General features: G+C 69.3%; 95 protein-coding genes, 4 tRNA genes and 2 pseudogenes (2 of these 101 running past the window's edge). 69 read left to right on the top strand and 32 right to left on the bottom strand.

Features of this window, described 5'->3' with window-relative positions:
- Both E1P53_RS06085 and E1P53_RS06080 read left to right on the top strand, forming a co-directional pair.
- Positions 1 to 701, top strand: the 3' portion of a protein-coding gene (locus tag E1P53_RS06085) for an NAD(P)/FAD-dependent oxidoreductase (RefSeq protein WP_131733719.1). The gene continues 490 nt to the left of window position 1, outside the view; only the last 701 of its 1,191 coding nucleotides appear in the window; the start codon falls outside the window, past its left edge; the stop codon is at positions 699 to 701.
- Positions 702 to 730: 29 nt separating this feature from the next.
- A complete protein-coding gene (locus tag E1P53_RS06080) occupies positions 731 to 1,633 on the top strand; it encodes an RNA polymerase sigma-70 factor (protein WP_131733718.1) in 903 nt (300 codons plus the stop codon).
- A gap of 58 nt (positions 1,634 to 1,691) precedes the next feature.
- On the opposite strand, the gene E1P53_RS06075 is transcribed toward E1P53_RS06080, so the two are convergent.
- Complete coding sequence (locus tag E1P53_RS06075) at positions 1,692 to 2,384, bottom strand: TetR/AcrR family transcriptional regulator (RefSeq protein ID WP_131733717.1); 693 nt, start codon at positions 2,382 to 2,384, stop codon at positions 1,692 to 1,694.
- A 117-nt stretch (positions 2,385 to 2,501) separates the two neighbouring features.
- On the opposite strand from E1P53_RS06075, the gene E1P53_RS06070 reads away from it, so the two are divergent.
- Together E1P53_RS06070 and E1P53_RS06065 are read left to right on the top strand one after the other, a co-directional pair.
- Positions 2,502 to 2,960 (top strand): nitroreductase/quinone reductase family protein, encoded by a 459-nt coding sequence (locus E1P53_RS06070; protein WP_006898392.1) that lies wholly within the window; start codon positions 2,502 to 2,504, stop codon positions 2,958 to 2,960.
- A gap of 182 nt (positions 2,961 to 3,142) precedes the next feature.
- Positions 3,143 to 4,570, top strand: a complete 1,428-nt coding sequence (locus E1P53_RS06065; protein ID WP_244941131.1) for a DNA polymerase IV — start codon at positions 3,143 to 3,145, stop codon at positions 4,568 to 4,570.
- Positions 4,571 to 4,596: 26 nt separating this feature from the next.
- Here E1P53_RS06065 and E1P53_RS06060 read toward each other — a convergent pair.
- Positions 4,597 to 5,552, bottom strand: a pseudogene (locus tag E1P53_RS06060) (asparaginase).
- A gap of 235 nt (positions 5,553 to 5,787) precedes the next feature.
- Here E1P53_RS06060 and E1P53_RS06055 point away from each other — a divergent pair.
- Complete coding sequence (locus E1P53_RS06055; RefSeq protein WP_006898397.1) at positions 5,788 to 6,357, top strand: WKL family lipoprotein; 570 nt, start codon at positions 5,788 to 5,790, stop codon at positions 6,355 to 6,357.
- Positions 6,358 to 6,396: 39 nt separating this feature from the next.
- Here E1P53_RS06055 and E1P53_RS06050 read toward each other — a convergent pair whose 3' ends face one another.
- A complete protein-coding gene (locus E1P53_RS06050) occupies positions 6,397 to 7,338 on the bottom strand; it encodes a hypothetical protein (RefSeq protein ID WP_006898398.1) in 942 nt (313 codons plus the stop codon).
- 25 nt (positions 7,339 to 7,363) lie between these two features.
- On the opposite strand from E1P53_RS06050, the gene lspA reads away from it, so the two are divergent.
- From lspA to E1P53_RS06030, 4 genes are all read left to right on the top strand, one after another.
- Positions 7,364 to 8,089, top strand: a complete 726-nt coding sequence (gene lspA, locus E1P53_RS06045) for a signal peptidase II (protein WP_230823349.1) — start codon at positions 7,364 to 7,366, stop codon at positions 8,087 to 8,089.
- The gene (locus tag E1P53_RS06040) at positions 8,082 to 9,008 is read left to right on the top strand and encodes an RluA family pseudouridine synthase (RefSeq protein ID WP_006898400.1); all 927 of its coding nucleotides are present in this window, start codon (positions 8,082 to 8,084) and stop codon (positions 9,006 to 9,008) included. The genes lspA and E1P53_RS06040 overlap by 8 nt, the downstream gene beginning before the upstream one ends.
- A 172-nt stretch (positions 9,009 to 9,180) precedes the next feature.
- Positions 9,181 to 12,732, top strand: coding sequence for a DNA polymerase III subunit alpha (gene dnaE / locus E1P53_RS06035; protein WP_131733715.1), 3,552 nt, complete (start codon positions 9,181 to 9,183; stop codon positions 12,730 to 12,732).
- Between the two features lie 112 nt (positions 12,733 to 12,844).
- A complete protein-coding gene (locus tag E1P53_RS06030; RefSeq protein WP_040526130.1) occupies positions 12,845 to 13,114 on the top strand; it encodes a hypothetical protein in 270 nt (89 codons plus the stop codon).
- On the opposite strand, the gene E1P53_RS06025 is transcribed toward E1P53_RS06030, so the two are convergent.
- Positions 13,057 to 14,022 (bottom strand): SMP-30/gluconolactonase/LRE family protein, encoded by a 966-nt coding sequence (locus E1P53_RS06025; RefSeq protein ID WP_109237667.1) that lies wholly within the window; start codon positions 14,020 to 14,022, stop codon positions 13,057 to 13,059. The genes E1P53_RS06030 and E1P53_RS06025 overlap by 58 nt on opposite strands.
- 206 nt (positions 14,023 to 14,228) lie before the next feature.
- Between E1P53_RS06025 and ilvA the strand changes: the two genes are divergently transcribed.
- On the top strand, positions 14,229 to 15,608 hold the full coding sequence (ilvA, locus tag E1P53_RS06020; protein ID WP_131733714.1) for a threonine ammonia-lyase IlvA: 1,380 nt from the start codon (positions 14,229 to 14,231) through the stop codon (positions 15,606 to 15,608).
- A 55-nt stretch (positions 15,609 to 15,663) separates the two neighbouring features.
- Here the strand turns inward: ilvA and treZ are convergent, their stop codons facing one another.
- Positions 15,664 to 17,538, bottom strand: coding sequence for a malto-oligosyltrehalose trehalohydrolase (gene treZ / locus E1P53_RS06015; RefSeq protein WP_280526263.1), 1,875 nt, complete (start codon positions 17,536 to 17,538; stop codon positions 15,664 to 15,666).
- Positions 17,539 to 17,762: 224 nt separating this feature from the next.
- Here treZ and E1P53_RS06010 point away from each other — a divergent pair, with 224 nt between their 5' ends.
- Genes E1P53_RS06010 through E1P53_RS05970 form a run of 9 tightly spaced genes read left to right on the top strand, consistent with a single transcriptional unit; the run spans position 17,763 to position 27,198 of the window.
- Positions 17,763 to 18,620 carry an MlaE family ABC transporter permease gene (locus E1P53_RS06010; RefSeq protein WP_131733713.1) on the top strand — a complete coding sequence of 286 codons (858 nt, stop codon included), beginning with the start codon at positions 17,763 to 17,765 and terminating at the stop codon, positions 18,618 to 18,620.
- A 1-nt stretch (position 18,621) separates the two neighbouring features.
- Complete coding sequence (locus tag E1P53_RS06005) at positions 18,622 to 19,491, top strand: ABC transporter permease (protein ID WP_131733712.1); 870 nt, start codon at positions 18,622 to 18,624, stop codon at positions 19,489 to 19,491.
- A gap of 10 nt (positions 19,492 to 19,501) precedes the next feature.
- Positions 19,502 to 20,824 (top strand): MlaD family protein, encoded by a 1,323-nt coding sequence (locus E1P53_RS06000; protein ID WP_131733711.1) that lies wholly within the window; start codon positions 19,502 to 19,504, stop codon positions 20,822 to 20,824.
- Positions 20,821 to 21,861 (top strand): MCE family protein, encoded by a 1,041-nt coding sequence (locus E1P53_RS05995; RefSeq protein WP_006898408.1) that lies wholly within the window; start codon positions 20,821 to 20,823, stop codon positions 21,859 to 21,861. Before E1P53_RS06000 ends, E1P53_RS05995 begins: the two co-directional genes overlap by 4 nt.
- The gene (locus E1P53_RS05990) at positions 21,858 to 22,847 is read left to right on the top strand and encodes an MCE family protein (protein ID WP_131733710.1); all 990 of its coding nucleotides are present in this window, start codon (positions 21,858 to 21,860) and stop codon (positions 22,845 to 22,847) included. Before E1P53_RS05995 ends, E1P53_RS05990 begins: the two co-directional genes overlap by 4 nt.
- Entirely contained in the window at positions 22,841 to 23,944 is a 1,104-nt protein-coding gene (locus E1P53_RS05985; protein WP_131733709.1) for an MCE family protein, read from the top strand. The genes E1P53_RS05990 and E1P53_RS05985 overlap by 7 nt, the downstream gene beginning before the upstream one ends.
- Positions 23,941 to 25,098, top strand: coding sequence for an MlaD family protein (locus E1P53_RS05980; RefSeq protein WP_131733708.1), 1,158 nt, complete (start codon positions 23,941 to 23,943; stop codon positions 25,096 to 25,098). Before E1P53_RS05985 ends, E1P53_RS05980 begins: the two co-directional genes overlap by 4 nt.
- Positions 25,095 to 26,267: an MlaD family protein gene (locus E1P53_RS05975; protein WP_131733707.1), complete on the top strand. Its 1,173-nt coding sequence runs from the start codon at positions 25,095 to 25,097 to the stop codon at positions 26,265 to 26,267. The genes E1P53_RS05980 and E1P53_RS05975 overlap by 4 nt, the downstream gene beginning before the upstream one ends.
- A gap of 40 nt (positions 26,268 to 26,307) precedes the next feature.
- Positions 26,308 to 27,198 (top strand): hypothetical protein, encoded by an 891-nt coding sequence (locus tag E1P53_RS05970; RefSeq protein WP_131733706.1) that lies wholly within the window; start codon positions 26,308 to 26,310, stop codon positions 27,196 to 27,198.
- A 93-nt stretch (positions 27,199 to 27,291) separates the two neighbouring features.
- On the opposite strand, the gene treY is transcribed toward E1P53_RS05970, so the two are convergent.
- From treY to E1P53_RS05950, 4 genes are all read right to left on the bottom strand, one after another.
- On the bottom strand, positions 27,292 to 29,604 hold the full coding sequence (treY, locus tag E1P53_RS05965) for a malto-oligosyltrehalose synthase (RefSeq protein WP_131733705.1): 2,313 nt from the start codon (positions 29,602 to 29,604) through the stop codon (positions 27,292 to 27,294).
- A gap of 4 nt (positions 29,605 to 29,608) precedes the next feature.
- Positions 29,609 to 32,131: a glycogen debranching protein GlgX gene (gene glgX, locus E1P53_RS05960; protein WP_131733704.1), complete on the bottom strand. Its 2,523-nt coding sequence runs from the start codon at positions 32,129 to 32,131 to the stop codon at positions 29,609 to 29,611.
- 129 nt (positions 32,132 to 32,260) lie between these two features.
- A complete protein-coding gene (locus tag E1P53_RS05955) occupies positions 32,261 to 34,438 on the bottom strand; it encodes an acyltransferase family protein (RefSeq protein WP_131733842.1) in 2,178 nt (725 codons plus the stop codon).
- A 142-nt stretch (positions 34,439 to 34,580) separates the two neighbouring features.
- Positions 34,581 to 35,138 (bottom strand): TetR/AcrR family transcriptional regulator, encoded by a 558-nt coding sequence (locus E1P53_RS05950; RefSeq protein WP_040526138.1) that lies wholly within the window; start codon positions 35,136 to 35,138, stop codon positions 34,581 to 34,583.
- A 186-nt stretch (positions 35,139 to 35,324) separates the two neighbouring features.
- On the opposite strand from E1P53_RS05950, the gene E1P53_RS05945 reads away from it, so the two are divergent.
- Genes E1P53_RS05945 through E1P53_RS05920 form a run of 6 tightly spaced genes read left to right on the top strand, consistent with a single transcriptional unit; the run spans position 35,325 to position 40,582 of the window.
- A complete protein-coding gene (locus E1P53_RS05945; protein WP_131733841.1) occupies positions 35,325 to 36,641 on the top strand; it encodes an adenosylmethionine--8-amino-7-oxononanoate transaminase in 1,317 nt (438 codons plus the stop codon).
- A complete protein-coding gene (locus tag E1P53_RS05940; protein ID WP_131733703.1) occupies positions 36,638 to 37,837 on the top strand; it encodes an 8-amino-7-oxononanoate synthase in 1,200 nt (399 codons plus the stop codon). The genes E1P53_RS05945 and E1P53_RS05940 overlap by 4 nt, the downstream gene beginning before the upstream one ends.
- On the top strand, positions 37,834 to 38,610 hold the full coding sequence (bioD, locus tag E1P53_RS05935; RefSeq protein WP_131733702.1) for a dethiobiotin synthase: 777 nt from the start codon (positions 37,834 to 37,836) through the stop codon (positions 38,608 to 38,610). Before E1P53_RS05940 ends, bioD begins: the two co-directional genes overlap by 4 nt.
- Positions 38,611 to 38,663: 53 nt before the next feature.
- Complete coding sequence (gene bioB, locus E1P53_RS05930; protein ID WP_109237677.1) at positions 38,664 to 39,701, top strand: biotin synthase BioB; 1,038 nt, start codon at positions 38,664 to 38,666, stop codon at positions 39,699 to 39,701.
- A 36-nt stretch (positions 39,702 to 39,737) separates the two neighbouring features.
- Entirely contained in the window at positions 39,738 to 39,977 is a 240-nt protein-coding gene (gene bsaP / locus E1P53_RS05925; RefSeq protein WP_006898423.1) for a biotin synthase auxiliary protein BsaP, read from the top strand.
- On the top strand, positions 39,974 to 40,582 hold the full coding sequence (locus E1P53_RS05920) for a DUF2567 domain-containing protein (protein ID WP_131733701.1): 609 nt from the start codon (positions 39,974 to 39,976) through the stop codon (positions 40,580 to 40,582). The genes bsaP and E1P53_RS05920 overlap by 4 nt, the downstream gene beginning before the upstream one ends.
- Here the strand turns inward: E1P53_RS05920 and E1P53_RS05915 are convergent.
- Together E1P53_RS05915 and map are read right to left on the bottom strand one after the other, a co-directional pair.
- Positions 40,545 to 41,315: an NUDIX hydrolase gene (locus tag E1P53_RS05915; protein ID WP_006898425.1), complete on the bottom strand. Its 771-nt coding sequence runs from the start codon at positions 41,313 to 41,315 to the stop codon at positions 40,545 to 40,547. The genes E1P53_RS05920 and E1P53_RS05915 overlap by 38 nt on opposite strands.
- 66 nt (positions 41,316 to 41,381) lie before the next feature.
- The gene (gene map / locus E1P53_RS05910) at positions 41,382 to 42,152 is read right to left on the bottom strand and encodes a type I methionyl aminopeptidase (RefSeq protein WP_006898426.1); all 771 of its coding nucleotides are present in this window, start codon (positions 42,150 to 42,152) and stop codon (positions 41,382 to 41,384) included.
- A gap of 108 nt (positions 42,153 to 42,260) precedes the next feature.
- On the opposite strand from map, the gene E1P53_RS05905 reads away from it, so the two are divergent.
- The 6 genes from E1P53_RS05905 (at position 42,261) to E1P53_RS05880 (ending at position 48,551) form a co-directional block, all read left to right on the top strand.
- Positions 42,261 to 42,524: a helix-turn-helix transcriptional regulator gene (locus tag E1P53_RS05905; protein ID WP_068970339.1), complete on the top strand. Its 264-nt coding sequence runs from the start codon at positions 42,261 to 42,263 to the stop codon at positions 42,522 to 42,524.
- A gap of 216 nt (positions 42,525 to 42,740) precedes the next feature.
- Complete coding sequence (gene nadA / locus E1P53_RS05900; RefSeq protein WP_006898428.1) at positions 42,741 to 43,799, top strand: quinolinate synthase NadA; 1,059 nt, start codon at positions 42,741 to 42,743, stop codon at positions 43,797 to 43,799.
- Positions 43,800 to 43,819: 20 nt separating this feature from the next.
- Entirely contained in the window at positions 43,820 to 44,728 is a 909-nt protein-coding gene (gene nadC / locus E1P53_RS05895; RefSeq protein ID WP_131733700.1) for a carboxylating nicotinate-nucleotide diphosphorylase, read from the top strand.
- Between the two features lie 529 nt (positions 44,729 to 45,257).
- Complete coding sequence (locus tag E1P53_RS05890; RefSeq protein WP_244941120.1) at positions 45,258 to 46,655, top strand: cutinase family protein; 1,398 nt, start codon at positions 45,258 to 45,260, stop codon at positions 46,653 to 46,655.
- Positions 46,656 to 46,991: 336 nt separating this feature from the next.
- Positions 46,992 to 47,510, top strand: a complete 519-nt coding sequence (locus E1P53_RS05885) for a SipW-dependent-type signal peptide-containing protein (RefSeq protein ID WP_244941119.1) — start codon at positions 46,992 to 46,994, stop codon at positions 47,508 to 47,510.
- A 267-nt stretch (positions 47,511 to 47,777) separates the two neighbouring features.
- On the top strand, positions 47,778 to 48,551 hold the full coding sequence (locus E1P53_RS05880) for a signal peptidase I (RefSeq protein ID WP_244941118.1): 774 nt from the start codon (positions 47,778 to 47,780) through the stop codon (positions 48,549 to 48,551).
- A 766-nt stretch (positions 48,552 to 49,317) separates the two neighbouring features.
- Here the strand turns inward: E1P53_RS05880 and E1P53_RS20700 are convergent.
- Positions 49,318 to 49,656 (bottom strand): hypothetical protein, encoded by a 339-nt coding sequence (locus E1P53_RS20700; RefSeq protein ID WP_244941117.1) that lies wholly within the window; start codon positions 49,654 to 49,656, stop codon positions 49,318 to 49,320.
- A 56-nt stretch (positions 49,657 to 49,712) separates the two neighbouring features.
- Between E1P53_RS20700 and E1P53_RS20695 the strand changes: the two genes are divergently transcribed.
- Positions 49,713 to 50,042 carry a hypothetical protein gene (locus E1P53_RS20695; RefSeq protein ID WP_244941116.1) on the top strand — a complete coding sequence of 110 codons (330 nt, stop codon included), beginning with the start codon at positions 49,713 to 49,715 and terminating at the stop codon, positions 50,040 to 50,042.
- A 30-nt stretch (positions 50,043 to 50,072) separates the two neighbouring features.
- The gene (locus E1P53_RS20690) at positions 50,073 to 50,294 is read left to right on the top strand and encodes a hypothetical protein (protein ID WP_230823374.1); all 222 of its coding nucleotides are present in this window, start codon (positions 50,073 to 50,075) and stop codon (positions 50,292 to 50,294) included.
- Between the two features lie 309 nt (positions 50,295 to 50,603).
- Here E1P53_RS20690 and E1P53_RS05870 read toward each other — a convergent pair.
- Together E1P53_RS05870 and orn are read right to left on the bottom strand one after the other, a co-directional pair.
- Positions 50,604 to 50,676, bottom strand: a tRNA-His gene (locus E1P53_RS05870).
- A gap of 104 nt (positions 50,677 to 50,780) precedes the next feature.
- Positions 50,781 to 51,380, bottom strand: coding sequence for an oligoribonuclease (gene orn / locus E1P53_RS05865; protein ID WP_006898432.1), 600 nt, complete (start codon positions 51,378 to 51,380; stop codon positions 50,781 to 50,783).
- An 80-nt stretch (positions 51,381 to 51,460) separates the two neighbouring features.
- Between orn and E1P53_RS05860 the strand changes: the two genes are divergently transcribed.
- A complete protein-coding gene (locus E1P53_RS05860; protein WP_131733698.1) occupies positions 51,461 to 53,053 on the top strand; it encodes a helicase HerA-like domain-containing protein in 1,593 nt (530 codons plus the stop codon).
- Positions 53,054 to 53,106: 53 nt separating this feature from the next.
- Here E1P53_RS05860 and cmrA read toward each other — a convergent pair whose 3' ends face one another.
- The 3 genes from cmrA to E1P53_RS05845 form a co-directional block, all read right to left on the bottom strand.
- Positions 53,107 to 53,913, bottom strand: a complete 807-nt coding sequence (cmrA, locus tag E1P53_RS05855) for a mycolate reductase (protein WP_006898434.1) — start codon at positions 53,911 to 53,913, stop codon at positions 53,107 to 53,109.
- A gap of 90 nt (positions 53,914 to 54,003) precedes the next feature.
- Complete coding sequence (locus tag E1P53_RS05850; RefSeq protein WP_109237837.1) at positions 54,004 to 56,067, bottom strand: NADPH-dependent 2,4-dienoyl-CoA reductase; 2,064 nt, start codon at positions 56,065 to 56,067, stop codon at positions 54,004 to 54,006.
- Between the two features lie 79 nt (positions 56,068 to 56,146).
- Entirely contained in the window at positions 56,147 to 56,695 is a 549-nt protein-coding gene (locus E1P53_RS05845) for a PadR family transcriptional regulator (protein WP_006898436.1), read from the bottom strand.
- A 139-nt stretch (positions 56,696 to 56,834) separates the two neighbouring features.
- Between E1P53_RS05845 and E1P53_RS05840 the strand changes: the two genes are divergently transcribed.
- Complete coding sequence (locus tag E1P53_RS05840) at positions 56,835 to 58,154, top strand: uracil-xanthine permease family protein (RefSeq protein WP_131733697.1); 1,320 nt, start codon at positions 56,835 to 56,837, stop codon at positions 58,152 to 58,154.
- A 22-nt stretch (positions 58,155 to 58,176) separates the two neighbouring features.
- Here the strand turns inward: E1P53_RS05840 and E1P53_RS05835 are convergent, their stop codons facing one another.
- Entirely contained in the window at positions 58,177 to 59,907 is a 1,731-nt protein-coding gene (locus E1P53_RS05835; RefSeq protein ID WP_131733696.1) for an alpha/beta hydrolase, read from the bottom strand.
- Positions 59,907 to 60,155, bottom strand: a complete 249-nt coding sequence (locus tag E1P53_RS05830; protein ID WP_131733695.1) for a hypothetical protein — start codon at positions 60,153 to 60,155, stop codon at positions 59,907 to 59,909. The genes E1P53_RS05835 and E1P53_RS05830 overlap by 1 nt, the downstream gene beginning before the upstream one ends.
- A gap of 294 nt (positions 60,156 to 60,449) precedes the next feature.
- Here E1P53_RS05830 and E1P53_RS05825 point away from each other — a divergent pair, with 294 nt between their 5' ends.
- Positions 60,450 to 60,968 carry a GNAT family N-acetyltransferase gene (locus E1P53_RS05825; RefSeq protein ID WP_131733694.1) on the top strand — a complete coding sequence of 173 codons (519 nt, stop codon included), beginning with the start codon at positions 60,450 to 60,452 and terminating at the stop codon, positions 60,966 to 60,968.
- A 159-nt stretch (positions 60,969 to 61,127) separates the two neighbouring features.
- On the opposite strand, the gene E1P53_RS05820 is transcribed toward E1P53_RS05825, so the two are convergent.
- Positions 61,128 to 61,201 (bottom strand) — tRNA-Arg (locus E1P53_RS05820).
- Positions 61,202 to 61,332: 131 nt separating this feature from the next.
- Here E1P53_RS05820 and E1P53_RS05815 point away from each other — a divergent pair.
- From E1P53_RS05815 to E1P53_RS05785, 7 genes are all read left to right on the top strand, one after another.
- Positions 61,333 to 63,357: a bifunctional copper resistance protein CopD/cytochrome c oxidase assembly protein gene (locus E1P53_RS05815; RefSeq protein ID WP_131733693.1), complete on the top strand. Its 2,025-nt coding sequence runs from the start codon at positions 61,333 to 61,335 to the stop codon at positions 63,355 to 63,357.
- 200 nt (positions 63,358 to 63,557) lie between these two features.
- The gene (locus E1P53_RS05810) at positions 63,558 to 64,046 is read left to right on the top strand and encodes a single-stranded DNA-binding protein (protein ID WP_131733692.1); all 489 of its coding nucleotides are present in this window, start codon (positions 63,558 to 63,560) and stop codon (positions 64,044 to 64,046) included.
- A gap of 412 nt (positions 64,047 to 64,458) precedes the next feature.
- Positions 64,459 to 66,132 (top strand): energy-dependent translational throttle protein EttA, encoded by a 1,674-nt coding sequence (ettA, locus tag E1P53_RS05805; protein ID WP_006898443.1) that lies wholly within the window; start codon positions 64,459 to 64,461, stop codon positions 66,130 to 66,132.
- 39 nt (positions 66,133 to 66,171) lie between these two features.
- Positions 66,172 to 70,917: an NAD-glutamate dehydrogenase gene (locus E1P53_RS05800; protein ID WP_131733691.1), complete on the top strand. Its 4,746-nt coding sequence runs from the start codon at positions 66,172 to 66,174 to the stop codon at positions 70,915 to 70,917.
- A gap of 106 nt (positions 70,918 to 71,023) precedes the next feature.
- Positions 71,024 to 73,279 (top strand): molybdopterin-dependent oxidoreductase, encoded by a 2,256-nt coding sequence (locus tag E1P53_RS05795; protein WP_131733690.1) that lies wholly within the window; start codon positions 71,024 to 71,026, stop codon positions 73,277 to 73,279.
- A gap of 58 nt (positions 73,280 to 73,337) precedes the next feature.
- Positions 73,338 to 73,808: an acyl-CoA thioesterase gene (locus E1P53_RS05790; RefSeq protein WP_109237688.1), complete on the top strand. Its 471-nt coding sequence runs from the start codon at positions 73,338 to 73,340 to the stop codon at positions 73,806 to 73,808.
- Positions 73,808 to 74,494: a DUF8010 domain-containing protein gene (locus E1P53_RS05785; protein WP_131733689.1), complete on the top strand. Its 687-nt coding sequence runs from the start codon at positions 73,808 to 73,810 to the stop codon at positions 74,492 to 74,494. The genes E1P53_RS05790 and E1P53_RS05785 overlap by 1 nt, the downstream gene beginning before the upstream one ends.
- A 5-nt stretch (positions 74,495 to 74,499) precedes the next feature.
- On the opposite strand, the gene E1P53_RS05780 is transcribed toward E1P53_RS05785, so the two are convergent.
- Both E1P53_RS05780 and E1P53_RS05775 read right to left on the bottom strand, forming a co-directional pair.
- A complete protein-coding gene (locus E1P53_RS05780) occupies positions 74,500 to 76,800 on the bottom strand; it encodes a glycoside hydrolase family 13 protein (RefSeq protein WP_131733688.1) in 2,301 nt (766 codons plus the stop codon).
- Positions 76,801 to 76,943: 143 nt separating this feature from the next.
- Positions 76,944 to 77,366, bottom strand: a complete 423-nt coding sequence (locus E1P53_RS05775) for a globin (RefSeq protein ID WP_040526082.1) — start codon at positions 77,364 to 77,366, stop codon at positions 76,944 to 76,946.
- 129 nt (positions 77,367 to 77,495) lie between these two features.
- Between E1P53_RS05775 and E1P53_RS05770 the strand changes: the two genes are divergently transcribed.
- From E1P53_RS05770 to E1P53_RS05760, 3 genes are all read left to right on the top strand, one after another.
- On the top strand, positions 77,496 to 78,104 hold the full coding sequence (locus tag E1P53_RS05770; protein ID WP_006898450.1) for an HNH endonuclease: 609 nt from the start codon (positions 77,496 to 77,498) through the stop codon (positions 78,102 to 78,104).
- 139 nt (positions 78,105 to 78,243) lie between these two features.
- Entirely contained in the window at positions 78,244 to 78,498 is a 255-nt protein-coding gene (gene ctaJ / locus E1P53_RS05765; protein WP_006898451.1) for an aa3-type cytochrome oxidase subunit CtaJ, read from the top strand.
- Positions 78,485 to 78,982, top strand: a complete 498-nt coding sequence (locus E1P53_RS05760; RefSeq protein WP_006898452.1) for a DUF5130 domain-containing protein — start codon at positions 78,485 to 78,487, stop codon at positions 78,980 to 78,982. Before ctaJ ends, E1P53_RS05760 begins: the two co-directional genes overlap by 14 nt.
- Before the next feature lie 110 nt (positions 78,983 to 79,092).
- On the opposite strand, the gene E1P53_RS05755 is transcribed toward E1P53_RS05760, so the two are convergent.
- Positions 79,093 to 80,163, bottom strand: a complete 1,071-nt coding sequence (locus E1P53_RS05755; RefSeq protein ID WP_131733687.1) for a fatty acid desaturase family protein — start codon at positions 80,161 to 80,163, stop codon at positions 79,093 to 79,095.
- A gap of 153 nt (positions 80,164 to 80,316) precedes the next feature.
- Entirely contained in the window at positions 80,317 to 81,741 is a 1,425-nt protein-coding gene (locus tag E1P53_RS05750; RefSeq protein WP_131733686.1) for a cation:dicarboxylate symporter family transporter, read from the bottom strand.
- Positions 81,742 to 81,956: 215 nt separating this feature from the next.
- Here E1P53_RS05750 and E1P53_RS05745 point away from each other — a divergent pair.
- A pseudogene (locus E1P53_RS05745) lies at positions 81,957 to 82,988 on the top strand (sensor histidine kinase); the annotation flags it as partial.
- Positions 82,985 to 83,665, top strand: a complete 681-nt coding sequence (locus tag E1P53_RS05740; RefSeq protein ID WP_040526083.1) for a response regulator — start codon at positions 82,985 to 82,987, stop codon at positions 83,663 to 83,665. The pseudogene E1P53_RS05745 and the gene E1P53_RS05740, both read left to right, overlap by 4 nt.
- A gap of 31 nt (positions 83,666 to 83,696) precedes the next feature.
- Here E1P53_RS05740 and pepN read toward each other — a convergent pair whose 3' ends face one another.
- Positions 83,697 to 86,285 carry an aminopeptidase N gene (gene pepN / locus E1P53_RS05735; RefSeq protein WP_131733685.1) on the bottom strand — a complete coding sequence of 863 codons (2,589 nt, stop codon included), beginning with the start codon at positions 86,283 to 86,285 and terminating at the stop codon, positions 83,697 to 83,699.
- A 38-nt stretch (positions 86,286 to 86,323) separates the two neighbouring features.
- The gene (locus tag E1P53_RS05730) at positions 86,324 to 87,517 is read right to left on the bottom strand and encodes a TetR/AcrR family transcriptional regulator (RefSeq protein ID WP_131733684.1); all 1,194 of its coding nucleotides are present in this window, start codon (positions 87,515 to 87,517) and stop codon (positions 86,324 to 86,326) included.
- A 251-nt stretch (positions 87,518 to 87,768) separates the two neighbouring features.
- Between E1P53_RS05730 and E1P53_RS05725 the strand changes: the two genes are divergently transcribed.
- The gene (locus tag E1P53_RS05725) at positions 87,769 to 88,386 is read left to right on the top strand and encodes a mycothiol-dependent nitroreductase Rv2466c family protein (protein ID WP_131733683.1); all 618 of its coding nucleotides are present in this window, start codon (positions 87,769 to 87,771) and stop codon (positions 88,384 to 88,386) included.
- A gap of 32 nt (positions 88,387 to 88,418) precedes the next feature.
- Here the strand turns inward: E1P53_RS05725 and E1P53_RS05720 are convergent, their stop codons facing one another.
- Positions 88,419 to 89,444 carry a M48 family metallopeptidase gene (locus E1P53_RS05720; protein WP_006898460.1) on the bottom strand — a complete coding sequence of 342 codons (1,026 nt, stop codon included), beginning with the start codon at positions 89,442 to 89,444 and terminating at the stop codon, positions 88,419 to 88,421.
- 22 nt (positions 89,445 to 89,466) lie between these two features.
- Here E1P53_RS05720 and E1P53_RS05715 point away from each other — a divergent pair, with 22 nt between their 5' ends.
- From E1P53_RS05715 to E1P53_RS05705, 3 genes are all read left to right on the top strand, one after another.
- Positions 89,467 to 89,946, top strand: coding sequence for a ribose-5-phosphate isomerase (locus E1P53_RS05715; RefSeq protein WP_006898461.1), 480 nt, complete (start codon positions 89,467 to 89,469; stop codon positions 89,944 to 89,946).
- A 3-nt stretch (positions 89,947 to 89,949) separates the two neighbouring features.
- On the top strand, positions 89,950 to 90,753 hold the full coding sequence (locus E1P53_RS05710) for an Fpg/Nei family DNA glycosylase (RefSeq protein ID WP_131733682.1): 804 nt from the start codon (positions 89,950 to 89,952) through the stop codon (positions 90,751 to 90,753).
- Positions 90,754 to 90,838: 85 nt separating this feature from the next.
- Positions 90,839 to 91,786: a PE-PPE domain-containing protein gene (locus E1P53_RS05705; protein ID WP_131733681.1), complete on the top strand. Its 948-nt coding sequence runs from the start codon at positions 90,839 to 90,841 to the stop codon at positions 91,784 to 91,786.
- A 98-nt stretch (positions 91,787 to 91,884) separates the two neighbouring features.
- Here the strand turns inward: E1P53_RS05705 and E1P53_RS05700 are convergent, their stop codons facing one another.
- Together E1P53_RS05700 and E1P53_RS05695 are read right to left on the bottom strand one after the other, a co-directional pair.
- The gene (locus E1P53_RS05700; protein ID WP_131733680.1) at positions 91,885 to 92,622 is read right to left on the bottom strand and encodes a L,D-transpeptidase; all 738 of its coding nucleotides are present in this window, start codon (positions 92,620 to 92,622) and stop codon (positions 91,885 to 91,887) included.
- Between the two features lie 253 nt (positions 92,623 to 92,875).
- Complete coding sequence (locus tag E1P53_RS05695; protein ID WP_109237702.1) at positions 92,876 to 93,061, bottom strand: hypothetical protein; 186 nt, start codon at positions 93,059 to 93,061, stop codon at positions 92,876 to 92,878.
- Positions 93,062 to 93,265: 204 nt separating this feature from the next.
- Between E1P53_RS05695 and E1P53_RS05690 the strand changes: the two genes are divergently transcribed.
- Positions 93,266 to 93,544 carry a hypothetical protein gene (locus tag E1P53_RS05690; RefSeq protein ID WP_244941115.1) on the top strand — a complete coding sequence of 93 codons (279 nt, stop codon included), beginning with the start codon at positions 93,266 to 93,268 and terminating at the stop codon, positions 93,542 to 93,544.
- Positions 93,545 to 93,631: 87 nt separating this feature from the next.
- Here E1P53_RS05690 and E1P53_RS05685 read toward each other — a convergent pair.
- A tRNA-Gly gene (locus E1P53_RS05685) sits at positions 93,632 to 93,702 on the bottom strand.
- Between the two features lie 223 nt (positions 93,703 to 93,925).
- On the opposite strand from E1P53_RS05685, the gene E1P53_RS05680 reads away from it, so the two are divergent.
- From E1P53_RS05680 to clpX, 5 genes are all read left to right on the top strand, one after another.
- Positions 93,926 to 93,999 (top strand) — tRNA-Pro (locus E1P53_RS05680).
- Positions 94,000 to 94,083: 84 nt separating this feature from the next.
- Complete coding sequence (gene tig / locus E1P53_RS05675) at positions 94,084 to 95,442, top strand: trigger factor (RefSeq protein ID WP_131733678.1); 1,359 nt, start codon at positions 94,084 to 94,086, stop codon at positions 95,440 to 95,442.
- A gap of 323 nt (positions 95,443 to 95,765) precedes the next feature.
- Complete coding sequence (locus E1P53_RS05670) at positions 95,766 to 96,365, top strand: ATP-dependent Clp protease proteolytic subunit (RefSeq protein ID WP_131733677.1); 600 nt, start codon at positions 95,766 to 95,768, stop codon at positions 96,363 to 96,365.
- Positions 96,366 to 96,423: 58 nt separating this feature from the next.
- On the top strand, positions 96,424 to 97,122 hold the full coding sequence (locus E1P53_RS05665; protein ID WP_109237704.1) for an ATP-dependent Clp protease proteolytic subunit: 699 nt from the start codon (positions 96,424 to 96,426) through the stop codon (positions 97,120 to 97,122).
- A 217-nt stretch (positions 97,123 to 97,339) separates the two neighbouring features.
- Positions 97,340 to 98,620: an ATP-dependent Clp protease ATP-binding subunit ClpX gene (gene clpX, locus E1P53_RS05660; RefSeq protein WP_006898470.1), complete on the top strand. Its 1,281-nt coding sequence runs from the start codon at positions 97,340 to 97,342 to the stop codon at positions 98,618 to 98,620.
- A gap of 80 nt (positions 98,621 to 98,700) precedes the next feature.
- On the opposite strand, the gene E1P53_RS05655 is transcribed toward clpX, so the two are convergent.
- On the bottom strand, positions 98,701 to 101,022 hold the full coding sequence (locus E1P53_RS05655; RefSeq protein WP_131733676.1) for an FdhF/YdeP family oxidoreductase: 2,322 nt from the start codon (positions 101,020 to 101,022) through the stop codon (positions 98,701 to 98,703).
- Between the two features lie 49 nt (positions 101,023 to 101,071).
- On the opposite strand from E1P53_RS05655, the gene mobA reads away from it, so the two are divergent.
- The 11 genes from mobA to proB all read left to right on the top strand — a co-directional run bounded on the left by mobA (position 101,072) and on the right by proB (position 115,339).
- Positions 101,072 to 101,722: a molybdenum cofactor guanylyltransferase gene (mobA, locus tag E1P53_RS05650; protein ID WP_006898472.1), complete on the top strand. Its 651-nt coding sequence runs from the start codon at positions 101,072 to 101,074 to the stop codon at positions 101,720 to 101,722.
- A gap of 57 nt (positions 101,723 to 101,779) precedes the next feature.
- Entirely contained in the window at positions 101,780 to 104,452 is a 2,673-nt protein-coding gene (locus E1P53_RS05645) for a valine--tRNA ligase (protein ID WP_131733675.1), read from the top strand.
- The gene (gene folC / locus E1P53_RS05640) at positions 104,449 to 105,963 is read left to right on the top strand and encodes a bifunctional tetrahydrofolate synthase/dihydrofolate synthase (RefSeq protein WP_131733674.1); all 1,515 of its coding nucleotides are present in this window, start codon (positions 104,449 to 104,451) and stop codon (positions 105,961 to 105,963) included. Before E1P53_RS05645 ends, folC begins: the two co-directional genes overlap by 4 nt.
- On the top strand, positions 105,960 to 106,349 hold the full coding sequence (locus E1P53_RS05635; protein WP_109237707.1) for a DUF4233 domain-containing protein: 390 nt from the start codon (positions 105,960 to 105,962) through the stop codon (positions 106,347 to 106,349). The genes folC and E1P53_RS05635 overlap by 4 nt, the downstream gene beginning before the upstream one ends.
- A gap of 200 nt (positions 106,350 to 106,549) precedes the next feature.
- A complete protein-coding gene (locus tag E1P53_RS05630; RefSeq protein ID WP_006898476.1) occupies positions 106,550 to 107,008 on the top strand; it encodes a hypothetical protein in 459 nt (152 codons plus the stop codon).
- Positions 107,009 to 107,077: 69 nt separating this feature from the next.
- Entirely contained in the window at positions 107,078 to 107,494 is a 417-nt protein-coding gene (ndk, locus tag E1P53_RS05625) for a nucleoside-diphosphate kinase (RefSeq protein ID WP_006898477.1), read from the top strand.
- A 424-nt stretch (positions 107,495 to 107,918) separates the two neighbouring features.
- The gene (locus tag E1P53_RS05620; RefSeq protein ID WP_131733673.1) at positions 107,919 to 111,731 is read left to right on the top strand and encodes a translation initiation factor IF-2 N-terminal domain-containing protein; all 3,813 of its coding nucleotides are present in this window, start codon (positions 107,919 to 107,921) and stop codon (positions 111,729 to 111,731) included.
- A gap of 289 nt (positions 111,732 to 112,020) precedes the next feature.
- Positions 112,021 to 112,332, top strand: a complete 312-nt coding sequence (rplU, locus tag E1P53_RS05615) for a 50S ribosomal protein L21 (RefSeq protein WP_006898479.1) — start codon at positions 112,021 to 112,023, stop codon at positions 112,330 to 112,332.
- Between the two features lie 38 nt (positions 112,333 to 112,370).
- Entirely contained in the window at positions 112,371 to 112,634 is a 264-nt protein-coding gene (gene rpmA, locus E1P53_RS05610) for a 50S ribosomal protein L27 (protein WP_006898480.1), read from the top strand.
- A 96-nt stretch (positions 112,635 to 112,730) separates the two neighbouring features.
- Complete coding sequence (obgE, locus tag E1P53_RS05605) at positions 112,731 to 114,197, top strand: GTPase ObgE (protein WP_131733672.1); 1,467 nt, start codon at positions 112,731 to 112,733, stop codon at positions 114,195 to 114,197.
- Positions 114,194 to 115,339: a glutamate 5-kinase gene (proB, locus tag E1P53_RS05600; RefSeq protein ID WP_006898482.1), complete on the top strand. Its 1,146-nt coding sequence runs from the start codon at positions 114,194 to 114,196 to the stop codon at positions 115,337 to 115,339. Before obgE ends, proB begins: the two co-directional genes overlap by 4 nt.
- Here the strand turns inward: proB and E1P53_RS05595 are convergent.
- Positions 115,306 to 115,343 carry the 3' portion of an NAD-dependent protein deacetylase gene (locus tag E1P53_RS05595; RefSeq protein WP_131733671.1) on the bottom strand. 883 nt of this gene lie beyond the right edge of the window, so only the last 38 of its 921 coding nucleotides appear in the window; the start codon falls outside the window, past its right edge; its stop codon occupies positions 115,306 to 115,308. The genes proB and E1P53_RS05595 overlap by 34 nt on opposite strands.

The following is a 115,343-nucleotide window of genomic DNA, read 5'->3' as shown; positions in this document are numbered from 1 at the left end:
GAGAGTTCGCCGACCGCGGCTTGGCGGTCACGCTCGCCGGCGGCGGCGTCCTGGCCCCGTCGGTGGGGGAACGGGGGCGGCGGGCCACCCTACGCCAGCTGGCTCGGCTCGGCGTCGACGTTCTCGCCGAAGCGCGCGTCACCCGGGTGCAGGCCACGCAGGTGACCGTCGAGATGGACGGACACGAGCGGGTGTTGCCCAGTGCGGCAACGGTGTTCGCCACCGGGTTCGTCGCCCCGGAACTGGCCGCCGACAGCGGGCTGACCACCGACGGGATCGGCCGCCTGCGGACCGACGAGAACCTGAACAGCGTCGACGACGAGCGGATCGTCGGGGCGGGCGACGCGGTCGCCGTCGCCGGGATCCCGCTGAGGATGAGCTGCCAGGCGGCGCAACCGTTGGGTGTGCAGGCGGCCGAGGCCGTCCTGGCGCGGATCGCCGGCGACTCCCCGAAGCCGGTGGACCAGGGCTTCGTCGCCAAGTGCACCAGCATCGGCCGTCACGCGGCCACCCTGCAGTTCACCCGGCGCGACGACTCGCCTGCCCGTGCGGTCGTGACCGGCCGCCTCGCCGCCCTGGCCAAGGAGACGGTGTGCCGCGGTATCGTGTGGAACATCCGCCGCGAGGCCGCGCGACCCGGAACCTTCAGCTGGCCGCGCAACCGCGAGGCGACCGCCGAGCGTGAGGCGGTCCTGCAGTGACCGGCTCGCCGACGAGAGGTGTTGCTCCGGTGAACAGCAGCGAATCCGGCCGTCGCGCAGCTCGTTTCGCCGAGCTGCGGCCGCTGCTGTTCACCGTGGCCTACGAGATCGTCGGGACCGCCGCCGACGCCGACGACGTGCTGCAGGACAGCTACCTGCGGTGGGCGGAGGTCGACGACACCGCCGTCGACGACACGAAGGCGTACCTCGCGAAGATCGTGACGCGCCAGGCGCTCAACGTGCTGCGGTCGCGGACACGACGCCGCGAGGACTACGTCGGGCCGTGGCTGCCCGAGCCGATCCTGCTCGACGAGCGGGACCTCGTCGACGACGTGGTGCTCGCGGAGTCGGTGTCGACGGCGATGCTGATCGTCCTGGAATCGCTCAGCCCGGACGAGCGCGCGGTGTTCGTGCTGCGGGAAGTGTTCGGGTTCTCCTACACCGAGATCGCGGACATGCTGGACAGGGCGCCGGCGACGGTCCGCCAGATCGGGCACCGGGCCCGCAACCACGTCGAGGCGCGTCGTCCCCGGTACGACCCGGTGGACTCCGAACGGGCCGCCGCCGCAGTCGACGCGTTCCTCGCCGCGGCCGAATCCGGGGACGTGGAAAGGCTTCTCGAGTTGCTCGCGCCCGAGGTCGAGTTCACCGCCGACAGCGACGGCAAGGTGATGGCCGTGCGTCGCCCGGTCCGCGGTGCGCTCGCGGTGGCGCATCTGCTGGCCGGTTTCGTCCGGCTCGGCAAGGACATGGATTACCGCCTCGAACCCGCGGTGTTCAACAACCAGCCCGGCGTCGCGATCTACGTCGACGGCGAACTCGCCGGCACGTTCACCCTGCACATCGTCGACGGCGTGATCCAGCAGATCTACGCCATGCGCAACCCGGACAAGCTCGCCCGCATCGACCGGCCACGGGTGATCGCGCGGTAGGTCCCCTCCGCGGGAGGGGTGGGTCCGCGGTCGCCGAGTACGAGCGCCGCCGGGGGAGTCAGGTCCGGAACAGTCCTGACAGCGTCATCTCCAGCTGCATCCGGAACAACGCCCCCGGATGGGCGAAGGTGTCCTTGCCGTACTGGCCGAAGGTCTCGAGGCCGATCGCCCCCACCATGACCGCCCACAGCGTCGTCGACGCGGCGAGGACCGACGCCGGGGCGTCGAGCCCGAACTCGTCCCGAATCGCGGCCATGTCGGCGGCGACGTCGTCCGGCGGAGTGGGCAGGTCGTCGCGCAGCAGGCCCTCTGCGTGTGCCGCCGCGCATTCGCGCAGAAGCAGTCCGGGGACGCGCGTGCCCGGCCCGGTCGTCTGCTCGCCGGGCGCGGAATAGCCGGGGACCGGGCTGCCGTAGAGCAACGCCCAGCGGGCCGGCTCGTCGAGCGCCCATCTTCTCGCCGTCTCCCCGGCGACGAGCAGTCGCTGTCGCCGATGGGCCTCCTCGACGGAGCCCACCGCCGCCTCGATCGCATCGGCCACGTCGTTGTACGCCTCGACGAGGAGCATCGTCAGCAGCTCGTCGCGGCTCGGGACGTAGCGGTACACCGCCGATGACACCACGCCCATCTCGCGCGCGATCGCGCGGAGTGACAGTCCGGCGGCCCCGTGGGTGGCGAGGTGTTCGCGACCCAGCCGGCGGATCTCCTCGGTCATCTTCGCGCGGTTCTCCGCGCGGCTGCCTCTGGCCATGATCCGATCCTCGCACATTTCGAGAGCGGTGCTCTTGATTTGTGGGGCGTGGTCGTGCACACTCAGAAACGAGAGCGGTGCTCTCGGAATGTGATCAGCAGAGAAAGGCTCCCGAAGATGACCGCCACCGCCACCCATTACCGCGCCCCCGAAGGCGCCGACGCCACCTTCAACCGGGTCGTCCGCTGGCTTGCCGACCACGGCGTCAACCTCGCCGGGGCGCAGAACCTCACCGTGGCCGGCCGGCGCACCGGGAAGCCGCAGACCGTCCCGGTCAACCTGCTGCGCCTCGACGGCCGGGAGTACCTGGTCTCGCCGCGGGGCAACACCCAGTGGGCGCGCAATGCGCGGGTCGCCGGAACCGTCGAACTCCGGCGCGGGCGCCGTCGCCGCACGGTGGCGCTCGCCGAACTCGATCCCGCGCTGCGCCCGCCGATCATCGCCGAGTACCTGCGCAAGTGGGGCTGGGAGGTGGGCCGGTTCCTGCCCGAGGGGCTGTCGGCCAAGCCGACCGACGACGAGCTCGTCCGGCACGCCGCGTCGATCCCGGTCTTCGCCGTCGGTCACACAGAGTAGGTGGCCGTCCGCTCGACCCGCCCGTCACTAGACTCGGACGGGTGGTGAGCCCGGCCCCCGAACCGACGACTGCGGACGGTTCCTCCGTACCGCAGCGGTGGGTCTCGGGTACCGGTCCGGGTGGGGCGGTGCCGACCGGGCACGACGCCGAACGCAGCTCGCGGTGGGTCCTGCACCTCGACATGGACGCGTTCTTCGCGTCGGTCGAGCAACTCACCCGGCCCACGTTGCGGGGGCGACCCGTTCTCGTCGGCGGCTCGGGTGGCCGGGGAGTGGTCGCCGGAGCCAGTTACGAGGCCCGCGTCTTCGGTGCGAGGTCGGCGATGCCGATGCATCAGGCCCGACGCCTCATCGGCCCCACCGGGGTCGTGGTCCCGCCGCGCGGGGTTGTCTACGGCACCGTCAGCAAACGCGTCTTCCGCATTCTGCGCCAAGCGGTGCCGGTCATCGAGACGCTCTCCTTCGACGAGGCCTTCGCCGAACCCGCCGAACTCGTCGGCGCGACGGTCGCCGACGCCCGCGCCTTCGCCGAGGATCTCCGGGGGCGCATCCGTTCCGAGGTGGGACTCGCCGCGTCGGTCGGGGTCGGCAGCGGCAAGCAGCTCGCCAAGATCGCGTCGGGCATGGCGAAACCCGATGGCGTGATGGTGATCCCGCTGTCGGGTCAGTTGGAGTTCCTCCACGGGCTGCCCGTCCGCAAACTGTGGGGGATCGGGCCGGTGTCGGGAGACCGACTGGCGCGGTTGGGGATCAACACCATCGGCGACCTCGCGGCGATGTCGACGGTCGAGGTGGCGTCGGTCCTCGGCGGCACCGTCGGGCCCGCGCTGCATCGTCTCGCCCAGGGCATCGACGACCGGCCGGTCACCGAACGCGCATCGGCCAAGCAGATCAGCGCCGAGTCGACCTTCGCGGAGGACATCGTCGAACTCGACGAACTGCGCAAGGCCATCCGCCGCGCGGCGAGCGGTGCACATCGCCGCCTACTCAAGGACGGTCGCGGCGCCCGGACCGTGGTGCTGAAGCTCAAACGATCCGACATGTCGATCCTCACCCGGTCGGCCACCACCGCGGCGGCCACGACCGACTTCGACGACCTCGAACGCACCGCCCAGCGCCTCGCCCTCGACCCGCGTTCGGTGGGCGCGATCCGCCTTGTGGGAGTGGGATTCTCGGGACTCACCGCGGTGCAGCAGTATGCGCTCTTCGACGACCTCGGCCCCGCCGGCGACGAGCTGACCCATCACGACACCGCGACCGACGCCCCCTCGGCGGGGGATTCGGGATCGGGTGAGGTCGTCGAGGTGTCGGAGACCGTGCACGACCCGACCGCCGATGTCTCCTCGCCCGAGCCGGTGCGCTTCGCCCCCGGCGGGGATCCCGCACGTCGGGTCCCGTTCGCGTCCGGGGCCGACGTGCGGCACCCGGAGTACGGGCACGGCTGGGTGCAGGGGAGCGGGCACGGGGTGGTCACGGTCCGATTCGAGACGCGCACCACCGGCCCCGGGCGCACCCGGACTTTCGCCGTCGACGACCCCGACCTGCGTCCTGCCGATCCGCTCGACAGCCTCGAGTGGGACCTCGGCGCCGAGGACGACGCCGGCGTGTGAAACGCCCGGTGCGTGTGGCTCTGCGGTCAGGCCCCGGAGGCGTGGAAGAACCCGGCGACGGTCTCCGGCTCCGCCCGTGCGGTGAGCAGGGCGATCAGCGCCATGCGCGCCTGCGGCGCCCGCAACCACGGTGAGACGATCGCACCGGCGCGACTCAGGTCGACGGCGCCGCCCCCGCCGCCGTAGGTGGCAGTGACCTCGCCGTAGGGCACCCGGCTCGTCACGACCACGGTGACGCCGTGGTCGTGACGGCGAGCGAGACCTCGGCGACGATGTCCGGATGCGTGTTGCCCGAACCCGTTGCGGCGAGCACGATCCCGGCGGCGTTCTGTGCGACCGCCGCGGCGATCAGCCCCGGCGACACTCCGGGATAGAGCGCGAACATGTCCACCCGTGCGGTGCGGCCGACCGGTATCTCGTCGAGGACGGGTCGCGGCAGGTCGGTGCGCACCGAGTCGAAGGCCAGCGGATCGACGGTGGAGACCTTGAACAATCCCCGCGCGGGGAGGGTCCGGCCGCCGGCCACCACCAGCACCCCGCGCCCGCGCGCGGCCGGATCGTGGACCGTCGCGAGTGCCGCGGCGAGGTTCGACGGCCCGTCGGCGTCGGGATGGTCGGCAGGCAGCTGAGCGCCGGTGAACACCACCGGCCGGTCGTCGGTGCAGTACAGATCCGCCAGGAAGGCCGTCTCCTCCATGGTGTCGGTGCCGTGCGTCACCACCACGCCGGCGACCGTCGGGTCGGCGAGGGCCTCGGCGATCGCCCGCACCACCGCGAACTGGTCCGCCACCGTCATGGCCGAACTGTCGACCGACATGAGGTCGACGGTTCGGACCGGGCCGGTGGGTGCCTCGCCGCCCGTCGCCGACAGCAGGTCGCCGGGCGCGAGGGCCGGGACCGCGCCGTCGGCGGTCGTGCGCGCGGCGATCGTCCCGCCGGTGCTGATGAGTACGGTCGGTCCGGATGCCTCAGATGCCGCCATGGTGGTCAAGCCTCACGGTCGGCCGGGACCGCGTCAAGCACCTCGACGATCGGGCGCCGGGCCGGCTCGGTGGCCGACCCGACCCGGGGCGCGTCGTGGTGGACCCGGGAACACTCAGCTTCGTTTGGCATAGTGGTGAGGGCTGTCACCGGGGGAGACCCCGGCAGACCCACCGACGACACGGGCCGGCGCCTCGTCGCGCGCCCGGAGTCCACAGACACAGTGAGGGAGATCCTTGAAGTATCGGAAGTTTCTCGGCGCGACCATGATCGCGGCTGCAATGATGACCGGCGTCGCCGCATGCGGCGGCAGCGACGATGACGCCCCGCCCGCGCCGACGCTGACCAGCACGGCCGCCGCGAACGCGTCGGGTGCCGCGGGCGACAACGAGTCCGAGATCACCAACGGCAGCAAGCCGCCGTCGATCGCCGCGCTCAACGAGCTCGTCGACACCGCCGTCGACCCGAAGATCCCCGCCAAGGACAAGACCGACCTCGTCCAGGGCTCGGAGAAGGACCCGGAGATCTTCGACGAGCTGGTCAAGGCGCGCGAGGACAACCCCGACGTCAAGTGGTCCCTCGTCAACCCGGTCATCACCAACGGCCCGAAGAAGGCCAACGTGAAGGTCCGCATCGAGACCGCGGGCAACCCGCCCGCCAACGCCGAGGCGACCATCGTCTTCGACAAGGGTCGCTGGAAGCTCTCGAACCAGACCGTCTGCAACCTGCTCGGCCTGTACCAGGTCGAGAGCGCGATGTGCACCCCGGCAGGCGGTGCCACCAGCTCGAAGAAGGCCGACAACTGAACGGCTGATCGCCGGACTTCGCAGGAGCCGGGCCGGCCGTCACCGCCAGGTGACGGTCAGCCCGGTTTTCTGTACCAGGGGGCGGGCGGGATCGGCGCCGACCAGCTCGCGCGCCCCGGTGTAGATCAGCTCGCCGCCGACCGGGAGCCCGCGGGCCAGGTCCACCTCGACGGTCCCGCCGCCCTCGTAGCTGAACCTGCTGATGGTGAGGGTGTCGGTGCCGCCGGGGATCGCGAACACCGAGTTCACCGGCGTCTCCTCGGCGGAGAACTGGATGGTCAGCTTGTCCCCGTCCCAGGCCGCGAGCCGGGCGTCGACGGTCTGGGTGACCGTCGCCGCGGCCGAGATGGTGCGCTCGGTGCGCCACCGCGCACCCACCCCGATGGGTTCGGTGGGCAGGGCGATGGTGGTGTTCAGTGCGGTGACGATCGACTGTTCGACGGCCAGCCGGGCCTCTTCGCCGGCGTCCTCGGGCGGCGCGAGCCGCACCGTGACGGGGGCCAGGCCGGCGCCGAGCGTCAGACCGCCCCTCGTCCCGGCCATGGCCTCCAGCGAGGTGTTCAGTCGCGGGTCGGGGGAGGTGACGCTCGCGAGGTCGAATTCCACCTCGGACTGCTGGTCGCACACGAACCGCGCGGTCAGCGGCGTCTCGACGGTCTGTGCCTCCGCCGACCCCGGCGACTCGACCCGCGACGTGGTCACCAGCGTCACCTGCTGCGCCGACCCGAGGTCGGGGCGGGCGGCGGCCACCCGCCGGTCACCGGCACCCGGGTCGACCAGGGTGACCGTCGCCGGCGCGATCGGCAGCGGTGCGGCGCCGGCGTCCCGGGACGGCGAGCCGGTCACGCAGCCGCCGGCTGCCGTCGAACTCGACGCGGCCTCGCCGGAGTCCGACGAACACCCCGCGACCAGCACGGACACCGCCGCGACCGCGGCGCACGACGAGATGACGGAACGGCGGAGACGAGCATGCGTGGACACGGGTAGCCAGCGTATTCCACCGGTCGTGGACAATGACCCTGTGGCTGACCAACCCCTGACCGAGTCCGAGAACGGACGGCGGTTCGCCAAGACGACGCTCGCGGTGCTCGGCGTCGCGCTCGTGGTGATCGGTCTCGACCTGCTGACGAAGACGATCGTGGTCGCGACCCTGGACCCGCAGCGACCCGTCGAGATCATCGGCGACGTGGTCACCCTGCGCCTGGTCCGCAACAGCGGAGCCGCGTTCTCGCTCGCCTCGGGGTACACCTGGGTGCTGTCGGTCATCGCGCTGGTCGTGGTCGCGGTCATCATCCGCTACAGCAGCCGGCTGAGGTCCTGGTGGTGGGCGATCGGCCTGGCGCTCGTCCTCGGCGGCGCCATCGGCAACCTGATCGACCGCATCTTCCGCGCTCCGAAGCCCTTCCAGGGGCACGTCGTCGACTTCATCTCCGTCGGCTGGTGGCCGGTGTTCAACGTGGCCGACTCGGCGGTGGTGTGCGGCGCAGTCCTGCTCGTCGTCCTGTCGGGACTCGGCTTCGACTACGACGGCACCCGCAGCGGTTGGGCGGCCCGCCACGACCACGATTCACCCGACGACACCGGCCCCGGCGCCGGCACGGACCACGAGGATGCAGTCATCGACGAGAAGGACGCGATCGAAGAGAAGGACGGGGGAGTGACGGCTCCCGCGACGGACACCCCGGACGAGCAGACCGGCACGAGCGGACGCGGAGGTGGCGCCGATGCGTGAGTCACGTGTCCTGCCGGTCCCGAACGGCCTCGACGGCATGCGCGTCGACGCCGGGGTGTCGCGCATCCTCGGACTGTCGCGCACCGTGGTCGCCGCTCTCGCCGAGGACGGCGACGTGCTCGTCGACGGGGTGCCGGTCGGCAAGTCGCACAAGCTCGCGGCGGGCAGCCTTCTCCACGTGACGCTGCCCGAGCCGGACGAGCCGCTGCGCATCGAGCCGACGCCGGTGGAGAACCTCGACGTCATCTACCACGACTCCGACATCGTCGTCGTCGACAAGCCGGTCGGCGTCGCCGCGCATCCCTCGCTCGGCTGGACCGGCCCCACCGTGATCGGGGCACTCGCGGCCGCCGGCTTCCGCATCTCGACCTCCGGCGCCCACGAACGCCAGGGCATCGTGCACCGCCTCGACGTCGGCACCTCCGGCGTCATGGTCGTGGCCGCGTCCGAGCGCGCCTACACGCTGCTCAAGCGCGCGTTCAAGGAACGCACGGTCGACAAGCGCTATCACGCGCTGGTGCAGGGACACCTCGACCCGCCCTCGGGCACCATCGACGCGCCGATCGGCCGCCACCGCGGCGCGGACTGGAAGTTCGCCGTCACCGCCAACGGGAAGCCGAGCGTCACCCACTACGACACGCTCGAGATGTTCGCGGCCGCGTCACTGCTCGACGTCCACCTCGAGACCGGGCGCACCCATCAGATCCGCGTCCACTTCTCGGCCCTGCACCATCCGTGTTGCGGCGACCAGACCTACGGCGCCGACCCGGTGCTCGCCAAGAAGCTCGGCCTCGAGCGGCAGTGGCTGCACGCGCGGGCGCTGAGGTTCGCCCATCCCGCCGACGGCCGCATGGTCGAGTTCACCTCGTCGTACCCGGCGGACCTGCAGCACGCGCTCGACGTCCTGCGCGACACCTAGACCCGACCCGCGAACCGGTGACCTCGGGCGCGCCGGACGGGGTCGGCGAGGCCCGACACCGCCACAGCTGTCCCATTCGTCACTGCCCGGAGAGCCTCCGGGTGGGTGTCGGTGGACGCGCCTAGAGTGGACCGGAATCCACCGCAGACGGCACACGATCAGAAGAGGCACAGTGACGGGCTCGTTCGTACACCTGCACAACCACACCGAGTACTCCATGCTCGACGGTGCGGCCAAGGTGTCACCGCTGTTCGCCGAGGCCAAACGGCTGGGGATGACCGCGATCGGCATGACCGACCACGGAAACATGTTCGGCGCCAGCGAGTTCTACAACACGGCGATCAAGAACGACATCAAGCCGATCATCGGCATCGAGGCCTACATCGCGCCGGGCTCGCGCTTCGACACCAAGCGCGTCCAGTGGGGCACCCGCGAGCAGAAGTCCGACGACGTGTCGGGTTCGGGCGCCTACACCCATATGACGATGGTCGCCGAGAACGCGACCGGTCTGCGCAACCTGTTCAAGCTGTCCTCGCTCGCCTCCATCGAGGGGCAGCTCGGCAAGTGGGCGCGTATGGACGCCGAGCTGATCGCCGAGTACGCCGAGGGCATCATCGCGACCACCGGCTGTCCGTCGGGCGAGGTCCAGACGCGCCTGCGCCTAGGTCACGACCGCGAGGCCCTCGAGGCGGCCGCCAAGTGGCAGGACATCTTCGGCAAGGACAACTTCTACCTCGAGCTGATGGAGCACGGCCTCGAGATCGAGCGCCGCGTCCGCGACGGCCTGCTCGAGATCGGCCGCAAGCTCGGCATCAAGCCGGTCGTCACCAACGACTGCCACTACGTCGTCAAGGATGATGCCGCCGCGCACGAGGCGCTGCTGTGCGTGCAGACCGGCAAGACCCTCTCCGACCCGACGCGCTTCAAGTTAGACGGCGACGGCTACTACCTGAAGTCGGCCGAGGAGATGCGGCAGCAGTGGGACTCGGTGGTGCCCGGCGCCTGCGACACGACGCTCGAGATCGCCGAGCGCGTCCAGTCGTACAAGGACGTCTTCACCCACCGCGACCGGATGCCGATCTTCCCCGTGCCCGAGGGGGAGTCGCAGGAGACCTTCCTGCGCAAGGAGGTCCTGCGCGGCCTGCGTGAGCGTCGCTTCCCGGGTCGCGAGGTCCCGCGCGAGTACCTCGAGCGCGCCAACTACGAGCTCGACGTCATCATCCAGATGGGCTTCCCGGCCTACTTCCTCGTGGTCGGCGACCTGATCCGCCACGCCCAGGAGGTCGGCATCCGCGTCGGCCCGGGCCGTGGTTCGGCGGCCGGCTCGCTCGTCGCCTGGGCCCTGGGCATCACCAACATCGACCCGATCCCGCACGGACTGCTGTTCGAGCGATTCCTCAACCCCGAACGCGTGTCGATGCCCGACATCGACATCGACTTCGACGATCGCCGGCGCGGCGAGATGGTCCGCTACGCCACCGAGCGCTGGGGCAAGGACAAGGTCGCCCAGGTCATCACGTTCGGCACCATCAAGACCAAGGCCGCCATCAAGGACTCCGCCCGGGTCCAGTTCGGCCAGCCCGGCTTCGCGATCGCCGACCGCATCACCAAGGCGCTGCCGCCGCCCATCATGGCCAAGGACATCCCGGTCTGGGGCATCACCAACCCCGAGCACGAGCGCTATGGCGAGGCCGCCGAGGTCCGCACGCTCATCGAGACCGATCCGGACGTCAAGAAGATCTACGACACCGCACTCGGTCTCGAGGGCCTGATCCGCAACGCCGGTGTGCACGCGTGTGCGGTGATCATGTCGAGCGAGCCGCTGACCGACGTGATCCCGGTGTGGAAGCGCGCCCAGGACGGCGCGATCATCACCGGCTGGGACTACCCGTCGTGTGAGGCCATCGGCCTGCTGAAGATGGACTTCCTGGGCCTGCGCAACCTCACCGTCATCGGTGACGCCCTGGAGAACATCAAGCAGAACCGCGGCATCGACCTCAACCTCGACGAGCTGCCGCTCGACGACCCGAAGACCTACGAGTTGCTGGCGCGCGGCGACACGCTCGGCGTGTTCCAGCTCGACGGCGCGGCCATGCGCGAGCTGCTGAAGATGATGCAGCCCACGGGATTCGAGGACATCGTCGCCGTCCTGGCGCTGTATCGCCCGGGTCCGATGGGCGTGAACGCCCACACCGACTACGCCAAGCGCAAGAACGGTCTCCAGGAGATCCGGCCGATCCATCCGGAGCTGGAGGAGCCGCTCAAGGAGATCCTCTCCGAGACCTACGGTCTGATCGTCTACCAAGAGCAGATCATGCAGATCGCCCAGAAGGTCGCCGGCTACTCGCTCGGACAAGCAGACCTGCTGCGTCGCGCGATGGGCAAGAAGAAGAAGGAGATCCTCGACGAGGCCTACGACGGCTTCGCAGAGGGCATGCGCCAGAACGGCTTCTCTCAAGAGGCGATCACCGCGCTGTGGGACACCGTGCTGCCCTTCGCCGGATACGCGTTCAACAAGTCCCACGCCGCGGGCTACGGCCTGGTGTCGTTCTGGACCGCCTATCTCAAGGCCAACTACCCGGCCGAGTACATGGCGGGCCTGCTCACCTCCGTCGGCGACGACAAGGACAAGGCCGCCATCTACCTCGCCGACTGCCGCAAGCTCGGCATCACGGTGCTCCCGCCCGACGTCAACGAGTCCCAGCCCAACTTCGCCGCGGTCGGAGCCGACATCCGCTTCGGCCTCGCCGCGATCCGCAACGTCGGTTCGGGCGTCGTCGACTCGATCATCAGGTCGCGCGAGGAGAAGGGGAAGTTCACCAGCTTCTCGGACTACCTCAGCAAGATCGACGTCACCGCCTGCAACAAGAAGGTGACGGAATCGCTCATCAAGGCCGGGGCCTTCGACTCGCTCGGCCATCCGCGCAAGGGTCTGTTCCTCGTCCACGGCGAGGCCGTCGAGTCGGTGCTCGGCACCAAGAAGGCCGAGGCGATCGGCCAGTTCGACCTCTTCGGCGGGGGCGGCGACGACGAGGCCGCCGACCTGGGGCTGGCCGAGGTCTTCGCGGTCAAGATTCCCGAGGAGGAGTGGGACACCAAGCACAAGCTCGCCATCGAGCGGGAGATGCTGGGCCTCTACGTGTCCGGGCATCCGCTGGCCGGCGTCGAGCACGCCATCGCGGCGCACACCGACACCTCGATCACGCAGCTGCTCGAGGGCAACATCTCCGACGGAGCGCAGATCACCATCGGCGGCATCATCTCGTCGGTGACCCGCCGCGTGAACAAGAAGGGCGAGCCGTGGGCGGCGGTGACCCTCGAGGACATGGTCGGCGGCGTGGAGGTCTACTTCTTCCCGCGCGCCTACATGGCCTACGGCATGGACATCGTGGCCGACAACATCGTGCTCATCAAGGCGCGCGTGAACTTGCGTGAGGACAGCATGATGATCAGCGCCAACGATCTCGCGGTCCCGGACCTCGAGACCGCCGGCGCCACCAAGCCGGTGTCGCTGACGCTGTCGGCGCGGTTGTGCACGCCCGACCGGGTCCAGGCGCTCAAGCAGGTGCTGACCCGTCACCCGGGCATGGCCGACGTCCACGTCACTCTCGTCAGCGACAAGAAACAGACCCAGCTGAAGCTGACCGAGTCGTTGCGCGTGGCTCCGAGCTCCGCGCTGATGGGCGATCTCAAGGCGCTGCTCGGACCGAGCTGTCTGAGCTGATCGGCAGTCCGTCACCGAAGTTTTCGGTCGACCGAAACTTTTCCTTCGCCGAGCGCTATACTCGTGGCCACGACCATGAAGGACGTGCCCGGCGAGGGGAGTGTGTTCGCTGATGACCACGATGATCGGCACCAACGCGTACCGACCGGCCCGTCGCGCCCGCGCCACGGTCGAGGTGTTCGGGGTCCGCTGGCCGGCCCACAAGGCACACGCCGTTCTGGCGGGCGTGGTCGCCGCGCTGGCGACGCTGGTGATCTTCGGCTCGCCGCAGGCCTCGGCCTGGGTGTCGGCGGTCGTCGTGCTCGCCGTGTGGTGGGGCGAACGCTACCTGGCGGGAAACGCGGCCGTGGCGCCCCGGTCGAATCCGCCCGGGATCTCGTAGATCCGGCCGTCGAAGCCGGCGCGGAACAGCCTTCCCGCCGAGAAGCCCTGCGTGCCACGGCCGTAGGAGACCACGCTCGACGTCGGCAGTCCGCTCGCGAGCACGCAAAGGCGTCCCGGTGAGGAGATCCGCACGATCTCGCCGGTGGCGTTGAACGGAACGATCGGGCGGTCCCGCGAGTCCAGCGTCAGGCCGTCGGGAGTCGACGCCGCGCCGACGCTCAGCAGGCTCTGCACTGTGCGCGGGTTCGTCGTCGATATGCGGCTGACGCCGGGGTTCACGAAGGTGCGCGAGACGTACAACCAGTTGTCGTCGCGGCCGAGGACCGCGCCGTTCGCGCTCGGCAGCGATCCCCATGCCGCATTCACCGAGCCGCCCGGGGCGACCCGACCGATGAGATTGCCGAAGTCGTTGGTGGCATAGACATTTCCCCGTGCCGAGACGTCCATTCCGTTTGCGGCCGACAGCCCGCTCACCCAGGGGCGGAACGCGCGGGTGCCGACGTCGAGGCGCCCGATGGACGCGTGCCGGAGCACGTCCCCGGCGATCACCCGCGGATCGGCGCCGTAGCCGACGAGCAAGGTGCCGTCCGGGGTCCAGGCGAGCGCACCCGCGCCGCCGTCGGGGACCCGGGCGATCGGGACCGCCGGCGCACCCGGCCGGGACAACCGGAACACCCGCCCGGAGATCAGGTCGGTGGTGTACAGACGGCCCGACGCATCGACCGTCAGGCCTTCGAGCGCGGCCCCGGGGATCGAGCCCACGAGACGTGCGGGCGCTGCGCCGGGGCACGAGGGGGCGGCGCCTGCGGGCGCGGTGCCGATCGCGCTCACGAGTCCGGCGGCGACCGCCATGGCCGCCGCGGCGGCGACGACCTTCGTGCGGGACGGGATGCGCAGGCTTCTCATGGCTGCTCCTACAGATCGCGGGTCGTGGGCACCGTCCTCGCCGTGGCGGCGGGTGGGCTCAGTCGGGGTGGGCTCGGTGGGGTGGGCTCGGTCGGGGTGGCTCCGCCCGGGTACCCAACCGTCGCACCCGGAACACCTCGTGAGCACATGTGGACCTCCGTCCTGCGCGCACCCGGTCAGAAATCCGCCGAGAGCGCAGTGAGAACATGGACTTCGTGAACACGCACGACGCCCAGGCCCCTGCTCACGGTTCGACGCTGTCGGTCGACAGCATCGAGGCGGCGTCGACCCGAATCGCCCCGGCGGTGGCCCGGACCCCGCTCGACCAGTGCCCTCGGCTGTCGGCGTCGGGCGCGGAGATCTACCTCAAGCGCGAGGACCTGCAGGCGGTCCGTTCGTACAAACTGCGCGGTGCCTACAACGTCATGGCCCAGCTCACCGACGAGGAGCTCGCGCGCGGAGTCGTGGCCGCCAGCGCCGGCAACCACGCCCAGGGCGTCGCCTTCGCGTGCAAGTCGATGAAGGTGCACGGCCGCATCTACGTGCCGACGACGACGCCGAAGCAGAAGCGCGACCGGATCCTCTGGCACGGCGGCGAATACGTCGAGCTCAAGGCCATCGGCGAGACCTACGACGCCGCCGCGGCGGCCGCGCAGGCCGATGTGATGAGCACCGGTTCCACCTGGATCCACGCCTTCGACGACCCGCGGACGGCGGCCGGTCAGGGCACCATCGCGCGCGAGATCGTCGAACAGCTCGGCCGCGTGCCCGACGTCGTGGTGGCTCCGGTCGGGGGCGGCGGCTGCCTCGCGGGGATGGCCACCTACCTGCGCGGGATCTCCGAGGAGGTGTCGATCGTGGGCGTCGAGCCGACCGGCGCGGTGTCGCTGACCGCGGCCCTCGTCGACGGCGGACCCGTCACGCTCGACGAGATCGACCCGTTCGTCGACGGCGCGGCGGTCAAGCGGATCGGGACGATCGGGCATCGCGTGATGGCCGACCTCGGCGCCTCGGTGAGCGACCACCCGATCCTCGCGTCGATCACCGACGCCCCGCAGACCCGAATCGTTCCCGACGAGCGGATCTCCCCGAAGCCGGGTTCGGCGCACATCCTGCACGTCGACGAGGGCGCGATCTGCTCGGCGATGCTCGAGCTCTACCAGAACGAGGGCATCATCGCCGAACCCGCGGGCGCGCTCGCGGTCACCGCGCTCGACAAGCTCGACCTGCCCGCCGGCGCCACCGTGGTGTGCCTGATCTCCGGCGGCAACAACGACGTGTCCCGCTACGGCGAGATCATCGAGCGCTCCCTGGTCCACCGCGGGCTCAAGCACTACTTCCTCGTCGACTTCCCGCAGGAGCCCGGCGCACTGCGTCGCTTCCTCGACGAGGTCCTCGGACCCGACGACGACATCACGCTGTTCGAGTACGTCAAGCGCAACAACCGGGAAACCGGGGCCGCGCTCGTCGGCATCGAGCTCGGCCGGCCGGAGGACCTCGGTGCGCTGCTCGACCGGATGGCGCACTCGCGGCTGCACTGCGAGCGTCTCGAACCCGGGTCGCCCGCCTACGAATACCTGACCTGAGCGCTGCCAGGCGATGTCGTGAACCCGAAGCCGCGGCGGGCGCGGCCCCGGGCGGTCAATCCGCCGCCACTCCGACGATCACGTTGTGTCCCGGCGAGATCCCGTCCGGCGCCGGCGGTTCCCAGGCGAGCCGGACGTCGAGCCGGCGGGGGAGCGCAACCGGGTCCTCACCCGGGACGACGAACACCCACCAGTCGCCGCGACGCATCGCGAACCAGCCCGCGTCCGAATCGAATTCGGCGGCCACGGAGTCGAATGCCGGATCGTGCAGGGCCGGTTCGGCCTTCCGCAGCGCGATGAGGGAGCGGTAGAAGTCGAGGAGACGGGCGTGCTCGGGACCGTCGGGTTCCGACCAGTCCAGTTTCGACCGGGTGAAGGTCTCCGGGTCCTGCGGATCGGGGACGTCGTCGCGATCCCACCCGTGCTCGGCGAACTCCGACTTGCGGCCCTCGGCGGTGGCGCGGCCGAGATCCGGTTCCGGGTGGGAGGTGAAGTACTGGAACGGCGTTCGCGCGCCCCACTCCTCGCCCATGAACAGCATGGGGGTGAAGGGGGACAGCAGCACCAGCGCCGCCTTGATCGCCAGCTGCCCTCCGTCGAGGTACTCCGACGGCCGGTCGCCGACCGCGCGGTTGCCGATCTGGTCGTGGTTGCAGGTGAAGGCGAGCAACGACGAGGCCGGCACCAGGTCGGTGGGGATCGGCCGGCCGTGGTTGCGCCGCCGGAACGACGAGTACGTGCCGTCGTGAAAGAACCCTCCGGTGAGCACCTTCGCCAGGCACTCGGCGCTGCCGAAATCGGCGTAATAGCCCTGTCGCTCGCCGGAGACGAAGGTGTGGATCGCGTGGTGGATGTCGTCGTCCCACTGCGCGGTGAGTCCGTATCCGCCGTCGGCGCGCGACATGACCAGCCGCGGGTTGTTGAGGTCGCTCTCGGCGATCAGCGACAGCGGCCGCCCGAGCCGGGCCGCCAGCGCATCGGTGGCGGCGGCGAGTTCCTCGAGGACGTGGACGGCGCGTTCGTCGTGCAGCGCGTGCACGGCGTCGAGCCGCAGCGCGTCGACGTGGAACTCGGTGAACCACCGCAGCGCGGTCCCGGCGATGAACGCGCGCACCTCGTCGGAGTCGGGACCGTCGAGGTTGACCGACGAGCCCCACGACGTCGTGCCGGTGGACAGGTACGGCCCGAACTCCGGTAGGTAATTGCCCGACGGGCCGAGGTGGTTGTAGACGACGTCGAGCACCACGCCGAGGCCGCGGGCGTGGCAGGCGTCGACGAACCGGGCGAGCGCGGCCGGGCCGCCGTAGGCCTCCTGCACCGCATACCAACCGACCCCGTCGTACCCCCAGTTGTGGGCTCCGTTGAAGGCGTTGACCGGCATGAGCTCGACGAAGTCGACCCCGAGGTCGACGAGGTGGTCGAGGCGCGCGATCGCCGAGTCGAGCGTCCCGGCGGGGGTGAAGGTGCCGACGTGCAGTTCGTAGACGATCGCGCCGCGCACGTCGGCGCCGCCCCACGAGTCGTCGGTCCACGTCGTCTCGTCGACGGTGAACAACGCGGACAGCCCGTGGACGCCCTCGGGCTGGCGGACCGAGCGGGGATCGGGCCGGACCGCGCCGCCGTCGATCGAGAAGCCGTACCGGAGTTCGGAGACGGGCACGGCGCCGATTCCGTCGGGGACGCCGTCGGGTAGCCACCACCCGTCGGGCTGCCGGCGCATCGGGTACGACGACGTCGGGGAGTCGGGGCCGGTGGCGACGGCGAGTGCCATCGACGCGGCGTCCGGCGCCCACACCCGGACCTCGTCGACGCCCCGAGGTGGGACGAACGGCTCGAGATCGGAGCGAAGGGGCAGTTTCGCCCGCCGCTGGTCGATCGTCCAGGTTAGGGTCTTCTCCACACCGGGGGACTCACGGTCGCCTACGCCCATTCGTGCACGGTATGTCGAACCCGACTCCCGCGCAGACCGGCGCTACTGTGACCCCACACACAAATGAGACGCGAGAGCGGGGTATATTACGGCGACGCTCATGCCCGTCGGGGGCACGTCGAGCAGATACGCCGGACGGTGTGCGCGAGGACGAAGTGGTCCTCGCGGACATCATGGCCTGACACGGCCGGTGAACGGGGTAAGCCGAGACGCAAGGGTAGGGATTGAGCACAGACGCTGTGACCTCTGAGCAGGAGGGGGTCGGCCGGAAGAGGCCGAATGCGCTTCGCGCGTGGTTCGACAAGCACGTCGTGGCCTCGTTCGACACCTTCGGACGACAGCTGGGCATGTTCGTCGAGGTGTTCCGCACGCTCTTCGCCGACATCGCCAAGCGGCGCTTCCCCTTCGGCGAGTTCGTCCGCCAGTGCGCGTTCATGGCCTCGACCTCGGTCTTCCCGACGCTGCTGGTCGCCATCCCGATCGGCGTCATCGTCTCGATCCAGGTGTCGAACATCGCCGGTCAGGTCGGCGCGACCTCGTTCTCGGGCGCGGCCACCGGCCTCGGCGTCATCCGTCAGGGCGCGCCCCTGGTCACCTCGCTGTTGCTCGCCGGCGCGGTCGGCTCGGCCATCGCGGCCGATCTCGGCTCTCGCACGATCCGCGACGAGATCGACGCGATGAAGGTGATGGGCGTCAACCCCATCGAACGTCTCATCTCGTCGCGCCTGCTCGCCACGATGGTGGTCAGCTTCCTGCTCTGCGGCTTCGTCTGCTTCGTCGGCTTCATCACCGGCTACGTCTTCAACGTCTACTTCCAGGGCGGCACCCCGGGTAGCTATACCGGCACCTTTGCGTCCTTCGCGACGACGTCCGACCTGATGTTCGCGCTGGCCAAGGCCGTCATATTCGGCGCGATCGTGGCGATCGTCGCCTGCGATCGCGGCCTGTCGACGAAGGGCGGTCCGGCCGGCGTGGCCAACTCGGTGAACGCGGCGGTGGTGAACTCGGTGCTGTTGCTGTTCACCGTGAACGTCATCCTGACGCAGCTGTTCGCGATCCTCTTCCCGGCGAAGGTGGTGTGAGATGACCGCGTCACGGTATGTGCCACCGGTCCTGAAGCCGGTCGAGGCGGCCGCCAAGGTCGTCTATCACGCGCCGCGCAACGGCCTCGCGGCGATGGGCCACCTGATCACGTTCCTGGTCAGGTCGATCGGCGCCGTCCCGCTGGCCTTCCGCCAGTACAGCTCGGAGGTGTGGCGTCTGTTGTCGGACGTCGCCTGGGGCAACGGCGCGATCGTCGTCGGCGGCGGAACCGTCGGCGTCATGGTGATCCTCGGCGTGATGGGCGGGGCGACCGTCGGCATAGAGGGGTACACGGCACTCAACCTGCTCGGCATGTCGCCGGTGACCGGCGGCCTGTCGGCGTTCGCGACGACCCGCGAGATCGCGCCGCTGCTCGCCGCGACCGCATTCACCGCGCAGTCCGGGTGCCGGTTCACCGCCCAGCTGGGTTCGATGCGCATCGCCGAGGAGATCGACGCGCTCGAGGCCATCGCGATCCGGCCGCTGCCGTACCTGGTGACCACGCGCATGTGCGCCGCGGTGCTCGCGATCATCCCGCTCTATTCGGTGTCACTCGCCGCGAACTACCTCGCGTGCGAGGTCATGTTCATGCTCCAGAGCGGGCAGGGCGCGGGCACCTACCTGTACTACTTCCATTCGTTCATCCTGTCGTGGGACATGGTGTTCTCGTTCATCAAGGTGATCGTCTTCGTATTGCTGACGACGTTCATCCAGTGCTACTACGGATACTTCGCCGCTGGGGGGCCCGAAGGTGTGGGAGTTGCCGCCGGACACGCAATCCGACTCGCGATCATCGTCATCGTGTTCGCGAACCTGATCATGACGCTCGCCTTCTGGGGCACCTCGCCCGGAATCCAGATCTCGGGATGAGGGGGATCCGGTGAACATCGCAACCGACGGACGCAATCCCTCGATGACGCAGTACGTGCTGCGGGGCATCGCCTTCGTGCTCGTCCTGCTCGTGGTCTTCGTCCTGCTGTTCATGCGCTACCAGGGCGACTTCACCAAGACCGTTGCCGTGACCGCCGACCTCGTCGACGTCGGCGACGGCCTGACCCCCGGCGCCGACGTCCGCTACAACGGCCTGATCGTCGGGTCGGTCGAGTCGATCTCGGTCGACGAGGACAGCCGGGAGGACGCCGCGAAGGTCGTCAAGCAGGTCAAGATCGACATCACGCCGAAGCAGGCCGAGGGCATCCCGGCGTCGGTGACGGCGCGGACCGTGCCGTCGAACCTGTTCGGCGTCAACTCCGTCGAGCTGGTGCGTCCCGCCGACCCCGGCACCGACCGCCTGTCGAACGGCGCCGTCATCCCGGCCGACACGTCGCTGGAGACCATCAAGCTGCAGGACGCGCAGAACGAGCTGAACCGCCTGCTCGACGCGGTGCCGCCGGAGGATCTCGCCGAGGTGCTCGGGACCATCGCCGGTGCGCTCAAGGGCGGCGGCTCGGTGTTCGGCTCGTTCGTGGGCATCCTCCGCAACTACTTCGACTCGATCAACGCGCAGTTCCCGGCCGGCGCCCCGCCGGGCTTCGACAACTTCGACCGCTCGCTGAGCGGCCTCGCCCAGTCGGCGCCGGAACTGCTCGACGCCCTGGGGCGCAGCGTGATCCCGGCGGTGACGCTCGCCGAGAAGCAGCGAGACCTCGCCGCACTGCTGTCGGGCACCCAGGGTCTGCTCGACCAGACACAGCTGATGTTCGCGCGCAACGGCAACGGCGGCCAGCGCCTGATCTCCGACCTCAACCGCATGCTGGGCGCCACGGTGCTGGAACCGAACTCGCTGCCGGAGGCGATCGTCGCGCTGAACAAGCTCGCCGCGCGCGTGCTGACGGTCTTCACCGGCACCAACGGCCACGTGCAGCTGAACATCGGCGTCAGTTTCGGCGCGTTCGTGCAGTACAAGCGGCAGAACTGCCCGGTCTATGACGGCGGGCCGTACGGGCAGCTGCGCGGACCGGGATGTGTGGGGCCCGGTACCGGCACCGGACCGACGATGTCGGGTCCGTTGCAGATCTACCCGTCCGACGGGATGCGCCGGAACCGGCCGGTCGGCATGGTGACCACCGAATCGGACAACAAGACTCTCGGCGCGGTCCTGCGCCGCACGCCGTCGGCGGCCGACACGATCATGCTGGGGCCGCTGGTCCAGTCCATCGAAGCAAGTGACGCCGCTGCGCCCGGGCAGGGAGGGGGACGATGAGCTCGGCCTCGGGTTCGATCCGCAAACCGCTGATCGGCTTCTCGATCTTCGCTGTTCTCGCGTTGCTCGTGACCTATGTGATCTTCTCGACCCTGGAACGGTCGGTGTCGGGGTCGACGAACAACTACACCGCTTTCTTCGACGATGCCTCGGGCCTAGCCACGGGTGACGACGTCCGCATGGCCGGCGTCCGCGTCGGCCGCGTCGACAAGATCGACCTCGACGGCGACCGTGCCCGGGTGGAATTCGAGGTGCAGACCGATCAGCAGGTCTACACCAACACCCGGGCGGCGATCCGCTACCAGAACCTGATCGGCCAGCGGTACCTCAACCTGACCCTCGTCGACGGCAAGCCGAGCGAGCCGCTGAAGCCGGGCTCGACGCTGGAGATGCCGTCGGAGGACTCCTACGACGTCACCAAGTTGCTCGGCGGTTTCCAGCCGGTGTTCGAGACCCTCGACGCCGACCAGGTGAACGCGTTGTCGCAGGGCCTGATCGAGGTCTTCAACGACCCCGACAACACGGTGGCGCTGACCAGGACCGTCGCCGAGGTCGGCCGGCTCGCCGAGGACACCGCCAACCGCGACGTGGTGATCGGCGCGATCATCGACAACCTGAGCACCGTGATGCGCGACCTGTCCCGTCAGGGCGACCAGTTCGGCACGGTGATCGAATCGATGGGCAACCTCATCGAGAACCTCAACGCGAACTCGGCGGCCTTCGGCAGCGCCGTCACCGACATCGGCCGGACCGCAAGCGGATTCGCCGACGTCCTGAGCCGCAGCCGGGACAGTCTGGCCGCCGCCGCCACCAACGGGCGGATCGCCACCAACACGCTCATCGCCAACGGCGCGAAGCTCGACCGGATGGCCGTCGACGCACCGGTCTTCCTCGGGCACTTCCCGCTGGTGCTCGGCGAGGGCGCCTACCTGAACATCTACGCCTGCGACCTCGACGTCGCGATCGGCGACGTGCTGCTGCCGCCGGGGATCTTCAACAAGATCGGCGGCACCAACCACTCGGTGGTGTGCCGATGAGCTGGTTCCGCAAGAGCTTCCGCAGCAACTCCCGGGTCTGGACCGGCGTCATCGGCGCGGTCGTCATCGTCGCGCTGCTGCTCGGCGTGACCGCGCTCGCCGAGGCGCATCTCGGCAAGCAGACCCTCACCGCCGATTTCGCCCAGGCCGGTGGCATCCGCCCCGGCGACAAGGTCCGCGTCGCCGGCGTCGACGTCGGCGAGGTCACCGAGACCAAGCTCGCCGGCGACCACGTGGCGGTCACGATGAAGGTCGACGACGACGTCCACGTCAAGTCCGACGGATCGGCGGAGATCAAGATGTCGACGCTGCTCGGTCAGCGCTATGTCGATGTGTCGCTGGGCCGATCGGACGAGGGCATCAAGGACGGGCACATCGAGAACACCGCGGTGCCCTACGACCTGAACCAGACGATCGAGGAGGGTGCGCCGATCCTCACCGGCATCGACGACAAGACGCTCGCGGAGAGCATCGACGAGCTCAACTCGCAGTTGTCGGGTGTCCCGGCGATCACCAAGCCGACCTTCGAGGCGCTGACCCAGATGTCGGAGGTCATCACCCAGCGCAAGGACCAGCTCAACCAGCTGATCGAGGACACCAAGACGATCACGAACATCGTCAACGACAACCAGGCACAGCTCGCCGTGATCGTCGGTCAGGGCCGTGAGCTGACCCAGAAGATCGTGGCGCGCGAACAACTGGTGACCCGACTGCTCGACGGCATCGCCGAGCTGACCGAACAGGCCAGCGCGGTCGCCGGCGAGAACGCGAACCAGTTCGCCCCGATCATGGCCAACCTCAACACGATCACCCAGGGCCTGGAGAAGAACCGCAACAATCTCCGCAAGCTGCTCGAGATCCTGCCGGTGACCGCGCGCCTGACCAACAACGTGATCGGCGACGGCCCCTACGCGAACGGCTACCTGCCGTGGGGCATCTTCCCGGACAACTGGCTCTGCCTTGCCAAGGTGGTGGACGGATGCTGAGCATGACGAAGCTGCGTCGCTCGACGCTGCTGGCAGGCATCGCCCTGCTCGCCGTCGTCGGACTCTCGGGATGCTCGATGATCCCGGGCAGCTGGAAGGCCGCGTTCGGTCAGGCGATCGAGGTGACCGCCTACTTCGACAACGTCGCCGGCCTGTACGAGACCAACGACGTCTCGGTGCTGGGCATGCCGGTCGGACAGGTGACCTCCGTGGAGCCGCAGGGCGATCGGGTCAAGGTCACCATGACCATCGACTCCGACATCCCGGTCCCGGTCGACGCGACCGCCGCGATCGTGAACACCTCGATCGTCACCACCCGGCACGTCGAGCTGAGCCCCGTCTACCAGGAGGGGCCGAAGCTCGAGAACGGCAGCGTCATCCAGGAGACGAAGGCGCCGGTCTCGATCGGTGAGCTCTTCGACGCCATCGACGGGCTCGTCGTCGCGCTGAAGGGAACGAAGGGCGGCCCGGCCCCGCTGGCCGACATGATCGACGTCACCGCGGGGATCGCCGACGGCAACGGCGAGGAAATCCGTGCCGCCCTCGAGCAGCTGGGCGAGGCGTCGGAGGTGGTATCCGGCAACAGCGATGCGCTCGTCGACGTCATCGAGACCATCGAGGGACTGACCACCACACTGGTGAAGAACTACCCGAAGATGACGGCGTTCTCGAAGTCGGTCAACGAGGTGTCGGAACTGCTGGGGCAGCAGGCGCCCGGTCTGGTCGCGACCCTGCGCAACCTCAACCAGACCCTGCAGAACACGACCGAGTTCCTGCGCGGCAACACCAACACGATCTCGGTGTCCTTCGACCGCCTCGCGGCGTTGACCGCGAACCTGAGCGACTACTCGCGTCAGGTGGTCGAGACGATCGACGTGGCGCCGCTGCTGTTCCAGAACCTGAGCAACTCGATCTCCGCCGAGCAGGGCGCGTGGCGAGCCCAGGTGCTGCTCGACAAGTCGCTGGTGGACAACGAGCTGCTCGCCAAGTTCTGTGAGGCGATCAACCTGCAGAAGGACGGCTGCCGCACGGGCAAGCTGAAGGATTTCGGTCCCGACCTGGGCATCTACTCGGCCATGTGGGAGCTGGTCAAATGAGGGCGGCGACAAGGCATTCCCTGCACATCGGGCGCCGTGAGACCACGCCCCGGCGGACCCGGGTGCGCCGGGGGAGCGTCCTCGCGCTGCTGACGGCCGCGCTCATGGGCCTCACCGGCTGCGGCATGCTGCCCGGGCTCACCGTCGAGCAGATCCCGCTGCCCGCGCCGGGCGGCATTGGGGAATCCATCCGGATCACCGCGAACTTCGACAACGCCCTCAACCTGCCGAGCCGGGCGAAGGTGAAGCTCAACGGCATGGACGTCGGGCAGGTCGACACCATCAGCGCCAAGGACTACAAGGCCGTGGTGACGATGGACGTCAGCAAGGACGCGCGCCTGCCGGTCGGCACCGGCGCCGAACTGCGCCAGGCGACCCCGCTCGGCGACGTGTTCGTCGCGCTGCTGCCGCCGCCCGATGCCCCCGATGGCTACATGGGCAACGGGGACACCCTGACCGGTCCCACCTCTGCGGCGGCCACCGTCGAGGATCTGCTCATCAGCATGTCCGGTGTCGTCGACAGCGGTTCGCTCAACTCGCTGACCATCGTCCTGACGGAGCTGAGCAAGGCCGTCGCGACGAATCCGTCGGACCTGAGCGGAGCCATCAACGGACTGACGACCGGTATCCGCAAGCTCAACCAGAACGCCGGCCGCGTGGACCGCTCGCTGGAGACCACCCGGGTCCTCACCGGCGAGCTCGCGGCCGGACGCGCCCAGATCATGGCGTCGATCAACAAGCTCGGTCCCGCCCTGGAGTCGTTGAACTCGCAGATCGGGTCGATCCTCACGACGCTGGACAAGACCCAGACGGTCACCGCGGCGACCAACGATTTCCTCGACACCGACCAGGACGATCTGGTCGAGATGCTCGAGCACCTGAACACGGTGCTCGCCGGGCTGCGGCAGGCGGCGGGCCCGTTGGGCTCGCTCGCCGACAACCTGCACGTGCTGGTGCCCAAGTGGGCCAAGTCCACGCCGGGTAGCGCGGCGGCCCTGTCGGCGAAGGTCTACTGGCTGAACCCGGGCGTCGGATTCGACTCGGCGAGCAGGCTTCCCGAGGCGTCCGACATCGACCGCGGTTCGGAGGCGCTCCAACAGACCGTCGCCCGGTTGCTCGCCCGGCTGACCGGAACCAGGGGGTGCTGCGGATGAGCGGCGTGGTCGGTTTCCTGCGCAAGCACTCGGTGCTGTTCGGCAACATCGCGCTCGTCGTGGTGATGTTCGTCGGCCTTGCCTACCTGTCGATGGGGGCGCTGAGCTGGCGGCCGCTGGAGAGCAAGTACTCGGTGACCATCGACTTCCCGATCTCCGGCGGCCTGCAGGACACCTCGGGTGTCACGTTGCGCGGAGCCAAGATCGGCGACGTCGAGTCGCTGCAGGTGCAACCTGAGTCGGTGACCGTGAAGGTCTCCATCGACTCGCGGTACAAGATCAACCGTAATTCCAAGGTCGCGGCACTGGGGTTGTCCGCGGCGGGCGAGCAGTACGTCGACTTCCAGCCGACCACCAACGACGGGCCGTACCTGAAAGACGGCGATCGCATCGGTCCGGCGCAGACCGAGGTCACCACGCCGTTCCCGGATCTGCTCGAGTCCTCGCTGGAACTGATCCAGGAGATCGACGCCGAGCAGCTGCGGTCGGCCGTCGACAACCTGCGGATCGCGCTGAACACCGACGACGGCAACAACGACCTCAAGGTCCTGTTCGACTCGGGCGGAACGATCTTCGCCAAGCTCTACACCGCGCTGCCGGAGACCACGCGCCTGATCAAGAACGCCGGCACGATCTTCGAGACGACCTCGCAGATCCAGCCCGACTTCGGCGACACCGTCTCGTCGCTGAGTGACCTGATCAACGCCGCGGCCGCCGCGGACAAGGAACTGCGCACGCTCCTCGACCGCGGACCGTCGCAGATGACGAGCCTCGCCGGATCGATCAACCAACTCACCGATCCGGTGACCAACGTGATGAAGCAGTTCCTCGACATCGCCGAGCAGGGCGCACTGCGCGCTCCGGCGTTGGCGGTGCTGATGCCGTCGATCCGCGACGCCAGCATCAAGAGCCTCGCCATGTTCCACGACGGCGCGTGGTGGGCCTTCGGTTCGGTGTACCCGCGTCCGGCCTGCAACTACCCGGTCACGCCGCGCCGGCCGACCCAGATCCTCGAATTGGCGGTCCCGGTCAATCTGTACTGTGTGACCGAGGATCCCAACCAGCAGATCCGCGGCTCGGCCAACGCACCACGACCGCCGGGCGACGACACCGCCGGACCGCCGCCGGGCTACGACCCGAACGCGCGCACGGTGCCGCTCGACAAATGACGACTCGACACCCGACGAAGACAAGTTGCGTGACCTGTAGATGACAGACCATGAAAACGACCGAGAGAACGCCGATCTCGAGACCCCGGAGGTGACCGCGGACAGCGGCGTCGACGAGGCCGGCGCGGAGACTCCGGCCACGGACGGCTCGGATGCCTCCGACGCGAAGGTGAGCCTCGACAAGCCCGCGGCGCCGCGCGGCAAGACCGCCCGCCGGTCCGCATCGGGGCCGAAGCAGAGCGCCGCCGAGAAGACCGCCGCCGAGAAGACCACGGCGTCGTCGACGAGAACCGTGGAGTCACGCGGTTCCGACGACACCGCCTCCGGCGACAAGGAGTTCGCGGTCACCATCACCGCACGCGGCATCCGGCGCGCCGTCGGGGCGCTGCTGGTGATCGCGCTGATCGCCGCCGTCGGGTTCCTCGGCTGGCGGACCTTCACACTGCAGCGCGAGGCCGACGCGTTCGCCGACGCGAAGACCGCGTCCGCCGACTTCGTCGGCAAGCTGGTGACGACGCTCAACGCCGAGAACGCCGGAAACTCCAAGGAGCTGCTCGGACCACTCTCGACCGGCGAGCTGCGCAAGCGGCTGGAGCAGGAGCGCGACGACACCGAGCAGAACGTCGAGGCGCTCAAGATCGAGGTGACCTCGAAGATCAACGTCGTCGCGGTGGAGACGGTCAGCACCGACACCGCCAAGACGGTGGTGATGGCCGAGGTCACCGGCCGCAGCGTGAAACTGCCGACCGGCGGGACCAGTCTCATGGTGTTCCGACTCGACCTGGCCAAGGAAGACGGCAAGTGGCTGGTGTCCAAGGTCGACGGCCCGCCCGGCGCCCCGAGCGGCCAGATCGACCCGTCGCAGTCGCTCCCCGGCGGTGGTGCGCCGCAGCAGAACCAGCCGGCCCCAGCGCCGCAGCCGGGAGGCTAGGACCAGGCGCGAAGAGATCCGGTTGCGCCGGCCCCGAATCCCGGGACAAACGCAGCCGGATTTCTTGTGTCCGTCGAGCTGTCGGCGGACCGTTCAGTCCCGCACCAGGATCGCCACCGGATGTCCGGCGCGCGCGGTGTGCAGATCGACGGTTCCCTCGTGGATGGCCCCGCCGCGCACGTCGCGCCACCGGCCGGCCGGCAGCTCGATCGTCGTCGCCGCCGCGGAGACCGGGTCCAGGCTGTGGGTGAAGCGCGCGGTGATGACCACGACCGACGCGCACTCGCCGGTGCCGCGGGCGAAGGCGACGCCGTGGTCGTGTGCGGCGCCGTCGACGGGTAGGCCGGTGTAGGTGCCGGACGGGCCGAAGGCCTCGGGATGCTCGGCCCGCACACGCAGGGCGTTCCGGACCATCGCGGTCTTCGGGTGGTCCGGCGGGCGGCTGAAGTCGACCGGCCGCCGGTTGTCGGGATCGACGAGGGAGTCCTCCCACCACTCGGTGCCCTGGTAGATGTCGGGGACACCTGGTCCGAGGATGGCGATCGCCTTGCGCGCCAGGGCTTCTTGTTCCCACGCGGGGGTGACGCGGCGGACCAGCTCGGTGACGGCGGCCGCGACCGGGGTGGTGGTGACTTCGTCGATCCAGCGTTCGACCGAGACCTCGAACTCCTCGTCGATCTCGGTCCAGGAGGTGTGCAGCCCGGCCTCGCGGCACGCCTTGCGCGCGTATTCGACCAGGCGGGTGCGCAGCTCCTCGGTGACGATCCCGTCCGTCGGCCAGACCCCGAAGATGTTCTGCAGCAGGAAGTACGCGGTCAGGCCGTCGGGGATCTCGGTGTTCAGCCACACCTTCTCGATGAGCAGCGACCACCGCTCGGGGACCTGCGAGAGCAGGGCGATCCGGGCGCGGACGTCCTCGCCGCGTTTGGTGTCGTGTGTGGAGGTGGCGGTCATCGCCAGCGGCCACAGGCGGGCTCGCGCCTCGTTGTGCTCGTGGAAGTCGGCCACCGACAACGCGGGATTCGCCGGGTCGCCGCCCACCTCCTGAGCGGACACCAGGCGCGCGGTGCGGTAGAAGAGGCTGTCCTCGACGCTTTTCGCGGTGACGGCGCCGCAGGTCTGCGCGAGTCGCGAACTCGCGGCGCCCGGACTGCGCGTCGCTCGGACGACGGCGCCGAGCGCCCGCGTCAGCTCCGGCCGCTCCGCGGCGATCTTCACCGCGGCCGTCTCCAACCGTGACCGCAGCGACGGATAGTCGGCGCGGTAGACCCCGAGTGCGGCGATGAGCTCCCCACACGCCTCGGCGATCGCCTCGGAGTCGGCGGCGGGATCGGCGTGGGTGATGGTGCGGACGAGTCGCCGGAGCTCGGTGGGGAAGGACTCGCGCAGCGTGGTCAGCTTCTGCCGGTGCTCCATCGCCTCGATCCAGCGCCCGTCGCCGGTCTCGCCGGTGAGGTGCTCGTGCAGCTCGGTCAGCTGGACGACCCCCGAGGGGGCGACGAAGAGGCCGTCGATGACGCGCATCTGGTCGTACCCGGTGGTGCCCTCGACCGGCAGGCTCGGTTCGAGCGGTTCGTCGGGCGCGAGGATCTTCTCGATGTAGATCAATCGGTCGTCACCCATGTCGGAGCGCAGCCGCTGCAGATAGTGCTGCGGGTCCCACAGGCCGTCCGGATGATCGACGCGAACACCGTCGATCAGGTCCTCGGCGGCCAGATCCCGCAGCCACTGGTGCGTGGCGTCGTAGACGACTGGGTCCTCCTGGCGGAGTGCGGCGAGTTCGTTGACGGTGAAGAAGCGGCGGTACCCGATCAGGCCGCTGTTCCAGGGCACGAGCTTGTAGTGCTGGCGCGCATGGATTTCCGCGGGGGTGCCGTCCCCGGTGCCCGGGGCGACGGGGAAGGAGTGGTCGTAGTAGCGCAGGTTGCCGTGCCGGTCGATCGTGAGCGGACCCAGGTCGCCGTCGGCCGCGACGACGGGCAGGGCGATCTTGCCGCCGGCGCCGTTGTCCGCGGAGAAGTCCACGTCGAAGAACGACGCGTACTGCGAATGCGGTCCGTGGCGCAGCAGGTCGGCGAACCACGGGTTGGCGAGCGCGTCGGCGACGCCGGTGTGGTTGGGCACGATGTCGATGATGAGTCCGAGCCCGCGTTCGGTTGCGGCCCTACGCAATTCGCGCAGGCCGTCGAGCCCGCCGAGGATGTCGGAGACCGTCGGCGGTGGCAGCCAGTCGTAGCCGTGCGTGGAGCCGGTGGCGGCGGTGCCGATGGGGGACAGGTACACGTGACTGACCCCGAGGTCGACGAGATGGTCCAGGGTGGAGACGACGTCGGCGAAGGTAAAGTCGGCGTTCACCTGGAAGCGGTAGGTCGCGCGCGGTTCCGGCCGCCCCGGTCGGGTGCCCATGGGCCTACGCGGTCTTCCGCAGGACGAGGACGGCCCGGCCGCCGACCGTCACGGTGTCGCCCGCGGACGCGGTCAGCTCCGAATCGCCCGTGGGACACGTGGTGTCGAGTTCGCCGACCCATTCCAGGCCGTAGGAATCGGGCGGGAGGGTGAAGTCGATCGGCTCATAGTGGGCGTTGAAGCAGATGAAGAACGAGTCGTCGACCACCCGTTCGCCCCGCTCGTCCTTCTCCTCGAGACCGTGGCCGTTGAGGAACACGGCCAGGCTCTTGCCGAATCCGCTGTCCCAGTCCGCCGTGGTCATCTCGACCCCGGCGGGGGTGAGCCAGGCGATGTCGAGGGCCTGGGTGCCCCAGCGAATGGGCTTGCCCGCGAAGAAGCGACGCCGCCGGAACACCGGGTGCGCGGTGCGCAACGCGATCGCCGTGCGGGTGAACTCGAGCAGGTCGGCGTTCTCCTCGGCGAGGGACCAGTCCATCCAGGACAGTTCGTTGTCCTGGCAGTAGACGTTGTTGTTGCCGTGCTGGGTCCGGCCGATCTCGTCGCCGTGCGCCAGCATCGGGGTGCCCTGCGACAGGAACAGCGTGGCCAGGATGTTGCGTTGTTGGCGGGCGCGCAGCTCGTTGATCTCGGGATCGTCGGTGGGGCCCTCGACCCCGCAGTTCCAGGATCGGTTGTGGCTCTCGCCGTCCCGGTTGTCCTCGCCGTTGGCCTCGTTGTGCTTCTCGTTGTAGGACACCAGGTCGCGCAGCGTGAACCCGTCGTGGGCGGTGACGAAGTTGATGCTGGCCAGCGGCCGGCGCCCGGTCGCCTCGTAGAGATCCGACGACCCGGTGAGGCGGGAGGCGAACTCGCCCAGCGTCGCCGGCTCGCCGCGCCAGTAGTCGCGGACGGTGTCGCGGTACTTGCCGTTCCACTCGGTCCAGAGGGGAGGGAAGTTGCCGACCTGGTAGCCGCCCTCGCCGATGTCCCACGGTTCGGCGATGAGCTTGACCTGGCTGACCACCGGGTCCTGTTGCACAAGATCGAAGAACGCCGAGAGGCGGTCCACGTCGTGCAACTCGCGGGCCAGGGTGGAGGCGAGGTCGAAGCGGAAGCCGTCGACGTGCATCTCGAGAATCCAGTACCGCAGCGAGTCCATGATCAGCTGCAGGGTGTGCGGATGCCGGCCGTTGAGGCTGTTGCCGGTGCCGGTGTAGTCCATGTACATGGCGGGATCGTCGTCGACGAGGCGGTAGTACGCGGCGTTGTCGATGCCCCGGAAGCACACGGTCGGACCGAGGTGATTGCCCTCGGCGGTGTGGTTGTAGACCACGTCGAGGATCACCTCGATGCCGGCGTTGTGGAACTCGCGCACCATGGCCTTGAACTCGGTCACCGCGCTGGCCGGTTGGTCGGGGTTCGACGAGTACTCGATGTGCGGCGCGAAGAACCCGAAGGTGTTGTAGCCCCAGTAGTTTCGCAGGCCCTGGTCGCGGAGCACAAAGTCCTGCATGAACTGGTGGACCGGCATCAGCTCGATGGCGGTGACGCCCAGCGACTTCAGGTGGTCGATGATCACCGGGTGGCAAAGCCCGGCGTAGGTGCCCCGGAGGTGCTCGGGCACACCGGGATGCGTCATGGTCATGCCCTTGACGTGGGCCTCGTAGATGACCGTCTTGTGGTACGGGCGGTTCGGGGAGCGGTCGTTCTGCCAGTCGAAGTAGGGGTTGATGACCACCGACACCATGGTGTGCCCGAGCGAGTCGAGGCCCGGCAGGTCGTCCGACGATCCGGCGACCGGCGGGGAGTCGTGGGGTGCCTGGTCCGGCTCCGGCCCGGCCGCGGGTTCCCCGGAGTCCTCGGGCTCGTCTGCGCTCTCTGCTCCCTCGGCATCCGCGGTCGCGTCAGGGGACCCGTCCACGCCGGTGGACTCCGGCGAGGAGCCCTCGGCCTGATCCGGCGCGGCCGACGCCTCGGCGGCGTCCCCGGAATCGGGGGACCCGTCGCTCGTGACCTCGTCTGCCCCGGCATCCGGCAGGCGATAGGAGAACAGCGAGGCGTCGCCGTCGAAGTCGCCGTAGAAGGCCTTGCCGTACGGGTCGAGGAGCAGCTTGCTCGGATCGCATCGCAGTCCGCGCGAGGGATCGTAGGGGCCGTACACGCGGTACCCGTAGAACTGTCCGGGCCCGATGTTGGGCAGGTAGCAGTGCCAGCAGTAGCCGTCGACCTCGTCGAGGCGGATGCGGCGTTCCTTGCCGTCCCGGTCGATCAAGCAGAGCTCGACAGCCTCGGCGACCTCGGAGAACAGCGAGAAGTTGGTGCCGGCGCCGTCGTAGGTGGCGCCGAGCGGATACGGCGTGCCCGGCCAGACCGGTATCGGCGCCGGCTCGGGTTCGACCAGCGCGTCGGCCTGGATCGGGTCGTCCGGCATCGGCACCGCGGGCGCCACGGTGTCACCGGATGAGGAGTCTCCTGGTGACGGGGCGCCCGCGCCGGGATCATCGGAGTCCGGCGCCTGCTGCTCCGGGGTCGGCGATACGGTCATGCCCGGCTTCCTGACGACGTCATGTACCGACCCTAGTCGGGTCGGGCCGGGCGGTCATCTCGGAGAGATTTGCCCCGCGGCAGTCCGCGTTACGACCGCAAGGATTGTGTGCGGTGGTGAATGGGCAGGTCAGGGTACGTCGGGGCCGGCCCACGGGATGGCGAGCGCCATCTGGCGCCCCAGCTCGTCGATGAGGCTGCGGACGAAGGTCGCGCTCAGGTGGTGCGGGTCCTTGTAGACGGTGATGTTGCCGACGATGGCCGGACAGAAATCGTCGGTGCAGATGCCCTCGGACATGTCCAGCGGGTGGAAGTCCGGTCGGGTCGCGGCCAGTTCGAGAGCGGGGTCCTCGGGTGCCAGGACGGCCGCGCGCCGGGAGCCGCAGCTCTCCGCGTCGCCGCCGTCGGCGAGGCAGATGGGCGTGTCGATCGTCCCCTTGGCGTTCTTCGGCCACGGGGTGTCCCGCATGCCGAACACCGGGATCCCGGCGTCGAGGAACCGGTCGAAGATCGGGACGTAGTCCGGCGGAACCCAGTCACCCGGCTTGTAGTCGCGCGGGCGCGTCGAGTTGGTGAAGACCGCGTCGGGCTTGTCGGCGATGATCTCCTCGATGACGCGCTGACCCCAGTCGTAGCACTCGGGGTAGGGCACCCCGCGCTGCTTGGGGACCTTGTTCGTCGACAACGGGCAGCCCATCTTCAGGTACGTCTTGACCTTGAAGCCGTTGCGCTTGCCGAGGGTGTCGAGCGCCGAGATCCACATCTCGGCGTGTGAGCCGCCGGCGAGGGCGATCGTGCGCGTCGCGTTGGGATCGCCGTAGACGCCGACGTGGATCTCGTTGTCGGTGAAGTCGCTCATGAAGCCGTCGGTGGACGTCTCAGGGAAGTCCTGGATCACCTCGAGCGCCGACGGCTGCGGGTCCACGGCCGGCACGGGCCACCCCTCGAGGAGGGCCCGGGCGCCGGGGTAGAGGCGCGGGTCGAGATTCTTGGTGTCGACGACGATGTTGTCGACGTGCCGCTCCCACAGCTTGATCCCGACACCCGCGACGACCGTTCCCGCGACGAGGATCGCGGTCACCACCGAGGTGTAGGACAACCACCGCGAACGGCCCTGCCGGTCTCCGTGCGCCAGCGCCGAGCGGTCGCCCTCACGCAACGGGTCCTCGATGTAGCGCTTGGTGAGCCACGCCAGCCCGATGGACACCGCGAGGATGCCGACGCCCTCGATGAAGTTCGCGTGGTTCTTGTCGCGCCAGGTCAGGTAGAAGATGAGCAGCGGCCAGTGCCACAGGTACAGCGAGTAGGCGATCGTGCCCAGCCACACCGGCCAGGTGGAGGCCAGCGCGCGGTTGGCGACCGGCATGACGTCGGGCGCGGCGTGTGCGCCGTGGGCGGGCCGCTGCAGCGCGGTCGCGCCCGCCCAGATGATCACCAGCGTCGCGCCTACCGGGAACAGCGCCATCGGGCCCGGGTACTCGTTGACGCCGTCGATCCACCAGCCGCAGCTGATGATCAGCCCGAGGGCCCCGACCGTGGCGAGGTTGCGCACCCAGTTGGGGACCCTGAGGGACGGCAGCCAGATCGCGAGCAGACCGCCGACGAGCGGCTCCCACAGTCGCGAGATCGTCGAGTAGTAGTTGTACGGCTGGTTGATCGCCATGCCGCGGTGCGCCCACCAGAACGACCCGAGGACGACGACGAGGACCGCCGCGAAGACCAGGACCTTGATCACGCGCGGATCGGCGAACGGGCGGACGGCCTTCGCGAGCAGCTTCAGAAGACCCGCGAAGAGCAGCGCGACGACCAGCGTCAGGACGAAGAACTGCCCCTGCATGGACATCGACCAGATGTGCTGCAGCGGGCTGTTCGCCGAGCTCGCGGCCAGGTAGTCCTGGGAGTTCTCGGCGAGGTACCAGTTCTGGTAGTACAGCGCGCTGGCCACGATTTCGTGGCCGATGTTGGCCCAGCGCGTGTCGGGCAGGATCAGCACCGTCAGCACCGTCACGGCGAGCAGCACGGTGATCAGCGCCGGCAGGAGGCGTCGGAGCAGTCGCTTGAGCCGCGGCCACGGGTTGAGGGTGTCGCGGAAGGTGACGTGCGGCTTCTGGGCGTAGATCGCGTGCCGCAGGAGTGACCCGATGAAGAAGTAGCCCGACAGGGTGAGGAAGACGTCCACGCCGCCGGAGACCTTGCCGAACCACACGTGGAAGCAGGCCACGAGGGTGATGGCGATGCCGCGCAGACCGTCGAGGTCGGTGCGGTAGGCAGGCGTCGTCGGCGTCGAGGGGGCCGACTCCGGCGCCACTACTCGGGTCGTCGATGCCACGCGGGACTCTTTCGGGTCGGGAACGGTTTCGGCCGGGTAGCAATGTACCCGCCGAATCTGTGAAAACCCGACTCCGCCGGTCCCGACACCCGGGTGGGATGGGTCACCGCCGGTCAGGTTCCTACGAGCGGCGGCGGGTGCGCGCGCCGTCGAGGATGATCTCGAGCCCGTCGGCGAACTCGCCGCCGAAGTCGCGCCCGGACGGCCCGATCACCCCGAGTCGCTCCATCTGGGCCCGGGTCTGCTCTTCGATGGTCAGGCCGATGACGAGCTGGCAGATCGCGGTGCTCACCGCCTCGGCGTCGCGGAGGGACAGCCCGCCGGTGTGCGCGGCGGCGGCGATGTCGGCGGCGATGGCCTTCGTGGACAGCCCGCTGGCCCAGCTCGACGAGACGACCTCGGCGCTGTCGGGCACGTCGAGCAGCGCCGCGCGCATACCGGTGGCCAGCAGGTTCAGTCGTTCGTCCCAGGGCAGGTCGGCGGGCGGGATCGCCACCGCGCCGAGGATGTCGTCGGCGAGCGCGGCGAGCAGCGTCTGCTTGTTGGGGAAGTGCCAGTACAGGGCGTTGGGGCTGACCCCGAGCTCGGCGGCCAGGCGGCGCATCGACAGGTCGGCCAGGCTGTGCTCGCGGAGGATGTCGCGGGCTGCGCGGAGGACGTCGGTGCGGCTGTTGCTCATCGAGGTCAGCGTAATGACCGCCGCTCGCGCGGCCGGCGGCCGCGTCCCCTCTGCCAGGTCTCGGTCGGTGCCCGCCCGTGTCGCCTGTACACCGTCCAGGAGTTGCCTGTACGGTGTCCAGGACACCTGGACGGTGTACAGGTGATGCCGTCCACACGCGCAGGGGAGAGTGAGGAGACGTTCGTCGTGGACCACGCGGAGATCAGCCGTGTCGACGCCGACCACATCTGGCACCCGTATGGCGCACTGCCCGCCGCGACCCGCCCGCTCGTCGTGACCTCCGCGTCGGGGGTTCGCCTCGAACTCGCCGACGGCCGGACGGTGGTCGACGGCATGAGCTCGTGGTGGGCGGCGATCCACGGCTACCGGCACCCGCGTCTCGACGCCGCGGCCGCCGTCCAGCTCGGCCGGATGTCGCACGTGATGTTCGGCGGCCTGACCCACGAACCGGCCGCCCGGCTCGCCCGACTGCTCGTCGAGCTCACCCCGGAACCCCTGCAGAAGGTCTTCTTCTGCGACTCCGGCTCGGTCTCGGTGGAGGTCGCGGTCAAGATGGCGCTGCAGTACTGGCGCAGCCGCGGGCAGTCGCGGCGCACCCGGTTGCTGACCTGGCGCGGCGGCTACCACGGCGACACGTTCACCCCGATGAGCGTCTGCGACCCCGAGGGCGGCATGCACTCGATGTGGACGAAGGTCCTCGCCGAGCAGGTCTTCGTCGACGCCCCGCCCGCCGACTTCGACGCCGGGTACGTGGCGATGCTCGACGCTGCGGTCGCCGAGCACCGTGACGAACTCGCCGCGGTCATCGTCGAGCCGGTGGTCCAGGGCGCCGGGGGCATGCGCTTCCACGACCCCGCATACCTGTCTGCGCTCCGCGACATCTGCGACCGTCACGACGTGCTGCTGATCTTCGACGAGATCGCCACCGGATTCGGCCGCACCGGAACGCTTTTCGCCGCCGACTCGGCACGGGTCGCACCCGACGTCATGTGCGTCGGCAAGGCCCTCACCGGCGGATACCTGACGCTCGCCGCGACGCTGTGCACGACGCGCGTCGCCGAGGTCATCAGCGCCGGGGAGGCCGGCGGCCTCGCCCACGGACCGACCTTCATGGCCAATCCGCTGGCGTGCGCGGTGGCCGTCGCCGCCATCGAACTGCTGCTGGAGACGCCCTGGACCTCGCGGGTCGCCGAGATCGAGGCGCGACTCGCCGGCGGACTCGCGCCCCTTCGCGAGGTGGACGGCGTCGTCGACGTGCGGGTGAAGGGCGCGATCGGTGTGGTCGAACTCGACCGCCCGGTGGACATGTCGGCCGCCACCGAGGCCGCCGTCGACGCCGGGGCCTGGCTCAGGCCGTTCCGCAACCTCGTCTACACGATGCCGCCGTTCGTCTGCGCACCCGACGACGTCGATCTCATCGTCGCCGGAATCCATGCCGCGGTGCACGCCACGCTCGTCGAGACCTCCTGTGCCACGGTCGAACTCGTGGGAGCGCGGTCATGACGCTCGCATCGGATCGGCCGTTCGCCCCGGGCGGCCCCGGCACGGGACCGGATGCCACGGGCGAGGTCGGCCTCGCCTGGCTCGCCGGGGCGGCCCGCGACCGCGCGGCGGCCGGTCTCCATCGCGACCCCCATGTCCGGCGGGACGGCGCCGCGGAGATCAACCTCGGCTCGAACGACTACCTCGGCCTCTCGGCCCACCCGGACGTCATCGCCGGGGCGCGGGAGGCCGCCCGGCGGTGGGGTGGCGGTTCGACCGCGTCGCGACTGGTGGTCGGCACGACGCAGGCCCACGTCGACCTCGAGAACGAGCTGGCCGACTTCCTCGGGTTCGAGGCGGCGCTGGTCTTCTCGTCCGGTTTCCTGGCCAACATCGGCGCCGTCACCGCACTCGCGGGGCGCGGCGACCTGATCGTCAGCGACACCGGCAGCCACGCGTCGTTGATCGACGGGTGCCGGCTCTCCCGCGCGCGGGTGGTCGTCGTCGACCGCGGCGATCACGAGGCGGTGCGCGCCGCTCTCGCCGATCGGACCGAACAGCGTGCTCTCGTCGTCACCGACTCCGTCTACAGCATCGACGGCGACCCCGCCCCGATCGCCGACCTCTACGCCGCCGCACGCGCCCACGGCGCGGTGCTTCTCGTCGACGAGGCGCACGCGGTCGGCGTGCGCGGGCCCGGTGGTCGGGGCATCGTCGCCGAGCACGGACTCTCCGGCGCGCCCGACCTGGTGGTCACCTCGGTGCTGTCCAAGTCGCTGGGGTCGCAGGGCGGGGTGGTGCTCGGCACAGGTCTGCTGCGGTCGCACCTCGTCGACTGCGCGCGCACGTTCATCTTCGACACCGGGCTCAACCCGGCGGCCGTGGGCGCCGCGCGCGCCGCGCTCGGCGTATTGCGGGCGAACCCGGATCTGCCGGACCGGCTGCGCGCCAACGCCCGTCACCTGGCCAGGGCCTGTGGGGCGGAGGAACCGCAGGCCGCGGTCATCTCGATCATCGTCGGCGACCCGCAACGCGCCGTGGCCGCGGCGGCCGCATGTCGCGACCGCGGCGTGCTCGTCGGATGCTTCCGTCCGCCGTCGGTGCCGCCGGGAACCTCGCGGTTGCGCATCACGGTGCGCGCCGACCTCGACACCGCGACCCTCGACCACGTCGCCGGGGTCGTCGACGAAGCGCTGCGACAGGTGGGGGTGCGATGACCGCGCGCGGACGCGTCCTCGCGATCACCGGCACCTCGACCGACGTCGGCAAGACCGTGGCGACCGCGGCACTGGCGGCCGCCGCGCGGGCGGGTACGCCGACCACGGTGGCCGTGTGCAAGCCCGTCCAGACCGGGGTCGCCCCGGGCGAACCCGGTGACCTCGCCGAGGTCGCCCGTCTCGCCGGCCCGGTCACGACCGTCGAGTGCTATCGCTATCCGGAGGCCCTCGCGCCCGACACCGCGGCACGCCGAGCGGGGCTGCCGTTCGGCGATCCCGCCGTGATCGCCGGCGAGATCGACCGCCTCGCAAGCACTTACGAGCTGACCCTGGTCGAGGGTGCGGGCGGGGTCATGGTCCGGCTGGGGGAGACCGCGACCCTGCTCGACGTCGCGGGCCCGGTCCTGGCCCCGGAAACGGCCGACGGCGTGCTCGTCGTCGTGAACCCCGGCCTCGGTGCGCTCAACCATGCCGAGCTGACCGTCGACGCCATCCGCGCCCGTGGCCTGCGCCCGGCGGGCCTGGTGATCGGGTGGTGGCCGGAGGAGCCCGATCTCGCCATGCGGTGCAACCGCGACGACCTGCCGCGGGTGACCGGCGTGCCGGTGGTCGGGGTGCTGCCCGCCGGTGCCGGCGAGCTCGACCCCGCGGGGTTCGGCCGTCTCGCACCGACCTGGTTCGACCCAGAGTGGCTCGACGGTCTCCGCACGGTGGCCGTCCGCCCCGAACCCGCCGCCCCCGCAGACCTGCCGGAACAGCTCATCCGGACCTGAAAATCTCTACCGCACCGGCACTTTCGCCGGATCATCAGCAAGGAGTTCCACCAGTGACCCAGGCAACCGTTGACGCAGCCCGCGACGTCCGGGCGTCCGACGACATCCTCGCGATCGCCCGCGAGCAGGTGCTCGAGCGTGGCGAGGCCCTCACCGAGGAGCAGGTGCTCACCGTCCTGCGCCTGCCCGACGACCGTCTCACCGAGCTGCTGCAGCTGGCCCACGACGTCCGGATGCGGTGGTGCGGTCCCGAGGTCGAGGTCGAGGGCATCATCTCGCTCAAGACCGGCGGATGCCCGGAGGACTGCCACTTCTGTTCGCAGTCCGGCCTGTTCGCCTCCCCGGTGCGCAGCGCCTGGATCGACATCCCGTCCCTGGTCGAGGCGGCCAAGCAGACCGCCAAGACCGGTGCCACCGAGTTCTGCATCGTCGCCGCGGTCCGCGGCCCCGACAAGCGGCTGTTGAGCCAGGTCGCCGCGGGCATCGAGGCGATCCGCAACGAGGTCGACATCCAGATCGCCTGCAGCCTGGGCATGCTCACCCAGGAGCAGGTCGACCAGCTGCGCGACATGGGCGTGCACCGCTACAACCACAACCTGGAGACCGCGCGCAGCCACTTCCCGAACGTCGTGACCACCCACACCTGGGAGGAGCGCTGGGACACGCTGCGGATGGTCCGCGAGGCCGGTATGGAGGTGTGCTGCGGCGGCATCCTCGGCATGGGCGAGACGCTCGAGCAGCGCGCCGAGTTCGCCGCGGAGCTGGCCGAACTCGAGCCGGACGAGGTGCCGCTGAACTTCCTCAACCCCCGCCCCGGCACGCCTTTCGGGGATCTCGACGTGCTGCCCGCCACCGAGGCGCTGAAGGCCGTCGCCGCGTTCCGCCTCGCACTTCCGCGCACCATCCTGCGCTTCGCCGGCGGTCGCGAGATCACCCTGGGCGACCTCGGGGCCAAGCAGGGCATCCTCGGCGGCATCAACGCCGTGATCGTCGGCAACTACCTGACGACGCTGGGGCGGCCGGCCGAGGACGATCTCGACCTGCTGAACGACCTGTCGATGCCGATCAAGTCGTTGAACGACACGATCTGACGTCGACCCTCGCGACGATCGGTAGCGTGTTCTCTCATGATCGACACCGTCCCGGGCCCGCTCGCCGAACCGTGTAGGTACGGCGTGTACACGGGTATCGAACTGGAACTGCAGTCGCCCGACGCGATCCCGCCCGCCGCGCGCCTGGGCCTGGAACCGCCGCGCTTCTGCGGACAATGCGGGCGGCGCATGGTGGTGCAGGTCCGTCCCGACGGTTGGAGCGCACGGTGCTCCCGCCACGGCACGGTCGACTCCGCCGAGTTGGGCCGCCGGTGACCCCGCGCGTCGAACGCCCGGTATCGGTGCTGGTCGCCATGACCGTGGCGGTGGTGCTGATGGGCGCCATCGCCGGCATGGTCTGGGGTGTGCTCACCCCGCCGACCACCGGCGTGGTCGTCCGTGGGCTCACCCCCGAGCTGGTCACCACCGACTTCGGCGGCGTCGCGGCCTTCGCCCTCACGATGTTCGGCTACGGCGCGGCCGCGGCCCTCATCGTGTGGATCGCGGTGCGGGCCTGGCGCGGCGTGGTCGGCTTCCTCGTGCCGGTCCTCGGCACGGTGGCCGGTTCCGCGGTCGCGGCCGAGACCGGGATGTGGCTGGCGGGCATGCGATTCGACGACGACGTGACCGCGTTGCCGGTCTCGTCGGTGTACGAGGTCGCTCCCGAGTTGTGGCTCGAGGGTGGAACCAGTGCCGGCTACAGCTCCCCGTGGATTCTCCTCATCTGCGCGCCGTTCGCCTTCGCGATCGTCTACCTGGTGTGTGTGTTGTCCGCGCGCACGGCCGATCTCGGCGTCGGAGACCTGCCCGACGACCCGTTCGCCGAGCCGGCCGGAGCAGAGCTCACATCGGGGGACGCAGCGTCGCGAACTCGTCTGTGACGCGTAATTCGTTGTCGGCGAAGGCGTACAGCGCCGGCGGGCGACCACCGGCACGGCCGGTCTTGCCGACGGTGCCGGTGGACACCACCACGGCGCGTCGGCTCAGGATGCGCAACAGGTTCGTGGTGTCGACCGGGTAGCCCAGCGCCGCGCAGTAGATCTCCGACAGCTCCGACATCGGAAAACGTTTGGGCGCGAGGGCGAAAGCGATGTTCGTGTACGAGAGTTTCGCGGCGAGCCGGTGCCGGGCCGTCTCGATGATCGCGGCGTGGTCGAACACGACCTCGGGGAGGGCGTCGACGGCAAACCAGCCGGCGCCGCCGGGAAGGCCGGACGACGCGTCGGACGGAACGAGCCCCAGGTAGCTCGAGGCGATCGTGCGGATACCGGGAACCCGATGAGGGTCGGAGAACACCGACAGCTGTTCGAGATGGGCGACGTCGCGGACGCCCATCGTCTCGGTGACGAGGCGGCGTGCGCTGGCCGACAGGTTCTCGTCGTCGGCGACGTCGCCGCGGGGCAACGACCACCGCCCGGCAGGGACCTCCGAGAGCAGGACGCTCAGCACCGGGTGCGCGGCATCGGCGTCGGCCGGCGTGCGGACCTGGAAGACGACGGGCAGCACCTCGACCCGCAGACCGGCGCCGCGCTCGTCGGCCGGGTGCGTATCGGCGTGGGGCCCACCGGAGGAGGGGCCGTCGGTGGAGGAGGAGTCGGTCCCGGCGGCTGGCATGCGGTGATTGTATGGCCCCGGCGCGTGTCCGCGACGCAGGAACGATCCGACGCGGCGCCCGCCCCGTCAGGCGGGTCGTGCGGTGAGCACGCGCGCCTCGCCGTCGGTGATCGCGATCGTGTGCTCGCTGTGGGCGCCGCGCGAACCGTCGAACGACCGGATGGTCCAGCCGTCGGCGTCGAACTTGATGCGTTCGGTACCCAGCGTGAACCACGGTTCGAGCGCCAGGGTCAGTCCCGGCCGCAGCTTCATCCCGCGTCCGGGCCTGCCGATGTTCGGCACGTGCGGGTCCTCGTGCATGGTCCGGCCGAGTCCGTGCCCGCCGAACTCGGTGTTGACCCGGTACCCGCGCGACTTCGCGACGGCGCCGATCGCTGCGGAGATGTCGCCCAAGCGGGCCCCGGGCCGGGCCGCGTCGATCGCCGCGCGCAGCGCCTCCTCGGTGGCGGCGACCAGGCGCTGGTCCTCGGGGCGGGGCGTGCCGACGATGACGCTGCGCGCGGAGTCGGCCACCCAGCCGTCGATGGAGACCGCGATGTCCATCGACAGCAGGTCGCCGTCGGCGAGCACGTAGTCGTGGGGGAGCCCGTGCAGTACCGCGTCGTTGACCGACAGGCAGATGACGTTGCGGAACGGGCCGTTGCCGAAGGACGGTGCGTAGTCCCAGTAGCAGGACTCGGCGCCGCGCTCGGCGATCATCTCGCGGGCGCGCTGCTCGAGGTCGAGCAGGTTGACACCGACGTCGGCGCGTTCGGCGAGGTCGGCGAGGAGTTCGGCGATGAACGCGCCGGTGACCGCCATCGCCTCCACCTCGGACGGTGTCTTGAGCTCGACCATGTTCTCGGGTTCCCTTCGGTGGCTGCGTCGATCATCGGCAGATGAATCCCGGTATAGAAATACCGGGGCGTACCGGTATATTCATACCGCATCGGATAGGATCTGCCCATGGTCCGCAACCCGTTGACTCCTGAGCAGATCGCCGCCGGACGCCGGTTGGGTGCCCGGTTGCGTGAACTCCGCGGCGAGCGCCCGCTGGCCGAGGTCGCCGTACACGCGGGGATCTCGCCGGAGACGCTCCGCAAGATCGAGACGGGTCGTATGCCCACCCCGGCATTCGCGACGATCGCGGCGCTCGCGCGGTCGCTGGAGACGTCCCTCGACGATCTGGCCGTCGTTCTCGACGGCGAAGAGGTTGCTCGCGCGGGATGACTCCGCAGCCCTCGTCTTCGACTGTCATCCGACGCGCTGATGCGTGAATGACGTGCCCCGTCCCGCGTGGGGCGGCGGGAATAGGTCCGGTGTGGCGAATGTTACGATGCATAGCGTTTTCGACCATGAGTCGAAAACCTGCCTCGGACACACGGCCCGTGATCCGGGGAACCGACGACCCGGCGGAGCATGCGTCGGGGAGCCAGAGGAGTGGCAATGAGCATCACCAGTGATCGTCCGGCGGCCGTCACCGCGACCGGACTCCTCGATGCCGAGTGGTACGACGCTCCCGGCGGCTACGCCGGCGTCGAGCCGACCCAAGAGTGGGCGGACGAGGTCCGACGCCTCGCCCGCGCCCGCAACGCGACGCTGCTCGCGCACAACTACCAGCTGCCGGCCATCCAGGACGTCGCCGACCACGTCGGTGACTCGCTCGCGCTCTCGCGCATCGCCGCCGAGGTCGACTCCGACGAGATCATCTTCTGCGGCGTCCACTTCATGGCCGAGACCGCCAAGATCCTCAGCCCCGAGAAGCGCGTCCTGATCCCGGACGAGCGGGCCGGGTGCTCGCTCGCCGACTCGATCACCGCCGACGAGCTGCGCGCCTGGAAGGCCGAGTTCCCCGACGCGATCGTGGTGTCGTACGTGAACACCACCGCAGAGGTGAAGGGCCTGACCGACATCTGCTGCACGTCGTCGAACGCCGTCGACGTGGTCGCCTCGATCGACCCCGACCGGGACGTGCTGTTCCTGCCCGACCAGTTCCTCGGCGCACACGTCAAGCGCGAGACCGGTCGCGACAACATCCACATCTGGGCGGGCGAATGCCACGTGCACGCCGGCATCAACGGCGACGAGCTCGCCGACCAGGCCGCCTCGCACCCGGACGCCGACCTGTTCATCCACCCCGAATGCGGCTGTGCCACCTCGGCGCTCTACCTGGCCGGTGAGGGCGCGGTGCCCTCCGACCGGGTCAAGATCCTCTCGACCGGCGGCATGCTCGACGCCGCCCGGGAGACCGGCGCCAAGCAGGTTCTCGTCGCCACCGAGGTCGGCATGCTGCACCAGCTGCGCAAGGCCGCACCCGGCGTCGACTTCCAGGCCGTCAACGACCGCGCGTCCTGCCCGTACATGAAGATGATCACGCCGGCCGCGCTGCTGCGCTGCCTGCGCGAGGGACGCGACGAGGTGTTCGTCGACGCCGACGTCGCCGACAAAGCCCGTAAGAGCGTCGAGCGCATGATCGCGATCGGCAACCCGGGCTCGGGCGAGTGACCCTCGGGGGAGCAGACACGGTGAGCGACGGATTCGTCGGACAGGAGGCGGCCGGCGGGGCGCTCGAACTCGTCGTCGACGACGAGATCCGAGCGCTCATCCGGACCGCACTCGACGAGGACCTGCGGTACGGGCCCGATGTCACCACGGCCGCAACCGTCCCCGCGGGAGCAGTCGTCGACGCCGCGATCGTCAGCCGCGCACACGGCGTCATCGCCGGCGTGCCGGTGGTGATCGCGGTGTTCGACGAGGTCATCGGAGCCGGCAAGTTCGAGGTGACCGAGGCCGTCGCCGACGGGACCGTCGTCGAACCCGGTGATGTGGTCCTCCGCGTCCACGCCCCGACGGCGGCGCTGCTGACCGCCGAGCGCACCGCGCTCAATCTCATCTGCCACCTGTCCGGCATCGCGACCGCCACACGTGCCTGGGTCGACGCGGTGGCCGGATACCCGGCGAGAATCCGGGACTCCCGCAAGACCCTGCCCGGTCTGCGCGTGCTGCAGAAGTACGCGGTCCGCGCAGGTGGGGGAGTCAACCACCGGATGGGCCTGGGCGACGCCGCACTGATCAAGGACAACCACGTGGTCGCGGCCGGCTCGGTCGCGGCCGCCCTCGAGGCGGTCCGCACGGCCGCCCCGGGCCTGCCTGTCGAGGCCGAGGTGGACTCGCTCGCCCAGCTCGACGAGGTACTGCCGCTCGAGCCGCAACTCGTGCTCCTCGACAACTTCGAGCCGTGGGAGACCCAGATCGCGGTGCAGCGGCGCAACACGCGCTCGCCGCAGACGAAGTTGGAGAGCTCGGGCGGCCTCTCTCTCGACACGGCCGAGGACTACGCCCGCACCGGCGTCGACTATCTCGCCGTGGGCGCGCTGACCCACTCGGTCACCGTGCTCGACCTGGGACTGGACATCCCGGCGCCTCGGTCCTGAGGGCGATCTGCCCGGACGGCCGCCGCACGACTCATGACGCCCGCGGGGTGGTGATCAACCACCCCGCGGGCGTTCGCTTCGCTGTCCGATCGCCACGCAACCCGATCCGCGCACCTCGACCTCTGATCGAGCTTCGGCGGTGATGTTCATCGCACCTGGTCGCTTGTCCCACCGTGGTCACGGGCGGTGTTGTGATGTCGAGAAGTATTGCGAGCGAACGGTGTTCGCTGCTGTTCTGGGGTGGCGAAGTGCTCCTCGGGGGAGTCGGCACCCGGATTTCCTGCCAAACGCGTATCAGGGCGTAGATATTGGGTTCTAATGCTCGGCATGAAAGTGGTCGAATGTCCAGATCATTCCGAGTGAGCACGCCCCGATGACCGTTGTGAAAAATCGAGAAATTCCGCTGATGCTTTCTCAGCTCCGCAGTAGAAAACGTTCGAACCCGTGTGGCACGTCGATTTCCGGGTCGTGTCTGCATTCACGAAAAGTCGTTCTCGGCCTCACCAGAATGGCTCTTGCGGGGAGCGTCATGGCGACCGGAATCATCGGAACCGGCGTAGGCGTGGCCAACGCGGAGGCGCCGATCACCACGTTCAACCTCTTCATTCCGGGTACGTGGGAGACCGATGCCGACGCCGACCCGACGCGACCCACCGGCGCGCTCACGGCCGTTGCCCGGGAGATCGAGCGTGAGCACGGCGACTCGGCCACCATCTACTTCCTGCCATACATGGCCCGGGCCTTCGACAACGGCCGCACCTATGCCGACAGCAAGGCCACCGCGATCGCGAACGCCTCGAAGGTGCTCGCCGCCCGCGCCGAAGCCGACCCGGACCTGTGGTTCACGATCACCGGATACAGCCAGGGGGCCGACGCCGCGGGCGACCTCGCGGCGGCGATCGGAAACGGGGAAGGGCCTATACCCGCAGACCGGGTCGTCGCCGTCGGCCTGCTGGCAGATCCCGGAAACGGGACCGAGGGCCAGCGAACGGTGGGCCCGACGGCTCGTGGCATCGGCATCGCCGACCCGCGTCCGGAGGGGATGGGTGAGTTGTCGGGCCGGGTCACGAGCATCTGTCACCCGGCCGACCTGTACTGCTCCATCGACAAGCGGCGTCATCCGGTGTTGGGAAGGATCGGCACCGTCCTGAGCGAAGGGGCCGAGGACGTCGCCGACGCGGTCGAGAACGCCATCGACGTGATCGGCACCATCGCCCGGATGAACTACGCCGCGCTGAGTGCCGACATCAGGCGATTGCCCCTGCTCATCGCGGTGGGCGACCTGAAGGCGGCCCACCGGGTGGCCGGCTCGGTCAATCTCCGGCTCCGTCCCTTCGTCAAGCTCGCGAACAAGGTCGACTACGGCAGGGTGGCGCGCGTCCTCGACCTCATCCCCGACGAGACCGGCATCGCCGAGGTCGGTGCCGCCATGTGCCGGATTCTCGACCGCGTCGACCTCGAGCGTGCCGCCGACCTCCTCGGAGAGATCCAAGAGCTGACCTGGTCGGCCGCGGGGGCCGCCGGGGCTCGCCTCGGGGCGGCATCTCTGCCCGATACCGACATCGACGTCGCAGATGTGGTCGACGTCGGCAGGAAGCTGGTCTCGCTGACGGTGGACACGGCCCGCGACCCCGACGAGGGCGATGACGCGCACACGGGGTTGTTGTCCGAGCTGATCTCACCGAGGTTCAAAGAGCTCGCCAAGGATCTGACCAGGATCGTCGCAAAGCAGGCGATCACGGATCCGTCCGCGATCATCCGCGACGCGGTCACCGCCAAGGAGTTCTACTCCGGCCATGCGCACACCGATTACGCGCGGTTCGTCGTGGACGAGCTCGGGCGCACTGCGATCGCCTGGCTGGGGGACTGGCTCGCGGAGAGCATCGACGCAGCAGCCGATGTCCCGAAGAGAGCAGCGCCGCGGTAGGCGTGAGTGCTGCCGGGGCGCCGGGAGACGTTGCGAGGTGGCGCCGTCAGCGGAATATTTCGATTTGGAATGGGCGTGATTCCTGACACGCATTGCCAATACTCATTGTCGAAAATTCTGGGACATTAGTGATTTGGTCGAATGACCAGGGTTCGATTTGTCCAGAATAAGCCGGTTGTGGATCGGTGCGGCCATGATCCGCCCGTGCAATAACGCACCGACGGGTGAGTGGATTCACACGTTCGGGTTTGCTGATCGATGACGCGCAAAAGCACAGTAAGTCCGGTTACCGGTGGGTAGAAATCCTGCCCACCCCGCAGAGATTGTGTAAGGACGATGACGAACAACTCGACCCCCGGAAATGCACCTCTGACCGACGAGGAACGCGTCCGCAAGAGCCGCAAGCGCAAGGCGATCCTCGCGTCGGGAGCCGTTCTCGGCGTCGGCGCCGTGGTCACCCTCGCCGCCTGGAACGACACCGTGTTCGGCAACGGCGAGTTCGGGGTCGGGAAGACCGCCTGGAACGTGCAGGGCAGCATCGACGGCACCAATTACAACGAGTACGCGACCGGCCCCGGCGGCAAGATCGCCTTCTCCGCGACGCCGATCGACGCGCTCAATCTGATGCCCGGCCAGACCACCACCGGGAAGTTCTGGCTCCGGGAGACCAATGGCAATCTCGACGGGCTGGTCACCATCCAGGCTCCGACGATCACCCCGTCGCCGAACTCGCTGGCCGATGTCCTCGAGTTGACGATCAAGGACTCGACCGGCACGTACGTCGACAAGAAGAAGCTGAGCAGCCAGGGCGCGTCGACCACCATCACCGTCCCCAAGGGGAGACGAAGGAGCTGACCTTCGAGGTCACGTTGCCGGCGACCGCCAACCCCAACCAGATCTCCGACACCTCCGCCGAGGCGGTGTGGGAGATGAAGGCCGAGAGCGCCGAGGCCTGACGGGCGGACCCGGCCCGGGACCAGCGGTCGGCGACCCTTCGCCGCACTCCTCCCGGGGCGGGCCCCTCGGTCGCCGGGACTCTCCGGTCCAGGACCCATTTCCTCGGTTTCGCGCCGAACCGACCACGCACAGAAGTACTCGACCCAGATCTCGAAAGGGCACTGCATGACCACGACCGTGAAGCCGGGTAGCGGCAGAACAGGCGACATCAGCGGCTCGTGGAAGCAGTTCGGACCGCCCGGAGGCGCCCATGTGGTGCCGAGGGCGCGGCAGGTGCCGACCCCGCCCCCGGTCGTCCCGACAACGTTCGTCCCGCCGTCGGAAGCCCCCACCGAGCCGATCCCGGTGGGTGTCCGATTCTGTTGCGGCCGAGGCGAACTGCTCGGACGAGAACCGGGTCGGCCTGGCTCCGGACCCCCCACGTCGCGGCGTCCGCGGTCGCGACGCCTCGGCGACGCGGTACTGAACATCCTCGCGGTGTTCGGCGTCCTGTGCATCGTGCTGACCGTCGTCGCATTCGTCGGCAACTATTCGATCATCCTGTTCAAGACCGGTTCCATGGACCCGACCATCCCTCAGGGATCGGCCGCCGTCGTCCACGAGATCCCGGCCGCGCAGGTGAAGGTCGGCGACATCGTCACCGTCGACCGTGGTCCCGGTCTGAAGCCGATCACCCACCGCGCCATCTCGGTGACGCCGATCGGCGGCGGCCGGGTCGAGATCGAGATGCAGGGCGACGCCAACCCGAACCCCGATCCCGAGCCCTACCGCGTCTCGACGGTGAAGAAGGTGCTGTGGCACGTGCCGGGCCTCGCGAGGCAGGTCGTGTGGTTGTCGCACCCGTACGTTCTCGCCGCCATCACACTCGGTGCAGCGCTGTTGGTCCTGTGGACCTTCTGGCCGAAGCCGTCCACAGGCCGACGTCCGGACGACGCGTAGACCGGCCCCCAACCCCGCACAGCCGCAATGCCCTGCGCCGCAGGGTGCTTCCCCTACCAGACATATCGGTCCACCCATGAACCTCAGCAAACGCAGCAAGATCTTGATCACCGTCGTCGGACTCGTCGCGATCCTCGGTGTGCTCGGCCAGGCCACCGGCGTGCTCGCCTCGTGGAACGACAAGGTGTTCGGGATGCGCCGTTTTCGGCAAGGCGCCGGCCACCGACGGGTACGCGCGGTCGGTGACGGGGGAGGTTCACACCGAACGCGTGATCACCTCGAACTCGTTCGAGGTCACCACCGCTACCCACACCTTCGCCGATCAGGGTTCGAGCATCGTTCCCGGTCCGGGGGAATGGTTCACGAACTCGAAGTCGGGGCTGTTCAGCTCTGGTGTGGTTCGGGGAACCGGACGGTCTGCCGCGGCTTGGTCGCGCGACGGCGGGAACATCGCGGCGAGTGCGGAGAGCCTGGCGAAGGACCTCGAGATCATTCCGCGATCCACGGCCATCGATCCGTCGGATCGGCTGTCCCTGATGGACACCACCGGCGAGTTCCGGGCCGCGGTCAGTTGCGAGTCGGATGATCACGGCAGGACCGTGACGACACGTGCCGAGGCTCCGTCCGGGTCGCCCATCGAGATCGGGATCGGCTCCAACAACTACTACTCCGTGCCGCAGGCGAACCAAGAGGTCGTCATCGATGACGACGCGGTCGGCCTGCACGTGGCGGGCACGCTGCGTAGCATCGTGCGGCAGGAACCGGACTACGCCGTCTCCACCCTGGTCCTCGACATCGACATCCAATCCGCCTTGTGGCCGCACGTGAGCTTCTGGACCGTGTCGATGCAGCTGGTCCGCGCCGAGTGCGGCATCGGTAGATCGCTGCCGGCGGTGGACTCCGACACCACACTTCCCGCGTCGCGGATGGCGATGGCCCGCCTGGCGCCGGACTCGGAAAGTGCCTCGCCATCCCGCTCTGTCGAGAGTTCGTCCTCGACGAGCTCGGCGTCGAAGAGCGCGGAGGGTTCCGAGTCCGAGAGCTCGGGGGCCTCATCCTCGGAGGAGTCCGAGAGTTCCTCCCCGGCAAGTGCTTCCGAGAGCACGTCCGCCGACACCCCCGGTGGCCGGGCGGGGGTCGACAACACCGTCGGACGTCGACGTGGGCAGTCGCTTCCCGATCGTGGCGAGCGACGGCGCCGACCTCGGCTCGGCGACGATCCAACAGGTCGAGTCCGATGCCCCGTCGGAGGGTGCGCCCGCGACGGTGGCGGTGAAGATGTCGATCACGACGTCCGATGCCGGCGGAGGCCACCGGTTGTTGTCTGTCTCGTGGAAGGACTTCGGTGCGATCGTCGGGGGAGTGGAACAGGATGCCGGCCGGGCGTCGGGCGGTCCGTCGCCGCAGCTGCCCGAGGAGCTGGAGCCGGGGCGCACCTACACCGGGTGGGTGACGTTCACGGCCCCGAGCGTGGCGGGCAAGGCGATCTGAAAGCCCTCGGGCACAGCGGGATTCAGGTTCGTGTTGCCGGAACCCACGGTGCCCGTCACCACGACGACCAGTTCGCCCGCGCCGGTCGTCGAGACACCTCAGACGAGTGAGCCCCGAGCCGCAGCGCCGGCCGAGGTGGCGCCCGCCGCCGAGGACGAGGGGGCCGAGGACCCGGAACCGGTGCCGACCCCGGAGGAGGAGTCGCGGTCGAGTTCGGACGACTCCTCGCCGGACTCCTCCGAAGACGAGTAGCCGAGCAGCGGCGGCGATCCCGTTGCGTCTGTGCCCGCGAACCGGTCTCAGGCGCAACGGGATCGCTGCTGTCGAGCCGGTGGCGTGTGCGCGGTGACGCATTCGGGAACATCGTCCGTTGGGCCGGATCGATGTCGCGGGCGACACGGTTCCGAGGCGGCGACACCGATCGAGGTCGACGATCCGGATCGGTGTCGCGTGCGACATCGGTTCCCGGGTCGTCAGGCCCGGATGGCTGCATTGAGCGCGAAGCGGTCGGCTCGAAAACCAGAAGTGGGAGGCCGCGTGTGCGACCTCCCACTCATCAGGGGTGGATGACGGGACTCGAACCCGCGACAGCCAGGATCACAACCTGGTGCTCTACCAACTGAACTACATCCACCATCGACGTCTTCGACCCGGGCTTTCGCTCCTGGCCTCAGAGCCATGAACACTCTAGCGGGTAGATGCCCCGGAACACCAATCGGTATTCTGACCTGCCATTTCTCAGGCGGGTCCGAGCTTCTCGACGATCTTGGCGAGGGCATCGGTGCCGGGCCCGGGGGAGGGCACGAACGCGGCTTCCCGGTAGTAGCGCAGCTCGCGGATCGACTCGCGGATGTCGGCGAGTGCTCGGTGGGCCAGCCCCTTCTCCGGCTGACCGAAGTAGATGCGCGGGTACCAGCGGCGGCACAGCTCCTTGATCGAGCTGACGTCGACCATGCGGTAGTGCAGGTATGCGTCGAGTTCGGGCATGTCGCGGGCGATGAAGTTGCGGTCGGTGGCGATCGAGTTACCGGCAAGCGGGACGGCGCCGGGCGTCGTCACGTGCTTGCGGATGTAGTCGAGCACCATCTTCTCCGCCTCGGCCAGGGTGACCGTCGACCTGCGCACCTCTTCGGTGAGCCCGGAGTCGGCGTGCATCTTCTTGACCACGTCCGGCATCGCGGCGAGCGCCTCGTCGTCGGCGTGGATGACGACGTCCACGCCGTCACCCAGGATGTTCAGGTCACCGTCGGTGACCAGCGCCGCGATCTCGATCAGTTTGTCCGATTCGAGTCGCAGTCCGGTCATCTCGCAATCGATCCACACCAGTTTGTCCTGCACCCGACAACCTTAGCCAACGCGGCGCGACATGACCGCCGCGGAGCCGAACCCGTGGGCACCTCGCGGGCTATCGTGTCCACGTGACCGAAGCCCTCAGCCCTGCCCAGTCCATCGCCGCCGGCTACGCCTTCACCTCGACCTCACTGGAACTCGGATCGGTGTCGGTGGACGGCCAGGTCGATCCCGCCGCCGCCGTGCGCATCCCGCTCGCGATGATGAACCGGCACGGACTCGTCGCGGGCGCCACCGGCACCGGCAAGACCAAGACCCTGCAGCTGCTGGCCGAACAGCTCTCCGCGAACGGCGTGCCGGTGGTCATGGCCGACATCAAGGGCGACCTGTCGGGACTGAGCCGGCCGGGCAGCAGCAACGACAAGATCGTCGAACGGTCACAGCAGACCGGCGACGACTGGCAACCCACGTCGTACCCGGTGGAGTTCGTCTCGCTCGGCTCGACCGGCATCGGCGTACCCATCCGCGCGACGATCACGTCGTTCGGACCGATCCTGCTCTCCAAGGTGCTCGGCCTCAACGCCACGCAGGAATCCACCCTCGGACTCATCTTCCACTGGGCCGACAAGAAGGGGCTGCCGCTGCTCGACCTGAAGGACCTGCGGTCGGTCATCGCGTTCCTCACCAGTGACGAGGGCAAGGAGGAGCTGAAGAACATCGGCGGCGTCTCGCGGCAGACGGCCGGGGTCATCCTGCGGGCCCTGACCAACCTCGAGGCCGACGGCGGCGACACGTTCTTCGGCGAACCAGAGATCGAGCCCGCCGACCTCATCCGCCTCGCCCCGGACGGCCGCGGCATCGTCACCCTCTTCGAGCTCGGCGCGCAGTCCGCGCGCCCGGTGCTGTTCTCCACGTTCCTGATGTGGATTCTCGCCGACCTGTTCCAGTACCTGCCCGAGGTCGGCGACCTCGACAAGCCCAAGCTCGTCTTCATCTTCGACGAGTCGCACGTGCTGTTCGACGACGCGTCGAAGGCGTTCGTCGACCAGGTGGAGCAGACGGTGAAACTGATCCGCTCGAAGGGCGTGGGTGTGTTCTTCTGCTCGCAGCTGCCCACCGACATCCCCAACGAGGTGCTGTCGCAGCTCGGCGCACGCATCCAGCACGCGTTGCGCGCCTTCACCCCCGACGACCAGAAGGCGCTGAAGAAGACGGTCAAGACCTATCCGGTCTCCGAGGTCTACAAGCTCGAGCAAGCGCTGACCTCGCTGGGCACCGGCGAGGCCGTTGTGACGGTGCTGTCGGAGAAGGGTGCGCCGACGCCGGTTGCGTGGACCGTGGTCCGCGCACCGCGGTCGTCGATGGAGGCGATCGGCGACGAGGCGATCACCGCGGCCGCCAAGGCGAGCCCGCTGTACGCGAAGTACGGGCAGACGATCGACCGCGAGTCCGCCTACGAGAAGCTCGCCGCGAACACCCTGTCCCCGGGCGAGGCCGCCGATGCCCCGGCGCCCGCGCCCATCCCCGTTCCCGCACCGGCGCCGGTCCCGGCGCCCGCTCCCGCCCCGAGGGCGCCGAAGCCCGCTCCGGAGGAGCCCGGCATCCTCACCGAGGTGCTCACGAGCAAGCCGATGCAGAGCTTCCTGCGGTCGGCGGCCAGCGCCGCCGGTCGGGAGTTCAGCCGGGCGATCTTCGGGACGGGGCGTCGCCGGAAGCGGTGAGCGCGCCGGCGGTGTGGGCTTCGTGAGCGCTCACCCGGCGCGGTGTCGGATCGTCACTCGGCGCTGAACTTCTTGTAGAAGCCGCCGACGATCGGCGCCACGATGGCGCGCGGGGTGTAGCCGCCGGCCACCGACATCGCCTTCGACAGAGTGCCGGGCACGATGCGCATCTTGTTGTGCTCCAACGCATCCAGGCTCATCTCGGCCACCTTCGCCGAGCTGTGCCACAGGAAGTCGGGCACCACCTTGTCGACGATCGAGGCCTCCTCGGGCGACGGGGTGTGGGTGCGCACCGGGCCGGGGGCCAGCAGTGTGACGTGCACGCCCTGACCGGAGACCTCACCACGGAGCGACTCGCTGAACGTGTTGACGAAGGCCTTCGACGCCGCATACGTCGCGTTGTTGGGGATCGGCATGTTGCCCGCGGCCGAACCGACCATCAGGATGCCGCCGGCGCCGCGCTCGACCATCTGCGGGAGCACCGCGAGCGTCAGATCGTGAACGGCGTTGACGTTCAGCCGGACCTGGGCGCGCTCGTAGTCGGGGTCGAGTTCGGCGACCGGCCCGAAGGTGGCGATGCCGGCGTTGTTGCACAGGACCGAGATCTCGCGTCCGGCGAACTCGGCGGCGAGGACCTCGACCCTGGCGGGGTCGGACAGATCGACCGCGCGGACCTCGACGGCGACGTCGTGGTTGCTGCGCAGTTCGACGGCGAGTTCTTCGAGGAGTTCGCCGCGGCGGGCGACGAGGATGACCGAATGGCCGCGGGCGGCGAGGACCCGGGCGAGCTCGCGTCCGATGCCGGAGGAGGCCCCGGTGACGACGGCGCGGGCGTTTTCAGAAGGCGGCGGTACCGGCATGTGCGCAATCGTAACCGCCGTTGCGTCCGGGTCCGTGGAGGAGTCGGGACGCAACGGCGGTGACGCGAGTGGGGTGAGATGACCGAGCGGTCAGTCGATCCCGGCGGCCACCTCGGTGCCCTGTCGGATGGCCCGCTTGGCGTCGAGTTCGCCCGCGTGGTCGGCGCCGCCGATGACGTGGGTCGTCACGCCCGCGAGGGTCAGCGGATCGACGAGGTCGCGCACCGACTCCTGGCCGGCGCAGATGACCACGTTGTCGACCTCGAGGAGGCGGGTCTCGGTCACGTTGCCCTCGTCGTCGCGGAAGCTCAGGTGCAGGCCCTGGTCGTCGATCTTGTCGTAGGTCGCGCCGCTGATCTGCTCGACGCCCTTCATCTTCATCGTCGCCCGGTGGACCCACCCGGTGGTCTTGCCGAGGGACTTGCCCTGCTTACCGGGCTTGCGCTGCACCATGTAGACCTGGCGGGCGGGCGGCAGCGGGCGCGGCTTGGTGACGTAGCCGGGCTTCTCCGGGTCGTCGGTGACGCCCCATTCCTGTTCCCATTCCTTCAGGTTCAGCGTCGGGGACTCGTCGGTGACGAGGAACTCGCTGACGTCGAAGCCGATGCCGCCGGCGCCGATGACGGCGACGCGCTTGCCGATCTCGCGGTGCCCGAGGACGGCGTCGGCGTAGGACATGACCATCGGATGGTCGACGCCGGGGAAATCCGGGATGCGCGGCACCACGCCGGTCGCGACGATCACGTCGTCGAACTTCTCCGCGATCAGGGTGTCGGCGTCGACGCGGGTGTTCAGCCGCAGGTCGATGCCGAGGACCTCGATCCTGCGGGTGAAGTAGCGGATGGTCTCGTTGAACTCCTCCTTGCCCGGGATGCGGGCGGCGATGGAGAACTGGCCGCCGATGCTGTCTCCTCCCTCGAAGAGAGTGACCTTGTGGCCGCGCTCGGCGGCCGAGACCGCCGCCGACAGACCCGCCGGGCCGGCGCCGACGACCGCGACGCGCTTGGCCTTGCGGGTCGGGCTGAGGACCAGGGTGGTCTCGCGGCCCGCGCGCGGATTCACCAGGCACGAGACCTTCTTGCCGACGAAGGCGTGGTCGAGGCAGGCCTGGTTGCAGCCGATGCAGGTGTTGATCTCGTCGGCGCGACCCTCGCGGGCCTTGTTCGCCAGGTACGGGTCGGCGAGGAACGGACGCGCCATCTGGATGGCGTCGACCCGGCCGTTGGCGAGGATCTCCTCGGCGAACTCCGGGGTGTTGATGCGGTTGGCCGCGATCAGGGGGATCGACACCTCGTCGCGCAGACGCTCGGTGAACTTCACGAACGCGCCGCGGGGGACCGAGGTGACGATGGTCGGGACCTGGGCCTCGTGCCAGCCGATGTCGGTGTTGATGGCGTCGACGCCGAACTCCTCGGCCTTGCGGGCCATCAGCGCGATCTCGTCCCAGGTCTGACCGTTGCGGATGAGGTCGGCGACCGACTGGCGCAGGATGACCGGGAAGTCGCGTGGGACCTGGCGGCGGATCTCCTTGATGACCTCCACCAGGAAACGCTGCCGGTTCTCGGTGTTGCCGCCCCACTTGTCGGTGCGGTCGTTGGTGTGCGGGCAGAGGAACTGGTTGATGAGGTATCCCTCGCCGCCCATGATCTCGATGGCGTCGTATCCGGCCTTGCGGGCCAGCTTGGCCGAGTGGCCGAACGACTTGATGACGTGCCAAATGATCGGCTCGGTCATCTTCAGGTGCTTGAACGGGTGGATCGGCGACGGCTCGGTGCCCGGCGCGACCTTGAACGGGGTGTACCCGTAGCGGCCGGCGTGGATGAGCTGCATCGCGATCTTGCCGCCCTCGTCGTGGACCGCCTTGGTGACACGCTGGTGGCGCCGCCAGTCCAGGGCGTTGGTCATCTTGCCGCCGGCGAACGCGAGCAAGCCGGTGCGGCTGGTGCCGAAACCGCCCGTGATGATCAGTCCCGCACCGCCTTTCGCGCGCTCGGCAAAGTATGCGGCGAGCTTGTCGGTGTCCCAGAGTCGGTCTTCGAGGCCGGTGTGCATGGAGCCCATCACCAGGCGGTTCTCGATGGTCATCCCGCCGATCTGCAGCGGCGTGAACAGGTGCGGATAGTGCGGATTGGGTTGTGCCGTGTGGGCTGACATGACGCGACCTTTCATCTGGTTGTCGTCGGGACGTTCGGTGAGACGGTCAATCTGAGGGGAGTTCGGGTTCGGATGGTGTTCAGCCACCGGCGAGTTCGCGCTCGAGGGCCGGGATGACCTCGTCGCACCATTCGATGTAGCCCTGCTCTTGTAGGATGCCGCCGCGCAACACCAGGTACTGGTGCAGCTTGCGGCCGGTGAGGGACTCGGGCTCGGGGTAGTACTCGGCCTGGAATCCCTCGTACAACTTCAGTTGGGCGACGTGGGCGTCGCGGTGTGCCTTCAGTTCGCCGATGATCGCGGCGAGGTCGCCGAACTCGGCGGCGCGCAGTTTGACCCCGATGTCGCTGCGCAGGGGCTGCAGGGGAGTGGGGCTCATCGCCCACTCGGCCAGGGCTTCTCGACCGGCGTCGGAGATCGTGTAGACCTTCTTGTCCGGCCGGCCGTCCTGGCTGATCGACTCGACGCTGACGAGTCCGTCGTCGAGGAGCTTCTTCAGCGTGCGATAGATCTGCTGGTGGGTGGCCGACCAGAAGTAGCCGATCGACCGGTCGAACTGTTGGCCGATCTCGTAGCCCGTGCCCGGTCGCTCCGCCAGCGAGACCAGGATCGCGTGTTCGAGCGCCATGTGGGCACGCTAACACTGCAACAGCGCACTATGCAACAAGGTGTATATAACTCTTGTTGCATATGGATTTGTGCAGCACGCCGTGCCGGAAGGGTGAGCCGCCGCGCGGCGCGCAGGCCGGTGTCGCAGACTGTTCGGCATGACCGAACCGGAGAAGGGCTCCCGGAACTTCCTGTCCTGGACACTCACCACCAACACCGTTGTCGCTCCGGAAGAGCGACTGACCTGGCCGCGGACCGCGAGCATCGGATTGCAGCATGTGATCGCGATGTTCGGCGCCACCTTCCTCGTCCCGGTGCTCACCGGGTTCCCGCCGTCGACGACGCTGCTGTTCTCCGGCATCGGCACGATCCTGTTCCTGCTGATCACCAAGAACCGCCTGCCCAGTTACCTCGGCTCGAGTTTCGCGATCATCGCGCCGGTCACGGCGGCGGTGGCCTCCGACGGAGCGTCCTCGGCGCTCGGCGGCCTGGTGGCCGTGGGCGCGCTCCTGGTCGTCATCGGCCTGATCTGCCACTTCGCGGGGGTCCGGTGGATCGAGGTGCTGATGCCGCCGGTGGTCACCGGCACGATCGTCGCGCTGATCGGTCTCAACCTCGCACCCGCAGCGAAGAACAACTTCGTGGCAGACCCGGTGCTGGCGACGATCGTCCTGGTCCTGCTCGTCGCGTCGGCGGTGCTGTTCCGCGGGCTGCTGGGCAGGCTCGCGATCTTCGTCAGCGTCGTCTTCGGGTACCTGCTGGCGGTGGTGCTCGACTGGATCGACCCCGACAACGACTACATCGACACCTCGGGCATCGCCGACGCCGCATGGATCGGCTTGCCCGACTTCCAGGCCCCGACCTTCGAGTTCGGCGTCCTGCCGCTGTTCCTGCCGGTGGTGCTGGTCCTCGTCGTGGAGAACATCGGCCACGTCAAGTCGGTGGCGATGATGACCGGCAAGGACTACGACGACGTCATGGGTCGCGCCATCGCCGCCGACGGACTGGCGACCGTGCTCGCCGGCAGTGGCGGCGGCTCGGCGACGACCACCTACGCCGAGAACATCGGCGTGATGTCGGCGACCAAGGTGTACTCGACGGCCGCCTACTGGATCGCCGGCGCCGCCGCGATCCTGCTCGGCCTGTCGCCGAAGGTCGGCGCGGTCATCGCCGCGATCCCGCCTGGCGTCCTCGGTGGCGTGACCACCGCGCTGTACGGCCTCGTGGGCATCATCGGCGTGCAGATCTGGGTGAGCAACAAGGTCGACTTCTCCAAGCCGATCAACCAGTTCACCGCGGCCATCCCGCTCATCATCGGTATCGCCGACTACACATGGCAGATCGGCGATCTCGTGTTCGCCGGCATCTCGCTCGGGTCGGTGGCGGCCCTCGTGATCTACCACAGCATGCGTGTCATCGGCGGGTGGCGCGGAACGGCGGTCCCCGACGAGCGGCGCGAGGTTCCCGAGGCCCACTGAGCACCGGGAGCGAGCCGTCCCGTCACCACGGCAGCCGCAGGGGTACATCGGGTATCGGAAGGGGTATCGGAAGCCTCGGGAGACCCGGGACCCTCGGCAACGGGATGTCGGGGAGCGGCCCCGGAGGACCGGCGTCGTCGAACAGGCGGGTCCACCACGGCGGCGCCGGCGGTGGTGTCGGGAGACTCGGCATCGAGGGTCTGTCTCTGCCGTGGAGAACCGGATCCTCGCCGGTGATGACCTTGACCATGTTCTGGAAGGCGGTCGAGTCCGGATCGTTCCAGTAGCCGCCATGGGTCTTGAGTCCGCCGACGTAGGTCTTGCCGTCGATCTCGACAGTGCCGGTCGCCAATCGGGTGACGTCGGCCGTGGTGTCGGGATCGGCACCGTGCGGGTTGAAGGGCAGGAGCTGGGAGATATGGATGGGATCTCCCGGGAAGGTGAGTGCGTACCGATCGACTCCCGCCGGGTGCGGGAGATCCAGGATGCCGGTGCCCGCCGCGGACGCGTAGATGACGCGGTCGGGCGCCAGCCCCAGTTGTTCGGCGGTTCCGACCACCGATCCGCCGTATGAGTGGCCGATGAACGTGCTCTTCGCCGCCGGGGCGTGCTCGGCGAGCTCGGCGTCGAGTTCGTGGCCGAAGACCGCCAACCGCGGGGCCATCTCGGCGGCGTACTCGGTGCTCGTGGCGGCGACGAGATCCTGCGGGAGGTCGCCGTCGAGGTAGAGGAACACCGGGCCGTCGGTCTGGGCCGCGAGCTCGGCGGCGGCGCGCCGGTTGTCACCGCCGGCCGAGTCCATGTTCGTCCCGGTGCCCGGCACATACACCGCGACGTTGCGGGTGTTGCGTCGCAGGGTTCCGATCATCTCGACCATGCGCCCGCGGGGCGTGTTCACGAAGGTGATGAACTGCCGCTCGACGAGGCCGTCGTCGCCTGCGGCGGGGTTCGGGTTCGTCGGGTCGGCAACGGGCTCGAGCATCTCGCGCAGGGTTCGGGCGCGGCGGCCCTGACCGCGACCGGCGCGGATCTCCTCGGCGAGGGCATTGCGGATGTTGACCTCGTTGGCCGGGATGCGCCACTCGAACGGCACACCCGGAAGATTGCCCATCACATGGGGATTCGCCTGGACGAGGCGCCTGACGTCGGCGGGACTCATCTTCTCGAGGACATCGCGGATCTGCGACTCGGTGAGCGAGCGGAGCATCATGACCGCATCGTCGGGGTCCATCATCGTGCCGCCCGGCAGCGTGACGTCCGGCTGGCCGTCGATCATCGACGCCAGGTCGGCGGTGTAGCCGTCCAGCCGCGTCCCGTAGAGCTCGTCGAGTTCGTCGATGGTGGAGAGTGCGGCGGTGATCTGCCCGGTGAGATCGGCGGCCGATGCGGCGCGGTCGGGGTCGGGGTGGGTCACCGTGCCGTCCTCGGCGATCCGGAACCCGCCGTCGGTGGCGGTGTCGAGAAGGCGGAGTGCGTGGTCGCGCGCATGCGTGAGAGCGACCGCCGCGTCGGACGCCTCGTCGGCGATCATCTGCAGGACGTTGCGGACCTCGTCGGCGTGGTCGTGTTCCTCGCCGACGCGCCGCTGCGCCGCGGCGTGGGTGAGCCCGCGCCAGGACCTCGCCGAGTCGAAGGCCGTCACGGCTCTGCCGACGGCGGTGTCGAGGGCCTCGGCCGCCTCGGACGCGCAGGTACCGGCGTCGGCGAACGTCTGCGGCTGCCATTTCAGCAGTGCCGGGATGGTCGGGCGCATCAGCGATCTCGCAGGGCGTCGAACGCCGTGGCCGCCTTCGTGTCGCTGGACACGGCGTCGGCCCTGAAGCGTGTGAGTGCCGCGCTCAGGTCGGTCAACCGGGTTCCGACGGAGGCGAGCGCACGTTCCGCCGGGCCGGCGGCGGCGTTCAGGGCGCGGGCCACTCGACTCGAGGGTCCGTGGGCGGCGGACAGGGGCTCGACGTCGATCGCGTGCACGGCCACGGCGTTGCTGCTCCACGACCTCACGATCGAATCTATGTCTGCCGGAGTCACACCGAAAGTCGTTTTCTCCGTGCGGTATTCATCGCTGAGCCGGTACTGCAGGGACATGCGGTAAGAGAGTGGGAGAGGGTGTGACATGGTCCTCCAGACGCTGCTGCCCACCGAGCGGTGGTGCTCGGTTTGGACGCACCGGACGCGCTCCCGGTTCCGTGGACCGTTTCCGAAAAGCCGTCGCAGTGAGCGGGATGGTGCGGTTACGGTGGGCCCGGTGCCGCAGTGAGGGAGGTGCTCATGACCCGGCCGGAGTCATGGAGACAGATGCGGTCGCAATGGCAAGCGCGGCCCGAACGCCCCGATGACATCGGGCGGTTGCGCGAGATCATTCTCGACGCGTTCGACACCTCGGAGGAGGCCGACCTCGTCGATGCGCTGCGTGCGGACCCGGCCTGGATCGACGGGTTGTCGATGGTGGCCGTGCCCGCCGACGACACCGCCATCGGCCTTCCGGTCGGATACGCGCTGCTGACCCGATGCCACATCGACGACGTCCCCGCGCTGTGTCTGGCGCCGTGTGCCGTGCTCGGCGCGCATCAGCGGACGGGTGCCGGGTCGGTCGCGATCACCGCGGTCCTCGAGGCCGCGCGGGCCAAGGGGGAGAGCGCCGTCGTGGTGCTCGGTCACGCCGGTTACTACCCGAGGTTCGGCTTCGCGCGCGCCGTCGACCACGGGGTGCGGCTGAGTATCGAGGTGCCGGCCGAGTCGCTGATGGTGCTCAGCCTGGACGGGAGCCCGATCCCGGCGGGGATGGTGAGGTACGCGGAGCCGTTCGGGATCTGAGAGGGCAGCCGCCGGCCTGAAGATCTCGAGCGTGACCGAGCTGTGCATCTGGTCACGCTCGACCGGTTCCTTTCACGCGAATGGGATCGGCGGTTGGGAAACGAGTCGGCCGAAAGGAAGAACGGGGCGGGGTCGGAGGAACCGACCCGGCGCACGCGGCGCCCCCGGCAGGACTCGAACCTGCGACCTAGGGATTAGAAGGCCCTTGCTCTATCCAGCTGAGCTACGGAGGCTTGCCGACGCGTCGTGGCGTCGAGCACAAGGAGTCTACGACATCGCTCCGCCCGTCCCGCGGATGTGCCGCACGCCACGGCCGCAGCAGGTCGGCAGCGGTGTGGGCGGGCCCCGGACCTACAGTTGAGGAATGACCCGCACGTCGACGTCCGCCCCCGCGGATCAGCAACGCGACGCGATGAACGAACCGCGCGGCGTCGTCACCGCGATCCTGTGGGCAGGCGGGTGGCTCGCCGCGGTCGTCGCGGTCGCCGTCACCGCGATCTCGGCGGCCACTGCGCTGAAGCTCACCGGCGTTCCCGACCCCGGCCCGATCACCACCTACGGACTGCCGACGCTCACCGCGATCGGCGAGTTCGGGGCCGCGATCGCCCTCGGGTCGGCGGTGTTCGCCGCGTTCTTCGTGCCGCCGCAAACCGACCACGTGCTCGACGTCGGCGGTTACCGCGCGATCAGGGTCGCCGCGACGGCGTCGCTGGTGTGGTCTGTGTGCGCCGTGCTGTTGATGCCCCTGGCCGCGTCGGAGGTCAGCGGTTCGCCGTTGTCGGAGGCGATCCTGCCGAAGAACCTGATGACGGCCTACGGCCAGGTCGCCGAGGTGCGCACCTGGTTCTGGACCGCGGTGTTCGCCCTGGTCGCGGCGATCGTCGCGCGGATCATCCTCAAATGGGGCCTGACGACCATCGTCATCGGGTTCGTCGTCCTCAGCCTGATGCCGTCCGCGCTGGCCGGACACTCGTCGGCCGGCGGCGACCACGACGTCGCGACCAACAGCCTCATCCTGCACATCGTCGGGGCGACGCTGTGGCTCGGCGGGCTCGCCGCGGTCGTCGTCTACGCGCTCTCGTCGGGGAAGTGGCGGGCGCTGGCGGTTCGGCGCTTCTCGCGTGTCGCGTTCTGGTGCATTCTCGTCGTCGGGGCGAGCGGGGTGATCAATGCACTGGTCCGCGTGCCCATCGGCGAGCTGTTCGACGACACGTACGGCCGACTCGTCGTGGGCAAGATCGTCGCGCTGGTCGTCCTCGGCGCGCTCGGCGCATGGCATCGTCGCGTGACCATCGCCCAGCTCGAGTCCGAGGAGCGTCCCTCGCTGTTCGTCCGGTTCGGGCTGGTCGAACTGATGGTCTTCGCGGCGACGTTCGGTCTCGCGGTCGGTCTGAGCCGGACCCCGCCGCCGCTGATCGACACCTCGGAGATCTCCACGACGAAGAACGCGATCGGCTACGACCTCGCCGGTTCGCCCACCTTCGTCCGGTTCCTCACCGACTGGCGCTTCGACCTGATCTTCGGCACCGCCGCGATCGTCCTGGCGGTGGTCTACCTGCGCGGTGTCATTCGGCTGCGGCGGCGCGGCGACGACTGGTCGGTCGGCCGCACCTTCGCCTTCCTGCTCGGATGCCTGCTGCTGCTCCTGGCCACGTCGTCGGGCCTGGGACGCTACGCGCCGGCGATGTTCAGCGTGCACATGATCTCGCACATGCTGATGTCGATGATGATCCCGGTGCTGCTGATCCTCGGCGGCCCGGTGACCCTCGCCCTGCGTGCCCTGCCGCCCGCGGGTCGCGGAAACCCGCCGGGTCCGCGCGAGTGGATTCAGGCCGGGGTGCATTCGGGGTACTCGAAGTTCATCACCCATCCGCTGTTCGCGTCGGTGATGTTCGTCGGCAGCTTCTACATCCTCTACCTAGGCGGTGTCTACGAGGCGGTTGTGCAGTACCACGCCGCGCACCTGCTGATGAACCTGCACTTCCTGCTGAGCGGCTACCTGTTCTACTGGCTCGTCATCGGCATCGACCCCGCGCCGCGCAACGTGGCGCCGCCGGCGAAACTCGGAATCGTGCTGGGGTCGTTGCCGTTTCACGCCTTCTTCGGCATCGCCCTGATGATGACCTCTGCGGTGATCGCCGAGTCCTACTACCGCGGACTCCAACTGCCGTGGAACTACGACCTGTTCGCCGACCAGCGCGTCGGCGGCGGAATCGCCTGGGCCTCGGGAGAGATCCCGCTGGTGGTCATCATGCTGGCGCTGCTGGTGCAGTGGCAGAAGAGCGACACCCGTCAGGCGCGCCGCTACGACCGCAACGCCGAGCGCGACCACGACTCGGAGCTGGAGAGCTACAACGACATGCTGCGCGAGCTCAACAAGCGCAGCTGAACCCCGCCGGGCTCAGGCCGAGCAGGACCTTTCGCATCCGCATGGCGCGTTCTCGGGAACGGATATCTCGATCCGCCCGCAGATCTGTGGGTAACGGCCCGGAGTTCTCCACATCCCGATCACGACGCCGGTTGTGCCGTGCGACGGGGGTGATGCTGATGCGGCCACACCACCTCGTGGCCGACCAGGAGGAGACGAGTATGTACGAGACCTTCACCACCGTCATCGGGACCGTCGTGTCCGAGCCGCGCCGCCGCCAGACCACCACCGGGGAGGACGTGATCTCCTTTCGCGTGGCGTCCAATTCACGGCGCATCGACAAGCGCACCGGGGAGTGGGTCGACGGCCCGACGCTCTATCTGACGATCAGCTGCTGGCGCCGGCTTCTCGCCGGTGTCGGGCTCGCCGTGGCCAAGGGGCGTCCGATCATCGCGCACGGTCAGATCAAGACCAACGAGTACCCGATGCCCGACGGGTCGCGCCGATCCGACCTGGAGATGACCGCGATCTCGGTGGGGCTGGACCTGAGTCGGTGCATCGTCACCTATCGCGGGACACCTCGGTCCGAGGTGCTGAAGTCCGATCTGCCGAAGGCCGAGGGGCCGAGGTCCGGGTCGCGGGCAGCCGAGCGTCGTCTCGAGGAACGTCCGGCGGCGGAGCGCACCGCCGACACCCCCTCGGCGGCCTGAACAGTTCCTTCGGTCCGACTGCGCCCGTTGCCGGTGGATGCGGCCGTCGGCGCCGCGCGTCGACGCGATCGCGGACGTGATGCCGGGCAGCGCATGGTCCGGGCGATGCGCTGCGCCCGGGAATTTCCCGCCACCGGTCGCCGTTGGGTCGTGCGAATCACAAGTGGCGGGCGTCTCGGGGGCCGCGAGCAGGCGAACCTCGACGTCGCACGCCCCCACACCGGGCTGCCGCGGCAGGCGACGAGACGCGCTCCGACGTGCTGATCGGGTGCCTGCACGAGGCGTCCGGTCACCGGGCGACCGACCCGACTCCGGACACCACTAGGCTGGAGTCCATGTATGCGCGCCGGCCGAGCGCGCAGTCGAGCATCTGCTGACATCCACCGGCATCGCAGGACCGAAGGAGTTTTTCGTGGGCGAGTTCATCTACACGATGAAGAACGTGCGCAAGGCGCACGGCGACAAGGTCATCCTGGACAACGTCACCATGTCCTTCTTCCCCGGGGCCAAGATCGGCGTCGTGGGTCCGAACGGCGCCGGCAAGTCGTCGATCCTCAAGATCATGGCCGGCCTCGACCAGCCGTCGAACGGCGAGGCGTTCCTCGACCCCGAGGCCACCGTCGGCATCCTCCTGCAGGAGCCGCCCCTCAACGAGGAGAAGACGGTCAAGGAGAACGTCGAAGAGGGCATGGGCGAGATCAAGGTGAAGCTCGACCGCTTCAACGAGATCGCCGAGAAGCTCGCCACCGACTACTCCGACGAGCTCATGGAGGAGATGGGCAAGCTCCAGGAGGACCTCGACAACGCGGACGCGTGGGACCTGGACTCGCAGCTCGAGCAGGCCATGGACGCGCTGCGCTGCCCGCCCGGCGACTCCCCGGTCACCCACCTGTCCGGTGGTGAGCGCCGCCGCGTCGCGCTGTGCAAGCTGCTGCTGAGCAAGCCGGACCTGCTGCTCCTCGACGAGCCGACCAACCACCTCGACGCCGAGTCGGTGCTGTGGCTCGAGCAGTTCCTCGCCTCGTACCCGGGCGCGGTCCTCGCCGTGACGCACGACCGGTACTTCCTCGACCACGTGGCCGAGTGGATCTGCGAGGTCGACCGCGGCAAGCTGCACCCGTACCAGGGCAACTACTCGACCTACCTGGAGAAGAAGGCCGAGCGTCTCGAGGTCCAGGGCAAGAAGGACCAGAAGCTGCAGAAGCGCCTCAAGGAGGAGCTCGCCTGGGTCCGCTCGGGCGCCAAGGCCCGCCAGACCAAGAACAAGGCCCGCCTCGCCCGCTACGAGGAGATGGCCGCCGAGGCGGAGAAGACACGCAAGCTCGACTTCGAGGAGATCCAGATCCCGACGCCGCCGCGTCTGGGCAACGTCGTGGTCGAGGTCGAGCACCTCGACAAGGGCTTCGACGGCCGCGTCCTGATCAAGGACCTGTCGTTCACTCTGCCGCGCAACGGCATCGTCGGCGTGATCGGTCCCAACGGCGTCGGCAAGACCACGCTGTTCAAGACCATCGTCGGTCTCGAGGAGCCCGACTCGGGCACCGTGAAGATCGGCGAGACGGTCAAGCTCAGCTACGTCGACCAGAACCGCGCGAACATCGACCCCAACAAGACCGTGTGGGAGGTCGTCTCCGACGGGCTCGACTACATCGAGGTCGGCCAGAACGAGATGCCGTCGCGCGCCTACGTCAGCGCCTTCGGGTTCAAGGGCCCCGACCAGCAGAAGCCGGCCGGTGTGCTCTCCGGCGGTGAGCGCAACCGACTCAACCTGGCGCTGACCCTCAAGGAGGGCGGCAACCTGATCCTGCTCGACGAGCCGACCAACGACCTCGACGTCGAGACCCTCGGCTCGCTGGAGAACGCATTGGAGAAGTTCCCCGGCTGCGCCGTCGTGATCAGCCACGACCGCTGGTTCCTCGACCGCACCTGTACCCACATCCTCGCGTGGGAGGGCAACGTCGAAGAGGGCAAGTGGTTCTGGTTCGAGGGCAACTTCGAGGCGTACGAGGCCAACAAGGTCGAGCGCCTCGGCCCCGACGCCGCTCGACCGCACCGGGTGACCCACCGCAAACTCACCCGCGACTAATGCCCACCCCGTCCGGCACGGGTGACTAGCATCGGCGATGTGACGTCACTCGTGCCGGACGCGGTGAAGCACTACTTCAGGTCCCGGGCCGAAGGCTCGGCGATCGAGAGCGCTGCCGGGCAGGTGGTGCGTCACCTCCCGACGGCGGGACGCCGCGGTCCCGGGGAGATCATCGTCGACGTGACCGTCGGCGAGTCCGACTCGGTCGAGATCGTCGTCGTCAACGACGACATGCCGATGATGGTCGAGGCGGTCCTGGCGACCGTCGAGGCCCACGATCTCTCGGTCGAGCGGATGGACCACCCGGTGATGCCGGTCCGCCGGGACGCCGACGGGCAGATCGAGACCGTCGACGATGTGGACGGCGCGGTCTGGGAGTCCTGGATCTTCGTCGGCACCCATGCAGGTCTGCACGGGGTCGACCCGCAGCGGCTGCGGGCCGATCTCGTCGACGTCGTAGCCCGCGTCGCCGACGTCGATCGGGACACCTCACGCATGAAGGCCCGCATGACGACGGCCGCCACCGAGATGTCCGTCGCCCCGATGCGGGAGTCGACCGGCATCCGCAACACCGACCGGTACGAGTACGGCAAACTTCTCGAATGGTTCGCGGGCAACCACTTCCACCTGTTCGCCTACACCCGCGTGGGGTCGGACGGGCCCGCGGACGCCGACGAACGACTCGGGGTCTGGCGTTCGGACGCGGTCAACCGCGACTTCCCGCCGATCACGGCTCCGCCGCTACTGCCGCGGGCCGGCCGGGTGTTCCTGGTCACCGGCATCCAGAGATCGAACTTCCCTGTCCTACTGCAGATCCCGACGTTCGACAGTCACGGCAACTACGACGGCGAGCATCGCTTCCTCGGCACCCTGACCTCCGCGGGACTGCACCAGACCGTGCTCGACGTCCCGGTGCTGCGCACCAGGGTGCACGACGTGCTCGTCCGCTCCGGGGTCGAGGAGGGCTCCTACGTCGGGCAGTCGATGATCGAGCTCCTGCAGACCTATCCGCTGGTCGAGATGTTCGCCACCTCCACCGACGAACTCGCCCGGCGCATCCGCGAGATGCTCGACGCGGTGTCCACCCGTTCACTGCGCCTGTTCGTGCGCACGACCGTCGACAACCGCTCGGCGATCGCCCTGATCTACCTTCCCCGGGACCGCTACAACACGCAGACGCGCCTCGCCCTGCAGCGGGTGCTGCGCGAAGAGCTGAACGGAACCGCGGTCGAATACACCGCACGGATCAGCGAGACGCCGCTCGCGCTGCTGCAGGTCATGGTCTGCGTCGATCCCGAATCCGCCGAGCGGCTCGGTTCTCTCGAGACGGGGTCGCCGGGGCACGCCCGGCTGCAGGCGAAGCTCGCCGCCGCGATCCGCAGTTGGGACGAACGGGTCCGCGAGATCGTCACCGGCATCGAGGACCTGCCGCGACGGGTGGCCGGGGGACCGGACCTCATCCTGCGACAGCTGTCCTCGTTGTCGGCCGACTACAAGGAGCTCCGCGGGCCGCGGCAGGCGGTGGACGACCTGATCCGGGTCGTCGCCCTCGAACCCGGCGAGATCGACGTGACCCTCGAGGAGGTCGACACCGGCGACGTCGAGCCGGCCGAACGATCCCGATGGCGATTCACGCTCTATCTGTGCGGGGAGTCCGCGACCCTCACCGATGTGCTGCCGGTGTTGCACAGTCTCGGTCTCGAGGTCCTCGACGAACATCCCTACGACATCCACCGAGCAGACGGAACACCGTGCTGGGCATATGAATTCGGGGTTCAGCTCGCCGAGGGGATGTCGGTCGACGCCGACCATTCCGATGACCTCGACGAGCGGTTCACCATGGCGTTCCGACAGATCTGGGCCGGCGCCGCCGAGGTCGACGCCTACAACGAACTGATCATCCGCTGCGGTCTGGACTGGCGGTCGGCGGCCATGCTGCGGGCCTACGGCCAGTACCTCAGGCAGTGCGGATTCTCCTACAGCACAAGTCATGTCGCGACCGTGCTCGGACAGCACCGGTCGATCGCGCGCGGACTCGTGGAGCTCTTCGTCGCCTCCTTCGACCCCGCATCGGCCGACGAGGAACGGCGTACGAGGGCCCAAGAGCACCTCCACGCCGACATCGGGGCCGTGCTCAACCTCGACGCCGACCGCATCGTGTCGGCGTTCGCCGCGGTCATCGAGGCCACCTCCCGCACCAACTACTTCGTCACCGACGACACGACCGGGGACTTCCGTCCGGTCATGTCGTTCAAGCTGCGTCCCCGCGAGATCCCGCAGACGCCCCAACCGCGCCCGCTGCACGAGATCTTCGTCTACTCGCCGCGAGTCGAGGGCGTGCACCTTCGTTTCGGCGCGGTGGCCCGCGGAGGTCTGCGCTGGTCGGACCGCAGGGAGGACTTCCGCACCGAGGTCCTCGGCCTGGTCAAGGCGCAGGCCGTCAAGAACGCGGTCATCGTGCCGCTCGGCGCCAAGGGCGGATTCGTCGTCAAACGACCGCCGGCGGCCACCGGCGACCCGGCGAGAGACCGCGACGCCCAGCGGACCGAGGGCATCGCCTGCTACCGCCAGTTCATCGCCGGGCTCCTCGACATCACCGACAACATCGACCGCGCGACCGGCGAGGTCGTCGGCGCCCGCGGCGTCGTGCGTCGAGACGCCGACGACACCTACCTGGTGGTGGCGGCCGACAAGGGCACCGCGTCGTTCTCCGACATCGCCAACGAGGTGGCGATGTCCTACGGATTCTGGCTGGGCGACGCCTTCGCCTCCGGCGGTTCGGCGGGCTACGACCACAAGGCGATGGGCATCACCGCGCGCGGCGCCTGGGAGTCGGTGAAACGGCACTTCCGCGAGATGGGCGTCGACACCCAGTCGCAGGACTTCACCGTCGTCGGCATCGGCGACATGAGCGGCGATGTCTTCGGCAACGGGATGCTGCTCAGCGAGCACATCCGACTCGTCGCGGCCTTCGACCACCGGCACATCTTCGTCGACCCGGAACCCGACGCGGCACGCTCCTACGCCGAGCGGCGGCGATTGTTCGAGTTGCCGCGGTCGTCGTGGGCCGACTACGACGCCGAGCTCATCAGCCCGGGCGGCGGGGTGTGGTCGCGGGAACGCAAATCGATCCCGATCAGCCCGCAGATGGCCGCCGCGCTCGGCATCGAGGACGGGGTCGAGGAGATGTCGCCGCCGGAACTGATCCGCGCCATCCTCCTCGCGCCGGTGGACCTGTTGTGGAACGGGGGCATCGGCACGTACGTGAAGGCGTCGACCGAGTCGAACGCCGAGGTGGGCGACAAGTCGAACGACGCGATCCGCGTCGACGGAAACCAGGTGCGGGCCAAGGTGATCGGCGAGGGCGGCAACCTCGGCGTCACCGAGCGCGGGCGGATCGAGTTCGACCTCGCGGGCGGCCGGATCAACACCGACGCCCTCGACAACTCGGCGGGCGTCGACTGTTCCGACCACGAGGTCAACATCAAGATCGTGCTCGACGCGGCGGTCTCCACCGGCGAGCTCGCGCCTGAGGAACGCGACCCCCTGCTGGAGTCGATGACCGACGAGGTCGCCGATCTCGTTCTCGCGGATAACATCTCCCAGAACTCCGAGCTGGGCTTCTGCCGCGCCTTCGAGCTCGACCGCGTCGAGGTGCACGCCAGCATGCTGCAGTTCCTCTCCCGCGAACGCGGCGTCGACCTGAGACTCGAGGCGCTGCCGACGCCGCGGGAGCTGCGCAAGCGGCTCGCCTCGGACCTGCACCGCGGCCTCACCTCGCCCGAGTTCGCGACCCTGATGGCGCATGTGAAGCTGCAGGCGAAAGCGGACCTGCTCGACTCCGACCTGCCCGACAACGACGTCTTCGCGCCGCGGGTCGCCGGGTACTTCCCGCAGGCGTTGCGCGAGCGGTTCGCCGACGCCATCGCCGGACACCGGCTGCGGCGCGAGATCGTGGCGACCTCCCTGGTCAACGAGGTCGTCGACCGGGCGGGTGTCACCCATCTGTTCCGGCTGGGCGAAGGGAGCGGCTGCACGACCGAGGAGGGCGTGCGCGCCTACGTGGTGGCCGCCGAGATCTTCGGCACGACCGAGCTCTTCGAGAGAATCCGGCACGCGCCGGCGCCGGTGGCGGTCGTCGACGAGATGATGCTCTACGCGCGTCGGCTGCTCTTCCGGGTGTCGAGGTGGTTGCTGGCCTTCCGCCCGCAGCCGCTCGCGCTGGCCGCCGAGATCACGCGCTATGCCGAGCGGGTCCGGCACCTGAGCAGCGTCGCCGAGCAGTGGTACGGGGAGAGTTCGCGGCGCGACGTCGCCGACCGGGCCGAGGGATACATCGAGAAGGGCGTGCCGCACGACCTCGCGCACGACGTCGCCGGGAGCCTGCACCGATTCTGCCTGCTCGACATCATCGACGCCTCCGACATCGCCGAACGCGACCCCGAGGAGGTCGGGGAACTGTACTTCGCGGTGATGGAGCACTTCGGCCTCGAGGAGCTGCTCACCGCGGTGTCCGAACTCGAGTACGGCGACCGCTGGCACGCACTGGCCCGGCTCGCGTTGCGCGACGACATGCATGGTGCGCTGCGGGCGCTGACGCTCAAGATCCTCGAGGTCAGCGAACCCGACGAGCCGACCGGGGACAAGATCGCGGAGTGGGAGGCCTCGCAGGCCAGTCGGCTCAGCCGTGTGCGGGGCGTGCTGCAGGAGATCGAGGAGACCGGCACACTCGACCTCGCCACGCTCTCCGTGGCGGCGCGCCAGCTGCGCAGCGTGATCCGCTGACGCCGGAGCCGTCTCGGTTGTCGTCCGGTATCCCGGGGCGCCGGATGCATGTCGCCGCATGGGCGAATCGACCATGCGCACGGCCCCGGCGTCCTAGCCTGGACCCATGACCCCGCGCACCGCCCCGAGGATCTGTCCGCTGTGCGAGGCGACCTGCGGGCTGACCCTCGTCGTCGATCGGCGACCCGGCGGGCACGGCGAACACGTCAACGGCGCCCGCGGCGACGCCGAGGACGTGTTCAGCCACGGATACATCTGCCCGAAGGGCGCGACGTTCCCGCAACTGGACAACGACCCGGATCGGCTCGAGATGCCGCTGGTCAGACGCGACGGCGTCTTCGTCGAAACCGGCTGGGACGAGGCGCTGGCGCTGGTGGTCGATCGGCTGCGTGTCGTGATCGACACCCACGGCGGATCGGCGGTCGGCCTCTACCTCGGCAACCCGTCGGCGCACACCCTGGCCGGCACGATGTACGCGCCGATGCTCGCGCGAGCGCTCGGCACCCGCAACGTCTTCTCCGCCGGCACGCTCGACCAGATGCCCAAACAGGCCGCGGTCGGGTACCTCTTCGGCCACGCCGGGACATTCGCCGTGCCCGACGTCGACCGCACCGACCACCTCGTCGTCATCGGCGCCAACCCCGTCGTCTCCAACGGCAGCATGACCACGGCCGCCGACTTCCCGGGCAAGCTCAACGCACTGCGGCATCGCGGCGGTCGGCTCACGGTGATCGACCCGGCACGCACCCGGACCGCACGCCTCGCCGACACCCACATCGCACCGCGACCGGGAACCGACGCCGCGCTCCTGGCCGCCGTCGTGGCATGCCTGTTCGAGGAGGGACTCGTCGCCGACGATCTCGGCGGCATCGGCGAGTTCGTCCTCGGCGTCGACGAATTACGCAGGGAGATAGCCGATCTCACTCCGGAACGGGTGGCGGCGTACTGCGATGTTCCCGCCGGCGAGATCCGCCGGCTCGCCCGGGACATCGCGGGGGCGCCGACCGCGGCGGTCTATGGGCGGATGGGCACCAGCACCGTCGAGTTCGGCACCCTGGGCTGCTGGCTGATCGACGTGGTGAACATCCTCACCGGCAACCTGGACCGGCCGGGCGGGGTGATGTTCCCGACCGCGCCCACCGCTCCTGCGCCGCGACCGCCCCGGCCCGGCAAGGGATTCCGCACCGGACGGTGGCGCAGCCGGGTGTCGGGTCACCCGGAGGTGGCGGGGGAGCTGCCGGCGGTCGCGATGGCCGAGGAGTTGGAGACCACGGGCGAGGGGCGGCTGCACGCGCTGGTCACCGTCGCGGGCAATCCGGTGCTGTCGGCTCCCGACGGGGCGCGACTGGCCGCGGCACTCGACGCCGCCGAGCTCGTCGTCTGCATCGACCCGTATCTCAACGAGACCACCCGCCACGCCGACGTAATCCTGCCGCCGCCCCGACCGTCGCAGAGCCCGCACTTCGACGCTGTCCTCAACAACCTCGCGGTGCGCGCGACGGTCCGGTACTCGCCGCCGGTGCTGCCGCTGCCGGACGGACGGCCCGACGAGATCGGGATCGTCGCCCGGCTGATCCTGGGACTCTCCGGAGTGGGCGTCGACGCCGACCCCGGCCTCGTCGACGAACAGGTCATCGCCGCGACCCTCGCGAAGGAGGTCCGCGATCCGCATTCCCCGGTCGCCGGTCGCGACGTCGACGAACTGGTCGGCATGCTTCCCGACGCGCCGGGACACCGGCGGCGGCTGGACATGATGCTGCGGCTCGGGGCCTACGGGGACGCCTTCGGCGCACGTGACGGGCTGACGTTCGCCGACGTGCTCGCCGCGCCGCACGGCATCGACCTCGGACCCATGCGGCCGCGGCTGCCCGGCATCCTGCGGACGGCCTCCGGGAAGGTCGAGCTGGCACCCGATCCGCTCGTCGGCGACCTCGCGCGCCTGCGGGGCGCCGTCGACTCGGGGTCGGGGACCGAGCCGGGGTCGTTGCTGCTGGTCGGGCGGCGGCACCTGCGCTCCAACAACAGCTGGATGCACAACCTGCCCGCCCTGCGCGGCGGCACCAACCGCTGCACCCTGCAGATGCATCCGCAGGATGCGGCGCGGCTGGGCGTCGACGGGATGGCGACCGTCCGCGGGCCGGGCGGCGCGCTGACGGTCCCGGTGGAGATCACCGACGACATCCGGCCCGGGGTGGTGTCCCTGCCCCACGGGTGGGGACACGACGACGCCGCAACGCGACTGGCCGTCGCCGCCGACGACCCCGGGGTCAACGTGAACGCCCTCAACGACGGGTCGCGACTCGACCCGCTCTCGGGCACCGCGGTCCTCAACGGGCTGCCCGTCGAGATCGCGCCCGCATAGCGGCACCGGCGCGGCGGCCGCGCCCGCACCCGCCGCGCCGGTGCGTAGGGTTGGGACCGTGCTCAACGAGGATTCCGGAATCGCCACCGCCGACGGCTACGTGGTCGAGGTCCCGGTGCGCTGGTCGGACATGGACGTCTACCAGCACATCAACCACGCCCGTATGGTCACCCTGCTCGAAGAGGCCCGCATCCCGTGGCTGTTCCTCGACGGACGCCCGACCGCGCCGCTGCGCGACGGGTGCCTGGTCGCCGACCTGCACGTGCGGTACCAGGCTCAACTGCGCCACTCCGAGGGCCCGCTGAAGGTCACGATGTACGTCGAGCGTCTGCGTGCCGTCGATTTCACCGTCGGCTACGAGGTGCGCGCGGCCGGTGCGGCGCCGGACTCCAAGCCGGCGGTGGTCGCCCGCACGCAGCTGGTCGCCTTCGACGTCGACGCGCAGCGCGTCACCCGGCTCACCCCGGAGCAGAAGGAGTATCTGGGCTCGTTCCGGCGGGACGCCGACGGCGCGGGCTCGGCGCGCTGATGGAACGTTTCGTCGAGATCGCCGCTTCGGACCGGGGCAACGCCTCGGCCTTCCTCGCCCACGCCCGACGCCTCGACGACGCCGCGGTCGTGCGCGTCGCCTCGCGTCCCGACGGGCTGCTCGCACTGTGGACCCACACCGGTTTCGAGGTGCTCGCGACCCGGGCGGTCACCGGCCGGGTGGCTCCCGCCGATCTCGTCTGCGATGCGACGACGTTGTACACCGCGCTCAGCGCGTCGGCGCCGGGGGAGCCGGTCGATCCGGGATTCTCGCTCGACAGTGCCTGGCGCGGAGCGCTTCCCACGACGGTCGGCTATCGCCACGTCGACGACGTCCCGGCGCGCAGCATCGTCGAACTCGCCAGGGAGGGCGCACGGGTCGCGCGCGAGCAGGGAAGCGCCCACGGACCTGCGACCGGGCTTCTCGACCAGGACGTCCTCGAGGTCGGTTCAGAGGACGGCACGCTGACGGCCGGTGTCACGATGCGCTCCGTCTTCGCCCTCACCGCAATGGGTTTCATCCGCGACCGCGACGGCCGGGCGGTGACCGAGACCTCGCCGACCGAGCTGATCGACGAGGCCGAGCCAGTCCGGATCCGCTTGTCCGCGGCATGGATCCGCATCGACGCCCGGTTCGGATCGATCTACCAGCGGCGTCACCGCGATCTCTCGGTGACGGTGCTCTGAACGACTCAGACCAGCCAGGCGGCCGAATCCGGGGCCAGCATCCCGTCGACGAGCGGCGAACTGATCAGCAGCAGCTCACCCGGGGGCAGCGGCACCGGTTCCTCGCCTGCGTTGAGCGCGCATACGAGGAGCCCCTCGTCGCGACGGAAGGCGAGGCAACCCTCGGGGGCTCCGTACCACTCGACCCGGTCGCCTGCGAATTCCGGACGCCGGAAACGCAGTTCGATGGCCGCCCGGTACAGCGACAGCATGGAGCCGACATCCTCGAGCTGGGACTCGACGGTCAGTGACCGCCAGGACTCGGGAATGGGCAACCAGGTGTCGGGGGAGGTGCTGAAGCCGAAGGGCGGCTCGGTGCCCTGCCACGGGATCGGGACACGGCAGCCGTCGCGCCCGCGTTCGGTGTGACCCGACCGCTCCCACACCGGATCCTGCAACGCCTCGTCGGGCAGGTCGTCGACGTTCGGCAGGCCGAGTTCGGCGCCGTTGTAGACGAAGACCGTGCCGGGCAGCGCCATCTCGACGACGATCATCGCCCGGGCGCGACGTGTGCCGCGTTCCAGGTCGAGTTCGCCGGTCGCGGGATCCACGGGCGCGTAGCGGGTGACCTCCCGCGCCACATCGTGATTGGAGAGGGTCCACGTGGGAGTGCCCGAGACCGACAGGACGGCGTCGAGCGAGTTCTCGATGGCCTCGCGGATCGCACCGGCCTCGAACGGCGCCTTGGCCAGGCGGAAGTTGAAGCCCAGGTGCAGCTCGTCGGGTCGCAGGTACTCGGCGAACCGCTCGTTGTCGTCCACCCAGATCTCGCCGACGTTCGCCGCGCCCGGGTACTCGTCGAGGACCGCGCGGATCTTGCGGTGGATGTCGTGAACCGCATAGTTGTTGAACCGCGGATCGTCGTCGTCGTTGCTCAGCAACACCGCATTCGACAGATCCATGTCGGGCAGGTCGGCCGGCTTGGCCATCCCGTGCGCGACGTCGATGCGGAATCCGTCCACGCCCCGGTCGAGCCAGAAGCGCAGCGTCTGCTCCAGATCCGCCCAGACCTCCGGGTTCTCCCAGTTGAGGTCGGGCTGCTCGGGGGCGAAGATGTGCAGGTACCACTGGCCGGGGGAGCCGTCGGGCTCGGTCACCCGCGTCCAGGCCGGTCCGCCGAAGATGCTGTGCCAGTTGTTCGGCGGCTCGTCGCCGTTCTCCCCGCGTCCGTCGCGGAAGATGTAGCGCTCCCGTTCCGGGCTACCCGGCCCGGCGGCCAGCGCGGCGCGGAACCATTCGTGCTGATCGCTGGTGTGGTTGGGGACCAGGTCCATGGTGACGCGGATGTCGCGGTCGTGGGCCTCGGCGATGAGGGTGTCGAAGGTCTCGAGATCGCCGAAGAGCGGGTCGATGTCGCGCGGGTCGGACACGTCGTAGCCGTGATCGGCCATCGGCGAGCGCATGATCGGGCTCAGCCAGATCGCGTCGACACCAAGGAGTTCGAGGTAACCGAGCCGCTGGATGACACCGTTGAGGTCGCCCACGCCGTCGCCGTTCGAATCCGCGAACGACCGGGGGTAGATCTGGTAGAACACCGCGGACTTCCACCAGGTGTCGTCGCGCGGATCGAGCTGCCCGGCGACGCGAGGGGCGGGAACGATCGCGGTATCCGTTGCGGGGCCGGGGAGGTCGGTGCCTGCGTGAGCGGTGCCGAGATCTCCTGTGCCGAAATCGCCTGTGTCGGCATGGTCGGTGCCGGCGACTGCGGCGTCGGGCCCGGGGTCGCCGGCGGCGTCGAGGTCGGCCTCGATCGCCTCGTCGTCGAGCGCGTCGGCTTCCGGAGCATCGCCCTCGAGGGCGACGGTGTCGCCCGAAACGGTGTCGAGAGTGCTCGTCTCGGGTGTGGCGGCGTCGCCGGAGTCGTCGCCCGCCGCCTCGTCGACCGGCGTGAACTCGCTGTCGTCGGTTGCGGGATACGCCGGGGTCGACAGGTTGTCGTCGGATGCGAGATCGGCCGGCGCGGAGTCTGCCTCGACGGCGTCGTCGGCGGCAGCGCCGGTGATGTCGCCGGCCGCGTCGTCATCCGCGTCGGCGGGGGCGTCGGAAGTGTCCTGTCCGGCGGTCTCGAGCGTGGCCGCGGACTGCTCACCCGCGGTGTCGGCGGCCGGGACGTCCTCGGCCGCCGGACCGTTCGTGGCCTCGTCGGCGTCCGAGTCGTGCTCAGAGACCGGCGTGCCCGCTACGTCGGTGTGTGCGCCGTCGGGCTGACCCCCGTCAGATGGCTCGGCGGGGACAACATCTCGTGTCTCATCGCTCACCGTGGTCATTCTGCCCTAACGGTGTTCACCGCCGGATACACAGGTCAATCGGCGCGTCGTCGGCGTGTCGTCCGTTCGGGATGCGAATCGCCCCCTGTTCGGCGAGGACACCCCGGAGGTCGTCGCCCCCGGAGAACCCGGGACGGGCGAGCTCAGATGGGGGAGTTCATCATCGACTGCGCGGCCATCTCCATGTAGTCGACGAGGGCCTGCCGGTGCGGGGGATCGAGCGTCTCGTCGTCGATCGCGGCGATCGCGGTGTGCATGCACCGCAGCCACGCGTCGCGCTCGATCGGGCCGATGCGGTACGGGTGGTGGCGCATCCGCAGTCGGGGGTGTCCGCGCTCCTCGGAGTAGGTGCGCGGCCCGCCCCAGTACTGCTCGAGGAACATCCGCAGGCGTCGCTCGGCGGGGCCGAGGTCCTCTTCCGGGTACAGCGGCCGCAGCACCTCGTCCTTGGCCACCTCGGCGTAGAACACCTCGGTGAGCCGACGGAACGTCTCGGCCCCGCCGATCTCCTCGTAGAAGCTGCGGGGCGGCTGGGTCTGGGAGCTGTTGCCGGTCACAGCCGCCATTGTCCTCACGCGGTGCCGGGGCCTCAACGTGGCCTGCGTCGTGCCGGGCGATTTCTGCTGCGCGAAATCGGCCTCCGTGGTGAACTGTGCTGGTCAGCCTGTTGCAAGACAGTCCCGTCGGGAGGTCGGATGACACACCGATCACACAGCAAGACACATCAGGTGACACATCTGCACGGTCCGGATTCGTCCGATCCGGAGGCCGAGCACGCTCCGCGGACGTGGGCACGCCGCCGGGTGCTGCTCCTCAACGCCACCTATGAGCCCCTGAGCGCGGTCACGATCCGGCGCGCGGTGGTGCTGATGCTGCGCGGGCGGGCCGACCTGGTTCACGCCGACGAGTCGGGCGAAGCGCTGCGCTCGGCGGCCACCGCGGTCCCGGTGCCCACTGTCATCCGGTTACGTCAGTACGTGCGCGTCCCGTACCGCGCGTCGGTGCCGCTCACGAGGGCCGGACTCATGCGCCGCGACCGGTTCCGCTGCGGGTACTGCGGCAGGCCCGCCACCACCATCGACCACGTGGTGCCGCGCAGCCGCGGCGGCGCCCACACCTGGGAGAACTGCGTCGCCAGTTGCGCCTCCTGCAACCACCGCAAGGCCGACCGCCTGCTCAGTGAACTGGGGTGGACCCTGCGGACCCGCCCGGCCGCGCCGAAGGGCCGGCACTGGGGGCTGTTGGCGGCCGTCGAGGACATCGACCCGGCGTGGATCCGATACATGGGCGCCGGGGCGGCATGAGGTCGGACAAACCACATCGGGACCGTCTACGACGCGCTGTAGGGGTCGGTGCACCGGGCGCGGTGTTGTGGGCTAGATTGATGAACGATGACCTGCGCCGACAACCGGGCGGGTCCGGCGCGACCATCGAAAGGGTGACATGGACATCGACAGCCTGATCGTCCCCATCGGAGTGCCAGTCACGATCGTGACGGTGCTCTTCGTCGTGCTCTGCATCGTCTCGATGGTGTTCTCCGGCGGGGTCAAGTACCCGGAGGTCAAGGAGTACACCCTCGACCAGCGGTGGGAGCGCGATCCGCTTCTCTTCAGTGCCACCGACATCGAGCCGATGGCACTTCCGCGACATGTGGAACCCGGCGATCTGGATGGGAGCACGGCAAGTGGCAAGTGGTGAGGTTTCGCACGCGAACGTGAGTGCAGAGGTCGCGGCCCGGTCGGCGGCCGAGCTGCCCGAGGGCACTGTCATCACCAACAGCGGACGCATCTCGGCGGCCCGCTTCCCGGGTGACGCCCCGTCGACTCCGCCCTTCAGCAAGAAGGAGCTCATCGCTCTCGACGACACGCTGAAGGCCGCCAGCGAGAAGGCCCTCGTGCGCTTCTCGGTCTACATCGGCGACCTCGCCGGCGACGATCTCGAGGCCAGCGCCCGCCAGATCCTCGCGAAGGCCCCCGAACCGGCATACGGCACGCTGATCGCCGTCTCGCCGAACACTCGCGACGTCGTCATCGTCTCCGGCAAGGAGGTGTCGAGCCGCGTCAACGACCGTGTCGCAGCGCTCGGTGTCACCGCCGCGGTGAGCGCCTTCCGTCAGGGCAACCTGATCGACGGCCTGATCGCCGCGCTGCGCGTGATGTCCACCGCCGCCGCGGCGAACTGACGCCTCGGCCCAGAGTTCCGAAAGGGGCCGCTCCACCACGTGGTGGAGCGGCCCCTTTCGTGTCGCCGGTCGGGGTCCTCGTCGGTCGGGGACGCCGGAGAGCCCGCGGGTCAGCGGTACATGCGCACGAGCGGGCAGGTGAACGGATCGCGGTCGCCGAGCCCGACCTGGTTGAGGTACCGGATGACGATTCCGTACGACCCGAGCAGCGATGTCTCGGTGTAGGTCACCCCGTGGCGTGCGCAGTGTGCGCGGACGAGCGGGCGGACCTTCGCGAGGTTGGCGCGCGGCATGCTCGGGAAGAGGTGGTGTTCGATCTGGTAGTTGAGCCCACCCATCATGAAGTCGGTGAACCGGCCGCCGCGGATGTTACGCGACATCAGCACCTGTCGACGGAGGAAGTCGACCCGCATGTCCTTCGGCACGAGCGGCATGCCCTTGTGGTTGGGGGCGAACGACCCGCCGAGCAGCAACCCGAAGACGCCGAGCTGGACGACGACGAACGTCACCGCCTGCGCGGGTGACATCACCAGGAACGGGATCACGAACCCGGCGGTGAGTCGGAGGACGATCAGCGACGTCTCGACCGCGCGATGCGGCACGGGTGTCCGCGCCGCGAGGCCTTGGAGGCTCGCCACGTGGAGCGCGGCGCCCTCGAGGGTCAGCAACGGAACGAAGAACCAGCCCTGATGCCGGGTGAACCACCCGTACACGCCCGAGCGCCTCGAAGCGGTCTGCGGTGTGAAGGCGATCGGACCGTCTGCGATGTCCGGGTCGACGCCGATCTGGTTCGGCCCCTTGTGGTGGCGGTTGTGCTTGTGGCGCCACCAGTGCAGCGACAGACCCGCACCGGCACCGGCGAGCAGGCGGGCGGCCCATTCGTTGGCAGCCGTCGAGGAGAACATCTGGCGGTGTGCGCCGTCGTGGCCGAGGAACCCGAACTGGGTGCTGATGATCGCGAGCGCGACGGCGGGCAGGAGCTGCCACCACGTGTCGCCGAGCAGGATCACCGCGGTCCAGGCCCCGACGAACGCGAGAACCGTCAGGGTGATGCGGGCGATGTAGGAGCCGCGGCGCCGATCGAGCAGCCCGGACGCCCGGACCTCGGCGGCCAGCTCCGTGTAGGAGCTGGTGAATGTCGTCGATGTGTCGCGCGGACGCGACACCGATGCAAGGGACAAGAGTGCGTACCTCTGGCCTTCTGATTGTTGCCGGGTACGCCGTCAGGGATCGGTCGTTACGTCAGACCGGGCGCGTCACGAGAGACTGGATCGCCGATGCGATGAATCACGGGGCACCCCTCATCATGCCAGAGATGACCGTGCGAGGCCCGCTCAGCGGCCGGCCGGCAGTTTCTCCGGTTCGGCGGAGGTGATGGGGTGGGGGTCGTCGTCGACCATGTTCGACTCGTCGAACGGGTCGCGACCCGACAGCACCTCGTCGATCCGGTCCTTGTCCATCGTCTTGGTCCAGGAACCGACGAGCAGGGTCGCGACGGCGTTCCCGGAGAAGTTCGTGACGGCGCGTGCCTCCGACATGAACCGGTCGATGCCGACGATCACGCCGACGCCGTCGAGCAGCTCGGGCCGGTGTGCCTGCAGGCCCGCGGCAAGTGTCGCCAGCCCGGCCCCGCTGACGCCGGCGGCGCCCTTGGAGGCGATGATCATGAACGCCAGGAGCCCGATCTGCTCGCCCACCGACAGCGGGTCGCCCATGGCGTCGGCGATGAACAGCGAGGCCATGGTCAGATAGATCGCGGTGCCGTCGAGGTTGAACGAGTACCCGGTCGGCACGACCACGCCGACGGTCGTCTTCTGCACGCCGAGGTGCTCCAGTTTCGCGATGAGGCGGGGGAGCGCCGACTCCGACGACGAGGTGGCGAAGATCAGCAGGTACTCGCGGGCGAGGTAGCGGACCAACCGGAAGATGGACACCCCGGCGATCACCCGCAGCATCACCCCCAGGACGCCGAACACGAAGACCAGACACGTCAGGTAGAAGGCCAGCATGAGGGTGGCGAGCTGTCCCACGGCGGCCCAGCCGGTCTGCCCGACGACGTTGGCGATGGCCCCGAACGCGCCGATCGGGGCCACCCACAGGACCATGGTGAGGATCTTGAAGACCAGCTTCTGCAGGTAGGACACCGTGCGCAGGATAGGATCGCCGGTGCGTCCGAGCGCCTGGATCGCGAAGCCCACCAGCAGCGCCACGAACAGCGCCTGCAACACGCTGCCGTCGGTGAGCGCCGACACCAGCGACGTGGGGATGATGCCCTGGATGAACTCGATGGTGCCGCCGGCCTCGTGGGCCGTGTCGGCCAGTTTCGCGCCCTCGCCGGACGTCGACGAGATGTCCAGTCCCGTACCGGGACTGATGACGTTGCCGACGACCAGTCCGATGCCCAGCGCCACGGTGGACATGACGAGGAAGTAGGCGAACGCCAGGCCGCCGACCTTGCCGACCGTCGCGGCCTTGCGGACCGAGCCGATGCCCAACACGATCGTGCAGAAGATGACCGGTGCGATCATCATCTTGATCAGCCCGACGAAGGTGGTGCCCAACCAGCCCAGGCTCTTGCCGGTCTCCGGCGCGACGAGGCCCACCACCACGCCCGCGATCACCGCGACGATGACCGCGATGTAGAGCCAGTGCGTGCGGTCGCGCTTCGGCTTGGGCGGCACGTACTCCTCGGCTGGTGCGTCGTGCCGGGGGTCGGGCTGGTCGGCCGGGGTGTCACCGGGTCTGGCGTCGACGTTCATCAGCTCTGCTACTCCTCATGCGCCGGGACGCCCCGTGCAGGGGCATCTGGCCGGGTGTCGTCGGTGACTAGGATTGTGGACCTGCGCGGTGACGGCCGTCACGGTTCTGTTCATTACGTTCACGCGTAGCGGGAAATGACCGCAACGGGACCGACCGAAACATGAGCGGGGGTCGAGGCATGCGGTGGTATCCGCGGACGCTTGCCGGTCAGGTGGCCGCGCTGCTCACCGCGGCCGGCGGGGTGTGGTGGATCCGGAGGCGGTTGATGCGTCAGACCGGCGGTCTGGCGCCGGACGAGCTGCGACTCATGTACGACCATCACGCCGCGGTGCTCCGGGCGGTGCGCGAGGGCCTCGTGGTGGTCGAGGACGGCCGGGCCGCCTTGGTGAACGACGAGGCGCATCGGCTCCTGGGTGTCGGAACCGGCACTCCCGCAACCGAATTGCCCGACCTGCTCGCCGCCGGTGATGCGGTGACCGACGAACTGTACGTGGAGGGAGGCCGCGTCCTGCTGGTCAGCAGGTCGCCGGTCTCCGGTAGACGCGGCTCCGCCGTCGTCACCGTCCGCGACCGGACCGAACTGGCCGAGACGCTGGGCGAACTGGATTCGATGACCAGGTTCGCCGAGGCGTTGCGCTCGCAGGCGCATGAGTCGGCGAACAGGTTGCACACCCTGGTGGCGCTGGTCGAGATGGGGCGTCCGGAGGAGGCGGTCCGCCTCGCGACCACGGAACTCGAACTCTCCCAACACCTGATCGACCGGATGACGGCGGTGGTGGCCGAACCCGCTCTGGTGGCGCTGCTGCTCGGCAAGAGCGCACAGGCGGCCGAGCGGGGCATCGCCTTCTCGCTGACCGAGGAGTCGCAGGTCAGCGACGAAGCGACCCAGATCCTCTCGCCCGGTGAGATGATCACCGTCGTGGGCAATCTCGTCGACAACGCCATGGAGGCATGCGATCCGGCGGACCCGTGGGTGGAGGTGGGCATCGTCGGGGACCACCGGGCGCTGGAGATCGTCGTCGCCGACAGCGGGCCCGGCATGGACCCGGAGACGTTCGACCGGGCGACCACCCGCGGATACTCCACCAAGACCGGCGGCGACGAGGCCGGCCGGGGCCTGGGACTGGCTCTCGTCGCCCAGGTGGTCGCGCGGCATCGTGGGACGCTGACCGCGGCGAACACCTACGGCTCGGTGGTGACGGTCCGCGTCCGGGCCGATCGTGAAGGTCTCGGGGCGACGAGTTGATCCGGGTGCTCATCGTCGAGGACGAACCGGTCATCGCGCAGGCGCATCGCGAATACCTCGGCCGGATCGGCGGTTTCGAGGTCGTGGACGTGGTCGTCACCGCTCAGGAGGCGATGCGCGTCGCACGTGGGGGACGGGTCGACCTCGTGTTGCTCGACCTCGGGCTTCCCGACGCCCGCGGGCTCGATCTCGCCGGCGCGTTGTCCGGTGTCCGCCCCGCCCCCGACATGATCGCGATCACCGCGCAGCGGGACCTGCAGAGCGTGCGCGACGCGATGTCGCGCGGAGTGCTCCTCTATCTGCTGAAGCCGTTCACGTTCGCGGCGTTCCGGGAGAAGATCGAGCAGTATCTGCGCTATCGGGAGGCGCTCGCAGCCGACACCGATGCGGTCAGCCAGCGCGACGTCGACCGCGCGCTCGCGGAGTTGCGCACCGGGGACTCGCGGCGGTCGACCGCTGCCGGGGCAGCGGCGGAGACCCGGGATGCGGTGGGGCGCGCGGTGCGCGACAGCGCGGACGGTCTCACCGCCTCGGAGGTCGCGCGTGCCGTCGGGACCTCGCGCGTCACCGCTTGGCGCCACCTGGAACGGCTGGCCGAGGATCGCGTCGTCGACCGCGACACCCAGTACGGTTCGGCCGGTCGCCCGCAGGTGCGGTACCGGTGGCGGCGTCGCTGACCGCCACCGGCACCACGGAGGTGTGCCCGGACTACTGGTGCTGCGCGTCGAACTCGCGCGCCCGCATGGATCGGGCCACGCCGTCGCGGCCCTCCGAGATCAGGCGCTTGAGGGCCGGCGGGTGGTCGGCGGCGAGGAACTCGTCGGCGAGGTCCAGCGCGCGCTGTGTCAGCGCCCAGTTCGGGTACAGGCCGACGACGACCGTCTGGGCGACCTCGCTGGACCGACGTGCCCAGACCTCGGGGACGGCCTCGAAGTACTTCGCCACGTAGGGTTCGAGCAGCTCGCCCTGGCCCGGCCGGGCGAAGCCCTCGATCATCGTGCGGGTGAAGATGTTCGACGCGGTGTCGTCCTCGATCGCCTGTTTCCACGCCGCTGCCTTGGCCTCGGGCAGGGGACGGGCGGTCCGGGCGGCGGCCGCCTGACGGGTGCCGGTGGCCGTGTTGTCGCGCTCGGCCTCGGCATCGATGGTCGGGGTCGAGGCCGGATCCGGGTCGATGGCCCCCGCGGTTGCGAGGGCACGCACCAGCTTCCAGCGCAGATCGGTGTCCACCGACAGTCCGTCGAGACCGACCACGGCCGGGTCGGTGCCGTTGAGCAACGAACGTGCGACGTCGACCTGGTCGTCGTTCAGGCGGCCTGCCAGCCAGGTGTTGACGAAGGCCAGCTGATGGTCGGAGCCCGCCTCGGCGCCGCGTGCCAGCTCCAGCAGGCGGGAGCTGAACCCGGGACGGCCGACGCGGTCGGCCCACCCGGGATCGGCGTAGGACTCGATCGCGGTGGTGGCCTGCATCAGCACGCGCTGGACGACGCCGATCTCGGTCTCCGCGGCGATCCCGCGCTGCACGAGTTCGACGAAGTCGCGTGCCCGCATCTCGGCCTGACGCGTCATCTCCCAGGCCGCAGACCACACGAGCGTGCGCGGCATGGAATCGGTGATGTCGGCGATCCGGGCGGTCGCGGTCGCCAGCGACTGCGGGTCGAGGCGGATCGAGGCGTAGGTCAGGTCGCCGTCGTTGAGGAGGACCAGATCGCCGCGGTTGACGCCGACGAGATCGGCGACGTCGGTGCGCTCGCCCTCGACGTCGAGCTCGACGCTGTGGGTCTGCTCGATGCGCCCGGAGCCGTTGTCGGCGTAGATGCCGACGCGAAGGCGGTGGACACGGGTCTCGCCGGCGCCCGGGGCGGCACCGTCCTGGACGATGGTGAAGCGGGTGAAGGCGCCCGAGTCGTCGACCTCGAAGTCCGGACGCATCACGTTGATGCCGGTGGTCCGCAGCCACTGGTCGCCCCAGTCGGACAGATCCCGGCCGGACGAGCGCTCCAGCGCGCCGAGCAGATCGGAGAAGGTCGCGTTGCCGAAGCGGTGTGCGGCGAAGTACTCGCGCAGGCCGGCGAGGAAGTCCTCGAGGCCGACGTAGGCGACGAGCTGCTTGAGGACCGAGGCGCCCTTGGCGTAGGTGATGCCGTCGAAGTTGACCTCGACCGCGGCGATGTCGGGGATGTCGGCGGCGACCGGGTGGGTCGACGGCAGCTGGTCCTGCCGGTAGGCCCAGGACTTCTCGACGTTGGCGAAGGTCGTCCACGCGTTGGTGTACTCGGTGGCCTCCGACTGGCACAGCACCGACGCGAAGGTCGCGAAGGACTCGTTGAGCCACAGGTCATCCCACCACTGCATGGTGACCAGGTCGCCGAACCACATGTGCGCCATCTCGTGCAGCACCGTCTCGGCGCGACGCTCGTACAGGTACTTGGTGACGCGGGAGCGGAAGACGTAGTCCTCGAGGAAGGTCACCGCGCCGGCGTTCTCCATCGCACCCGCGTTGAACTCGGGGACGAAGAGCTGGTCGTACTTGCCGAAGGCGTAGGGGATGCCGAAGTTCTTGTGGTAGAACGCGAATCCCTGCTTGGTCTCGGTGAAGAGACGCTCGGCGTCCATGAACTCCGCCAGCGAGGCGCGGCAGTAGATGCCCAGCGGGATGTCGCCGTGCTCGTCGGAGTAGACGTCGGTCCACTCGGCGTACGGGCCGGCGATCAGGGCGACGAGGTAGGTCGACATCGGCGCCGTCTCGCGGAAGCGGTGGACCCCCGGCTCGGCGGCGGCGTTCTCCACGTGCGCCGCGTTCGAGATGACCTTCCAGTCCTCCGGCGCCGTCACCGTCAGGGTGTAGGTGGCCTTGAGGTCGGGCTGGTCGAAGCAGGCGAACATCCGCTTGGCGTCGGCGGTCTCGAACTGCGAGTACAGGTACACCGCGTCGTCGGTCGGGTCGACGAAGCGATGCAGCCCCTCACCGGTGTTGGAGTACGCGCAGTCGGCGACCACGGTCAGCGTGTTCTCGGACTTCAGCCCGGGCAGGGTGATGCCCTTGGACTCGTCGAAGTCGGAGACGTCGAGTTCGACGCCGTTGAGCGTCGCGGAGTGCAGCGTCGGGGCGACGAGGTCGATGAAGGTCTCGGCACCCTCGGTCGCGGTGAACGTGACCGTCGTCGTGGAGCGGAACGTCGTGGTGCCCGGTGCGCCGTTCCCGTCGGTGAGGTCGAGTTCGATCTGGTAGTTCGACACGTCGACGATCTCGGCGCGTTCGCGGGCCTGGTCTCTGGTGAGGTTCGGAGCAGTCACCCGGCCAGCTTATCGACGGTTGCCGCACGCGGCCCGTCTCAGCGCCGGTGGATGAGCTCGTCGGGCAGCAGGATCGCGTTCGCCAGCGCGATCAGGTCCGCCGCGATGTGTGGACGGGCGCGCAGATCGGGAGCGCCGATGACGTCGCCGACCACGCCGACATAGAGGTTCGCCAGCGCATCGGCGTCGTCCTTGGACAGCGACGGAACGCGACCGCGCAGGGCCGCCACCCACTCGTCCATGATCTCGCGTCGTCCCGTCGCGAGCAGCTCCTGGACGTCGGCGGGCAGGTAGACGGTGTCGCGGGAGTAGATCGGGACGAGCCGTCCGTGGACGCCCAGCACCTGACGCACGTGGCAGTCGACGAGGGTGTCGAGCTCCTCACCCGGGGCCGATCGCGCCAGGGCGTCGGTGAAGGTGTAGAGCGCACCCTCCAGTCCGCGGACCAGGATCGCCTCGAGGATCTCGGTCTTCCCGGGCACCAGGTGATAGAAGGTGGCGACCGAGATGCCGGCGGCATGGGCGATGTCGTCGATGCGGACGTCGTGGAAACCGCGCTGCGCGAAGAGATTCGACGCGGCGTCGAGGATGCGTTCCCGGCGTCCGGCTGGGCGCCGGGCGTGCCCCGGGCGCGAGGTGTCGTCGATACGGGCCGAATCGGCCTCGGGCAGCGCGCACCCGATCACCGACCGCGCGACCGCCCGCTGGATCTGCATCAGCCGCGCGGGCGTCATCCGGCCGCGGGTCCCGGTGGTGTTGGAGTACACCGACAGCACCGCGAATCCGAGGAAGCGTGCGTCGTCGTGGGAGAGCTCCGGCCGGAGCACGGCGATCTTGTCCGCGATGTAGTCGCTGTAGGCGACGAAGTGGCCGAGCATCTCCGCGAACTGCTCGGGGTGGAGGTGCTGCTGCTCGCGGCGCCACAGGATGGCGACGTCGTGGTTCGCGGTCAGGTCGCCGAGGCCGCCGAGGAACAGGCCCAGGGCCTCCTCCGGTGTGCGACCGAGGGTCTCGGCCTCCGCGTGCAGCCGGCCGACGAGGTCGACCTGCGACCGCAGCGCCTGCACGAGGATGTCGTGCTTGTCGTCGAAGTGGCGATAGACCGCGGGTCCGGTCAACCCCACCGCGGCGCCGATCTGTTCGATGCTCACGTTGCGGTAGCCGGACGCGGTGAACAACTCGGTGGCCGCCCTGATGATCTGGTCGGCGCGCTGACCCCGGTTCGCGGACATGGCCTACCTCCGGACGCGTGGACGAGTCACTGGTGCTCGTGTTCGACGTTAACGCCGATTCCGTCGTTTTTCTGTCGCACGTTCGAAGTCACCTGCGGAGACGGCGGCCCGGGTTCACGGGAAAACCTCCGCTCGATCCGGTGTTGACCCTCGGTGACACGCGGCGCGGAGTAGGTTCGGAAATCGCGCCGCACAACCCGGTCGGGCCGTGGCGGCACGACCGGTTCGCACACACTCTCGAGAGGACGACGATGTCAGAGCAGGCCGCAAGAGACCGTGTCGATTTCTGGTTCGACCCGTTGTGCCCGTGGTGCTGGATCACCTCGCGGTGGATCCTCGAGGCCGAGAAGGTCCGCCCGATCGACGTGAACTTCCACATCATGAGTCTCGCGGTGCTCAACGAGGGCAAGGAGATCCCCGAGGAGTACCGGGAGGCGCTGGCCGGGGCCTGGCGCCCGGTGCGCGTCATCGCCGCGGCGGCCGCGCAGAAGGGCGAGGAGATCCTCGCGCCGCTCTACACCGCGATGGGCACGCGGATCCACAACGAGGGTGTCAAGGACTTCGACGAGGTGATCGCCGGTGCGCTCGCCGAACTCGGCCTCGACGCGAAACTCGCCGAGGCCGCCGACTCCGAGGAGTTCGACGAGGCGATCCGCCGGAGCCACCACGAGGGCATGGACAAGGTGGGCGACGACGTGGGCACGCCGACGATCCACGTGAACGACGTCGCCTTCTTCGGCCCGGTGCTGTCGCGCATCCCCCGCGGCGAGGACGCGGGCAAGGTCTGGGACGGCGCCCTCGCCCTGGCGTCGTACCCGCACTTCTACGAACTCAAGCGAACCCGCACCGAAGGGCCCCGATTCGACTGACGGCCAACGCCGATCACGAGTCGAGGTCCCGCTCAGAATCTGGGCGGGGCCTCGAGTCCGTTCGGGAGGGAACCCGGTGTGACCGCGGCCGGATGCGGCGGCTGGGGAACGTCGACCACATTCCCGCTGCCGACGCCCCGCACGATCCGCCGGGGGCGCAGCCACATCGCCCCGGCGCGGGTGCGGTCCCGCAGCGCCGCGGCCCGCCAGGTGAGGACCGGATGGGTCGACAGCAGGTTGACCAGGTGCACGAAGAATCCGCGCTCGTGGGTCGCGCGGTCGGCGAACTCGTCGAAGTCGACCGCGGACAGCATGTACTTGCCGGCGGCGAGGACCCCGATCGCACCGGGCGCCCCCGACGGGCGCGCGTAGTAGCCGTAGTTGTCGGCGGTGTACTCCTGCGCGCGTGACAGCGCGCCGCCGAGGATCGGGATGCTCATGCCGAACACGGTCGTGAGCTGGCGCCAGTACGAGGTGTGGCCGGCCGCGATGTGGCCGACCTCGTGGGCGATGACGAACTCCAGCGCCTCGGGATCCCGTGCCGCGCCGCCGATCTCGAACAGGTCGGAGTAGACGACCACGAACCGGCGGAAGCCGTGCCCGGAGGCGAACGCGTTGATCTGACCGTTGCCCAGGACCACGTACGCGTCGGGCACGTACTCCAGGCCGAATCGCGCGGCGGCCTCGACGAGCATCCGGTAGCCCTCGGGGAACTGGGTCGGCGTCATCTGGACCCCGTTGACCCGGGGCTGCGCGTAGGTGATGCCGCGGATGACGAAGAGCAGCGCGGGAAAGGCGAGTACGCCGAGCAGGTACTCGTGGAGCGTGCCCAGGGCGACCAGCGCGATGATCACCGCGTAACCCACCACGGTGGTGGCGATGACGATCACGAGCGCCGGGATCTCCCACGGATGCAGCTGCGGACGCGCGGCATACCGTGCCGCGCGCAGCCAGCGGCGCGTGGGGTCGGGCGGCCCGGAGGGGAGCGGGTCGGCGACCCCTGGCACGTTCGGGATCGGGTTCGTCTCGGGTCGGGGGATGGGCGCAGGAGAGTCCACGGGCCCAATCTATAGTCGAGCCATGCGTGTCTACCTCGGTGCCGACCATGCCGGATTCGAACTCAAGAACCAGATCGCCGACCATCTGAGGGCGAACGGCCACGAGGTGGTGGACTGCGGCGCCCACGTCTACGACGCCGCCGACGACTACCCGGCGTTCTGCATCGACGCGGCCACCCGGACGGTCGCCGACCCGGGCAGCCTGGGCATCGTGCTCGGCGGCAGCGGCAACGGCGAGCAGATCGCGGCCAACAAGGTCCCCGGCGCCCGCTGCGCGCTCGCCTGGAGCGTCGAGACCGCACAGCTCGCACGCCAGCACAACAACGCACAGCTGATCGGCATCGGCGGCCGCATGCACTCCACCGAGGAGGCCCTCGCCATCGTCGACGCGTTCCTGTCCACCCCGTGGTCGAACGAGGAGCGCCATCAGCGTCGCATCGACATCCTCGCCGAGTACGAGCGCACCGGCGTCGCCCCCGAGGTTCCGCAGCCTCCGGCCTGATCGGTGCCCGAGGGCCACACTCTGCACCGGCTCGCCCGCCGGCAGCAGCGACTCTTCGGTGGGCAGCGCGTTCGCGTGAGCAGTCCCCAGGGGCGGTTCGCCGACGGTGCGGCCGCGGTCGACGGCATGACGTTCCACGCCGCCGAGGCGTGGGGGAAGCATCTCGTCCACCGATACCGCGACGGTGACACCGAACGGATGGTGCACATCCACCTCGGCCTGTACGGCGCCTTCACCGAACTGGCCGCACCGATCCCGGAACCGGTCGGCCAGGTGCGGATGCGGATCGCCACCGAGGAGGCGGCCGCCGACCTGCGCGGCCCCACGGCCTGTGAGATCTACGGGCCCGCCGATCTCGAGGCACTCATCGCACGTCTCGGTCCGGACCCGTTGCGGCGCGACGCCGATCCCGACCGGGCCTGGGCGTCGATCGCTCGGTCGGAGCGTCCCATCGGCGCCCTGCTCATGGACCAGAAGGTGGTCGCCGGGGTCGGCAACGTCTACCGCGCGGAGATCCTGTTCCGGGCCGGCATCGACCCGATGCGCGCCGGTCGGCGGATGGCGCGCGAGGAGTTCGACGCGCTCTGGCAGGACCTGGTCGGGCTGATGAAGGTGGGCGTGCGGAGAGGGCGTATCCACGTGGTGCGTCCGGAGGACGATCACGGCGCGCCGGCCTACGCCCCGGACCGTCCCCGCACCTATGTGTACCGGCGCGCAGGTGAGCCGTGCCGGATCTGCGGGACGCCGGTCATGATGACCGAGCTCGAGGCCCGCAAGCTCTATTGGTGCCCGGTCTGCCAGACCTGAGCACGCACCGCCGGTCGCGTCGCCGACGAGCTCTCAGCCAAACCACAGCGGCGGTGCGGGTGGACTCTCACCCGCGCCGTGGACCATGGGGCGGGTGAGACCGACCTCCGTGCATGCCCGTCCCGCCTCGCCCGCCGTCACCGTGTTCGTCGTCGGCGGGACCGGTGAGTCCCACCTCGGCGACCGCCGGACCGAGGTCACCGGGTTGCTGTCCGGGGTCGCCGACGTCCTCGACGAGCGGTTCGCCTGTCGCTGGGTGGGCTATCCGGCCAGCTACGGACCCGCGCCCGAACCCGGCGGGATGAGCTTCGCCGACAGCGTGGCGATCGGTGCCGCCCGGCTCGCGAGCCTCCTCGCGGTCTCGGCGGGAACCGTTGCGCTGGTCGGCTATTCGCAGGGGGCAGTGGTCATCCGGACGGCGCTCGCCGCCCTGGCCGACTGCGGGGACGACGTGCTGGGGCGCATCCTCGGGATCGGCTTCGTCGCCGACCCCCATCAGCCTCCCGGCGCGGTGCCCGGTTGTGACGGGTGGGGTGTCGCGGGGCCGGGGGAGCCGCTCCCGCCCGGCATCCCGGTGATCTGGGTCGGCGCCCCGGACGACATGATCTGCAACGCCCGGCCCGACTCGCTCGTGCGTGACATCGCGGACCTCACCCGCGCCATGGCGGCGGGAACCGCCGGTCGCTGGTTGCGAAGCGCCTGGGGAACCCTTCGCCGCAACGACCTGCAGAATGCCGACCGCACCGCCGTGCGGCCGTCGCAGTGGCGTCGCGACGTCGGGCGCCTCGCGTCGGCCTGGTGGGAGATCCGCTGCTACCTCCCCGGCGCGCTGCGGTTCGCCGGACGGAATTGGGTCAACGCTCCGGGCGGACGCCACACCTCGTATGGGCACGAGCCGTACCGCCGGGACTCGGTGACCGATCCGGCGACGACCGGATGCCAGGTGGTCGCCCACTGGTTACAGGTCCGGGCGACCTTCACCGCCGCGGACACCTCGGTCGACGGCTGCCGCCCACCGCCCGCGGCGGCGTGATCGGCTGACCACATCGGGTTGGGCGGCACATCGAAAGGCGCAGGGCCGGTCACCTGCTGGTGACCGGCCCTGCGCCGATGATCGTGTCGGGGGTGCGACTAGTCGCCGGTGTACTGCCCGCCGATGGTGCCGCGCACCACGATCGGGGTGCCGCGCGGGATGTTGTCGTACACCCACTTGCCGTTCTCGGTCGAGACGTTGATGCAGCCGTGGCTGACGTTGCTCACGCCCTGCTGCTCGACCGACCACGGGGCGGCGTGGATGAAGATGCCGTCCCAGGACATGCGGGTCGCGTACTCGACGTAGGTTCGGTAACCCTCTGCGGAGTCGACCGGGACGCCGTACGTGGACGAGTCCATGTACATGTCGCGGTACTTCTCCTTGGTGTGGTAGACGCCGTTCGGGGTCGGATGCTTGTCCGAGCCCATCGAGATCGGCATCTTCTTGACGATCTCGCCGTCCTTCCACCACCAGATGGTGTGGGCCTTGTCGTCGGCGAGCGCGACGTAGCCCGTGGAGGTCTTGACGTTCGGCATGGCCGGCTCGGCCGGCTTCTCCGGCGTCTTGCTCGTCGACGGAGGCTGCGGGGTCTCCGGGGTCGACGGGGCCGGCGGGGTCGGCAGGCCGGGGATGTTCGGGATCTCGACGGGCGGAAGGCCCGGGATCACCGTGACCGGAGCGGCGTTCGCGACGCCGGGGAGGGCGAGAGCCATGGTCAGCACGCCCGCGGCGACGCCGGCGAGGCGTCGGGTCGAGCGTCGGCCTGCAGTCCGCGAGGTCGGAGCTTTTCTGGTCAGCACAGGTCGTACCTTCGGGTCGATGGATATCTCGCGCATCACCTGAAGCGCGATCCCATCGTTACACAACCGTTGCCTGGGGGCCAAGGAATGGCGGGACGGCTCACCCGACACGATCTCGAACGTCGGGTGCGACGTGGCAAAAACCCGAGGTGGGCGCGCCGCAGGCGATACCTGTGATCGTGGTCACAGATCGGGTCGGGAATGGAGCCGTCATCTCATCGGCATACATCCTCGCCCGCGGAGGCGGCCTCGACAACAGGATCACTTGTCCCAGTCGGGCGGGGTTTGCTCAGGCGGGTTGCGGGTGTTCGGTGCGGAGGTGGCGCGCCGGCTCCGCACACGTCTCGTCGCGGCAGACGAGCATGACATCGACTCGGCCGAGCCCGGTCTCGGACTCGACGACATCGCGGCGAATGTAGAGCGGCGCGCCGCAGGACTGACACTTTCGCTGGGTCTTGCTGTAGGTGGAGGACATGACTCCAGGGTACGCCTGTGTGGTTTGCGTCACAGGGGTATTGCAGCTCGGAAAACGCAGGCCGCAGGGGGTCTGATCAGGGGCAGAGTGGAACCGACGCCGAACGCGACAGCGGTGGGGCACGTGCTGCGCGTCTCGGGTCGGGGGCCGCTGCCGGGGTCGGCGTTCACAACCGACTACGGAACGGAAGAACCGATGAAGAGGATGGCTGTAACGACGATGTTCGCCCTGGGGGTTCTGGTGGGCGGCGTGGGGGTCGCCCATGCGGAGGGCTCTTGCACGATGCCCATCGCCAACGGGCAGGTGGCCCCGTGCCCGCCGCCGGTCATATCGACGGGGCCGGGGGATGAGTCCCCGGGTCCTGCGACGACGGGACCGACGTCGACGGGACCCAAGACCGAATACATCTACGAAGAGCCGTACTGGGATCCGTACGTCCCCTATGGCCCGTACGTGCCGTATGTCCCGTTCATCTCGGAGTGAGGGAGGGGTGTCGTCGGGGGATCGACGCCACACCCGGATGAAAGACGAGAGGCGAGGGTCGTCGTCGACCCTCGCCTCTCGCGTCAGAGCGGGTGACGGGAATCGAACCCGCGTAGCTAGTTTGGAAGACTAGGGCTCTACCATTGAGCTACACCCGCGTGCTCACGACCCGCGGTTGTCCCGCGCGGCGCTTGCGTTCAGAAACTGTACATAAAGTCGCGTCGGATTTCTAAATCGGGGTGGGCGCGTCGGGGCCGGGTTCGGTGCCCGGTGGGGTCCGGGGCACCCGTGCGTCACGCCGACGCCGGGGCCACGTACTATCTCCTGTTGGCCCTGATGTGCGGTCGGCCGCCAACGGCCTCGCCGCGACCTCCAGGACCGCGGGATGTGGCGCAGCTTGGTAGCGCATCCGCTTTGGGAGCGGAGGGTCGCAGGTTCAAATCCTGTCATCCCGACTCGTCGGTTGTGACCGTCACGGGTCACGGGAGCACATCCACCGAAACCGAACTTTTCATCAGACGCAGATATAAGGAGCAGGCGTGAAGAGCACTGTCGAGCAACTCACCCCGACGCGAGTGAAGCTCAACGTCGAGGTCCCGTTCGAGGAGCTGTCGGCAGACTTCGACCGGGCCTACCGGTCGTTGGCCCAGCAGATCCGGATCCCCGGGTTCCGGCCGGGCAAGGCGCCCGCCAAGTTGATCGAGGCCCGCGTCGGTCGCGACGCGATCCTGGCGCAGGTCGTCAACGACGCGCTTCCCGCCAAGTACTCCGAGGCGGTCGCCGAGACCGAGACCAAGGCCATCGGCCAGCCGGAGATCGACCTCGGTGAGCTGAAGTACGGCGAGACCATCAGCTTCACCGCAGAGGTCGACGTCCGTCCCGAGATCGAGCTCCCGGACTACTCGACCCTGTCGGTCACCGTCGACGCCATCGAGATCGACGAGGTCGACGTCGACGCCCAGCTCGAGAACCTGCGGGCGCGCTTCGGCACCCTCAAGGGGGTCGAGCGCGGCATCGAGAACGGCGACTTCGTGTCCATCGACCTCGAGGCCACCGTCGACGGCAAGCCGGTCGAGGAGGCCAGCACCGAGGGCCTGTCGCACGAGGTCGGCTCCGGTCAGCTCGTGGACGGCCTCGACGAGGCGCTCATCGGCCTGAAGGCCGGCGAGACCAAGGAGTTCACCACCAAGCTCGTCGCCGGTGAGCACGCCGGCGAGGAGGCCGTGGTCAAGGTGACCGTGCAGTCGGTCAAGGAGCGCGAGCTGCCCGAGGTCGACGACGAGTTCGCCCAGATGGCCAGCGAGTTCGACACCGTCGAGGAGCTGCGCAACAGCCTCCGCGAGCGCGTCGAGCAGTCCAAGAAGCTCGAACAGGCCAACAAGATCCGCGACGCCGTCCTCGACGAGCTGCTCGCCAAGATCGAGATCCCGCTGCCGGAGAAGATCGTCGAGGAGGAGATCGAGGGCCAGCAGCACCAGATCATCCACGCGCTCGGCCACGACGACGAGCAGGTCGCCAAGTTCCTCGAGGCACAGGGCAAGACCCGCGAGGAGTGGGACGCCGAGACCCGCGAGGAGGCCGAGAAGTCGGTCAAGCAGCAGCTGCTCCTCGATGCCATCGCGGACCAGCAGGACACCCAGGTCAGCCAGGACGAGCTGACCCAGCAGATCCTGTTCACCGCGCAGCGCTACGGCATGCCGCCGCAGGAGTTCATCCAGCAGCTGACCCAGGCCAACCAGGTCGGCGCCGTCTACGCCGACGTCCGCCGCGGCAAGTCGCTGGCCGCGATCGTCGGCCAGGTGACGGTCACCGACAGCAACGGCGCGGCCGTCGACACCGCCGAGTTCTTCGGCGGCAACGACGATGACGCCGACGAGGCCGCCGACTCGCAGGACTGAGTCCCGCCGCTGACGTCGGCGCCCCGCTCCGACGTTCGGCCCGCACCGCACGAACCGATCGCCGGTCCCCGCACGCAGGGGACCGGCGATCGGCGTCGATGCCGGGGTCTGCCCGTCCCGGATGTGCTCGAGTGCATCGACGCTTCGCCGACGTGACCTGTTCTGCTCTCAGCGAATACACGTGTCCTCGGCGGTGCCGACGGCGGGGGATTGACTAGTGTCGGTGAGGACGTCATCAGACAGATCGGAACATGCGCGACGCCCGGTCGGCTTCGCCGGCGGGACGCGCGCAGGTCATGACAACAAGGCAAAGGTAGGAATCCGTGAGTGAGCCGACCATCCACACACCCTCGATGAGTTCGGGTGTGGCTGGGTTGAACCTGACCGACTCGGTGTTCGAGCGTCTGCTGCGCGAACGCATCATCTTCCTGGGCACCCAGGTCGATGACGACATCGCCAACCGGCTCTGCGCCCAGATCCTGTTGCTCGCCGCCGAGGATCCGAGCAAGGACATCCACCTCTACATCAACTCGCCCGGTGGCTCGGTCACCGCGGGCATGGCCATCTTCGACACCATGCAGCTCGCCGAGTGCGACGTCGCGACCTACGCGATGGGCATGGCGGCGTCGATGGGGCAGTTCCTCCTCGCCGCCGGCACCAAGGGCAAGCGTCACGCCCTGCCGCACGCGCGCATCATGATGCATCAGCCCTCAGCCGGCATCGGCGGCACCGCGGCCGACATCGCCATCCAGGCCGAGCAGTTCGCGCTCACCAAGAAGGAGATGAACCGGCTCAACGCCGAGTTCAGCGGTCAGCCGCTCGAGAAGATCGAGCGCGACGCCGACCGCGACAAGTGGTTCACCGCGCAGGAGGCCCTCGAGTACGGCTTCGTCGACAAGGTGATCACCCGCGAGGGGCAGTGATCCCGCGGATCGCCCGACCAGCCACCTCCGAGCCACCCTCTACTCATTGGAGCAACAGATGACCAACTCCTTCTCGCTCGACGGACTGCCCGCCGAGGTCGCCGCCGGTATCCCCGCGTCGGCGTTGGCGCTCAAGAACATCGAGGCGCGCTACATCCTGCCGCAGTTCATCGAGCACACCCCCAACGGCCAGCGGCAGTACGACCCGTACGCCAAGCTGTTCGAGGAGCGCATCGTCTTCGTCGGCACGCCCATCGACCAGGTGGTGTCCAACGACGTCATGGCCCAGCTGCTCGTGCTCGAGTCGCAGGACCCCGATCGCGACATCACGATGTACATCAACTCGCCCGGCGGCAGCGTGCCCGACATGCTCGCCATCTACGACACGATGCAGTACGTCCACTGCGACATCGTGACCGTCTGCCTGGGTGAGGCCGCGTCGGCCGCTGCGATCCTGCTCGCCGGCGGAACCCCGGGCAAGCGCGCGGCACTGCCGAACGCGACCGTGCTGATCCACCAGCCCCGCACCGGCGGCGCCTACCAGGGCCAGGTCTCCGACCTCGAGATCCAGGCCGCCGAGATCGAGCGCATCCGCGATCGTCTCGACGAGATCCTCTCCAAGCACACCGGTCAGCCCAAGGAGAAGATCCGCAAGGACACCGACCGCGACAACATCCTGACCGCCCAGGCGGCCAAGGAATACGGAATCGTCGACGAGGTCTTCGAGTACCGCAAGAAGTCGATGAGGAAGTCCTGACCCTCGTCACAAACGAGTTCAGCTCGTCGCGGGGAAACCCCTCGGGAAATCTCCTCGCGACATTTGGCCTTATCGGTCGAAGTTCGGGCGACGCGCGGGTACCGTCGGGTTACCGGGCACAGGGATGTCGATCAGTCGACTCGTGCCCGCCTGCGTGCGACGCGACGGACGGACGAGACACCACAGTCCGGCAACGAGGAAGTAGGTACAACGCGAGATGGCACGAATCGGAGATGGCGGCGACCTGCTGAAGTGCTCTTTCTGCGGCAAGAGCCAGAAGCAGGTGAAGAAGCTCATCGCCGGTCCAGGCGTGTACATCTGCGATGAGTGCATCGACCTCTGCAACGAGATCATCGAGGAAGAGCTCGCCGAGAACGGCGACGTCAAGCTCGACGAACTCCCGAAGCCCGCGGAGATCCGGGACTTCCTGGAGAAGTACGTGATCGGGCAGGACAAGGCGAAGCGCACCCTCGCGGTGGCGGTCTACAACCACTACAAGCGCATCCAGGCGGGCGAGAAGAAGGACGCCCGCACGGGTGAGACCGTGGAACTGGCGAAGTCGAACATCCTGATGCTCGGCCCGACCGGTTGCGGCAAGACCTACCTCGCCCAGACCCTGGCCAAGATGCTCAACGTGCCGTTCGCGATCGCCGACGCCACCGCGCTGACCGAGGCCGGGTACGTGGGCGAGGACGTCGAGAACATCCTGCTGAAGCTGATCCAGGCCGCCGACTACGACGTCAAGCGCGCCGAGACCGGCATCATCTACATCGACGAGGTCGACAAGATCGCCCGCAAGAGCGAGAACCCGTCGATCACCCGCGACGTGTCCGGCGAGGGTGTCCAGCAGGCGCTGCTGAAGATCCTCGAGGGCACGCAGGCGTCGGTTCCGCCGCAGGGCGGGCGCAAGCATCCCCATCAGGAGTTCATCCAGATCGACACCACGAACGTCCTGTTCATCGTGGCGGGTGCGTTCGCCGGTCTGGAGAAGATCGTCTCCGAGCGGATCGGCAAGCGCGGCCTCGGCTTCGGCAACGAGGTCAAGGGCAAGGACGACATCGACACCACCGACCAGTTCGCCGACGTCATGCCGGAGGACCTGATCAAGTTCGGTCTCATCCCCGAGTTCATCGGCCGTCTCCCGGTCGTCGCCTCGGTGACCAACCTCGACAAGAAGTCGCTGGTGGCGATCCTGTCGGAGCCGAAGAACGCACTCGTGAAGCAGTACACCCGCCTGTTCGAGATGGACGGCGTGGAACTCGAGTTCACCCAGGATGCCCTCGAGGCGGTCGCCGACCAGGCGATCCACCGCGGCACAGGCGCCCGCGGTCTGCGCGCGATCATGGAAGAGGTCCTGCTGCCGGTGATGTACGACATCCCGAGCCGCGACGACGTCGCCAAGGTCGTGGTGACCGGTGAGACGGTGCGCGACAACGTGCTGCCGACCATCGTCCCGCGCAAGCCGTCGAGCGACGAGCGTCGCGACAAGAGCGCCTGACAGGCTTTCCATCTCCCGAGGACGAGAAAAGAATCCCCGCCCGGATCATCCGGGCGGGGATTCTTCTCGTAGGGGAGCGCTCAGGCCGGTTCGAGTCGGATGACCACCGCCTTGGACACCGGGGTGTTGGACTCCTTGGCCACCGAGTCGAGCGGGACCAGCGGGTTGGTCTCCGGGTAGTAGGCCGCGGCGTTGCCCCGCGGGGTGTCGTAGGCGACGATCTCGAAGTCGTGCACGCGACGCTCCTCGAGGCCGTCGGAGCCCCGGAACTCCGAGACGATGTCGACGTGCTGGCCGTCGCGGAGGCCGAGCGCGGTGATGTCGGCCGGGTTGACCATGATCACGCGCCGGTTGCCGGAGATGCCGCGATAACGGTCGTCGTGCCCGTAGACTGTGGTGTTGTACTGGTCGTGGCTGCGCAGCGTCTGCAGGATCAGCCGGCCTTCGGGGATGGGCACCCACTCGAGCGGATGGTGCGCGAAATGCGCCTTCCCGTCCGGGGTGTCGAACGATCGGCTGTCGCGCGGCGGATGGGGGAGCACGAAGCCGTCGCTGCGCCGGACGCGGATGTTGAAGTCCTCGAACCCCGGGATCACCCGCTCGATCCGATCGCGGATGACGTCGTAGTCGGACATGAGCTGCGCCCAGGGCACCGCGTGATCGGTCCCGAAGGCGCGCTGCGCGAGCTCGCAGACGATGGCGACCTCGCTGCGCAGCTGGTCGGAGACCGGCGGAAGGGAACCGCGCGACAGATGCACCACCGACATCGAGTCCTCCACCGAAACCCGTTGCGGCACACCGTCGACGACGTCGAGGTCGGTGCGGCCGAGGGTCGGCAGGATGAGGGCGTGGCGGCCCGTGGCGAGATGTGACTCGTTGAGCTTGGTCGAGACGTGCACGGTCAGCGCGCACTTGCCCAGTGCGGCGGCCGTGGCCTCGGTGTCCGGGGTCGCCGACACGAAGTTGCCGCCCATGGCCATGAACACCCGGACCCGGCCCGCGGCCATCGCCTTGATGGCCGCGACCGTGTCGTAGCCGTGCTTGCGGGGGCTGGTGATGCCGAACTCGGCGTCGAGGGCGGCCAGGAAGGATTCCGGCATCTTCTCGTAGATGCCCATCGTGCGATCGCCCTGCACGTTGGAATGCCCACGGACCGGGCACAGTCCGGCGCCGGGCTTGCCGATCATGCCGCGCAGCAGCAGCACGTTGGTGCCCTCGGCGATCGTGGCGACGGCATGACGGTGCTGGGTGAGTCCCATCGCCCAGCACAGCACGATGCGCTGTGAGGTGCGCACCGCGTCGGCGAGGTCCTCGATCTGCTTGCGGGCCAGGCCGGTGATGTCGGCGACCTCGTCGAGGTCGACGTCGTCGAGCAGGGCGAGGTAGTCGTCCACCCCGGCGCAGTGCTCGTCGAGGAACTCGTGGTCGAAGACGGCTCCCGGGGCGGCGCGTTCGGCGTCGCGCAGCAGTCGCGCGACCCCGCGGAACAGCGCCATGTCCGAGCCGAGGCGGAGCTGCAGGAAGTCGTCGGCGAGGGGTGTGCCGGAACCGAGGACGCCGCCGACCTTCTGCGGGTCCTTGAACCGCATCAGGCCGGCCTCGGGCAGGGGGTTGATCGCGACGATCCGCGCTCCGTTGTGCTTGGCCTTCTCCAGGGTCGCCAACATGCGGGGATGGTTGGTGCCCGGGTTCTGGCCGGCGATCAGGATCAGGTCCGCTGCCTCGAGATCGGGCACGGTCACCGATCCCTTGCCGATGCCGATCGACGTGCCCAGCGCGGCGCCGGACGACTCGTGGCACATGTTCGAGCAGTCGGGCAGGTTGTTGGTGCCGAGGCTCCGGGCGAACAGTTGGTAGACGAACGCCGCCTCGTTGCTGGTGCGGCCCGACGTGTAGAAGACCGCCTCATCCGGGGACGAGAGCGCGCCCAGCTCGTCGGCGATGATCCCGTAGGCCTCGTCCCAACTCACCGGCCGGTAGTGGGTGTCGCCCGGGGCCAGGTACATCGGGTGGGCCAGGCGCCCCTGCTGCGACAGCCAGTAGCCACTCCGGGTCCGCAGGTCCTCGACGCCGTGCCGCGCGAAGAACTCGGGCGTGACGGCGCGGCGGGTCGCCTCCTCGGCGACGGCCTTGGCGCCGTTCTCGCAGAACTCGGCGTGCTTGCGATGGCCGGGGGTCTCGGGCCAGGCGCAGCCCGGACAGTCGAAACCGTTGCGCTGGTTGAGGTGGAAGAGCGTCTGCGCGGTGCGCACGGGTCCCATCTGCTCGAGTCCGCGCTTGAGTGCGACCGCCACGGCGGGGACGCCGGCGGCCCACGTCTTGGGATGCTTGCGGTGGACCTCGCGGGGTTCGGTGATCGACGGCTCGGTGGTGCGGGGGTCACCCTGGGGGGAGGGGCTCATGATGACCATCTTGCCCCGCGGTGACGGGGTTTCGCGCAGACTGTTGGTTGTGACTCAAGACACCCCGAATCCGGAATCCATCCGCCTGGCGGGCATCGTCCTGGCCGGTGGCCGATCACGCCGCATGGGCAGCGACAAGGCCGCACTGGACTGGGAGGGCGAGCCGATGCTGGCCCGGGTGGTGCGGGTGCTGCAGGAGCGATGCGACCCGGTCCTGGTGGTGGCGGGCGAGAGGTCCGCGGCATACCAGGGCATCGACGACATCCGGGGTCGCGCCGCCCCGGGCATCGATCGCGACCGCGTGCGCTGGGTGACCGACGAGCAGGAGGGCGTCGGCCCGCTCGGCGGGCTGGTCGCCGGCCTGGCCGCGGCCGCCGACGCGGGCGCGCAGTACGCGTTCGTCTGCGCCACCGACATGCCGCTCATCGCGCCGGGACTGATCGACGAGCTGCGGCGCGGACTCACCGGCTCCACCCAGGCGGTGATCGCCCGCGACGCCCAGCGCGACCACCCGATGGCCGGGATCTACCGCACCGACACCGCGCCGGTGATAGCCGATCTCGTCGCCGGCGGCGAGCGGCGGATGCTCGGCGCCATCGAGGCCCTCACCACCCATCGCGTCGGGGTGTCGGAGCCGGACTGGCTCGTCAACGTCAACGCGCCCGAGGACCTGCACCGGCTGCGTGCGGTGTCGCGGTAGGGACCGGCCGCGCCGGGGCGGGACCGGCGGCGAGGTCACACCCGGCGGAAACATAGAATGGCGCCCGTGACATCACTCGACCCGACATCCGCGCTGCCCGAGAACGACCTGCCGAAATCTTGGGACCCGGCCGAGCACGAGTCGGCCCTCTACCAGGGCTGGGTAGATGCCGGCTACTTCACCGCCGACGCGACGAGTGACAAGCCCCCGTTCTCGATCGTGATCCCGCCGCCCAACGTCAACGGGTCGCTGCACATGGGTCACGCCTACGAGCACGTCCTCATGGACGCCCTCTGCCGTCGCCGGCGCATGCAGGGCTACGAGGTGCTCTGGCTGCCCGGCATGGACCACGCGGCGATCGCGATGCAGACGATGGTCGAGCGCAAGCTCGCCGCCGAGGGCAAGACCCGCGACGATCTCGGCCGCGAGGCCTTCATCGAGCGGGTGTGGGCCGAGAAGGCGGAGATCGGCGGCAACATCGGCGAGCAGATGCGGCGCCTCGGCGACGGCGTCGACTGGTCGCGCGAGCGCTTCACGATGGACGAGGGTCTCTCGCGCGCCGTGCACACCGTCTTCAAGAAGATGTTCGACGACGGGCTGATCTACCAGGCCGAGCGCCTGGTCAACTGGTCGCCGGTCCTCAAGACCGCGGTCAGCGACATCGAGGTCAGCTACGCCGACGTCGAGGGCGAGCTGGTCAGCTTCCGCTACGGCTCGCTGAACGACGACGAGCCGCACATCGTCGTGGCCACCACCCGTCTGGAGACGATGCTCGGCGACACCGCGATCGCCGTGCATCCCGACGACGAGCGGTACAAGCACCTCGTCGGCACCGAGCTGCCGCACCCGTTCCTCGACCGCACCATCCCGGTCATCGCCGACGACTACGTCGACCCCGAGTTCGGCAGCGGCGCGGTCAAGATCACCCCCGCACACGACCCGAACGACTTCGCGATCGGCCAGCGGCACAACCTGCCGATGCCGACGATCATGGACGAGTCGGCCCGGATCGCCGGCACCGGAACGCAGTTCGACGGCATGGACCGCTTCGAGGCGCGCGTCAAGGTGCGCGAGGCCCTCGCCGAGCAGGGGCGCATCGTCAAGGAGGTCCGTCCGTACCTGCACAGCGTCGGGCACTCCGAGCGCACCGGTGAGCCCATCGAGCCGCGCCTGTCGATGCAGTGGTGGGTCAAGGTCTCCGAGCTGGCCAAGGCCGCCGGCGACGCCGTCCGCGACGGCTCGACCGTCATCCACCCGAAGTCGATGGAGCCGCGCTGGTTCGCCTGGGTCGACGACATGCACGACTGGTGCATCTCGCGTCAGCTGTGGTGGGGCCACCGCATCCCGATCTGGTACGGCCCCGACGGCGACGTCATCTGCGTCGGTCCCGACGAAGAAGCGCCGGAGGGTTACGTCCAGGAGACCGACGTCCTCGACACCTGGTTCTCCTCGGGGCTGTGGCCGTTCTCCACGATGGGCTGGCCGGACGAGACCGCCGACCTCGAGAAGTTCTATCCCACTTCGGTCCTCGTGACCGGTTACGACATCCTGTTCTTCTGGGTGGCCCGGATGATGATGTTCGGCACCTACGTGGGCAAGGATCTCGGGCCGGACAAGAAGGTCCCGTTCCACAACCTGTTCCTGCACGGCCTCGTGCGCGACGAGCACGGCCGCAAGATGTCGAAGTCCAAGGGCAACGGCATCGACCCGCTCGACTGGGTGGAGCGCTACGGCGCCGACGCCCTGCGGTTCACCCTCGCCCGCGGCGCCAACCCGGGCGCCGACATCTCGGTCGGCGAGGACCACGCACAGTCGTCGCGCAACTTCGCGACCAAGCTGTACAACGCGACGAAGTTCGCGCTGATGAACGGCGCCAAGATCGCCGACCTGCCCGACGCCGCCGAGCTCACCGATGCCGACCGCTGGATCCTGGGTCGCCTCGACGAGGTCCTGGCCGAGGTCGACGCCGGCTTCGAGGCCTACGAGTTCTCCAAGGCGTGCGAGGCGCTCTACCACTTCGCCTGGGACGAGGTGTGCGACTGGTACCTGGAACTGGCGAAGGTCCAGTTCGCCGAGAACGACGAGGCGCGTTCGGAGAACACGCGGATCGTGCTCGGAGCGGTGCTCGAGCCGCTGCTGCGCGCCCTGAGCCCGGTCATGCCGTTCGTCACCGAGGTGCTGTGGAAGGCGCTGACCGGCGGCGAGTCGCTGGTCGTCGCGCAGTGGCCGGCCCCGTCGGGCCGCGACTGGTCGGCCGATTCGGCCGCCCGCATCGCCGACCTGCAGAAACTCATCACCGAGGTGCGCCGATTCCGCAGCGACCAGGGCCTGCGCCCGGGCCAGCGGGTGGCCGCGCAGTTCGAGGGCCTGGGGGAGTCGGGACTCGAACCGCTGCTGCCGTTCGTGCAGAGCCTCGCCCGCCTCGACGCGGCCGGACCCGACTTCGGGGCCACCGCGACCATCGAGGTGCGGCTGTCGGTCGGCACGGTCACCGTCGCCATCGACACCTCGGGCACGGTCGACGTGGAGGCAGAGCGCAAGCGCCTCACCAAGGACCTGACCGCCGCCGAGAAGGAACTCGCGACCACGTCGGGCAAGCTGGGCAACGAGCAGTTCCTGGCGAAGGCGCCCGACCACGTCGTCGACAAGATCCGTGAGCGGCAGCGGATCGCCGCCGAGGAGGTCGAGCGGCTGAAGGCCAAGCTGGCGAGTCTGGCCGGGCGAGCGTGAGCGACGAGAACGGCTTCCCCGCGGAGGATCCCGCCGTCGTGGGCGAGGATCCGCTGGGTCTGTCGTCGCTGCTGGACGACGAGGAACCGGCGCCGGCCCCCGAACCGCTGCGGGCCGGCGACAGCCCCGAGGACCTCGCCGAGCTCGCCGAGGTCGAGGCCGAACTCGACACCCGCTGGCCGGAGACGAAGATCGAGCCGTCGCTGACCCGGATCTCGGCGCTCATGGACCTGCTCGGGTCGCCGCAGCGCGCGTACCCGGCGATCCATATCGCCGGCACCAACGGCAAGACGTCGGTGACGCGCATGATCGACGCGCTGATGCTCGCGCTGCACCGGCGCACGGGCCGCATCACCAGCCCGCACCTGCAGCGGGTCACGGAGCGGATCTCGGTGGACGGCAAGCCGATCCCGGCGCGGACCTACATCGACACCTATCGCGAGCTCGAGCCCTACATCACGATGGTCGACGACAGCTCGACCGCGTCGGGCGGTCCGCGGATGAGCAAGTTCGAGGTGCTCACCGCGATGGCGTACGCCGTCTTCGCGGAGGCTCCGGTCGACCTCGCGGTGGTGGAGACCGGGATGGGCGGACGCTGGGACGCCACCAACGTCATCGACGGGACGGTCTCGGTGATCACACCGATCGCCATGGACCATGCCGACTACCTGGGTGACTCGCTCACCGCGATCGCCGGGGAGAAGGCGGGCATCATCAAGCCCGGGGACCCCGACGCGATCGGGGCCGTCGACCCGGTGACCATCATCGCCGAGCAGGCGCCCGAGGTCATGGACGTGTTGCTGCGGGCCGCCGTGGAGGCGGGAACCGTTGTGGCGCGCCAGGGTTCGGAGTTCGCCGTGCTCGACTCGGTGCTCGCCGTGGGCGGCCAGATGCTCACCATCCAGGGTCTCGGCGGGGTCTACGACGAGGTCTTCCTGCCGCTGCACGGCGCGCACCAGGCGGCCAACGCGGCGGTCGCGCTCGCAGCGGTCGAGGCGTTCTTCGGCGCGGGGCCCGATCGGCAGCTCGACGTCGACGCGATCCGCAGCGGCTTCGCGTCGGTCTCGAGTCCCGGACGGCTCGAACGCCTGCGCAGCGCCCCGACGGTGTTCGCCGACGCGGCGCACAACCCGCACGGCGCCGCCGCCCTCGCGCAGGCGCTGGCCGAGGAGTTCGACTTCCGCCGGCTCGTCGGCGTCGTCGGCGTGCTGGGGGACAAGGACGCGCGCGGGCTGCTCGAGGCACTCGAGCCCGTCTTCGACATGATCGTCGTCACCGACAACGGTTCGCCGCGGGCGCTCGACCCGGAGACGCTCGCCGAGTACGCGCACGAGGTGTTCGGCGAGGACCGCGTCGTCGTCAAGCCCTTCCTGCCCGACGCCGTCGAGGAGGCGATCGCACTGGCCGAGGAGGCCGACGGCGAACGCATCTCCGGCGCCGGGGTCGTCATCACCGGTTCGGTCGTCACCGCCGGTGCCGCACGCACACTGTTCAACAAGGAACCCACATGACCCGCTACACCCCGCCGACCACCGATCCGTGGAAGGGCCTGCGCGGCGTGATGGCCGGGACGATGATCCTCGAGGTCATCGTCGTGATCCTGGCGTTCCCGATCGTGTGGCGGCTCGGCGGCGGCCTGACCTGGTTGTCGGGCGGGTACCTCACGGTCCTCCTGGTGCTGATGATCCTGGCCTCGGGCATGCAGGGGCGGCCGTGGGCGCTCAACTTCGACCTCGCGTTGCAGGTCGCGGTGATCGTCGGCGGCCTCTTCCACTGGTCCATCGCGGCGGTTGGTCTCGTGTTCGGGTCGGTGTGGCTCTACATCCGCTATGTGAAGCTCGACGTCGAGAAGCGGATCGAGCAGGGGCAGCTCCCGGGTCAGGAACCGATCGACTGAACGTACCGGCGGACGGTCAACGTTGGTCAGGCGGCGCTTCGCCAGCCGCAAGACCTGTGTCCGGACCGTTATCGCCGAAGCGTGCCGCACAGGCGGTGTTGCTGCGACAATGGCGCATGCCGTGGGGGAGCCGAGGAGTTCCGCCCGGCCGCTTCCTGTCGCGACCCGATCGTGACGACACACCCGACGTGAGGACGTACGTGCAGTTCCTGCTCTCCCGCACCCCCGCCCGCTCCGATCGCACCCGCTCGCTCGCCTGCGCGGCACTCCTCGGCGCGGCAGCCGTCGCCCTCGGCGCTCCCGCTGTCGCGGCCGCCGATCCCGCCCCCGAGCAGACCCCCGAGGCGATCGCGGCGTTCACGGTGCCCACGGCCGACGCACCGGTCCCCGTGTCCGGCGGTGAATTCGGCTGGGTCGCGACCCACGCGATCACCAAGCAGCTGGCCGGGATGAACGCACCCGAGGCGATCGCGACGCTGCCGGTTCCGGCGCAGTACAAGCCGGCCAACCTCGGCCTGGCCCAGCAGTTCGATCTGGCCCTCACCGGTGCGCTGGCCTCGCCCGGCGGCTGCCTGCAGGTCGTCATCGATCCCCGATCGACGTCGGGCAATCTGTTCAACTACGGCTTCTTCCCGGTGGCAGGTGAGTACTGCTCCTGATCCCGGGCTCTCCCGACCGGGCCTCGCCTGCCGGGAGGCGGCATCGGGCCGGTCGTTAAGGTGTCTGTCGTGACTGAACGCACTCTCGTACTCATCAAGCCCGACGGCGTCAAGCGCAACCTCGTCGGCGACATCATCAGCCGGATCGAGCGCAAGGGCCTGTCCATCGTCGCCCTCGAACTCAAGACCGCGAGCGACGAGGTGGCCCGCGGCCACTACGCCGAACACGAGGGCAAGCCCTTCTACCCGTCGCTGCTGGAGTTCATCACCTCCGGCCCGCTGGTCGCCATGGTCCTCGAGGGGCACCGTGCGGTCGCGGCCTTCCGTCAGATCGCCGGCGGCACCGACCCGGTGGAGAAGGCCGTGCCCGGCACCATCCGCGGTGACTACGCCCTCGAGACCCAGTACAACATCGTCCACGGATCCGATTCGCCGGAATCGGCCGAGCGTGAGATCGCCCTCTGGTTCCCCGGACTCGCCGGCTGATTCTCTCGTCTCTTCTCCGACGCGCGCTTGCGTAAAGCGCATACTTTGCGGCCATCCGGCCGCCGTGTGGGATACTTGCACAGTTATCGCCGACACACTTTGTCGACGGTGGCCGGATGACGCGCCTAGGTTCGGCGCCTCGCGGTGCGGCCAGCTGCACCGCGATGCTCAAACCACAGCTGACCCCGCCGAGGTTTGGCTGCTGCCAGCAGCCGAGACTCAGGTATTGCCCTGTGCCCGGTGGCGTGGAAGGCGCCCGGGATGCGGTCATCGACACAGCAAGAGCGTTCTCTGCTGACCGGAAAGTCAGGTCCAGCACGACTACGCGCAGACCACACAACACCGGCCCGCAGTGGCCGGGACACAGAGCAGACCCTCGCGTGGCCGCGTCAGCCCGACGCGCCCGGGGGTTCGAGGAGACTGAGTGACCGACAACGGGTCACCGGCTGACGCGAACGCAGCGTCGGAACCGGTGGAGGAATTTCCCAGCAAACTTCGTGTGCACGCACTGGCCCGCTTCCTGGGGCTGACGAGCCGTCAGGTGCTGGCCCACCTGGCCACGCTCGGCGTGCAGACACGCAGCCCCCAATCGAGCGTCGACCGTGAGTTGGCGCAGGCCGTGGCCGAACGGGTCCGGGCGAACATCCCCGCCGAGGAGGTTGCCACCGCCGAGCCTGCGGCCGAGACCGCCCCGGCCGAGGAGCAGGCCGCAGAGGCCGCGACGGCTCCGGAACCGGAGGCCCCCTCCGCGGAACCGGCTGCCGAGGAGCCCGCGGCTGAGCAGGCTCCCGCCGAAGAGGCGGCCGACACCGCTGCCGAGGAGTCGGCAGAAGCGGCCGACGCGGCCTCGGCCGGCAAGGATGCGTCCGACGAGGCCGAGCCGGAACAGGGCCCGGCCGGCGAGCCCACTCCCGCCGACGAGCCGCTGAGCCTGTTCTCGGCGGCCTCGACGCAGTACCACGAGCCGATCGTCACGGCGCCGGTCCCCACGAACACGCCGTTCGACGTCGCACCCCTGTTCCTCCCGCCGCAGCCCCCGGCTCCGGGTGACGAGGTGGACGAGGACACCGCCGACGAGGTCGGAGGCGAGGCCGCGGCCGGTCGCGTGACCGCCGAGCAATCGAGCACGGACACCCCGGACGTTGAGACGACCGACACCGGCACCGGGACGACCGACACCGGCACCGGGACGACCGACGCCGAGACGACCGACACCGAGACGACCGGCACCGGAACCGGCGAGGACAAGGACTCCGAGTCCGACAACGACTCCGACGATTCGGGATCGGGTTCGGGCCGTAGCCGCCGTCGTCGCCGGGGACGCCGCGGTCGTGGCCGCGGTCGCGGCGACCAGGGCGCCGATGCCGAGAACAACGACGACTCGACCAGTGGCGACTCGACCAATGGCGACTCGAACAACGGCGACTCGTCGGACTCCGATGACTCCGACGACGCGGCGGGGGAATCCGCCGACGAATCGGCAGGGGAGTCCGCCACGGGGTCGGAGGACTCCGACTCCGGCGAGGGCGCCCCGACCGGTCGACGTCGCCGGCGCAGCCGTCGCTCGTCGTCTGCGTCCCAGGGCGGCGAGTCCGACACGGACGAGTCCTCGGAATCGCAGGACAAGGAGTCCGGCGACTCCGAGACCGCGAGCAAGGACGCCAAGAAGGGCAACCAGGACAAAACCGGGGACAAGAACGCGCAGGACAAGGACGGCGGGGCCGAGGACGACTCCGAGGGCGCAGAGTCCGACGACGAGTCGGGCTCCGACTCCGAGGGCTCGGACTCGGGCGAGGTGTCGTCGACGCGTCGCCGCCGTCGTCGTCGCCGTCGCAAGGGTGTCTCCGAGCCCGACGAGGGCTCGCCCGACGATCCGCCGAACACCGTCGTGCACGAGCGGGAGCCCCGCAGCAAGCGGGCCCGCGACGAGGTCCAGGGGATCTCGGGTTCCACTCGGCTCGAAGCCAAGCGTCAGCGCCGCCGGGACGGCCGCGACGCCGGCCGTCGCCGCCCGCCGATCCTGACCGAGTCGGAGTTCCTCGCGCGCCGCGAGGCCGTCGACCGGGTGATGGTGGTGCGCGAGCGCAGCGCCAACAGCCGCATCGTCGACGCCGACGACCACCAGCCCGTCGAGGACTACACCCAGGTCGCCGTGCTCGAGGACGGCGTCCTCGTCGAACACTTCGTCACCACCGCGAACTCCGCGTCGATGGTCGGCAACATCTACCTCGGCCGCGTGCAGAACGTCCTGCCCGGCATGGAGGCGGCGTTCGTCGACATCGGCCGCGGCCGCAACGGCGTGCTCTACGCCGGCGAGGTCAACTGGGACGCCGCCGGACTCGACGGCGGGTCCCGCAAGATCGAGCAGGCGCTCAAGCCCGGAGACAACGTCCTGGTGCAGGTCAGCAAGGACCCGGTCGGCCACAAGGGCGCCCGCCTGACCACCCAGATCTCACTGGCCGGTCGTTACCTCGTGTACGTGCCCGGCGGCTCGTCGACCGGCATCAGCCGCAAGCTGCCCGACGTCGAGCGCAAGCGGCTCAAGCAGATCCTGGCCAAGCTCGTCCCCGACGACGCCGGCGTCATCATCCGCACCGCCTCCGAAGGCGTGAGCGCCGAGGAGCTCGGTGCGGACATCGCCCGTCTCGAGGCGCAGTGGAAGTCCATCGAGGAAGCGGTCGAGACGGCCAAGAAGAGCGGCTCGACGGCGCCCAAGGCGCTCTACGAGGAGCCCGACCTGCTCGTGCGGGTGGTGCGCGACCTCTTCAACGAGGACTTCAAGAAGCTCGTCGTCGAGGGCGACAACGCATGGAACCTGGTCGAGGGCTACATCAGCTCGGTGGCTCCCGACCTCATGGAGCGCGTGGAGAAGTTCAGCAAGCCGCACGCCGACGCACCGGACTCGTTCGCCGTCCACCGCATCGACGAGCAGCTGGCCAAGGCGCTCGACCGCAAGGTGTGGCTGCCGTCGGGCGGCACGCTGATCATCGAGCACACCGAGGCGATGACGGTCATCGACGTCAACACCGGCAAGTTCACCGGATCGGGCGGCAACCTCGAGGAGACGGTCACTCGCAACAACCTCGAGGCGGCCGAGGAGATCGTGCGGCAGATGCGCCTGCGCGACATCGGCGGCATGATCATCGTCGACTTCATCGACATGGTGCTCGAGTCGAACCGCGATCTGGTGCTGCGGCGCCTCACCGAGGCGCTCGCCCGTGACCGGACCCGCCACCAGGTGTCTGAGGTGACCTCGCTCGGCCTGGTCCAGATGACGCGCAAGCGGCTGGGCACCGGCCTGCTTGAGGCCTTCTCGACCACGTGCACCACGTGTGGCGGGCGTGGGCTCATCGTCCACCAGAACCCGGTCGAGGTCCGACCCGACGACTCGGCGCGCGCCGAGGGCGGTTCCAAACGGTCGCGCCGAGGCAAGAAGAAGTCCGAGCCGGCCGCACCGGAGGCGAAGCCGGCGGCGCTGCCGCCGCACAAGCCGGCCGCCGAGCACCCGCTGTTCCGCGCCATGGCCGCGCACCACCACGACGAGGATCATGAGGGTGAGCACGTCGAGGAGGCGCACGTCCGGGCCGACGAGGTCCAGGTCGAGGAGAGCTCGGCAGCCGAGGGCAAGGCGGTCGCCGAGGCGGGGGAGACCCGCGCCGAGAAGTGCGCGGCCGGTCCGAAGGGCGACGAGACCAAAGCCGCTGAGACCAAGGCCGCTGAGACCACGGCCGCTGAAACCAAGGTCGACGAGGCCAAGGCCGATGGGGCCAAGGTCGACGAGGCCGGCGCCGCGACAGCCGAGGGCGACGAGACCGAGGCCGAGAAGGCGGAGGGCGAGAAGACCGAGGGCGAGCAGTCGGAGGGCGAGCAGTCGGAGGGCGAGCAGTCGGAGGGCACCGCTGCGGAAGCCGACGAGGCCGCCGACAGCACGCCGGTGGTCGAGCAGGAACCGGAGTCGCAGGCCGCACGCGAACCGGCCGGCGAGGCGCCCGAGACCGGCGACAAGCCCGCCGCGACCACCCGCCGTCGTCGCCGCGCCGTGCGCCGTCCGGTGCAGACGACCACCGCGCCGGAGAACGTCGTCATGACCGCATCCGATGCAGCACCGGCCCCGGAGCCGACGACGACCTTCGGGCCGATCTCGTCGGACCCTGCCGAACCGGTTGTCGCGGTCCGGCGTCGTCCGCGGCGTCGGACGGCCGGGCGGCCTGCGGGGCCGCCCCCGGCGGACGACTGATCGTTCGAGGTGAAGGGGCGGCGGGCCGAGTTTGACCCGGCCACCGCCGTTCCCGTAACCTTGAAAGGTCGCCTCCCGCGGAGGGTCTGCGCTGTTCTGTGCTGAGCTGTGACTCGGCAACAGCCACGGTGCGAATCCCGTGGCAGGCCCTCTGGTGTGATCTGCAGCCACTCCCGGTCGCCATGACTGGGTGGATTGCGGCCCGCGCCGGCATGCACTACACGAACGCCTTCGAAAGCGCCCGGCGCTGGCGAAGGGCCCGACCAGACGAGTAAGAGGAAGAACTTCGATGGCAACGTACGCGATCGTCAAGACCGGCGGTAAGCAGTACAAGGTCGCTGAGGGCGACATTGTCAAGGTCGAGAAGATCGACGGGGAACCCGGCACCGAGGTGAAGCTGCCGGTCGCGTTGGTCGTCGACGGCTCGAACCTGACCACCGACGCCGACGAGCTGGCCAAGATCTCGGTCACCGGCGAGGTCGTGGAGCACGTCAAGGGCCCCAAGATCCGCATTCACAAGTTCAAGAACAAGACCGGCTACCACAAGCGCCAGGGCCACCGTCAGAAGCTGACGGTCCTGAAGGTCACCGGCATCAAGTAGTTCGATCAGCTTCGCGAAGACCTCAGGAGGACTGACAGATGGCACATAAGAAGGGCGCATCCAGCTCGCGCAACGGTCGCGATTCCAACGCCAAGCGACTCGGCGTCAAGCGTTTCGGCGGCCAGCAGGTGAACGCCGGCGAGATCCTGGTCCGTCAGCGCGGCACCAAGTTCCACCCGGGCGTGAACGTCGGCCGCGGCGGCGACGACACCCTGTTCGCCCTCGCTTCGGGCGCGGTGGAGTTCGGCACCAAGCGTGGCCGCAAGACGGTCAACATCGTCCCGGAGACCGCTCAGGTCTGACCCGAGCACTCCGGCACACAAGCCTTTACACAGGGCGGGCAGGGTCATCGCGTACCCGGCCCGCCCTGTCTTTTTCCACGGAAGTAAGGAAGTTCGATGTCACGGTTCGTCGACCGCGTGACCATTCACGTCGCGGCGGGCAATGGTGGCCACGGTTGCGCCTCGGTCCACCGGGAGAAGTTCAAGCCTCTCGGCGGCCCGGACGGCGGCAACGGCGGCAACGGCGGCTCGGTGAAGCTCGTCGTCGACCCGCAGGTCCACACCCTGCTCGACTTCCACTTCCGTCCGCACGCCAAGGCGAGCAACGGCAAGCCCGGCGCGGGCGACAACCGCGACGGCGCCAAGGGCGAGGACCTCATCCTGAAGGTTCCCGACGGCACCGTCGTCCTCGACGAGAACGGCACCATCCTCGCCGACCTGGTGGGGGAGGGAACCGAGTTCGAGGCCGCCCAGGGCGGTCGCGGCGGTCTCGGCAACGCGGCCCTGGCGTCGAAGGCGCGCAAGGCCCCCGGCTTCGCGTTGCTGGGAGAGGAGGGCGAGCAGCGCTCGCTGGTCCTCGAGCTGAAGTCCGTCGCCGACGTCGGCCTGGTGGGCTTCCCGTCGGCGGGCAAGTCCTCGCTGGTGTCGGTGTTGTCGGCGGCGAAGCCGAAGATCGCCGACTATCCGTTCACCACCCTGGTGCCGAATCTCGGCGTCGTGCAGACCGCGGGCGACGTGTTCACCATCGCCGACGTCCCCGGCCTCATCCCCGGCGCCTCGACCGGGCGCGGCCTCGGTCTGGAGTTCCTGCGCCACCTCGAGCGGTGCGCGGTGCTCGCACACGTCGTCGACTGCGCGACCCTCGAACCCGGACGCGACCCGATCTCCGACATCGACGCCCTCGAGGCCGAACTCGCCGCGTACAAGCCCGCGCTCGACGCCGACCACGGCCTCGGCGACCTCGCCTCGCGCCCGCGTGTGGTGATCCTGAACAAGATCGACGTGCCCGACGCCGCGGAACTCGCCGATCTCGTGGAACCCGAACTGGCCGAACGCGGCTGGCCGGTCTTCCGCATCTCAGCGGTGTCGCACGAGGGCCTGCGCGAGCTGACCTTTGCGCTGGCGAAGATGGTCCGCGAGTACCGGGAATCCCAGCCCGCCAAGCAACCGCGCCGGGCGATCATCCGGCCCAAGGCGGTCGACGACGCCGGTTTCACCATCGTTCCCGATCCCGAGATCGAGGGTGGGTTCATCGTGCGGGGCGCGCGCCCCGAGCGCTGGGTCCGGCAGACGCAGTTCGACAACGACGAGGCCGTCGGCTATCTGGCCGACCGGCTCAACCGCCTCGGCGTCGAGGACGAACTGGTCAAGCTGGGCGCCCAGCCGGGTGCGCCGGTCACCATCGGCGACGTCACCTTCGACTGGGAGCCGACCACCCCGGTGGGCGACGAGGTGCCGCTGACCGGGCGTGGCACCGACATCCGCCTGGAGCGCAACGAACGCGTGGGCGCCGCCGAACGCAAGCAGGCCCGCCGCCTGCGGCGCGGGCTGCCGCTCGAGGACGGAGAGCAGGACCTGTCGTGACCGCGGAGACGAGCATCGGGTTCCCCACCGTGCGGGAGCAGATCGCACACGCGCGCAGCGTCGTGGTGAAGATCGGCTCGTCGGCGCTGACCGACCTCGACGAGGGGCTCGACCGCGACCGGCTCGACGCCCTCGCCGACGCCCTGGAGGCGCGGATGCGCGCCGGATCGGATGTCATCGTGGTGTCCTCCGGCGCGGTGAGCGCCGGTCTCGCCCCGCTCGGGCTGAAGAAGCGTCCCAAGGACCTCGCCACCAAGCAGGCCGCGGCCAGCGTCGGCCAGCTGGCGCTCGCGCACGCCTGGGGCACTTCGTTCGCCCGTTACGGGCGCACCGTCGGGCAGGTCCTGCTGACCGCCGACGACATCAACAACCGCAGCCATCACGCCAACGCCCAGCGCACGCTCGATCGCCTGCGCTCCCTCGGTGCCGTTGCCGTCGTGAACGAGAACGACACCGTCGCCACCAACGAGATCCGCTTCGGCGACAACGACCGGCTGGCCGCGCTCGTGGCGCACCTGTCCGGTGCCGACGCGCTCATCCTGCTCTCCGATGTGGACGGCCTCTACGACGGTGATCCCCGCAAGGTCGGCGTCGACGGCCGCCGAGCCCAGTTCATCCCCGAGGTGAACGGACCCGAGGACCTCGACGGTGTGATCGCCGGCTCCGGCGGCGCGCTCGGCACCGGCGGCATGGCCTCGAAACTGGCCGCCGCCCGCCTGTCCGCGGATGCCGGAGTGCCGGTGCTGCTGGCGGCGGCGTCCTCGGCGGCGCAGGCGCTGGCCGACGCCTCGGTCGGGACGGTGTTCGCCGCCCGGCCCGAACGCTTGTCCGCACGCCGATTCTGGGTGCGGCACGCCGCCGACGCCAGCGGCCAGATCGTCCTGGACGACGGTGCGGTCGCGGCCGTGTCGCGCAGGCGTCGGTCGCTCCTCGCGGCCGGTGTGACCGGGGTGAACGGCCGGTTCTTCTCCGGCGACGTCGTCGAGCTCGTCGACCAGAACGGCCGGGTGGTCGCCCGCGGCGTCGCCTCGTACGACTTCGACGACGTGACGTCCATGCTGGGCCGCCACACCGACGAGCTACCCCCGGATCTGCAGCGCCCGGTGGTTCACGCCGACGACCTGGTGGTCGTCGCCCGCTGACCGG

This window comes from Gordonia paraffinivorans, assembly GCF_900683595.1.
Lineage (GTDB): Bacteria > Actinomycetota > Actinomycetes > Mycobacteriales > Mycobacteriaceae > Gordonia > Gordonia paraffinivorans.
Note: the sequence above shows the minus strand (reverse complement) of the source record. Positions and strands in the feature narration are given on the sequence as shown.

Coding starts and splice junctions, on each gene's coding strand:
- E1P53_RS06030 (WP_040526130.1), top strand. CDS start 12,845: ATGACCACGATGATCGGCACCAACGCGTACCGACCGGCCCGTCGCGCC.
- E1P53_RS05940 (WP_131733703.1), top strand. CDS start 36,638: ATGACGCTCGCATCGGATCGGCCGTTCGCCCCGGGCGGCCCCGGCACG.
- treZ (WP_280526263.1), bottom strand. CDS start 17,538: ATGGGCGTAGGCGACCGTGAGTCCCCCGGTGTGGAGAAGACCCTAACC.
- E1P53_RS05690 (WP_244941115.1), top strand. CDS start 93,266: ATGGCTGTAACGACGATGTTCGCCCTGGGGGTTCTGGTGGGCGGCGTG.
- clpX (WP_006898470.1), top strand. CDS start 97,340: ATGGCACGAATCGGAGATGGCGGCGACCTGCTGAAGTGCTCTTTCTGC.
- E1P53_RS05905 (WP_068970339.1), top strand. CDS start 42,261: ATGGTCCGCAACCCGTTGACTCCTGAGCAGATCGCCGCCGGACGCCGG.
- E1P53_RS05700 (WP_131733680.1), bottom strand. CDS start 92,622: ATGCGCGAGATATCCATCGACCCGAAGGTACGACCTGTGCTGACCAGA.
- E1P53_RS05890 (WP_244941120.1), top strand. CDS start 45,258: ATGGCGACCGGAATCATCGGAACCGGCGTAGGCGTGGCCAACGCGGAG.
- E1P53_RS05915 (WP_006898425.1), bottom strand. CDS start 41,315: ATGCCAGCCGCCGGGACCGACTCCTCCTCCACCGACGGCCCCTCCTCC.
- treY (WP_131733705.1), bottom strand. CDS start 29,604: ATGGGCACCCGACCGGGGCGGCCGGAACCGCGCGCGACCTACCGCTTC.
- bsaP (WP_006898423.1), top strand. CDS start 39,738: ATGATCGACACCGTCCCGGGCCCGCTCGCCGAACCGTGTAGGTACGGC.
- E1P53_RS05835 (WP_131733696.1), bottom strand. CDS start 59,907: ATGCGCCCGACCATCCCGGCACTGCTGAAATGGCAGCCGCAGACGTTC.
- E1P53_RS05665 (WP_109237704.1), top strand. CDS start 96,424: ATGACCAACTCCTTCTCGCTCGACGGACTGCCCGCCGAGGTCGCCGCC.
- E1P53_RS05695 (WP_109237702.1), bottom strand. CDS start 93,061: ATGTCCTCCACCTACAGCAAGACCCAGCGAAAGTGTCAGTCCTGCGGC.
- E1P53_RS05730 (WP_131733684.1), bottom strand. CDS start 87,517: ATGTCCGCGAACCGGGGTCAGCGCGCCGACCAGATCATCAGGGCGGCC.
- E1P53_RS05780 (WP_131733688.1), bottom strand. CDS start 76,800: ATGACCACGGTGAGCGATGAGACACGAGATGTTGTCCCCGCCGAGCCA.
- E1P53_RS05770 (WP_006898450.1), top strand. CDS start 77,496: ATGACACACCGATCACACAGCAAGACACATCAGGTGACACATCTGCAC.
- E1P53_RS06005 (WP_131733712.1), top strand. CDS start 18,622: ATGACCGCGTCACGGTATGTGCCACCGGTCCTGAAGCCGGTCGAGGCG.
- ctaJ (WP_006898451.1), top strand. CDS start 78,244: ATGGACATCGACAGCCTGATCGTCCCCATCGGAGTGCCAGTCACGATC.
- E1P53_RS05995 (WP_006898408.1), top strand. CDS start 20,821: ATGAGCTCGGCCTCGGGTTCGATCCGCAAACCGCTGATCGGCTTCTCG.
- nadA (WP_006898428.1), top strand. CDS start 42,741: ATGAGCATCACCAGTGATCGTCCGGCGGCCGTCACCGCGACCGGACTC.
- obgE (WP_131733672.1), top strand. CDS start 112,731: ATGTCACGGTTCGTCGACCGCGTGACCATTCACGTCGCGGCGGGCAAT.
- ilvA (WP_131733714.1), top strand. CDS start 14,229: ATGGACTTCGTGAACACGCACGACGCCCAGGCCCCTGCTCACGGTTCG.
- E1P53_RS05845 (WP_006898436.1), bottom strand. CDS start 56,695: ATGGCGCTCGAACACGCGATCCTGGTCTCGCTGGCGGAGCGACCGGGC.
- rplU (WP_006898479.1), top strand. CDS start 112,021: ATGGCAACGTACGCGATCGTCAAGACCGGCGGTAAGCAGTACAAGGTC.
- map (WP_006898426.1), bottom strand. CDS start 42,152: ATGGTCGAGCTCAAGACACCGTCCGAGGTGGAGGCGATGGCGGTCACC.
- cmrA (WP_006898434.1), bottom strand. CDS start 53,913: ATGCCGGTACCGCCGCCTTCTGAAAACGCCCGCGCCGTCGTCACCGGG.
- E1P53_RS06065 (WP_244941131.1), top strand. CDS start 3,143: ATGGACGCGTTCTTCGCGTCGGTCGAGCAACTCACCCGGCCCACGTTG.
- E1P53_RS05775 (WP_040526082.1), bottom strand. CDS start 77,366: ATGGCGGCTGTGACCGGCAACAGCTCCCAGACCCAGCCGCCCCGCAGC.
- E1P53_RS05705 (WP_131733681.1), top strand. CDS start 90,839: ATGGGGCGGGTGAGACCGACCTCCGTGCATGCCCGTCCCGCCTCGCCC.
- E1P53_RS05825 (WP_131733694.1), top strand. CDS start 60,450: ATGCGGTCGCAATGGCAAGCGCGGCCCGAACGCCCCGATGACATCGGG.
- E1P53_RS05980 (WP_131733708.1), top strand. CDS start 23,941: ATGAGGGCGGCGACAAGGCATTCCCTGCACATCGGGCGCCGTGAGACC.
- E1P53_RS05810 (WP_131733692.1), top strand. CDS start 63,558: ATGTACGAGACCTTCACCACCGTCATCGGGACCGTCGTGTCCGAGCCG.
- E1P53_RS05785 (WP_131733689.1), top strand. CDS start 73,808: ATGGAACGTTTCGTCGAGATCGCCGCTTCGGACCGGGGCAACGCCTCG.
- E1P53_RS05655 (WP_131733676.1), bottom strand. CDS start 101,022: ATGAGCCCCTCCCCCCAGGGTGACCCCCGCACCACCGAGCCGTCGATC.
- E1P53_RS05885 (WP_244941119.1), top strand. CDS start 46,992: ATGACGAACAACTCGACCCCCGGAAATGCACCTCTGACCGACGAGGAA.
- E1P53_RS05975 (WP_131733707.1), top strand. CDS start 25,095: ATGAGCGGCGTGGTCGGTTTCCTGCGCAAGCACTCGGTGCTGTTCGGC.
- E1P53_RS05795 (WP_131733690.1), top strand. CDS start 71,024: ATGACCCCGCGCACCGCCCCGAGGATCTGTCCGCTGTGCGAGGCGACC.
- E1P53_RS05635 (WP_109237707.1), top strand. CDS start 105,960: ATGACCCGCTACACCCCGCCGACCACCGATCCGTGGAAGGGCCTGCGC.
- E1P53_RS05950 (WP_040526138.1), bottom strand. CDS start 35,138: ATGAGCAACAGCCGCACCGACGTCCTCCGCGCAGCCCGCGACATCCTC.
- E1P53_RS05850 (WP_109237837.1), bottom strand. CDS start 56,067: ATGTCAGCCCACACGGCACAACCCAATCCGCACTATCCGCACCTGTTC.
- E1P53_RS05840 (WP_131733697.1), top strand. CDS start 56,835: ATGACCGAACCGGAGAAGGGCTCCCGGAACTTCCTGTCCTGGACACTC.
- E1P53_RS05815 (WP_131733693.1), top strand. CDS start 61,333: ATGACCCGCACGTCGACGTCCGCCCCCGCGGATCAGCAACGCGACGCG.
- E1P53_RS05725 (WP_131733683.1), top strand. CDS start 87,769: ATGTCAGAGCAGGCCGCAAGAGACCGTGTCGATTTCTGGTTCGACCCG.
- E1P53_RS05750 (WP_131733686.1), bottom strand. CDS start 81,741: ATGAACGTCGACGCCAGACCCGGTGACACCCCGGCCGACCAGCCCGAC.
- E1P53_RS05990 (WP_131733710.1), top strand. CDS start 21,858: ATGAGCTGGTTCCGCAAGAGCTTCCGCAGCAACTCCCGGGTCTGGACC.
- E1P53_RS06070 (WP_006898392.1), top strand. CDS start 2,502: ATGACCGCCACCGCCACCCATTACCGCGCCCCCGAAGGCGCCGACGCC.
- rpmA (WP_006898480.1), top strand. CDS start 112,371: ATGGCACATAAGAAGGGCGCATCCAGCTCGCGCAACGGTCGCGATTCC.
- E1P53_RS06075 (WP_131733717.1), bottom strand. CDS start 2,384: ATGGCCAGAGGCAGCCGCGCGGAGAACCGCGCGAAGATGACCGAGGAG.
- E1P53_RS05970 (WP_131733706.1), top strand. CDS start 26,308: ATGACAGACCATGAAAACGACCGAGAGAACGCCGATCTCGAGACCCCG.
- E1P53_RS06025 (WP_109237667.1), bottom strand. CDS start 14,022: ATGAGAAGCCTGCGCATCCCGTCCCGCACGAAGGTCGTCGCCGCCGCG.
- bioD (WP_131733702.1), top strand. CDS start 37,834: ATGACCGCGCGCGGACGCGTCCTCGCGATCACCGGCACCTCGACCGAC.
- E1P53_RS06040 (WP_006898400.1), top strand. CDS start 8,082: ATGCGTGAGTCACGTGTCCTGCCGGTCCCGAACGGCCTCGACGGCATG.
- E1P53_RS05985 (WP_131733709.1), top strand. CDS start 22,841: ATGCTGAGCATGACGAAGCTGCGTCGCTCGACGCTGCTGGCAGGCATC.
- E1P53_RS05880 (WP_244941118.1), top strand. CDS start 47,778: ATGACCACGACCGTGAAGCCGGGTAGCGGCAGAACAGGCGACATCAGC.
- E1P53_RS05645 (WP_131733675.1), top strand. CDS start 101,780: ATGGCGCCCGTGACATCACTCGACCCGACATCCGCGCTGCCCGAGAAC.
- E1P53_RS05715 (WP_006898461.1), top strand. CDS start 89,467: ATGCGTGTCTACCTCGGTGCCGACCATGCCGGATTCGAACTCAAGAAC.
- glgX (WP_131733704.1), bottom strand. CDS start 32,131: ATGACCGTATCGCCGACCCCGGAGCAGCAGGCGCCGGACTCCGATGAT.